Genomic DNA, 99,168 nt, shown 5'->3' with positions numbered 1-99,168 from the left:
AGACCGTACTTTTAATAGTACTATTATAAGAAAAAAAGAGGTGAGCTTATGAGTGTTGTTACTGCTAATGATTTAAAAACCAAGGGTGTGTCTTCAATTGAGGCCGGTTTGTTAGAAGATGAAGAAGTTATTATATCTGTCCGAGGTAGAAATACATATGTCGTGATGGATTTGCATAAATACTCTAAGTTCAGAGAGTATGAGCTTGAGATTGCCTTACTAGAAGCTCGGACTGATATTGAGGCTGGACGTTATTGTGAAAGCTCTGTGAATGACCATATGCGGCAGATAAGTGATGGACTATAGGTTCATTTGTCCTGATAGCTGGTATGGACCCAGTTTCCTAGACAGTTAATCATCATTGTACTTATCAGTCATGTTAGGGAAGAGATATGAGCACTAAACGAAAAAATTATGCCGAAAAATGCATCGATATTCATGATATTGAGNGCTGGTATGGACCCAGTTTCCTAGACAGTTAATCATCATTGTACTTATCAGTCATGTTAGGGAAGAGATATGAGCACGAAACGAAAAAATTATGCCGAAAAATGCATCGATATTCATGATATTGAGAGCAGTCTCGATCTTGTTATGAATGAATCAAAAGGGAGCCCCGTTGCTGTAATGAAGGACGGTAATCCCGTATTTTACTATGTTCCCGCTGACACCTATGCCGCTATTTTAGAAGCAGTTGAAGCATCTGAAATGAGAGCGCTGAATGAAAGGGTTCATCAACTGGGTCTAGAGCTGTTTGGTGACGAAGACAAATGGAAATCATGGATTAAAACACCTGCACTGGCATTAGGTGGTAAGTCACCAGAGTCGATTNGAGCTGTTTGGTGACGAAGACAAATGGAAATCATGGATTAAAGCACCTGCACTAGCGTTAGGTGGTAAGCCACCAGAGTCGATTATGGCTACTAAAGAAGGAATAAATAGAGTAAGAGATCTTTTAGGGCAGATTAGCCACGGGGTTGTTGTTTAAATCAGCTGTGTAGCGATCAGATAGATTGCATATAATTACACGTTGGATTTTTTTGCTTGTAACGAACTCAGACCTGATTTGTATTGTTTAGGCCCTGATCCATTAAGACTGTTAGTGTTGCCGTAGTTAGATTGATAGCTGTCTGTCGTTTATTGAAATCATCAAACTCTACTGCCTTATCCTCATACCGTGCAATGACATTGCTTAAGGCTTCAATAATTATCAGGTTTTCGTCATAGTCCTCTAACAAGTCTTCTAAAAGTATAAGGGCTTTTTGGTGCTCACCAGTGCTCGATATGCCATTCAGAATAGGCAACTGGGTTACTATCGCTTTGGCCATTTGTGTTATTTCGTTTGTCATTGACATTTCATTTCCCTGTGGTTGCTAGGATAGATTCAAGCGGGGTTGACCTTTAGTTCTTAGACGATAACTGGATAAAAGCTCTATTAATCTGTATCAAATCGCCCAGTATCTTCAATGATATTTTTCCGGTCTGTCATAAAGTCAGGGTCCGCTTTTGCCTGGAACGGTTGATTCCACTTTCCGTTCGCTTCCTGTGAGATTTTATGAGATCGAACAAAAAAAGGTAGCTCTAACTCATTGAGTTGATCTATTAGGGCTTCAGCGAGTTCGTGATCCACATTGAGAAACAGCTCATCTGCGTGAGCTGTATGTNCCACGGGGTTGTTGTTTAAATCAGCTGTGTAGCGATCAGATAAACTGCAAATAATTACAAGTTGGATTTTTTTGCTTGTAACGAACTCAGACGTGATTAGTATTTTTTAGGCTCTGATTTTAATTTCATATATAAAATTATCAAAAATATTTTACTATCATTAATGCTTTATAATCACTTGTATCAAGGCTCAAACTAATTAATTTTGGGGTTAAGTGTAGATAGTTCAGATAAAGATTTTAGTAGTAAATCTAGTGCCTCATTTTTATCAATTTCCTTAGATTTTAAGGAGTTAGCAATCTTAATCATATTTTTTATTCTAACTTTTATATGAAATGAAACTTGGTTTTCTTTAATGCTTTGTTTTGAGCTAGAGTTATTAACCTCATTGGCGAGGTGGATGTATCTTGATAAAGTATCATTGGATGCATGCATAGTAATTTTTCGACATGCGTTTGCAGCAACAGTTAATATATTATGAAAACTACCAGATTCAGATAGCTTCTTGATTGATTTTGCTATATTGAGAGTAATGAATCTGTGTCGGAAGGAATGGTTAGAAACATGTCTGAGATCGTCGCAGTATTTGCTTCCATTAATAACTTTTTTGGCATAATTTTTTAAGTACGTTGCCTTGAGTGGCTGGCCATTTCTTGAGTCAATAAATATAGCATCGTGGCTAATATCAGGAAACATACTTTCTATCATTTCAATGTGCCAAAGAATAATTTGGATGTCTTCATTCGTTGTTTGCACCTCACGCTTTTTGCCTTTGTATCTACCTTTCACAATAGGTATATTTCTAATGATAGGTTGTTTATTGCTGCTAAGTAGGCTTGATGCTGCGAGCTTGATCATGGATCTCGTAATTTGATGCACTTCGGTGATTCTAGAGCCTGTTATATCAAGCAAGGTAGTGATAGCTTGCCACCTACTTATAAGGAATTCATTGACTTCAGGGTGGAAAGAGGTGCAATTAATTGCATCAAGCCACATCTCTACCTCATAGTCGCGAATGAAGTCTCCATCAGTACTAATATGAATTAAGCCTTCAAGGCAGTGATGTGTAAGGTATGGGATTACAATATTGCCTTTTTTTACTCTTTTTCTCTGATAGTGTACTTGATATTTTCCTGTGTTTAATTTCCCATATGAGGCTAGCATTGCTTCTGGTTTTATATTAGATAAATAGACTATGTACTCAAGAGCTAACCTAGTGTGCTTTATTATCGTATCGTCAAATATTCCCCTTCCTTTTAGATGATCAACATATTCGTATAAAGTAGTATCGTTTACATCATAAATACTAGTGTTTATATGCTCTAGAAAAGAACAAAATAAATTTAAATTATATGCTTTTTTAACGACCGTACCTGCAAGGGGTTTGATGTTATATAAACTTGCACCACCTCCAATATCAGTGAGAAATGAATTTGCATTCCAATCAAACTTTCCACCGTTAGAAATTATCATAGGAAGCTTACATTTCGATTTTTCAGCCATTCTGCTACTAGTTAAGATAACCCCTAGGTTTGGCTGATCAGCTATAACGACAATCGACATTATATAACTTCCCAAATACGTTGTTGTCCAAGTATTTTAACTTGATCTAAGATCAATTTTCTAATCGCATCATCTATTATTTGGTCCTCACTGTAGTTTTCGACTAGATGCATGTAAGCACGATATACTTCTGCAAGTGCTTTTTTTAGCTCTTCGTTTTCTTGTCTGAGTTTTTTTGTGATTGTATCAGTCGATCTATTTGTTAATGTTTTTTTGCTATTATTTTTATCATTAGAAAGCCTGTTGTTTGTTTTTTTAATCGAGTTTAAAAGTAAGACAAGCTGTTTTTTGTTGTGTTCAGCATGTGCAGTATTCCATGAATACGAAATAATCCCTAGATCATTGTCATTCCATTTGTGCACAGATGATTCGGATATTAAGTCCCCCTTCATATCTAGTGTTTTAAAAATATCTGTATGTGAATTAATTGAATCTAAAAGTTCACTTTTTTTTGTCATTGAAGTCGAAATAGATATTTTTTTATTTTTAACCGCTAATGATGTTTCACCAATCATGTATTTTGTCATTTTTTAATTCCTATTTTTTAGTGAAGTAGAAGAAAATCCCCTCGCCATCAATTCTTAAGAATCTAACTTCTTTCTGATATTTTTCTTTGTGCTCAGAAATTAATTTTTTGACAAGAGGTTCTATGATAATTGATATTTTTGAGGTTTTTCTAGCTTCATAAATTATTTCTTTAATATCATCATCAGCATTTATTTCCTTATTTAGTGAAGCTCCAATTTTAGCAATAGTAATCTCTGCTTCCTCAATCCATTCATCTGTTGGTGCTACTTCAGCATAGTGGAATGTCTGATCTAAGTTAGCATGCCCCATAAACCATGACAGTTCATCAAGCCCTTCTCCATCTGTAAAATTGAAATATAAAACAGCAAAGAATCTTCTGAATTGATGTGTTCTGACATACCATCTTTTACCATTAATCAATGGAGATTCAATCCAATCAAGAAAAATATCTAAACAAATATTCACGAAATCATCACTTAATGACCAATTGAGATGGCTTACGTCCTGGTTATAGGTAAAAGCTGATATTGAGCGTGTATTGAGAATACGACTAAAGAGAAATGCATCCCCATCATCATTAACAAAATTTCGCCTATTTTCAATTTCACAAACAAATGCAGCAAATTCTAACCCGTAATCGTATATTATGTCTGGTATTGGTCTATTTACGTCTTCAAGTTCCCATCTTTCTGAGGTTTTAGGTATCCTTAAAACTAGATCAAATAGCCCATCGATTGGTGATTGTTTGAAACAGTCACGCTTAAGTGTAAGAAGTGATTTTGATCTGGCTGAAGATACACTGGCAATAAGTATCCAAATAGAAGCGATATATAGCTTCACTGCTAGTTGTATACTTATCCCATTATTAAGATTGTTTATATTAATGTTAATTCCATCACGCCAAGCACGAATTTTTAGATTCTTAAGTGATTTTGGAATGGGGGTTTTTTTATAAGCTATACTTTGATATTTATTTAAATAATTATAGTGTTTTTTTACACAATGAGAATTGATTAATTCATTTTCAGTTTCACTCAATGCGGATATGTATTCCCTAAGCGCTGGCCCATAAGAGCGAGCAAAGTGAAGTGCTGATGATATTGAATGTAGTGCTATATTAACCGGAATTAGGGCTGTCTTATTCGATTCAACCATTTCTTCGAAGAGGTTATTTCCGCTTGAAAAAAGATTCTGAGATGCATGCCTGAATTTATATTTTTGGCTAGGGCGCGCGACGAATAGCATATGAAGTTTAGATATTTCGTTAGAAACGGTTTTGGCTTTTGGTTCTAAATCTTGATCTATGTCGAATTCTATTGAGCAAGCATTTGGGTATAGCTTTATATAACGATTTTCTAATTTTAAGTCTCTTTTTTCTAAATCTAAGTGTTTTGTTAACTTATCTTTCAAACTATATAGCTGTCTGGTTGTTAGTTTTTGTAATTGTTTCAATGAGTTCCAGTCTATTTTATTTTTATAATCATAGTTTTTTAGTATAAAATCTAAGGAGCTTTCAAAAACTTTTCGTTCTACCTTAAAAGCTTGTAAGTAGCTTTTAAGGTGGTTGAAGCTAATTTCAGCTAAACTTCTTATAGGTTTATTTTTATTTAATTCTTGTAATTCATTTGCATGTTTTATTAGGTGGCATGCAGTTGATAGTATATCTGCGGCCCTTTCTGGCCTTGATATTTTTCCTTTAGTATTTAAGTAAAGTAGGCTGTTTCTTAAATCATCAAGTAAAGGTCGATTTATTTTGTCTGTTAATAACTCATTTGAAGAGGTTTCTTTAGAAAATGATAGTTTTCTAGAGTTGTTTTTTTTAAAATTTTCAATGTCATAACCAGTTTTTGAAAGCTCCCAAGTAGTGTCGAATACACTTTCATTAATCATCCAAGTAGGCTTTGGATAGCAATCTACTTCATCTATATTTCCGGAATCATCTGGATCATATAGCTCTTTATATGGGTTTAGCCCTGTATTCTCCATCTTACTTGCCCTCTTTAATATTAAGGTTTTTCTGTGCTTGCCTAAGGAGTTGTTTCATAATGATTGGTCCTTCTGAGATTTTAGATATTGCAGCTAGACAATCATCTTTAAGGTTTTGGTCATCACCTTCTTTTGCATACTTCAATGCCAGCATTATATTTTTAAGGGATACACAAAAATATTTAAGCTCAATGGTTTCACAATCAGACTTTTGTGTTCTTAGGCTGTTATACAGAACTCCTCCCATACTGGGTGTTTCAAAAGCTTTTTTTACATGGTTTGAAAAATTCTTGATAGTTAGACTAAGTGAATCTGATGGTGATTCATCATGAGCTACAGCCATGAACAAGAGGATATGTTGGAAAGATCTGATTTTTACTCTATAGACTAGTTCGGTGATGTAGTCTGGGACATACCTTGCGAGAGTTGTTTTGACGGTGTTTCCAAAGTACTGAGCGGTCTTTAGAGAGTCTCCATTGGAGTTTAAATAGATGAGAACCCCTTTAGAAAAGCGAATTTTTTTTAGTGTAGCTGAATTCAATAGTTCACATTTTAGTGCTACCTTTGCTCTTATTTTATTAAATTCATTCTGAAAAGTTTCAGGTAATGGATGTTCAACTCCTTCCTTTAATGAGCATAACCAAAGTTCTTGTTTTGAAGTAAACTTTCTTGCTCGATCAGTCATTTCAAGAGCCATTTTTAGGCAAGTTGCAGCATCTATATCGTCTTCTAAAATATCTATTGGATCTATCAAAGAGCCATGGGCACTTCTTATTTTGGACTGTCTAGCTCTAGGTTTTAAAGCCCTTAGTCTTACAGAGCCTTCATCCGTTACTTGTACTAGCTCGTTCCCACTAACATCCGTATTTACTTTCACCTTGTAGAGCGAATATGGATTTATTCCTAGTTCTTCAACAATAATGATTTGCATAGCAGATGCTAACCTACTTGTTAAGCCAAGAGATTGTTTAACTTCATTAGCGCACGCAAGATCATTTATATTATGGTTTACTGTACCATTTATGAAGCATTCATAAAAATGATCGAAGTAAGCAACAAGATTACTTATTCTTGTTTCTTTTGATTTTGGGTCTCTATTTCTTTGGAAAGGATTGGTCTCAAATTTTATTTGTCTTTTTCCTATATGATTTCTAGTTTTCAAGACTTTAAGCTCAGGGTGCTTAAGAAATTCTTTTTTTTCACTAATTGATATTAAGCGTTTTTGATCTTTATAATTACGATACCCTTCAAAGACTATTTTCCTTGCTTCTTTGAGTAATAATTTTAAGTTGTATTCAATTTCAGCTGATAAATCCTTTATGAAATAAGTTGAGTTCTTGAATAACTCTTTCTCTCGTTCATCATAAATATTAGTTGCACATAAGATTGGATTGTCTAATCTTACTTTCTCTGTTTTTGTACATCTTCTTAGGTTGTCAGGAAGGTCTGTTTCTTTTGGTATAAGGTCATGGTCACGTAAGACAATGATAGAGTTTTTTACGTGCTGGAATTGTCCATAAGCAGTCTGTCTAGAGAGATTTTTCAGAAGGTTATTTCGGAACTTGCGTAATGATTCTTCTATTACTATTGGATTTTCATACCATCTAGGATGCTCAGCTGAAATAAAATTTAAAAAAATATTTAGGGGGCTTCTATGTAGTTTTACATATTTGAATTGATATACATGCTCTTTTAGTCTTTGTGCTATCTCTGTTGAGCAAGTTCTTGATAGCGTATCGTAGAAAATTTCATCAGAACTAAGTGTCTTTTTTTTAACCTTACTTAAGAATTCGATTGGTAATACCTGATTCTTATACGTTTCATATGTCGAAGTTGTATTGGGCTTATCAGGGAGAGGGTATATGCTAGCAATGGCGCCTTTTTCTATTAGTACTTTGGTTACGTTATAGAGAAGGTTTAATTTTTTTAAGGCCGTTAATCTTACGAAATTCTGGCAAAGGTGAGTTCGAATATGTTTGAAATCTCTCATAAGTCCTGAACTGTCATTTTTTCTTATATGCTCGCTGAGAGCTTCAATGTATGAATCTAGTAGATTTATGACTTCACGCTTGTTTACTAGATTTAAGCTATCAGCATATTCCTCTATAATTCTGAATGATTCATGTGACAGATGATCTGATAGTTGCTCAAGTTTACGATTAGTAGACAATTTAGTTACCTTTTTGAAACTTTCAATAAGTAAATTGTAGGTTAAAAATTAAAAATAACTTAAAAAATTCAAATATTTATGTAAAATGAAAGGTGACATAAAGTGACACTTTGATGTGATCCCTAAAGTTGTTCAAGTTGTTCTTGATAAGCGTCCTAATGATGCGACAGAGGTTATTTTTCCACAAGCTTGTCCTGTTTGTGGCTCAGACTTGGAACAAGTCGAGGGTGAAGCCGTGATTCGCTGTACTGGCGGTTTGGTTTGCGGTGCGCAGCTAAAAGAATCCCTAAAGCATTTTGTTTCGCGCAAAGCCATGGACATTGACGGTCTCGGTGACAAATTGATTGAGCAATTGGTCGATCAAGAGTTGGTGAAAACCCCTGTTGATATTTTTACCTTGAGCGAGAAAAAAGACACCTTATTGTCTATGGAGCGCATGGGGCAAAAGTCAGTTGAGAAGCTTCTTGCTTCAATCGAGACGGCAAAGAATACGCAATTTAACCGCTTTATCTATTCATTGGGTATTCGTGAAGTGGGTGAAGCCACAGCCCGTGCTTTAACCAGTTATTTTACAGAGCTGGATGATTTAATGGCGGCGAATCAAGAAGCCTTGCTAGAAGTGGAAGATGTCGGCCCCATTGTAGCTCAACACGTGCGTTTGTTTTTTGATCAGGAATTAAATCGAGAAACCATTAAAGGTTTGCTGGCCGCTGGGGTTGTTTGGGAGAAAAAGCAGCAAGTTTCTACTGATGAATTACCTCTATCGGGTAAAACCTATGTGGTAACTGGTTCATTAAGCCAATTTAGTCGCGACCAAGTAAAAGACAAGCTACAAGCATTAGGTGCTAAGGTGAGTGGTTCAATCTCAGCGAAAACAGATTGCTTAGTTGCTGGTGAAAAAGCCGGTTCGAAACTCACCAAAGCGCAGTCTCTTAATGTGCCAGTTATTGATGAAGCTGGCGTGATTGCTTTGCTTAATCAACATGGAGCGATTTAATTGGATACTTTAATACCTTATGATTCATTAGCACCAGATACGCTAGAAACCATTTTGGATGATATTGTGTCTCGTGATGGCACGGATTATGGTGACTATGATTTGTCGGCAGTGCAAAAGCGCGAGCAGGCGCTAAGATCGTTGCGAAATGGGGAAGCTGTGCTGTTATTTGATACAGAAAGCGAAACCATCAAAATGATTCCGAAAGGTGACTTAAGTAATTACGACCTCATTTGAATTTGAGATCGTAATTTGTTTTCGTTATTCCACGCAATCTCGAACACAATGGTTAATATTGTGATCCATCACTCGGGATGGTTCTTCGCCCGTATTGCGCCCGACGATTTTGGCTGGAACACCTGCAACGGTTGTGTGGTGTTCAACAGGTTCTAGAACCACGCTACCCGCACCAATTTTTGCGCCTTCGCCGATCTCAATGTTGCCAAGGATCTTGGCACCAGCGCCAATCAATACACCGGAACGTATTTTAGGGTGACGATCTCCGTGCTCTTTACCTGTGCCACCTAGAGTGACCGATTGTAAAATAGAGACGTTGTCCTCAATAACACAAGTTTCACCAACCACAAGCCCTGTGGCGTGGTCTAGCATGACGCCACAGCCTATTGTCGCTGCTGGATGGATGTCGACGCTAAAGACCATCGACATTTGTCCTTGCAGATACAAAGCTAAACTCTTACGGTTGTTTTTCCAAAGCCAATTTGCCACACGATACGTTTGTAATGCGTGGAAGCCTTTAAAAAACAATAGTGGTGTAGTAAATGTATCGCAAGCGGCATCCCTTTCTTTTATCGCTAAAATATCTTGCTCGATGCATCTGACAATGCCAGAGTGAGTATCTGCCATGGCTTCTTCGAATACTTCTCGTAATACCATAGCGGGAATTGATATGCTGTCTAGCTTGCTGGCAAGTAAAAAGCTTAAAGCAGAACACAATGATTCATGACGTAAAATAGTGGTGTTGAAATAACTGGCTAAAATAGGTTCGTCTTGTGCAAGCTTTTTTGCTTCCGCTTGTAAAGATGGCCATAGATTGTCAGAAGTCACGGCATGATGCATTGTTATACTCAAGGGGTATTCACCTATATCGATTCACGTTTAGAATGTAGGTTATAAGGTTAGGGTTAAACAATACAAGGGGCAATGTGAAGATTGCTCAATAAAGATGGAGATAACATGTCTAAAAAAAATGTTGCTGATGCATTGCATATCTTTTATGAATTAAATTCCGCATTTTCCGATGCTTATTGGGAAACTAATGATATTAATCAGAAAGATCGCTTTTTTGCGATGAAAGGCATATTGCAAGATGAACTCGACGAATTGCATAAGCTTAGCCTACAGGATCACGTCTATCCTTATGAGCCTATTAATCCAAGTCTATTGCAACTAAGCGATAAGCTACGCGCTTTGTTGCCAGAACTTAATCGCTATGTGTTCCGTCCTCAAACCTCAAATCGATTTGTCGAACTTATTCCGAGTGCTTGTGAGCTGTTTGAGTCATAAGGGAATAATGGCGAAAGTATCACTGCATTGAGCTTTTCATAAGTGACTCAATGCAGTGAGTTTAAGAGCAATAGGTTTACGTTCTTGTGTCGCCTTAAACGTTTTGGCTACGCTTTAGGTCGCGAATGATAAAGCGGCTTGGGTGTAGTTTATGGCTTACTTGTTGTTCCAAAGGCGAAGGCGTTCCAGTGATTAAGCTGGCAATATAGCTCCCGCTTAATGGTGTTGATATTAATCCTCTCGAACCGTGTCCTATATTAATGTAGAGCTGTTTTATGGGCTCTGCAATCTCATTACTTTGCCACTTGGCGTTCTTAGTAAGAGTTGAGTAGGCTTGTTGATAAATATCCTCGGATTGAATCGGTCCAACAATCGGTGTGTAATCTGGAACAGCGCACCTAAACGACACTCGTCCACCACAGTCTTCACTATTAAATGTTTCTTTTGGCAATAAAAGCAGGCTTTCTAAAATGGCTAAATTGCGTTTATGCCCTTCTTCTCTTACTTGATCATCTTGGTCTTTTAGATCGTATGTCGAGCCAAAGTGCAGTAAGCCGTTTATTGAAGGAGAAACATAGCCAAACTCACAGAGAACCTTATCGAAGTCTATTTTATCGGCAGACTCACCGATGGCTTGGCAAGCAGCTTTGGCTTTTTCAATATCAATGAACGAGACTTGCCCACGAATCGGGTAGTCTGGTGTATTAGGTGTTACTCCTAAAGCTTTTGTATCATTTGCCGTGCATAACACAACATGCGAAAAGTGTGTTTGTTGATCGTTTAATAGTGCATATTGACGATTGGAGCATGCTTGCCAGCCGACGGTTTGGCCATCTACTTCAACAGCTGAGAGGCTCTCAAGCTTGGTGTTTAAACAAACATGAATGTTTTCGTGAGATAAAAGTGTCTCGCAAAGTTGTGTCAATACAACCCATCCAGAAAGCGGCAAGAGCAAACTTCCTTCTCTGTCTTTAGATGCTTGCAGAACAGCTTCTGGATAGAGCTTTTCATTGAGCAGCTTTTGAAAGCGTCCAGCTTCTTTATCGTGTTTCGGGATTTGTATTAATCCACAGGCATCCCAGAATCGTTTGTGTTTATCTAGGCTGGAATATAAGCGAGTTGCGTGTAAATAAGCAGATAAATAAAAACGATTCACTGGTGTATCTTGCGAGGCTAGCTTAGGGTAAAGCATGCCTTGCGGATTGCCTGACGCACCGCCAGCAATGCAATTACCTTGTTCCCATACTTCTACATTTATGCCTTGTTTAGCTAGGGCATAAGCGGTATTAGCGCCTGCTAATCCTGCACCGACGACCAAAACCTTAGTGACTTCTTGTGTTTTATCTTGACGAAGATTGAACCACGATTGACCTTGGGACATGCGCTCAGGCAGTGACGCTGTGGGGCTATTCAGTTCGCCAACCGTCATTTCTCTTTTTTGACCAAAACCTTTTACTTTACGAACATCAAAACCAACGTTTTTTAAGCCTCTGCGCACAATGCCAGCAGCGGTGAAGGTAGAAAAGGTCGTACCTTGATGGCTAAGGCGATGAATATGTTTAAAAAGATTATCTGACCACATTTCTGGGTTTTTGCTGGGAGCAAAACCATCTAAAAACCAAGCATCTACGTCGGCGTCTAACGCAGCGAAGCCGTCTTCTGCTTCACCAAACCAAAGTGTTAACTGGATTCGACCTTGTTCTAGCTCAACACGGTGGAAGCCATGGCAAACTTCTGGGTAAGCGTCGATTAGTTGCTGACTGAAATGGCTTATAGAAGGCCACATTTTTAAGGCATCGGTCAACATGCTCTTGGTCATAGGGTATTTTTCGACCGAGATGAAGTGCAATTGTTTATCGCTGGTGGCTTCGTTTAAAAAGGCCTGCCAAGCGCATAAAAAATTTAATCCCGTACCAAAGCCGGTTTCGGCAATCACGAAGGCATTTTTTTGTAACGATCCCCAGCGTTCGCTTAGCTGGTTGTTTTTTAAAAAAACGTGACGTGTTTCTTCCAGCCCTGACTCTTTGTCAAAATAGACATCGTCAAACAGGTTGGAGTGAGGAGCGCCATCCTCACCCCAACTTAGCGTAGGAGATTCTAATTGATAACTAGTTAACACGCGTGATGCTCTCGATTATAACGGGTTCGGTTGGGACGTTTTGGTAAGGACCAACCGTTGACGTTGGTACAGCAGAAATAGCGTCAACTATGTTCATACCTGAAATAACCTTGCCAAATACGGTATAACCAGCAACTCCACGGACACCATCGTTCAAAAATGTATTATCAACTTGGTTAATAAAGAATTGTGATGTTGCGCTGTTTGGATCTTGAGTCCGTGCCATTGCTAGTGTGCCACGATTATTGGCTAATCCATTATTGCCCTCGTAGGCAACCGCTTGATGTGTTGTCTTACGTTCTAGATCTTTAGTAAAACCACCACCTTGTACCATAAAGCCGCGAATGACCCGGTGAAAAATAGTGCCGTTATAGAAACCTTCGTCGGCATAACGTAGAAAGTTGGCAACAGATTTTGGCGCGGCGTCATCATTTAGGTCGACGCGGATCGTGCCTTGGTTGGTTAAAATATCGACTTCTGTTGCGTTGACTTGTGAACAAAGAGCGAGCAGAGCCAAGCTAGTGATAAGAGATTTACGCATAGTGCTACTTCCTTATTGAATGTATGGGCAATAGTATTAGTTGTGTAGTGGCGTTCCAAGACGTCTTGTTAATTTATCGGAGAGAAAGCAAATGCGAACTGCTGCCGTAGAAATTGAATATTGTACCTTATGTCGCTGGATGTTGCGTGCGGCTTGGTTGTCTCAAGAGCTGTTAACGACATTTGATGATGATATAAAAAGTGTCACCTTGATACCAACTCAGGGTGGGATTTTTAAGGTGAGAGTGAACGGTCAGGAAATTTGGTGCCGGAAAAAAGAAGACGGATTTCCTGAGGCAAAAGTACTAAAACAGCGAATGAGAGATGTGATCGACCCTGAGAGAGATCTTGGGCATTCGGATGTTAAAAAATAACAAAATCAATTCCACAAAAAATGCCGCTTCGTATTGATAGCGGCATTTTATTAAGTCTTTTGGTTCAATTAGTTCGGAAAAACTTGCTTAAAAGGTTTAACCGTTACATTTTCATAAACGCCAGCATCCACATAAGGATCTGCATCAGCCCATGCTTTTGCTGCCTCAAGGCTAGTAAATTCTGCAATAACAACACTGCCGCTAAAACCGGCATCGCCGGGGTTATCAGAATCAATAGCTGGGTTTGGGCCAGCCAACACTAAACGGCCTTCGTTCTGCAGAGCTTCTAGGCGAGCTAAGTGAGCAGGGCGTGCTTGTTGACGAGCGCTAAGGCTGTTTGTCACATCTTCACCGATAATAGAGTAAAGCATCGTTATTCCTTATTTTGTAAGTGCGATGATAAGTAAATGCCTTGTAATATAATAAATACAATGGTCATTCCTAATAAACCGAACAGTTTGAAATCTACCCAAATTTCTTCGCTATATGAAAACGCAACATATAAGTTAGTGGCACCGGAGACAATAAAAAAGCCAACCCACGCAAGGTTTAAAGTACGCCATACTTTGAACGGCAACTCTAATTTATCACCCATCATGCGTTGAATGATATTTTTATCACCGATGAATTGGCTGCCTAAAAAAGCAATGGCAAACAAACCGTTTACGATCGTTGGTTTCCATTTTATGAAATCTCCATCTCCAAGAAGAACGGTTGCGCCACCTAATAACACCACTAATGCCAGAGAAACTAAGTGCATTTTTTCTACGGTGCGGTTTTTGAACCAAGTAAAGCCCACTTGAAGTATTGTGGCTGGGATTAAAATGGCGGTTGCGAGAATAATATTTCCTGTCATTTTATAAACAACAAAAAAGATAACAATAGGAAGAAAGTCGAACAGTATTTTCATATAAAAACCCAGTGAATGTATACTAAAATGCATGTATGCTGGACTTATGATAACCACCATTCCTTTTAAAGAACAGCCAATCTATGCATGAAGCAGCAAGTTATCGAAAAGTCGATTTACATACACACTCTACACGTTCTGATGGCCGTTTTTCACCAACAGAGCTTGTTGATCTTGCAGTAGAACAGGGTGTTTCTTTGTTTGCACTTACTGATCATGACACGCTGGATGGTATTGTAGAGGCAAGTCAGCGAGCTGCAGAGCACGAGCTGAGTTTTATTCATGGTGTTGAGTTGTCGACGCAGTGGAATGGTATTCCTTTACATATGGTGGCTTTGAATTTCTCGCTAGACAACGCAGCTTTGTTGTCTATTGTGAGTGAGAATCAGGCTATCCGTCTTGATCGAGCTCGGCTTATTGCTAACTTGTTGGTGAAGCAAGGATTACCTGACTTATTTGATGAAGCCGTTGCCTTGGCTGGCGAGAGTCAACTTGGTCGACCGCATTTTGCGACTTTACTGGTTGAGAAAGGTTTTGTAAAAGACACTAATAAAGCCTTTGATCGCTATCTAGGCAATAAAAAATTAGGTCAGTTACGTGATGTTTGGCCGGAACTTGAGGATGTTTTGACTGCGCTTTCTGGTCAGGATGTTGAACTGGTTTTAGCTCACCCTAAACGCTATCCTTTAACAGTAACTAAGTTGAAACGTTTATTGGGTGATTTCAAAAAATGGGGCGGAACTGGCATTGAAATAGTGTCAGGTAATGAGCGCCCAGATAGTGTTCGTTTGCTTGAACGCTTATCCAGAGAGTTTGATTTAAAAGCGTCCGTAGGAAGTGATTATCATGGGCCATTTGGTCCGTGGATGCAGGTTGGTAAATTTACACAAATACATGAAAGTGAAGTGGATTTAGTGTGGCAGGCTTGGAAATAGCGCCGCTTATTTCTAAGCTATTTTGAATTAGTTAGCGTTATTGTTGTTATATTTTTTTAGTGGAGAACAGGTTGAGTCAATTTTTTCAGATACACCCAGAAAACCCGCAAGCACGTTTGGTGAAACAAGCGGCAGAAGTGATTCGTAATGGTGGTGTTATTGCGTATCCAACAGACTGTGGGTATTCGCTCGGCTGTCATTTGGGTGATAAAGATGCATTGGATCGAATTCGAGCCATTCGTCGTTTGGATGATAAGCATAACTTTACTTTGGTGTGTCGAGATTTGTCTGAAATATCAACCTATGCGCGATTTGATAATCGCTTATATCGTTTGTTGAAAAATAATACGCCAGGTCCTTATACTTTTATTTTTAATGCAACATCGGAAGTGCCTAGACGATTATTGCACCCTAAAAGAAAGACCATTGGTATTCGTGTTCCGAATAACAATATAGTTTCAGCTTTGTTGGAAGAGTTGGGCGAACCTATTATGAGTGTTTCTCTCATCTTGCCAGGAGAGACGGATCCAATGACAGACCCATATGATATTCGCGATACGCTAGAACATGCGCTAGATTTAGTTATTGATGGCGGCTTTTGTGGTTTACAGCCGACAACGGTGGTTAAAATGGATGCAGATAGTATTGAAGTTGTGCGTGTTGGTGCTGGTGATCCTGCTCCCTTTCTGTAAAATCTTTAATATTCAGCTGTCAAGGCCCATGGTGTCTGGCTTATAATGAAAAAAATGATTAATTAATATTACTAAAACTGGGTTGCTGAGAAGCATTCCCTCTAAGAGGTTCGTAATGGACGAGAAGTTACAAAAAGTATTAGCAAGAGCGGGTCAGGGTTCACGTCGTGAAATGGAAACTCGTATCCGTGAAGGTCGTGTGTTAGTTAATGGCGAAGTTGCTACATTAGGTGACCGCGTTAGCGTAAAAGACACGATCACAATAGATGGTTATTCTATTATTGCTACTGAGGCTGGTGAAAACCGCCGCGTTATTATTTATAACAAACCAGAAGGCGAAGTGTGTACTCGTAAAGACCCTGAGGGTCGACCTACTGTGTTTGATAAACTGCCAAAACTGCGCGGAGAGCGTTGGATTGCTGTTGGCCGTTTAGACATCAATACTTCAGGTTTGCTGCTTTTCACCACAGATGGTGAATTGGCCAATCGATTAATGCATCCATCAACAGAGATTGATCGTGAGTACCTTGTCCGCGTAATGGGAGAAGTGACTGAAGAAAATATAGCGGCCTTGAAAAAAGGCGTGATGATGGATGATGGTTTAGCTAAATTTACCGACATTGTTGATGGTGGTGGTGAAGGTATTAACCGTTGGTTCTACGTGTGCTTGATGGAAGGTCGTAACCGTGAGGTTCGTCGTCTTTGGGAATCTCAAGGCGTAAAAGTTAACCGTTTGAAACGTGTTCGCTTTGGTCCTGTCTTCTTGCCTTCAAAAGCAAAAGTTGGCCGTTGGGTAGAAATGGAAGAGACAGATGTTAATTCTTTGTGTGCCATGGTTGATCTTAAACTATCAGAATTGACGCCAAAAACACAGCAAGAGAAATTGGAGTTAAAACGCCATAAAAACAAAGCGACAGCAGGTGGCGCTCGTCGTGCGCCACCTAAAGGCTTTGATTGGCAGAGCAATGACAAACCTGAGTTTAAGCCTAAAAAGCCAGGTAAAAGATCGTTTCGTTAAGATGAAAATGGCTTAGGAGTCGTAGAAGCATGGTTCGCTGGATAATTGCATTAATTGTTGTCTTGTTCGTAGGTTTTTTTATATACGTCAATATGAGTAATAAGCTACCTGAAGGACTTGGTGTAACGGACGGTGAATTGATGCCTTGTCCTTCAACACCGAACTGTGTCTCTACACAAGCATCACCAGAAGATTTGGATCATTACGCTGAGCCAGTAGTCTATACTGGTGATCGCATGAAAACTCAATTGTCTATCGAATCGTTTATGCTAAATAAAGGTAATACTCATCTTGTCAGTAGCACATTGGGTTATGTTCACTTTGAAGTGAAAAGCCCCTTAGTTGGCTATATTGACGATGTGGAGTTTTATCTACCCGCTGCCGACAGTGTCGTGCATATCCGTTCTGCTTCTCGTGTTGGTTACTCCGATTTTGGTGTTAACCGAGAGAGAGTTAGACAAATTCAAAGTCTTCTAGTAGATTGATTTTAAAAGAATTGATTTTGTATCTATTCTTTTAAGTCATTAAAACTAAAAACGATAAAAACTGGACGAGGATTGCCCATGAGTATAGATGACAACAGAACCATTTTGATTGTTGAAGACGATGAGCGTTTGGCGTTACTCACTCAAGAGTATTTGCAGAAAAATGGCTTTACTGTTGGGATCGAACCTGATGGGCGCAAAGCTATTTCTCGTATTATTGAGGAACAGCCAGCTTTGGTTATCCTTGATCTTATGTTGCCTGGAGCTGATGGTTTTACGGTATGCAGAAGTGTTCGTAACGACTATAAAGGTCCTATTCTGATGCTTACGGCTCGTAGCGACGATGTTGATCAAATTTTAGGTTTAGAAATCGGTGCGGATGATTATGTATCTAAACCAGCTAAACCGAGAGTATTATTAGCTCGAGTCCAATCTTTGTTACGTCGTAGTACACAAGATGTGGATTTGACTCTTGATCTTTCTAAAGAAGAGCAAAACTTGGTCTTTGGTCCTTTAACGATTGATAATTCCCGTCGTGAAGCTTGGTTGCTTGAAGAAGAAGTTGAGTTGACCAGTGCTGAATTTGATCTGTTGTGGTTATTATCTAGTAATGCTGGTCGCATATTAAGCCGAGAAGAGATTTTTGGTGAGTTACGTGGCATTGAATATGATGGTCAAGATCGCTCGGTTGACGTCAGAATTTCTCGTATTCGATCAAAAATTGGCGATGACCCAATTCACCCTCGCCGTATAAAGACTATTCGTAGTAAAGGTTACTTGTTTGTAAAAGAAGTATAAAAAGCAATGCGAGCTGAAATGTGGCGGTTATATCGACATCTTATTTTTGGAGGTGTCGTTATAGTGGCGTGTTGTTACTTCGTCATGGAGTTCACCCAAATTCGGTTTGGTGCATCAAGAGCTGAACAATTGCTTTGTGTCGATGCCGAGATCAGCTCCGCTTTACTTCTTTCTGGTGTTTATAAAGAACTCCCTGACTCCCAATTTAGATGGACCTTTCAATCTGCTAATCCGTTTTCTATTGCTTCTATTCCAGCTCTTATTGCAGAAAAAAAATGGCTTAAATTACCAAATAATAGCTATCAAATAGCATTTGGAAATACGAATGAGCCTGTTCTACTTGGGCATGCAGATCATAATCGCCCTGTTTTTAAAATAGAGTCATTACTTACACAGTTTTTGTTATCAAATGATATTTCCTATTCAGACAAAGTGACTTTACTTGAGAACATGTCTTGTCTTTCTATGAAGGAAATTGATTCTAAGGTTTCTAATCCTTTAACCGCCGTAGCATTAGTAAATGGTGCTTATAGTGAATATGGTTTTGTATGGAAGGATAAAGAGGCTAATGCCCCTGTGTATCTCTCTGTTGCCCATGATGATAATGTCTCCTTAACTTTAATTGTGGTTATTGTTGTTGGTGCCGGCATTGCGATTATGCTGATGCTGATCTGGCGTGAACTGATCTCACTGGACTTCAAGCGCAAAACATTTGAAAGCATTACTCGCCAAATTGCCCGTGGTCGTAGTGGTTTGCCGAAAGGTATTCCTGATAGCAGTGGCACGTTAAAAGAATTAGCCTATTCATTTGATTCCATGTCTTCTCATATTCAGCGTTTGCTAAAAGTGCAGCGTGAAATGATAAATGCCATTTCTCATGAATTAAGAACGCCTATTGCTCGTTTACGATTCGGTCTGGAAGTGATGAAGGACGAAGTAGACGATGATGTTGCTAAAACAATTGAGGCGCTCGAAGGCGATGTTGAAGAGCTGAACACGCTTGTTGATGAGGTGTTGACTTATGGCAAGCTGGAGGCTGGGTCATTGGCTCTTAATTTCAAAGAGCTTTCTATCTCCCAACTGGTTGGCGATATTCTACAGCATAATCATTTGTTACTTCAGCATCTCGATGTCGAGGTGAATATTGATAAAACAGATTTGGTTCTAGCGGATGAGCATCATTTGAGTCGCGCGTTACAAAACCTTATTTTAAATGCCTCAAAATACGCTGCAGGTAAAATTGTTATCACTTTCTCTCATGATGAGGAGCGTTGGCAGTTAGACATAGAAGATGATGGTCCAGGTATTGCATTTGAAGATAGAGATAAGGTTTTTATTCCGTTCCAACGATTAGACAATAGTCGCACACGAGCTTCTGGAGGATATGGATTAGGCTTGGCGATTGTTCAACGTATTGCTTTTTGGCATGGTGGTGCAGTGTTGATTGACGCTAGTGAATCAGGCGGAGCTAAGTTCAGTTTGATTTGGTCGCGTAATCAGCATCAGAACACTTTGTCCTGATACTGATTAACTCTGACTTATAGTTCAGGGGCTAGAATACCTTTTAGATTTTTAAAACAGGTTTTTGATGCGGTAGAAATCAGATCTTCCATGTAGGCGTTTTCACGCTGATCCTTTCTTATTGCCAGATAGAGCTTACACCAAACACCTTCTTCGCCTAACGACTTGGTAATGACATATTGTCGGTTGGTATATTCTGTTAATGCCCAATTTGGTAGACAACACACACCGCGACCACTTGCGACTAGCTGCATCATCATCAGCGTCAATTCACTATGACGAATTTTAGCTGGCGACACGTCTGCTGGGTTTAAAAAGTGTTTGAAAATATCCAGCCGTTCGGTTTCTACTGGATAAGTAATCAGTGTCTCTTTGGCAAAATCTTCAGGTGTTAAGAACTCTTTTTTCGCTAGGGCGTGATGTCGAGACAGGGCGACCTGAGACTCATATTGGAACAATGGAATGTATTCAATATTTGGGATGTCCTGTGGGTCGGATGTCACGACTAAATCCAAATCGCCGCGAGCAAGAGCGGGCAATGGCATGAAACCAAAAGCCGTCGAAAGGTCGAGCTCGACATCAGGCCAATGTTCGCGGAAATGGTCAATGGTTGGCATTAGCCATTCGTAACAGCTGTGACATTCTATGGCGATGTGTAAGCGCCCACTTTCCCCTTCAGCGAAGCGTTGAATATCACGTTGAGCTGAGCGGAATGAAAGTAGCACATCATCGGCTAATTGTAATAAGCGCAGGCCAGCACTGGTAAAACGTACAGGTTTCGTTTTTCGAATGAAAAGCGGACAGCCTAGTTTTTCTTCCAGATCTTTAAGTTGATGAGATAAAGCTGATTGCGTTAAGTGAACTCGTTCGGCAGCTTCGACTAAACTGCCAGTTTCTCTGAGGGCGGTCAGTGTTTTTAAATGCCTAACTTCAATAATGCTCATAGTAATTCACGGTTGATGCCTTTCCCATATTTAAGAGCCCTATGCTTAAGAGTTCAACGTTTAGAAGCTCAATGCTTGGATGCAAAAAAAGCTCGCTGAAAGATGGATTTCAGCGAGCCTTGTTATTGTGTTAGCGAGATAGTAAAAACTCAAGTAGTGCTTTTTGTGCGTGTAAGCGGTTTTCTGCTTCATCCCAGACAACACAGTCTGGATGATCGATTACTTCAGCAGAAACTTCTTCACCGCGGTGAGCGGGTAGGCAGTGCATGAATAGGGCATCTGGATTCGCTTTGGACATCAACTCAGTATTTACTTGGAAGCCATCAAAGTCTTTTAGGCGCTGTTCTTGCTCGTCTTCTTGGCCCATTGAAGCAAACACGTCAGTAACGATTAGATCGGCACCTTTAGCGGCTTCATGTGCATCGTGAAGTACTGTCACTCGATCGTTGTGTTCTGCAACCAAATCAGCGTTGGGTTCATAACCGACAGGACAAGCAACGACTAATTGGAAGTCGAGCATAGCTGCCGCGTTAATGTAAGAATTACACATGTTATTGCCATCACCAACCCATACGACTTTTTTGCCCTCGATAGAGCCGCGATGTTCCTGATACGTTTGCATATCAGCAAGTAGTTGGCATGGGTGATAGTCATCAGTCAAAGCGTTAATAACAGGAACGGATGAGTATTTAGCAAAGGTTTCAACGGTTTTATGATCGAAGGTTCGGATCATTACGGCATCTACCATGCTTGAAATAACGCGTGCGCTGTCTTCGACTGGTTCGCCACGTCCCAATTGAGTGTCACGAGATGACAGAAACAGTGCGTGACCGCCAAATTGAGCCATACCTGCTTCAAAAGAAACTCGAGTTCGAGTCGATGACTTTTCAAATATCATCGCTAAAACTCTGTTTTTCAGCGGTTGAAATAGAGTGCCTTCGTGATGGATTTTCTTAAGCTCTGAAGCTCGTAGTAGTAACTGTTTTAACTCGTCAGAAGATAGATCCTTCAGAGTAAGAAAATGTCTAGGCGACACGCTAGGACTCCTTGTATGTCTTGAAAAAAGGGAATCGACCAATTTAATACACTCAGGTAGGCGAGTAAAGGGCAATTAACAAGAGAAAGTACAAAGGAAAGCATCTTTTTGGGGTTGTAAATACACCACGAGACCCAATAAACTGATGCAAGTTTAATGAATTTAATAGACTTAAGTTTGGTAAGGGCATTAATGATTCATTTGTTCTTACGAATAGACAGTTGCAGAGCGAGGTTTTTAGTATGAGTAATACAATCGAAACAATTAAAGAGCAGATTAGCAGTAACGATATTCTGCTATACATGAAAGGCAATCCTCGTGCTCCGCAGTGCGGGTTTTCATCTCAGGCAGTTCAAGCACTAATGTCCTGCGGCGAGCGTTTTGCTTTTGTTAATATCTTGGACAATCCAGATATTCGCGCTGAGCTACCAAAATTTGCTAACTGGCCAACATTCCCACAGCTTTGGGTGAAAGGTGAGTTAGTTGGTGGTTGCGATATTATCGTTGAAATGGCTGCAAACGGTGAGCTACAGACTTTGATCAAAGAAGCAGTCGGTTCATCTTCTGAAGAGTAAGTTTTTGTGTCGCTTATGATGATAAGTGACACTATTGAGTTAAACATTAGCCTTTAAATATTAAGCAATAAAAGGAGACGTTAAAGATGTCTATTTTAGTTGGTAAAAAAGCCCCAGATTTTACAGTTCCAGCCGTATTAGCGGATGGTCAAATCGTTGATTCTTTCAACCTTGCTGAAACTATCAAAGGCAAATACGCAATTGTGTTCTTCTACCCATTAGATTTCACATTTGTATGTCCTTCAGAAATCATCGCTATGTCTCACCGCATGGATAAATTCCGTGAAATGGGCGTAGAAGTCATTGGTGTTTCTATCGATTCTCATTTTACTCACAATGCTTGGCGTAATACTCCAGTTGAGCAAGGTGGTATCGGTGCAGTTGAATATACACTAGCCGCTGATATGGATCATGCGATTGCAAAAGCATACGGCATAGAGTCTGAAGGTGGCGATTCTTACTACCCAGCTGGTGTTGCGATGCGCGCGTCTTTTGTTATTGACCAAAAAGGTATCGTTCGTTCACAAGTAGTAAACGATGAGCCAATTGGCCGTAACATGGATGAGTTGGTTCGTGTTGTTGATGCGCTTCAATTCTTCGAAGAAAATGGTCAAGTTTGTCCAGCTGGCTGGAACAAAGGCGATAAAGGTATGAATACTTCACCTGAAGGCGTTGCATCTTACCTTGCAGAAAACTCTAAATCTCTATAAGACGTTCGTTTTATAGCAATAAGAGCGCCCACTGCTGAAAGGTAGTGGGCGTTTTTTTTTGACTTGAATTGCTGAATTTAAATGCCGGTTTATAAATTCTAGCTTTAAATGCTGCTATTGGGTCTATAGTTCGTAAAGCTCGAGTGGCAAGCCGTCTGGATCGGCAAAGAAAGTGAAGTGCTTGTCTGTTAGCTCATCTAGTCGAATGTCTTCCGTGATCACGCCGTGCTGATTTAGATGTTTAATACAGGATTCTAAATCCTCTACTGCAAAGGCTAAGTGCCTTAAACCTTGGGCTTCAGGCCGAGAAGGACGTGCTGGTGGTGATGGAAATGAGAAAAGCTCAATTTGTTGTTGGTCATTAATGGCAAGGTCTAATTTATAAGACTGACGTTCTTCTCTATAAGTCTCTTCTAGTATGCGAAAGCCAAGAATTTCACTATAGAATCGTTTGGACACTAAATAGTCAGAGCAAATGATAGCGACGTGATGAACATGAGAAACGTTGAACATAGTTTTGTGTCTTCTGATAGTTCGTATTATTTTGATAGTTCGTATTATTTTGCTTGTGCTTTTAGCTCGTTTGCCACATCAATGACTTGTCTTCTGAACCAAATATGACTGGCATCGTGATGCAGTAGCGGACTCCAAATCATTTTTAGTTCAATTTGTGGGATATCGAATGGTGGATCAAGAATCACCAAGTCGGGATTCTTTTTATTGACCATGGCAACCTTTTTAGGAAGGGTCGCAATCAGGTCTTGCTCAAGAGCCAAGTGCATGGCGGTATGGTAGCTTCGAGTAAACACACGGATGCTGCGTTTATGGTCTAGGGCTTGAAGTGCCTCATCTACCCAGCCTAATTTCTGTACGTCATTTGGGTCCATGCCGACACCCACTCCGAAGCCTGTTTTACTTACCCAAATATGCTGGGCTTGTAGGTAAGCATCAATGTCAAAATGGTCTTTGATCGGGTTTTTTGAACTCATCATGCAAACGAAAGTATCAAACCAAACACTTTTTTGATGGAAGGACTGGGGTAATTCTTCGAAACGGTTAATAGCCATATCGATTTTACCTGCTTCAACGTCGTGAAAGGTGACGTCGCTCGGCGTCATGATGTCGAGTGTAATGCCCGGTGCAAATTCTCGTAGCCGGTTGAGTAATCGAGGAATAACGGTTGAAGCGGCATAGTCACTTGCCATGATACGAAATACGCGCGTACTGATACTTTCGTTAAAGTCGGCTTCTGGTTGCAGGGCTTCTTCGAGCTCAAGCAATACTTTGCGTACGATAGGTTGCAAGCGTAAGGCTTTCTCTGTTGGCTTCATGCCTTCACTAGTACGAACGAGCAGAGGATCGCTCAGCAAGTCTCTTAGTCGCTTTAAGCCATTACTCATTGCCGGCTGTGTGATGTTTAGCTGATTGGCAGAGCGCGTGACGTTGCATTCTCTTAGCAAGACATCGAGGTAAATAAGAAGATTAAGGTCAATTTTATTAATATTCATACTTTTTATGTTTTTCGCATGGTTTATATTTTATATGAATTTATTGTATTGGCCTTTGCGCAAACTTCAACCGTAAATACTAAATATTCGAGCAATACGTTTAGTATTTAGAAAAATTTATACTCTAAATATTTGATAAAACGGGTACGGCACAACATAGGTCGATAAAGCGTTGAGCGTTTTGGGTAAGCGCCGTATTTTTTGGAGTGACAATCAATAAATTTCGATTAAGTTCCAATGGCGTTTGATAAAGTCGTATTAGCCCAGAGTTGAGTTCTTGAGATATCGCCATCCTAGATAAGCAGCCAAGTCCCATCTGATGGATCACGGCTTGTTTAACTGCTTCCATGTGCGCAAGTGAAAGAACCACATTAAGCTGAGGGATCTGAGCGGCTGTCGCTTGTTCTAATATATTGCGAGTACCGGAGCCTGATTCGCGCATTACCCAGCTAGCTTCTTTTAAGTCTTCCCAAGATAAATTCTCAGGACGTTCTTCTTCAGCGGAACCAAATACTACGAGTTCGTCTTTTAGCCAGACTTGAGTCATTAATTCGGCGTGTTGGCAGTAGCCTTCGATAAAACCTACTTCGGCTTTACCAGTTAACAACTGTTGGATCACACTTTGTGTATTGCCGATGTCCAAGTTGAAACGAATATTGGGATGCTGACGTTTAAACAAAGACATTTGTTTCGGGAGCAGATAGTTACCCACACTCACGCTGGCGGCCAAATGCAAAGAGCCACTAAGCTCATCTTCACTTCCCATGCTTTCAATTTGTTCTATTTGACTAAGAACTGCGCGAGCCTGCGGAAGAAGGTGTCTAGCTTGAGGTGTTATTTGTAAGCGTTTGCCATGGCGACGAAAAAGAGGGCGGCCCAAAAGGGCTTCTAGCTCTCTTAATGCTTGGCTTGCAGCTGGTTGGCTAATAGAGACCATTTCTGCAGCCGCAGTCACAGATCCTGTATGAACAACCGCTTCAAATATTTGTAATTGTCTAAGTGTGATTCGCATTTGGCTATTGTAGCCTTGTTTCTGTTTTGATGAGTAGTGCTATTCGCTTCTCTGTGATAAATGATCAAATAGATAAGTGAAAATTCATAAGAGATTGTGAAATTATGGTATAGAATATGCTTTAGTTTGAGCTGAGAAACTCAGTACTGAATGTGGTCTGTGTTATCCGCTTCCACAAGAAGCGATTTTTACAAACCTTTGCTATTAACCAAAAGTTAATACGGCTCTTGTTAAGGACGTTTCATGAAAACCACTCATCGTTGGCTCTCTATCATTGAGGGCTGTCTGCTTGTTGCTTTAGGCTTGCATATTCTAAATTCTGCTGGATTGCTAATTAGTGGCACGGCGGGCGCTGGAATGATTTTGCTGCGTGTTACTGATCTATCTTTTGGTCAGCTATTTTTCTTACTCAATATTCCGTTTTATATCTTAGCTTGGTACACACTAGGTCGAGATTTTACCTTACGCACTTTTGCGAGTGTAAGTTTGCTGTCTCTGCTCTCTGAGCTAATGAAACAGTATGTTGTTCTTTCTATTCATCCTCTTCTATCTGGGGCTTTAGGCGGTCTATTGGTTGGCTTTGGATTGATTATTTTGTTCCGGCATAATGCTTCTCTAGGCGGGCTAAATATCCTATCTGTATTTTTAGAGCGCCGATTTGATATTCATGCGAGTAAAACAACATTGGTTGCCGATATTACTGTATTGATGGCTGCTGTGGTGTTTCTTGACTGGAGTCATTTGGGTTACTCATTACTTGCTTTCTTATTATTAAGTTCCGTAGTAGGTCGTTATCACCGTCCACCTAAGTGGGCGCAAATAGCTCTGCTGGATGCGAAAGCTTAAAATAAAAATCTTTTCCCTTCATTTATTTTTCGTGGGCACGCATTAAAAGTGGACTATATGATCCACACTGGTGCGTGTTCCGTATCTTACTTTAGGTTTTTCGCTTTATTAGAAAAAGCTTATCTGTGTTTTATCTATACATTAGGTTGAGAGTTTTTAATTAAAGGTTTGAGGTTACAATTCTCTACAAGCCATCGTTTTGCTTCGTCTTATAATATGACTTTATTTTCACTTAAGATTTACATCAAATTTGTGCATTAGATTTTTTTATGGATAACTTAGATGGATATTCAGTAAGAAACAGAGGTAATATTTAGGCGTATTACTTAAGAATTGTTCGATCGTGGCGTTTTAATTACTTTATTCAAGTGATTGGTAAATCATAGAAAAGGCATAGCTAGGTATGAAGCAGTCTCCAACGGTGTTAATTGTCGATGATGTTCCAGAGAATTTACGCATTTTAAAGGAAGTAATGGATGCACTGGATTGCCAAATTTCTGTGGCGAACTCCGGTGAACGAGCTTTGGAGCTATTAGAAAGAACTCAGCCATGCTTAATTTTGTTAGATGTCATGATGGGAGGGATTGACGGATTTGAAACTTGTCGCCGAATTCGCTCTCATCCGTATCATAAAGATGTGCCTATTATTTTTGTTACTGCGTTAGCCGATGATATCAGTCGTGGATTTGACGCTGGCGGTAATGATTACATCAGCAAGCCTATTCGTATTGAAGAGGTTCGTTCTAGAGTCCAGCACCAATTAGAGAAATACCAACTTGTTAATGAGCTAAGAGAACTCACATCATCATTAGAAGAGAAGGTTCGTGAGCGCACGGCTGATCTGAATTTAGTAAATCGAAATCTTCGAAAAGAAGTGAACGAAAGACGTTATATGCAAGATCGACTAAAGTATCTTGCCCAGCACGACTTCGTAACCCAACTTTATAACCGCGATGCATTAGACGAACACATATCTCATCTCATTTCTGGAGTCCAAGCTAAAACCGCTGAGCATATACCGTATTTTATTTTAATCGACGTGAACGAATTTCGTTTGATAAACGATTCTTGCGGCTGCATCGCTGGCGATGAATTGTTGCATCAGTTGGCCATTATGATGAGTGAACTTGCTGATCCTCAACGAGATTTCTGTGCGCGTTTAAGTGGTGATAAATTTGCTATTGTTATTAGTAAAGGCGGTGACGAAACGGTCGAATCTTTTTTCCGTTTACTACAACAAGGCTTCAAGGACTTTGCATTTGTCTGGGATGAGCGTCAGTTTCGAATGACGGTGACGCAAGTAGCGATTCCTATCACACTTGATATGGTGTCTTTTGAACAAGTTGTCATGCTAGCTGATGAGATTTGTTACTCAAGTAAAAAGTCGGGGATTCATTCTCGAATTATCAAAAACGCCAAAGACCTTGCTTATGATGAGCATAGAGGTAATTTAAATTGGGGGCTGAGAATTATCGATGGCCTCGATAAAGATTTATTCGAAGTTCATTTTCAGCAAGTTTGTTCATTGATCCATGATGAGCCAAAAAAGAAAATAGAAATTTTAGTTCGACTGAGAGACGAAGAAACGGGAAGTTTGATTTACCCTAATGACTTTATTCGCGCGGCTGAGCGTTTTGGTATTGTCTCCAAAATTGATCGCTGGGTGATTAGTAATACCATGCAGCAGTTGTCAGAACGTTATGATTTGTGGGACGAAATTGATCAAGTCGCTTTGAATGTATCTGCGCTGTCGGTAAGACAATCGAACTTTGCTGAGTTTATTGTTGAGCAGTTACAGTACTATCGATTAGATGGCAGCAAATTCTGCTTTGAAATCACCGAAACGGAAGCGCTCAACAACTTTTCAGATACTCGGCGGTTCATGGCTTTGCTTCATGAGCATGGTTGCACCATTGCGTTAGATGACTTTGGCACTGGTTTTTCATCGTTTGCGTATCTGATGGATTTACCTTTTGATTTGATTAAGATTGATGGCATGTTTATTAAAGACATGCATGTAAACGAAATACACTACGGTATGGTTGATTCCATTGTGAAGTTAGCAAAAATGCTTAATAAACCTGTCGTTGCTGAGTTTGTAGAAAACCAAAGTATTGTGGATAAGCTTAAAACGCTGGGTGTCGAATGGGGACAGGGTTACTTTTTTCATAAGCCGGAAAAACTTTAGCGCTACGGCTGAGCTTGCACGATTTTATACTGGTCTTTTAAAGTCAATAAAGTCACTTCTGGTGCTCTTAGGGATTAATCATGGATATAGAGTTTCCCATTTTACTTAAAGTATTTGTTGGTTTATTTTGCCTTACGGCTTTTGTCTTGGTTGCTTTGCAGCTCGCTTTTCTTTTTCGCTTTAAGTTGTTACAACGTCGCTATTCAAGAGCGATTTTGGCAACCAATGCTGGTGTTTGGGAATGGTTTCCTGAAACAGATCGTTTGTATGCTTCCTCTGAATTTTTTATGCAACTTGGCTTTGAAGAGCAAAAAACGCCTAAGCGTCTCGAAGATTGGTTGGCGTTTTTATCAACTGATGATCAAGCAACTTTCAATGAGTGGAAAACCGCATTACTCGAACAAGAAACACGTCTTGCGCCTAAATCTATACGTCTACAAATTCAAAATCACCTTAATGAATGTTTCTGGATAGAGATGCGCGGCAGCGTTACTCGCAGAAATAGCCAATATAAAGTCTTGAGTGTCGCTGGTATTTTTGAGGAAATTGGCCATTTAGTTGAGACTGAAAATGCCCTGATTGTTGCTCGTGAAGAATCAAGACGGCGTGAACTTACCTTGTCCTCGTTACTCAATAATATTCCTGACATTGTCTGGTCTAAAGATGAGCAGGGGAACTATCTCGACTGTAATCAAGCGTTCTTAGATTTTAACCAACTTACTGCGCAAGAAATAAAAGGAAAAAGTGACTTAGAGTTAAACTTGGATGGAAAGGGGGCTTATTATCAAAATGCAGGTGAAGTTCCTTTGCAAACTGGCATAACATCCCATGAGCAAGGCTGGGGTTACCCAAAAGATGGCAGCGAGCCCTGTTTGTTTGAAGTTCATAGAGTTCCTGTCATTGAGCCTTCAATTAACTTTCGTGGCACCTTAGGCATTGCACGCGATATTACCGAACGTCACCGACTTTTTAGTCAACTAAAACTCTTTAAAAGCTTTGCCGATAATTCTGCGCAAGGCTTTGCAATGGCAACTTTAGAGGGAGATATTACTTACTTTAATAAAAAAATACGCATGCTTCTTGGTGTGGATGAAGAGGCCAGTGATGCGTCTTTGAGTGGATTTAACTATCTTGAATTTTACCCCGAAGCTAGCCAGAAATTTCTCAAAGAAACCGTAACTCCTTACGTTAGAGAGCATGGTGTTTGGGAGGGAGAATTGCAGGCTAAAAGCTTGGATGGGCGTATATTTTCCACTTATGAAACCTATTTTCTATTGCGCGATGAAAATGGGCATGCAACTTCTGTTGGTGACATCATGAGTGATATTACGGAGCAAAAACATGTTTCTATGCAGTTAGAGCAAGCAAAAGAAGCGGCTGAGCAAGCCAACCAGGCAAAAAGTCATTTCTTAGCCAATATGAGTCATGAAATTCGCACGCCGTTAAATGCCATCATTGGTTACGCGCAATTAATTAGTGAAGATAATCAATTAACCGGAGTCTCCAGAACAAGATTTCTATCCATTGCCAGTGCTGGGAATCGCTTATTAGGCTTGATTAACGATATTTTAGATATTGCTCGCATAGAATCTGGACGGCTGGTTCTACACGAGCAAAAAGTGAATCTTTGCCGTGAAGTGAGTCAGATAGGCAAGCTTTTCCAAGGTCAAGCTCAGGAGAAGGGGCTAGATCTTATTGTTGAGTGTGATATTGATGAGCGGCAGTTTGTCTGGATAGATCCCGTCAAATTTCAACAAATCATTACCAACCTTTTAGGTAATGCAGTGAAGTTTACCCTTCAAGGTTATGTGAAAACGGTCGTTCAGATTGTAGAAGAGCGTATTCATATCAGCATCGAAGATACTGGGCCAGGAATCGAGGCTGAACTGATGGAGCATCTGTTTACGCCATTTATGCAAGGTAAAGCGGGTGAAGCATCAGGCGGGACAGGGCTAGGTTTGTCGTTATCAACGACTCTCGTTAAATTGATGCAAGGCTCATTATCGGTAAAAAGCAGTGAAGGTGTTGGTACTCAAATTATTGTCGATTTACCATTGTCTAAAGTAGAAGGCGATGAAATGCTTTCTGGTGACGAGCAAGATTCACTTCTAAATATGAGATTAAATAATCCCATCAGAGTACTGGTGGCAGAAGATGATGAATGGTCGCGAGATATTCTCGTGTCTTTGTTAGAAAAAGCGGGTTGTCAGGTTATCGAAGCTGAAGACGGTGAACAAGCCATAAAAGCGTTTACCTTGAATCCGCCAGATTTGGTGATGACAGACATTCGTATGCCCAATAAAACGGGTATCGATTTATTAAAATTCATTCAAAAAGAAGATAAAGAGCAACTTATTCCAGTCATTGCGGTAACGGCATCGACATTGGTGCATGAACAGCAAGCCCTCTTGGACGATGGTTTTTGGCAAGTCATCGCCAAGCCCTATCAAATAGAAGATATTTACAAAGCCTTAGTGGCACATCTTGATGTGAGGTTTGTGCCGATTATTGAAACTACGGCAAGAAAAAACGATTCGCATGAATTGTCTGATGACGAAATTCAGCCTGCTGAACCAACAGAGCCATCACGACAGTTAACCATCGAAGATTGGCAGCCATTATTGCTAGCCGCCCAAAGTGGTGATGTGCAAACCACCGAAGAGATATTTCAGTTATTACGCAAGTTATTGCCGTCTAATCAGCAAAAAAACCTTCAGGCGGCGATCAATCAGTTTGATTTAGGCTTAGTAGAAGCATTGGTTGATAAGTATCAGACAGAGAAATAATAACCTACAGCGTTTATTCAAAGTCATGCGTTTTATTCAAAGTCATGCGTTTCATTCACGGCATGCTGAAGGCTTTAGGTTTGACATGAATAGGTCACATAGATAAGGTCAAACAAGACAAATCATAGGGAAAACGCCTACAATAGACGACTTATGATTTTCTTTTTGACCTTAACGAACCGCAACAGGTAGCTCAATGACCCGTTTAGCCTCTAGTGACTTTCCTTTTACCGCAGTGGCGGGGCAAGAGCCGTTGAAACTGGCGTTGATTTTGTGTGCGATTAACCCACAAATTGGCGGTGTTTTGATAAGCGGTCCGCGAGGTTCGGCAAAGTCTACTTTAGCGCGTGGTTTGTCTGGCGTCATGCCAGCGTTACAGGGTGAAGAACCGGTTCCTTTTGCCACTCTACCTCTTGGTACCAGCGAAGATCGGTTGCTTGGTGCGTTGGATTTAGAGCAAGTTTTGCAAGACAAACAAGTCGCTTTTAAGCCCGGATTATTGAGTAAAGCCCATGGCGGCGTCTTGTATGTCGATGAAGTGAACTTGCTTGCCGACCATTTAGTTGACCAACTTTTGGACGTGTCCGCCAGCGGTGTAAACCGTGTTGAGCGTGATGGCATCAGTCATGAACACGCCGCGCGTTTTTTATTGGTTGGCACCATGAATCCAGACGAAGGTGAATTGCGTCCTCAGCTGAAAGACCGTTTTGGGTTAATGGTTGAATTAGTGAATCAATACAGCCTGGAAGAGCGCGTACAGATTGTTCGTCTGCGAGATGAATACGATCAAGACTCTCAAGCATTTTGCGATGCTTTTAAATACAAACAACGCAACTTAAAAAACAGCATTCGCTTAGCAAGACAAGCTTTAGCACAAGTACGTTGTTCTGATGAGTTACGTTTAGAAGTCGCTACTCGCTGTCAGCTAGCCAACATAGACGGCGTACGTGGCGACATTGTTTGGATTCGAGCCGCCATGACCCATGCCGCGTGGCGTGGCGCAAAAGTCGTTGCTCTGGACGATATTCAAGCGGTGGAAGATTTGGTATTGGCACATAGACGCCAAGCTAAAGCTCAGAATCAGTCACAGCCTCCAAGCCCACCGCCTTCTCGTCGTCCTGATAGTTCGCGTTCACAAAACAAAGGTAATCAGCTACAAGAACAAGACAGCTTTCAAGACAATCTGACAAATGAGCAAAATAGCTCAGGTGAGTGGGGAAGTATGGAGCCACAAGCGCTTGCTAGTAGCGCGCCGATTCGTGTCGCCATTCATGATGAGTCGAACAAAAGAAGCTCAGCTAATGCTCGCATTGATGAGGTGACGCCGGGAAAGCGCAAAGGCAAGCAGCTGGGCGGTTATCGTCCTGATGCTGCGCAATCTGTTGATCTTAAATCAGCGGATGGCATTGATTGGTTTCGTAGTATTGTCAGTCAGCCGCAAGAATGGCCACCGAAAAATCTTACACATAAGCCTGCAAAAACAGGCCAATCTGTTTTGCACTTGGTGTTGTTGGATACGTCCACGTCTACCTTGAGCCAAGGTGTTTTTGCTCAAGCTAAGGGTGTCATTTTAGACATTGCCAATCGCGCCTATTTGGCTCGGGAGCAGATTGCGATTCTTGGTTTTGGGCAAGATGGCGTGTCGTCGATTTTGCCTAAGGTGCGTGCGCCAAAGGAAATCTCAGACGTACTAGATGATTTAGGTGCGGGTGGCGGTACGCCATTTCGGGTTGCGATTGAAAATACCAGCCAATATTTGGCGCAACAGCACAAAGCAACTGCGGGATTACATAGCCAAACTTACATATTGACCGATGGGCGCACTCAAGCCGATGTATCGGATCTGGTTTTACAGGGCAACACTGTATTGATCGATACTGAAAATGCGCCAGTTAAGCGTGGCCGAGGTCAGGATATTGCCCAGCATTTGGGCGCACAATACGTTTTATTGAGCTCTCTTTTAGAGAACTTTTAGATACTTTTAGAGACCGCTTTATGACCACTTCCGTTGTTCATTGTCCTGCGTTATTTTTGACGGCGCCTGCGTCGAATCAAGGAAAAACCACCATTACTGCCGCCTTGGCGCGTTATTTTACCAATCAAGGCAAAGTGGTTCGCGTGTTTAAAACCGGCCCCGATTACCTTGATCCGCAAATTTTAGCACAAGCGTCTAAGCAGCCTGTAGAGCAGTTGGATATTTGGATGGCAGGCGAAGATTATTGCCAGGACAAACTTTATCAAGCCGCGAAAGTGGCGGATTTGATTTTAGTGGAAGGTGCCATGGGCATGTTTGATGGGGAACCATCCAGTGCGGATTTAGCGGCGCGTTTTGGTCTTCCCATGGCCATTGTGATGGACGTGAAAGGCATGGCGCAAACCGCGGCGGCGGTGGCGACTGGCTTGGCAAATTTTCGTGATGATGTGCAAGTAGCCGGTTTGATTGCCAACCGCTGCGGCAGCGAACGCCATGCGGAATTGATCCGCGATGCGCTACCAGCAAGTTTGCCTTTGCTTGCAACCTTAAAGCGTGATGAAGAGATTACCTTGCCTGAGCGTCACTTAGGTTTGGTGCAAGCGGATGAGGTAAAAGACGAGCTAGAAGTGCGCTTTGAAGCCGCTGTTGAATGGCTAAAAGAAACGCAAGATACTGGGTTGCTGGAATTACCTAGTGCAGTGCCTTTTTCTCCTGCCAGCCAAGTTGACGCCGAACAAACCATTGAACAAAATTTGTTGGGAAAAACCATTGCCATCGCCAAGGATGCCGCATTCAGTTTTATCTATGATGCGAATCTTATTGCGCTAAAAAGCTTAGGGGCGAATCTGGTGTTTTTCTCGCCCTTGAAGGATCAAACCTTACCTGAGGCCGATGCGCTTTGGTTGCCGGGCGGTTATCCTGAATTACACACGAAAGCCTTGTCAGAAAATTCATCCATGCGTCAGGCGATCAAAGATTTTTACCAGACTGGCAAAGGCATTTTGGCAGAATGTGGCGGCATGCTTTATAGCTTGGATGATCTAACCGACTTAGAGGATAAATGTTATCCCATGGTGGGCATTTTATCGGGGCAAGGCGCGATGCGTGGTAAACGCGGTTGCCAAGGTATGCAAACCGCCGTGATTCCACAAGGCGAAATTCGCGGACACGCCCACCATAGATCTCGCAGTGCCAATACGCCAGACCCCGTGGGTTATGGTCGTCGACAAAGACACCCAGCGCCAGGGGAAGCGATTTATCAGCAAAAAGGGCTAACCGCCAGTTATCTGCACTTGTTCTTTCCTTCGAATCTTGATGTCACCGCCAAGATTTTTTTAGGAAAAGGTAACTAAAATAATGTGGCCTGAAAGTGCTGAATCGCCCGCGCCACTGCGTACTGGTTTAACCACCGGAACCTGTGCGACGGCCTGTTGCGTAGCCGCAGCACAAGCACTTTTTGCTGACCAACAAGCAACCAGCGTCAGTGTCACCTTACCAAAAGGCAAGATGGTCGATTTACCTATTATCGAGTATCAAGCCATTGATGCAGGTATGAAGACATCGACCATCAAAGACGCTGGTGACGACCCAGATGCGACCCACGGTGCGACTTTATTTGTCGAGCTAAGATTGTCCCCTGAACAAGGCGTGCGTTTTCATGCGGCGCAAGGGGTGGGGATCGTGACTCGAACAGGGTTGCTGCTTGATGTGGGCGAACCAGCGATTAACCCCGTACCGCGCAAAATGATGACCGAGCATTTAGAGGGCTTTGCGCAAACTTATCATTACCAAGGGGGATTTGATGTCTCTGTTGGCGTGATTAATGGCGAGCAGATTGCACAAAAAACCATGAACCCACGTTTAGGGATTTTGGGCGGACTCTCGATTCTCGGCACAACGGGCATTGTGCGCCCTTTTTCTTGTGCGGCTTACATTGCGTCTATTCATCAAGGTATCGATGTGGCTCGGGCGAATGGCTTGACCCACATTGCGGCAACCACAGGCAATGCCAGCGAAGACGCCATAAAGAGCTATTATCAATTGGATGATATGGCCTTGATCGAAATGGGCGACTTTGTTGGTGCTGTGTTGAAACACATTAAAAAAGTTGAGCAAGCCAACTCTACCCAATTAAAGAAGCTCAGCATCTGTGGCGGCTTTGGTAAGATCAGCAAGCTAGCTCAGCATCATATGGATTTAAACAGTCGAGCGTCTAGTATCGACCTTGGCGCTTTAGCAAAACTGGCGGCCAGTTTAGGGGCCTGTGCTGAGTTACAAGAGCGCATGAAAAACGCCAACACCAGCGTGGAAGCCTTGTCGTTCGCCATGTCTGATGGTTTGCCACTGGCCGATGCCATCTGCCAGCAAGCATTAGACTTTGCACGACAGTACATTCCAGCTCACATAGCGTTAGAAGTTTGGGCGATTGATCGCAAAGGGCAATTTGTTGGTAAAGCCTTGGATGCTGATAACTCAAAACGAGGCGAGTCATGAAGATTTTATTATTGGGCGGTACCGCCGATGCTCGGCACCTGTCTGACGCGTTACACAAAGCGGGTTTGACCGTCATCTACAGCTTGGCTGGCTTGGTTCGAGTGCCAAAAGTCGATTGTCAGCTGGTGGTAGGCGGCTTTACCCAATTCGGTGGATTGGCTCAGTATTTAAAAGACAATAATATCGGCGCGATTTTGGATGTGACCCATCCTTATGCGCAAACCATGAGCAGCAAAGCCGTCACGGCGGCCAAAGAAGCCGGCATTGCCTGCTGGCGTTTTCATCGTCCTGCTTGGCAACAAGAAGCGGGCGATAACTGGGAAGATTACCAAGACGACGCCGATTTACTAGCTAAGCTCGATGGATTCCGCGTGCCGCTATTAAGTGCTGGGCAGATGAGCGAAGCGTTATTAAAAGGTATTTTACAACTGCCAAGCATTGAGCGCATCGTATGGCGAACAGCAGTGGCGCCCAAGTTTGCTCTCTCTGACAAGGTCCATTGGATAAAAGCCATTGGGCCGTTTGCTTTAGACGACGAGCGTCAATTGTTAGTGGATCACGGCATTGATGTGATCGTTAGTAAAAACAGCGGCGGCATGGCGACGTATTCAAAGCTTGTTGCCGCCAGAGAATTATCTGTTCCCGTTTTATTGCATGCTCGGCCATTGTTGCCAGCGGCCGAACGTGAATTTCATGACACAGAAGATTGTTTGCAAGCTTGTATAGCGGCTTGGGGCAAGAACTCTATCCATAGTAAGAATCAACCAAAAGACAGCCAACAGTGACTTTTTCGAACGACTCTAAATACGAAAAAAAATACGAAAACAACCCTCAAGCCATTGAGCAAGACAGCTTTCGCCAAATTCGCGAGTTAACCGATTTATCTGGCTTAAGCCAAGACCAGCAGCAAGTGGTTATGCGCGTGGTGCACAGTTTAGGCTTGCCTGATGTGGCTGAACAAGTACGCTTCAGTGCCAATGCCACCCAAGCGGGTCGCGCAGCATTAGCCAACAATGGCGCGATTTTGTGCGATGTGGAAATGGTCAAGCAAGGGGTGACCAAGCGTATGATCACTCAGGAACCCTTGTGCTTTTTGAATGACCCTCGTACCGCAGAGTTGGCCAAAAGCAAGGGCGAAACTCGTTCTATGGCGGCGCTGAGTTTATGGCAAGAAGCACTGGCTGGCAGTGTGGTATTAATTGGTAATGCGCCAACCGCCTTGTTTCGTTTATTGGAAATGATAGAACAAGGTGCCCCTAAACCCGCTTTGATTATTGGTATGCCGGTGGGCTTTGTCGGCGCGGCGGAATCGAAAGAGGCACTGTGGGAAGCCCATGAGAAATTGGGCATTGAATGCATCACCTTGCTAGGGCGAATGGGTGGCAGCGCCGTGACATCGGCCAGTTGTAATGCATTGTTGCGCTGCAATATTGGCGAGTATTATTAATGCATTCCATGAGCCTTGGTATTCAGTTCTTAAAATAAAAAATACTTGCGCCTGTTTCGCAAGCTCAACGCGTCAGCGTGAATCAAATACCAAGGTTCTTGTTATCCGTTTTTTATTTTTGTTAATCCACCTAGCTTAATTTAATGGCATTGAATGGAAGTAGGTTTATGAAACACACACAAATGCCAATCCATGTAATCGGTTTGGGCGTTAATCAAGTGGCATATTTGGAGGAGGCGGCGCAGGCGGTTTTGGCGAGCTTGTCGGCGCATGATGTGGTCTTAGGTGCTCCGCGTCAGCATGACACCATCACACACTATGCCCATCTGGCTCGTCGTGAAGATCTGCCCAAACTCAGCATGTTGAAAGAGGCCTTTGCCAATTGGCAATCCGAAGGGGCGAAGCTGGTGGTGGTGTTAGCTTCTGGCGATCCGCTGTATTACGGCATTGGCGCTTGGTTGATGCGTACTTTTTCGCTTGAAAATCTACGCTTTTATCCGAATGTTTCCAGTATTCAAGCGGCCTGTCATCGTCTTGGTTTGTCCCTGCAAGAGGTGCAAGCGGTGAGTTTGCACGGTCGTCCATTGGCTTCGTTACGTCGTTATTTGCAGTCGAATAAGACCTTAGTTTTGCTGACGGATCAATATAGTCAACCCCAACACATTGCGCAAGAATGCGTGCAAGCTGGCCTTGATCAAAGTGAGATCACAGTGTGTGAGGCCTTGGGTTATGAACAAGAAAAAGTCCGTAATTTTGTTGCCAAGTCTTTATTAGATACAGAAATAGATTGGGATCCGCTTAATGTGGTTGTGCTGAAAACCAGCCAGCAAGCCTCTTTTTATCCTAGCTCAGTTGGTATCCCGGATACGGCTTTTGTTACGGACAAGGGAGATGGCAAAGGCATGATTACCAAGCGAGAAGTGCGTTTGGCGATTTTGTCTTACATGGACATTCAGCAAGGTGACACGGTTTGGGATATTGGCGCTGGCTGTGGTGGTGTGAGTGTGGAAATGGCCTATTGGCATCCACGCAGCCAGATTATTGCCATTGAACATCATCCAGATAGATTAGCCTGTTTAACCGCCAACCAAGAAGGTTTTGGCGTCATGCAGAATTTATCTATTGTGGCAGGGCGAGCACCAGAAGTGCTGGTGGATTTGCTTGCCGACAGCAAGAAATATAATGGCAAACCCAACAAAGTCTTTATTGGTGGCAGTGATGGCGAGTTAAGCATCTTGATGGCACAGGTCTGGGATCTCTTACCGGCTGGTGGTAGTTTGATGGTGAGTGCTGTTACTGAAGAGACAAAATATCAGGTCATGCAATTTGCCCAACAGCGAGATGAAGCGCAAGACGCAGACGAACAAAGCTTGCAAGTGTCGATTGCCAAAGGCGAGCGATTGGCAGGACAGCGATTATTTCGTCCTAGTTTGCCTGTGACGCTTTATCATTTTAGAAAATATACGGCCTCAACATCGGCTATCAATACAAATCATAAGGAAAACGCACGATGAGTGCCTCGGAAACCTCACAAAAAACAGGCCGATTCATTGGTGTTGGCGTTGGGCCAGGGGATCCAGAATTGATCACCTTAAAAGCCTTACGTTTGATTCAGCGCGCCAGCGTGGTGAGTTACCTTGCCAACGACGAAGGTGGTTCCCAAGCGAAAACCATCGCCAGTGAAGCGTTCGCTGGTGTGACCCATGCGCAAAATGAAATTGCCATTGTCATGCCGATGTCCACAGATCGTTCATTGGCAAATGAAGCTTACGACAATGGCGCAAAAGCCATTGCTGACGAATTATCACAAGGCAAAGACGTGGTTTTCTTGTGCGAAGGTGACCCGTTGTTTTTTGGTTCTTTCGCTTATTTATTGGAGCGTCTAGAAGGCGATTTCCAATGCCAAGTTGTCCCTGGTGTGTCGTCAATTAATGCCGCATCGTCTGCCTTGAATCATCCGTTAACCGTGTTGAAAGAGTCCTTCGCTGTGGTTAGCGGTCGTCATACGGCACAGCAAATTGATACGGCGTTAGAACAGCACGACAGTGTGGTTATCATGAAGGCTGGGCGCGCGCGTCCGCGCATTCTCATGGCGCTGCGTAAAACCAATCGTATGCAAGACGCGAAATACCTTGAATACATAGGTCGTGAGAACGAACGCATCGTGCGGGATGTGTCGACCTTGGAAGACAAAGCTGGGCCGTATTTTTCCTTGTTTGTGGTGACCAAAAGTGAGCGAGGTACTCGGTGATTCGTTTTATTGCGTTAACCGCTGCGGGGGAGCGATTGGCCAACAAACTTTTGTCTCAAGGTCTGCAGAATCATTGGCCCGAGGCCGTGGTCGACTACAAACCAAAACCTTTTGCAGAGTTCGTACAGACGGCCTTTCAAAACGGCGATTGGTTGGTATTCATTTGTGCTACTGGGATCGTGATGCGGACTCTTGCTCCTGTGATTCAAGACAAATACCAAGATCCACCGGTTTTGGTATTGGATGAAGAAGGGAAATTTGTCATTCCTTTATTGTCTGGCCATGAAGGTGGTGCGAATGAATGGGGCGCGCAAGTGGCCAAATCCCTTGATGCGCAACTGGTTATGACCACAGCCAAACCTTACCTTAATCCTGTTTATACCTTGGGAATGGGCTGCGAACGCAACTGCCCATTGGAATTCCTTGAAAGTCTGATGCTGGATGCCCTTAACCAAAAAGGCTTAACGCCAAGCGACATCCACTCCTTAAACAGCATCGACATCAAAGCCGATGAGGTCAACCTTATCGCCCTCGCAGCTAAATACCACTGGGACTTCAACACCTACAGCGCCCAACAACTCGCCCCAATGGAACCTCTTCTAAGTACCAAATCTGACTACATCTTCAAAACCGTCGGTGTTTATGGCGTTGCCGAATCCGCCGCACTGCTGGCGGCGTCTCAACAAGCAACCGGCGACGAACCTGAACTTATCTTGAATAAAATCAAAAACACCAAAGCGACCTGTGCTTTGGCAAGAGGGTTTTGTGCTGCGGATAATTAAAGTGTATTTATTTAACCTATGGTCTTTCTGCAAAAGACTGTCATTTATGTGAGTAAGAATGAAAAATCAATTATTCTGTCCCCTCAATCCCTTTGAACCTCTTAGTAAATATCATTAATCTATCTGTTTATCACCATATGACGTTCGTATGGGCATAGAGTTCACTGAGTTGGCATGGCGGAAGATACGTTCATTCATTTCATGGCGTAGTGTATTCTCAGTTGTTATAGGCCACTCTGGCTCGGAACCATCGGGTTTTCCTACGGTGGCTACTTCTTCCTTATCGATGCCTGACTTTGCCACTCCTGAAGCGGTTAGCCCTTGAGCGGCACGAGCTGCGTGGATCAGCTCATGACCTAGTACTATGGCGTCACTTTGGCTTGGCATTCTGGTCCCCATATTCTCCTGTAGTAGATGTTGAGCGAAATCAGTATGGTGACTAATTGTACTCCCTGAACCTTTACCAGGTTGGGCTTTTCCTTCTTTCGATATTTGTAATTCGGCAGCGGTTATATTATCAAAAGTGGCCCACTCTCTAATGCCGGGCTGTCGACCTGAATCTTGTATACTGACATGGTGTTTAGAAGGGGTACCATTCAGAGTGTAGTCTAATGTTTTTAATAACCTTTGTCCTGCTGGCACTTCTGCCAGCTCGGTTAGGTGTTGTCTGACGCCGATAGCAAAATCGGTAAACTCTGCGCCATTTTTATGATTGGTATATTCCCCGTCGCGAATGATGCTTAGATTGTTTACTAAAGGGCTCCTTTGTTCGGTGACCTTATTTAACTGAGATTTTTGCAGCTGCAATTCTGCAGGAGTGATTGTATTAAAGTTTGTAGCATGCGCATCGCTGGCACCTACTTTCGTTAGTGTGTCTTGAGATGCATTAGGCAGTTGGGCCGGAAAGGTGCGAGCAGGAGTGACAGATTGTGGAGAGGGGGGAATATCAATGGCAATATGATCCCTCGGTATATCAATGGCAATATGATCCCTTGGTATATCAATAGCAATATGATTTTGTGCAGCGATGCTGTTTGTCATGATGGTGTTTACTCCGACATGAGTGAGTGGGTTGAGTGAGTGGTTGGAATAGCGTTATAGGGTAATAAGCGATTCCCATGCCGTGTTTTTTCAAAGCTTTCAAGTAGAGTTTGGCAATTATGGATAAAATCATTCAGGGCGCTACGGAATTGCATTTCGTGCATATTGTTATTGTAATGTCGTTCATCTAAAACAAAGGTGTATACAAGTTGTTCTGATGTATTATCGTATCCCAGTACGCCTTGTATTGAGGGATCTTTGTAGAGATTAAGAGTCAATGCGCTCAATGCCAATTGGTGACAGGAAGGACTGTCGAGGACCATTAACGGGCAATAAAGATGCACTGTGTTTGCGTTAAAGGAAGACATAAGCAGTATTTGAAGCTGCGAGTTCACGGTTAGGTAGCAAGTACCATCAGCATTAAGTGTTAAGTCTCTATGGTAATGTTGTAACCAGTGCTGGAGTTTTTTAGATAAGTTATTAGTCATATTTAAGTCCAATTTAAGTATCACTCTATAGAGTGGCTTATATGCTTAATTGGTTCCTATCAATCTAACCTACTCGTTTTCAATATTATTAAAAACTCAGTTGAAAACCTTGGCTGAATTTTTGCTTGTAGTATTGTTTCTTGATCTATCTTTAAGTTTTTAGTAGCTAGGTCTAAACTTCAACGCAATATATCAACGACCATTAAGTGAGGCACAAAGATATGAAAAGCGCTTTATTCCATTTATTGAGATGTACTATGCCTCAGTTGGCATTAATGGCTGCTGTTGCGACGCCTGTTGCAGGTTTTGCTGAGGAAGAAGTGAAATTCTATAACTGGTCTGATTATATTGGTGAGCAAACGATAGATAACTTTGAAGCGAAAACTGGTATTAAAGTTAAGGCTGATGTTTTTGATAGTAATGAAGTGCTAGAGGCGAAATTGTTATCCGGGAACTCTGGGTATGATGTGGTGGTTCCGACCGCGAACTTTATGGGGCGTCAGATTCAAGCTGGTGTCTTTCAGAAGTTAGATAAATCCAAACTTCCTAATTTGAAAAATATTGATCCTGAGTTGCTAGCTTATTTGCAAAATGCCGATCCAGGTAACGAATATGGTGTGCCTTATTTATGGGGCACAACTGGGATTGGCTATAACAAGGCAAAAGTAGAAGAAGTGCTAGGCATCGATGCGCCAGTTGATAGCTGGGACTTGGTTTTTAAGCCTGAGAATATGAAGAAATTACAGCAATGCGGTGTGATGTTTTTGGACTCGGCTGATGAGCTTTATCCACTGGTGTTGAATTATCTTGGTAAAGATCCAAATAGCCGTGATACAAAAGATTATGCGTTAGATAGTGCTGGCGTAAAACTATTGGACTCTGTCCGTCCTTATGTTCGCCAGTTTCATTCCTCTGCCTATGTGAGTGGATTAGCGAATGGTGATGTTTGTGTGGCGATTGGCTGGTCAGGTGATATTTTACAAGCTAAAGATCGTGCCGAAGAAGCGGGTAATGGCGTTGAGATTGCTTACAGCATTCCAAAAGAAGGTACGCAGATTTGGTTTGATATGTTAGTTATTCCTAAAGGCGCGAAGAATGTTGATTCAGCTCTGACATTTATGAATTATTTGATGGAGCCTGAAGTGATTGCGGACATTACTAATTATGTTGCTTACGCTAATCCCAATATGGAAGCAACAGCGCTGCAAGACCAAGAAATATCGAATAATCCGGGTATTTATCCATCAGCAGAGGTGAGAAAGCGTCTTTATACTCAGAAGTTACGCGGCCCTAAAATAGACCGCTTAATGACGCGCTTGTGGACAGAAGTGAAAACAGGGCGTTAAGTTATACTTTCTAAGACGAGAAACTTGGCCGAATCATGAGAGTGATTCGGCCAAGTTTTTTATTGCTTAGGCCATAAAGAAGGGTTATTAAATTCTTGGTCTAGGGCATCGCTAAACCAGCGTCCATTTAACACATGTTTAATCATTTGTGTTTTGGCTTGCTCTGGTAGTCGATGGTCATTCTTTATCGCTTCAAGAAGGTTTGATTCATCGTATGACTTTGATGACATTTGTATGAGGGCTTTGTACTTGTTGGCATTTAGGATAAGTAATGATTGACCTTGTTGTTCATGTTCAGGCGACCAGGTTAACCAGTTGACTAGGTCTGGATCATTTGGGTTACCTGTACGAATAAAACGTTTTAAATAAGCTTGAAAGTGTTTGGCTAGATCCCGCGTTCCAGCTTTCTGAAATGTCTCCCCTAAAAGTGCTTGTTGCCAATTTTGATCTAGGAGTGGCATAAAGACACCATGGAATGATCCGATCAATTCCATTTGTGGGTTTTGTGCGACAAAAGGATTGGTTCCGAAAGCAATTTCAGCGCCATAAATAGGTGACTGATAATGTTCAAACATCTGTTCTGCTGATTTTTGAACATTAAATAGGCTGTAAAACTTACTGCCGTAGTCTGAGGTAAATTGGTATTGGTTCAGTAGTATTGGATCCTTGCTTAATGTTCCTGAATGCCATGCTTTCACAAAGTAGGGGTCACTTAACGCAAAGAAAGAGAACTCAGTCTGTCCTGAGAGCATAATAACTGGCACGCTGTTGTAGTTTGACGTGGCAAAACCGTTCTTAGGAATCACTGTGCCGTCTTGATAAAGGTGCGGGAAATGGCTCATGCGAATGCCTGCATTTTTCATCAAGGGTGCAAGACGTTCTGCGGATTGCTTTTGCAGGTAGCTCAGAACATCGTCACCACCTTTTGCTAGCCATTTCTTCGCCGCCATCAGATTCGGTTGAACCTTGTCCTCCACAATAAGAGGAGCAAATGCTTGACGAAACACCTCTTGGCTTGGGGCGACTGGGGCTGTTGTCATTCCGCCGCTGAAGACAATCGCTTGCTTGAATTGATCTTTAAATAGGGGGGAGATTAACATTGCCATGACATCTCGCCCGCCGGCGGAAAAGCCAGCTACCGTGATTTGATCGGCGCGACCTCCGAAATATTTGATGTTCTTTTGTATCCATAGCAGTGCGGCGTGTTGATCTAGCAGTCCAAAATTACCTGAAGCCTGAATTGGGTCTTTGGTTTTGATGGCTTTGAGTGGATTAAACCCTAATACACCGAGGCGATAGTTCACTTGTACTATGATGGCATCTAATGATTTGGCTAGTGCTCTAGGGTCAAACTCGTGAGCTTCGCCAGTTTGGTTATTGCCGCCATGAATGTAAATCAGAACGGGTAGGTTATTTTTATTATGGTCTGGTCGATAAATGTCTAGGTTTAGGCAATCTTCTTGGCCTTGAAATTTACCCTTTTGCCATTGGGGGCAAATCGCGCCTTTTTGTGTGGCTTGCAAAGTGCTTTGTATAGGATCTGCTGGTTGAGGCGATTGCCAGCGCAACGAGCCAATCGGAGCTTTTGCATAAGGGATGCCTAAAAAATAATCGACGCCTTGGCTATTATTGCCTTCTATCTTAGCTGTGTCCGATAAAGCCACTATAGGATTGGAATAAGCCGTTACAGTAAAAATAATAGCTAGTCCGCTGATTAGCCACTGTTGAATTGAATGTCTGATTCGCATACTCATCTCTCCATTTATTTTTAGAATGTTGTTTGATGATGTCCATTGCTTGTTTACTTACTGCGACAGTAAGTCCGCTTCTTTTCTAGTGCTACACCTCCTTGGCTAGCAGTATTTAAATATTTATTCTCCAATACTTTTTATTTCGAAGCAAAATGACACCTCGACGAGGTAGGCGATAGTTTCGAGGAAGGTTGTCATTTTGCTTTGACCATAGAAGAGTTCGACGACTATTACTCATAGTTTTTCTTAGCTTTGGTGACTTTCTCTAAGTAATTACGAGATTCGGTTCTAGGGTGGTTGTATCTAAGTTTCTTATACACATTGCTGGTGGATGTTTGGTTTATTTTGTTCATTGCGCGCGTTCGGTCAGTATCAAATGTTTTTAATACATTACCAGTACCACCGTTGTAAGCGGAAATCATTGAGTATTCTTGGCTTAGTTTATTGGTAACTTTCACTAAATAGCGCGTCTGTAAAATATGTAAGTAAGCGCTGCCGATATCGATGTTATTTTTTGGAGAGAAAAGCACTTCTTTGCTTGGTTCGCCTGATTTCTTTTTTACTAGGTTATAAACATCTCGACCAGCAGTGGCTGGTACCACTTGCATCAAACCATAAGCGTTCGCTGGGCTAACGGCGTAAGGGTTAAAAGAGCTTTCGGTTTCAATTATGCCGTAGATGAGTGCTGGTGATAAGTTGTAGCGTTGAGCGGCGGCGATCACATATTGGCTGTATTTTTCTTGGCGTAGGTGTTCGTGCTGGGCAACAAGGTTGAATTCAACCGCGTAAACTGTGCTGCCGTTAGAACTGGATTTTTTCAGTTTATTTGAGACAAGATAATTAGCGTAACGTTCTGCTCGCCAACGATATTGTACTAGTTTGCCATCGTGATCCATGACTTGCGGATACAAAAAAGGTACGCCTTCGGTATCTGGTGCGTCGCTAGAGAAAATATCGGTTTTGGTTGGATCTGCTGTGGTGAGCAGTGTGGTTGTAACCGCTTGTTTTAGGGTATCAAGTGGCGAGCTGGTGGTGAGTGTTTCGACGCGTACCGTGCCTTTGTCAAAATCGACAATGGTTCTTGCTTGGTAGTCGTTAGTGTATTTTACATACTTTTTCTTCTCGGGCAGTTCGCTATTATTTTTGCCCCATTTTTTATTCACTTTTTGATCAAGCTCTGCATATAAGGCTTTAATCGCTTTAATATCTGCCCTTACTTGGTTTCTAGTAACTTTCGCTTGTTTGGCGATGGCTTTTACATCTTCGATACTATCGGCTTCTTTTATCTGTTTTGATAACTGCTTTACCGAATCTGCTGAGTCAAAAGATAACGGAATGGATTCGCAGCCACTTAATGTTAGTAATACAAGGCCAATTGATACAAAGGTGGATTGGCGAACGATATTATTAAACATTTAGTTGTCACTCATATAAATAAACGATATTGAAGAACGGCAGTTTGCCATTAAAGCATTTTAAGCTAAATAGTTAGAATTAAAATTATATCAGAATCGTCTCCTTTGGTGGAAAACCAGTAAATACTATTTTCATTACATAATACAAATAAAAAAGCGAACCCGAAGGTTCGCTTTTAATCGCTTAAGTTAAATCCATTTAACTTATTAGGTGACCCGATTATTTAGCTGCGTTGGCTTTACGTGCTTGATGCAGTTTTTTGTAGCTTTCAATGAGGCGTAAATGCGGTTCGATGCCTTCAAGCTGCATACTGGTTTTAGTGAGACCATAAAAACGTACATCGCCTGAGACAGAACCGACAACGTTTTCAATAACGTCTTTGCCAAACATACGGCTGAAGTTATGGATAAAGTCGTCAAGCTCTAATTCTTCGTCTAGCGTTACTTCTAGTACACAGTTCATGGCTTGATAGAATAGACCGCGTTTGGCTGTGTTGTCGTTGAACTGTAGGAATTCACCGACTAGTTCTAACGCCTCTTCGTGAGCACCAAGGGCCAAATAGATTAGGATTTTCAGTTCCATGATGGTCAGCTGACCCCAGACGGTATTTTCATCAAATACGATACCAATCAAAGTAGGAATATCTGTGTAGTTATCGAGCTGGCTGTCTTCTAAACGATTTACTAGGTTGGTTAGTTGCTTATCGCTCAAAGAATGTAGGTTCAAGATATCTTCACGATAATCCAAAGCCTTGTTTGTGTTGTCCCACACCAAGTCTTCCACTGGATACACTTCGGAATAATCTGGTACCAAAATACGACAAGCCGATGCACCTAAATCAGTTAATTCAGCCACATACACTTCTTTGCCTAACTCTTCCAAGATGCCGAACATAGCGTTGGCTTCTTCTTCATTGGTGCCAGAAAAATCCCACTCGCAGAAATCATAATCGTGCTTATCGCTGAAGAAGCGCCAAGAAATGACACCGGTTGAGTCAATAAAATGTTCAACGAAGTTTTCCGGCTCTGTGACCGCCATGCTATTAAACGTAGGTTTTGGTACATCGTTCAAACCTTCGAAGCTACGACCTTGCATCAGCTCGGTTAAGCTACGTTCTAACGCCACTTCAAGACTTGGATGCGCACCAAAAGAAGCAAACACACCGCCAGTTTTCGGATTCATTAGAGTGACGTTCATCACTGGGAATTGACCGCCAAGAGAGGCGTCTTTCACTACGATAGGAAAACCTTGTTCTTCTAATACCTTGATGCCAGCAAGGATGCTTGGGTATTTCTCCAACACTTCCATTGGCACATCTGGCAAGACAATTTCGTCTTCGATTATTTGGCGTTTAACGGCGCGTTCTAGAATTTCCGACAAACATTGCACTTGTGCTTCTTGTTGATTATTGCCTGCGCTCATGCCGTTGCTTAGGAACAAGTTTTCGATGAGGTTTGACGGGAAGTAAACCGTTTCGCCATCGGATTTGCGTGTATAAGGAATCGTACAAATGCCGCGGGCTTTATTACCTGAGTTGGTGTCGATCAAGTGCGAGCCAAACAACTCATTGTCTGGGTTATAAATCTCTAGGCAGTAATCATCCAAGATGCCTTCTGGTAAGGAATCGTCCTCGGTTAATGCAAACCATTTTTCATTGGGGTAATGCACGAACTCGCTGTTGGAGATTTCAGTACCAAAGAATTGGTCATTGTAAAAAAAGTTGTTGTTTAAGCGCTCGATAAACTCACCAAGAGCAGAACACAGTGCGCTTTCCTTGGATGCACCTTTGCCGTTGGTAAAACACATAGGCGACGCCGCGTCACGAATATGCAAAGACCAAACGTTAGGCACTATGTTGCGCCATGAGGAAATCTCAATCTTCATGCCAAGATCCGCTAGCATGGCTGTCATGTTGGCAATGGTTTGCTCTAGTGGTAAGTCTTTACCAAGAATCACTGTGCTCGTCGCGCCATCAGGTTGGCCCATCAACATGGCGTTAGCGTCTGCGTCTAGGTTTTCAACGGTTTCAATTTTGAATTCTGGGCCAGTTTGTACCACTTTCTTTACGGTGCAACGATCAATAGAACGCAAGATGCCTTCGCGATCTTTGTCCGAAATGTCGTCTGGTAATTCGACTTGAATTTGGAAAATCTGGTTGTAGCGATCTTCTGGATCGACAATGTTGTTCTGCGACAAACGGATGTTGTCCGTTGAGATATCACGAGCCTTGCAGTAGACCTTCACAAAATACGCCGCACACAAAGCTGAAGACGCTAGAAAGTAATCAAATGGACTTGGTGCAGAACCATCGCCTTTGTAGCGGATCGGTTGATCGGTGATAACGGTAAAATCGTCAAACTTGGCTTCAAGTCTTAGATTGTCGAGAAAATTAACTTTGATTTCCATTGAATAGGGTTTCCACTTTAGATGCGAGTTGCTCTACCAAAACCTTTCATCGGCTGGGGTGAGTCATTAGCCGGAATTATCGGTGATAGAGGGGGGCTGAGTAAAATCAAATCGGTGTTTCTGAAAAACTAAATGTCAATGAACTAGTCGCTTTCTTCATTAAGAAGCCAAGCAAAGGCTAATTTTCAAATTTTTGTCGGGCTTATAGGCAAATTATAGGATTTTGGGTTTGTCAGTTAAGTGTAGGTATATTTTATATATTGTTCACATTAAGTTGATTTTTAGTAATGTTTAATTATTTTTTAGATGGTTTGTGTCTTTTTTGTAAGAGATTGTTTACTGAATGTTTGCTTTTATAGAAAAAAGAAACCTAGCATAACCTACTCTTTTTAAAAGATGTTTTAACGTATTTATGGCGTTATGTTTATATTTACAGCGCAATTATTTATAAATGTTTAGAATTTATTTTTTCGACTATTAAACAATTAAGCGATCAAATATCGACTTTATAAGCAAATAGAAACTCACTAAACGGTTTTTTTTATTTAGGATCTTTTCTGTGTTAGCGGGATGACCAAAAGGAAATAGCGTGATGAGGAAAAGAGTTTGGTGTTTATTATTTGCTTGTACATTTAACGCTTTTTGTAGCAGTGACATTAACTTGACTTTAGTCGGTTATATCCCTTCAAAGTGTGAATTTACGGCATTCAATAATAACTTAACGCTCTCATCAAAAGGTCACGCTAGTACCGAATTGGTGATTGATTGTAATTCACCTATGCGAGTATCAATGCAGTCCGAAAACGGTGGCTTAAGTTACCAGCATAGTACTCAAATAAATAGCTATAACGTTACTTGGTCTATTGGAAATTTGGGAAAAAGTGAAACTTATTCTTCTCATCTTCTTAAAACGACACAGTATATAAACGTTGGAGATATTTTATTTAAAAGCATGGCAAAGTTACAACTTGAACTGGTTGAGCCATTAACTTATGCGGGAGATTATCAGGATGTAATTCGCATAGAAATGACTCCATCTGCTGTTTCTGGTGGAGTTTGGTAGGCATTAATTTTTAAATCTAATCCACATTATTGAAGGAATATTACAATGAAAAAGTTAATCGTATTATCAGCAATTGCAACTTTGTCATCTGGCGCAGTGTTAGCAGGCAATCTTGATGTGGGCGGTTCAGTCCCTTCAGTTTGTGAAGTAGCTACCTCTGCTACGTCAGTGCATTTCTCTCAACTAACACAAGGTGCTACGTTTCAGCTTCCAATTACTAGTTTGAAATGCAATGACTACGATGGAGCAACGGTTACTCTCACATCGTCTGAAGGTCATATGCAAACTGTCGATGGCCAAGATGGTACTGGTGTTGGTTACACTGCGCAGTTTAAAGCAGGTCCATATGACTTCACTTTGAATGCAACTACTGGTGTGAATGATTTGAAAGAATCACAAAGTAAAAATGGCTCAGCAGCTTTGGCGGCAGGTTATAACTCAGGTAACATTTTTATGACTGTTACCCAGACTCCAACCTTCGCTGGTAACTATACAGATCAACTAATGTTATCAATCACAGCTAACTAAGAAAAAACAAAAAAAGGCAGTATATTACTGCCTTTTTTTAATTAGGAAAAAGATTATGCGATATATTATATTTTTTCTTTTTATTTTTAGTTCTCTTCCTATATTCGCTTTTCAGGTACAGCCTATGGTATCTGAAATACAACCTACAGGAAGTCAGTCTCAGCAAACTATACGTGTTTTGAATAATTCAGATAAATCTTTAACAGTAGAGATATTTGCACTAGATTTATTAGTGAATAAAAATGGAAAAGAAGAACTTCGTCCAAATGAGGATGATTTCTTGATTATACCTTTGACAACTATTATTCCACCAGGAAAGACTCAGTCTGTAATTATAAGGTACATAGGAGAGCCAGTTTTATCAGAGTCTAAGTCTTATCGAATTGCGATCAACCAAGTTACCGTTGACCTTGGTGAAATAGATGGATCAGGTATAGGTATGGCGCTTAGCTTTAAAACATTACTTAATGTTGTCCCAAATAATGCCAAATCTAATTTAGTAATAAAAAATAAAGAGCAAGTAGATAAAGAAACATGGAGTGTATTCTTAGAAAATAAAGGCAATAAATTTATTCGTCTTTCTCAGGCGAAATGGATAGTTAAAAATAAAGGTCAAGTTTATAAGTTGGAGGGGCAAGATTTAAGTCGAGCATTAGATGGGAAGTTTTTGTTACCAAATTCTAGTCGTAAGGTATTTATAAAAATTCCTTCGAAATTTAATGCGAAAAAAAGTGATCTGGAAGTGATCTTATAATGTGTAATTTTATAAAGGTTTTTCTATTTATATCTTTATCCATGATATCACCCATTTATGCTATAGAAGTTGCTCCAATGGTAATTACATTTTCACCATTTGAAACATCACAAATTCCTTCTAGCACAATATACAACGATCTTTCTAGAGATGTGGCATTTGAAATTCAAGTTTATGAAGTTAGATTTGACCCTTTAGGTCTATCTGAGCCGAGTCTCATACCTTTGGACGATTCTCCTTTATGGGTTTTTCCTCCGCTATTATATTTGAAATCAGGTAAAAATCAGCGGATTCAATTTCGTTGGTTGGGCGAGGCTGTTCCTAAAACTGATAAAACATATCAAGTCAGTTTGATCGAGCAATCGGTAAAAAATGAACCAGAAGAAAAGCAATCAAAGCTAACTGTTTTGCTCAATATTAATCTCATTGTGCATATTGATCAATTACAGATGCTTCCAAATCTGAGTATTGAAAATATTACTTTAGATCAGGACTCTATAGTAGCAAAAGTCGTTAATAATGGCGATGGAGCCTCTCGGTTAAGTGATTATGATATGTCAATATTTTATAATGGAGTGAAAAGAGAGATCTATTATAAAGATCAATTAAAATCACAAGGTTACGATGTTTTTTTTCCTCCTTTAAGCTCAGCTTTTATTAGGGTCCCTCTTGGTTTTTTTGTTGATAATTCAAATTCGAAAAAATTGCATATAGAGTTATTTAAATAAAATGCGACATTTGATTTTTGTGTGTTTTTTAGTGCTTATTACGTTGCCTGCATACTCAAAAATCAATCCAACAAAACGTAATATTGAATTAAGTGTGGAGGCTGAGATGAATAAAAACTCTATTGGAAGATTAACACTAACAGTCACGCCTGCAGATAGTCTACTACTGTATTGGGATGAGGTTGAACCAATTTTCGAACGCTTTTTGTACTCGGAAAACCTCTTAGTAATATCTAAAAATGTTCAGAATCAATTAATTTCTACAAAAGAGCTCGAAATCTATGGATTAGCCTTTGTTTTTGATTTGAGCGATTTTAGTCTAGAAATTTCTGTTCCATCTAACTTAATAAAACCACAATTTTTAAGTCTTAAATCTAATGCAAGGCCGCTTGATCCGTTACATGAGTCTGATTTTAGTGGCTATATGAATGTGTATTCAAGCTATTTTTATCAAGATGGTTTTTCTTCTACTGGAAATAATGAACAGTCAGCCATTCGTACCGAAATGGTTGTGAATATCAAAAAATGGGTTTTAGAAAATGAAGCTGAATATGATTCTGAAAAAAGTGAAAATGGCCCAATTTTTAAAAGATTAGGCACTCGTTTAGTTCATGATATTCCTGACAGTGGGTTGAGAGTAACACTAGGGGATAAAAATACAACAGGTAGTTATTTTCAATCCTCATCAAGTATTTTAGGTGTCGCCTTGTCTCATAATTACTCTCTTGTTTCAGATGATGTTGTTCGTCCAAGTGCTTCAAGAAGTTTTACTTTAGATAATCCATCATCAGTTGAGGTTATTTTAGATGATCAAGTAATACAACGGTTGAATTTAGAGTCTGGAATATACCTTCTAGATGATATTCCAATTAAAGAAGGTAATAACAATATTATTTTAAGAATTAAGGATAATGTAGGTAAGGTTAGTATCATTAATTTTGATGTGACCACAGGACTAAATTTATTTGCTGAAGGTGATTTGAAATATGAACTTTTTTTTGGTGTCCCTTCAGTAGTAAGCGAAGAAAAAAAATATAACTATGACAATCCTCTTATAAGTGGCTATCTTGATTATGGAATCACGACTGCATGGACCGCTGGAATTAATGCCCAAACAGATGAATACGTACAACAAATTGGATTCAAAAATATTGTAGCGACAACTGTTGGTCAGTTTGCATTTGAAAATTCATGGAGTATTAGTGATGAGCTAAATGGTAGTGCTTATCGAATTGTATTTAACACTTTTACCGATCCAAGCATTGAGCATAGAAATTTTAGTGTGGGTTATGAACATGCTAGTCAGGATTATTTGTCATTAGGTTATAGACCTGACCAAAACAACGACTTTCACCGCCGAGAACATATTTTTCAAGCAAACTATAGTTATTTTAATACCCCTAACTTTCAAACTTATTTATTTGTTAATGCTTCTACAACATATGGAGAAGAAGGTGTGGATAAAACGATAGGTGCTAGTTTTTCCCACGATTTTGATAATGGTCAATGGCGATATAGTTTTGGCGGACAATGGGAGGAAAATAGTGGCAAAGAGGGGTGGCGGGCAAAACTCTCTTTATTATATAAATTCTCAAATACTCAAAGTGCAAGACTTTCTCAACAATCTGGCGGAAAAAAAACACGTCTAGAATTCTCGCAAGACAGTAATCGTCGTTATGTGGATTCATTCAATTATCGCGTAGGAGCGGAAAAGAATGATCAAGATGAAGCCGAATTTGATTTGTATACGCAATATAATGCGAATCGTTTTTTAGCCAGTGTTGATCACTCTAGTTCCTATGAGGAACTTAATTCGCAATCAGCCGACCATCAAACCCGTTTGAGTTTTTCTTCTAGTATTGCTTTTGCCAATGGCGATTGGGCGGTAGGTAAACCTATATATGATAGCTTTGCTTTGGTTAAAGCTCACTCAAGCCTCGAAAGTAAAAAGATTACTTTAGGAAAATATAACAATCAGTACCGAGCAAGTAATGAAGATTTTTCCACTATATTGCTAAATGATATTAATTCATACAGCCGCTCAACGGTAAGTGTTGATGTGGATGACTTGGCTCCAGGATACGATATTGGGTCTGGTGTTATTTCTTTTTATCCATCTTACCGAAGTGGACATCAAGTCGTAATAGGTACGGAAGCGAATATTTCTGTTATTGCAACTTTGCTTGATGAGCAAGATGTGCCTTTCGCTTTACAAGTTGGAACTGCTGTCTGTACTACTGATAGTAAAAAAACTGAAAAAGACTTTTTCACCAACAAGAAAGGCAAATTTGCTTTAATTGGTCTTATGCCATGCCAGTATGAGATTACATTAAATAATGAAAAACAGTCTAAATTTTTGATTGATGTTATTGCAAATGAACAGTTACAAAGAAAAGGAACCATTCATGTGCATTAATAAAGTAAGACTTGTCGTTAATTGTGTATTTTTATTGATAATACCTCAATATGTTTTTGCTCAATGTGATGCAAAAATTGGTGAAATAAGGCATCTCTATGATGATTTTGAAAGTTATTATTCGTCCCAAAAAAATCCGGCAAGAAAAGAAATTCGTGTAAATCTAACTAATGATAACGCCTGCAATGCTTACATGTTGTTATCAACAGAGAATCAATCTCAACTGAAAGGGCAATTTCAATCTATTCGTTATCAAATTAGAAATGATAGTCAAAAATTGATCTTACCGTTTAATACACGATTTACATTTATTGATTCTGCTACTAATATCAACTTACTCATTCCAGTCGGTACAATAGTTAGAGCAGGGAAATACCAAGATAAATTAGTTTTAAAATTGTTTGATGGTAATGATACTTTATTGGATGAGAAATATTTAGAAATTCAAGAGGATATACCAGCTAGAGCAAGTCTATCAATTCTTGGTTATAACACAGGTAGTAGTAATGTCTATCTAGGGGAGTTAATACCAAATAAAGAATATAATATGCTGCCAACTTTTAAAGTAATAACAAACACAGATGTTAAGTTATATATTTCTTCAGAAAATAGAGGAGAGTTAAGACATCGTATTTATAAATCAAAATATACTATTGGTTACTTTCTTAGTCTAGATGGTGGGTTAGTGAACCTAAAACAAGATTATAATCGAGTGTTTTCATATAATGGAAGAAATGATTTTTTAATGGAATTAAGGATCAGGCTGGATGATTTTAGAAATCAAGCGGCTGGAGAATACACTGATGTTCTTAGATTTCAAATAAGTCCTCTTAACTACTAAGTTTATTAAAGTTAAATTTACACCATAGCCTAGCTTGCTGTTTATTTTTCACTTCAATTTTTTGATATATTTTATGCAAGTGAACTCTGACAGTAGCTTCGCTTATAAAGAGACTATCAGCAATGGCTGTGCATTCTAGTCCTGAATATAGCAGCTCTAATACTTTTATTTCTTTTCGGGTTAAATTATTCGTTCGTAATGTTGTATGTTGTTCTTCTTCGAGCATTTGCCGAGTCCAGCAATCTGTTACTGGCCTTGGGAACCACAATTCACCTTGTTCAATTGCTTTAAAACCTTGTTCAAAAAGTGTTTCTTCAGCACTCTCAAAGAATATACCCTTCAAATTAGGCCACGATTTTAATTCTGAAAAATCTGCATTTTTTGGGACATCAAATATAACAAGTCCTTTCTGTCCATTCTGCTGCATAAATTGATTTAAAAACTCATAGTTAGTAATAACATTTAATGTTTTGTAATTTACAAGTAATAAATTGTAACCAACCGCTTCGTAGAGTAGTGGGCTTTGCTTTTGGTCATCTAAATAGTTGATATGCTTATTTATTTTCATTTCAAGATCCATGGTTTATCTACCTTTAGAGTATTTTAATAGCATTATTTAATATATGCTTATTTGTTGATCAGTTCAATCAGTATTTTTATTGATAATTCTTTTCTGATATTCAAAAAATAGATAGGTGTGTAGTAATTTTTATATGGATTTTATCTATTTGAGTTAACGTTAATTTTAATGTGTTATTTATAATTAATGTGATTTCAATTAAGTTGTAATAAATAACAATATAGTTATTTCGATACTTCCATATTACTCTTTTAGGTATCCGTGAGATTTTCTTCTCATTTTCTAGATCTATATCATATTTGTATGAAATTCAAACAGCTATCACGGTGGAAAGGCCTATGATGCTAGAAGAGTGAATACACTGATGGAAGTGATGCAGTATGGAGTTTAAAGATTATTATAAGATTCTGGGTGTTGCTGAAAATGCCGATGCTTCCGCAATAAAAGCGAGCTACCGAAAGCTCGCTAGAAAATATCATCCTGATGTCAGCAAAGAAGCCAACGCTGAGCAGCAATTCAAAGAGGTAGGTGAAGCCTATACAGTTTTAAAAGACCCAGAAAAGCGCGCTGAGTACGATGTATTGCGTAAGCAAGGCTCTCGTCGAGCAGATGGCGGCTTTCAGCCACCGCCTGATTGGCAATCTGCTCATGCGGGTCAAAGGTCACATAGTCAAAGTAGTAACGCTGATTATAGTGATTTTTTTGATTCTATTTTTGGGGCGAGCAGCGGCGGATTTCGTCACGCGGATGATTTTCAGCGTTCGGCCAATCAACGAGGGCGCGATATACATCATAAAATTGCTTTGTTTTTGGAAGAAGCACATCTTGGCTGTCAACGACAGTTATCTTTGCGAGTGTCCGAGCCAGATCAAAATGGCTTTATAAGGCAGCGGGATAAAACCCTAAATGTGAAGATTCCTGCTGGTGTTATACAGGGACAACATATTCGTTTGGCCGGACAAGGCGAAGCGGGTGTTGGTGGTGGAAAAGCTGGGGATTTGTTACTCGAGATTGAATTCGCACCGCATCCTTACTTTGCGGTTGATGGAAAGAATATTTTACTAACTTTACCCATTACCTGTTGGGAAGCAGCTTTGGGAACCAGTGTAGAAGCACCAACGCTTAGCGGTAAAGTGAAGTTAAAAATTCCGAAAGGCGCGAGTAGTGGTAATAAACTTCGCATAAAAGGTAAGGGCTTGGTTGGTAAAGCAAGTGAAGTCTCTGGTGATCAGATCGTAACTTTACAAATTAGCTTGCCAAACGTGCACAGCAGTGAAGCCGAAGCGCTTTATCAACAATTAGCTGAGTGTGAGTCTGAATTTAACCCACGCCACGTTTTTGAGAGGTAGAAGGTGTCTAAGTCAGAGATAGTAATAATCGAATCTCAACATGAACATATGTTATTCACTCTTGAAGAGATTTGCGAGCGATGTGGTACGCACGTTGACATCATAATCGAAATGATCGAATACGGTATTGTGGAACCGGTCGAACCAATTGAGCAACCAACGGAATCTGTTTGGTACTTTGATAGTCATGCGTTAGTTCGACTGCAGCGAGCACAACGCTTGATGAATGGTTTGGAGTTGAATTTATCTGGTGTGGCATTGAGCCTTGAGCTGATGGATGAAATAGATCTATTGCAAAAGCATATTGACGTATTAAAGAATCAGCTGCCTTCCGATTGATAAGTAGAACCAGATCAAAAATAACGCTATTTTTGATCTGGTTCTACGCTATTGGACTATTTTCTAACGCAAGCTCATCACTTTCCAGCTACGTTCGTTAGCGGTTTTTTCTAGGATCTGATCTGGGTCCACGGCAATAGGGAAGCGTGCTTTTTCTAACAGTGGCAAATCATTGTGAGAGTCGCTATAAAAATAGGTGTCGTCCATAGTGTGACCGTTTGCTTTGGCCCATTGTTGTGCTCGGATAACTTTGCCTTCACGGAAGGTCGGTGTGCCAACCAGCTTGCCTGTGATGAAGCCTTCTTTGTATTCGATGTCCACACCTAGCGCATGTTTTACGCCAAGATAAGCGGCTATAGGGGCGACTAAGTGTGTGCCCGTGGCGGAGATAATGATGAGTTCGTCGCCTGCTTTTTTGTGCTGTTCGAGCAGGACGAAGGCTTTCGGTAATGCCATGCCTTTGACGACTTTGTTGATGAACTCGTCGATGAATGCAGCGCGTTGTGTTTCGTCCAAAGTAAATAATGGCGATAAGGTGTAATGCATGTACTCGTCTAACTTGAGCGTGCCGGCATCGTAGTCTTCCATGTAGGCTAGGTTGACGGTGAGAAAGTCGTCAGGAGTAGGCAGGGCGCTCGCTACCATGTATTCAGAAAATGCTTGAGCGGTATCGCCAGCGACAAGGGTGTTATCAAGATCGAAAAAGGCCAGTGCCATGGTTGTTCCTTATAGTAAAACAGATAAAAAATTAGCCTAATGCCACAGCAATAAGGCCAATAAAAGTAATGAAAACTCCAACAACTTTAGGAAGCCTGAGCGATTCACCAAGGCCAATGACGGCAAGAAGCACACCCAAAGGAATGCTTAGTTGGCGAAAGGCGACCACATAGCTGACATTAGTTACAAACGCCATACTTAGGATCACTAATGAATAGGTTCCCAACATCAAGGCGCCGGTTAGTAAGCCCACACGCCATTGTTTGATAAACATCTGGCGAAAGGTTAAACGTTGCTTTTGTGTGGACAAAATAAACCAGACCATCCAAATAACTGCGAAAGCACTTTGCAACGCCACATAAACCAGAGACACCTGCCAAGGGCTAGCTAATGGTGTTCCCGAGGCGTCGCTTAAGTCGCGCATTAGTTCTGTTGCATGGCTATCGACAAGGGAATAGCCGGCTGTCGCAAAAGCGGCCAGTAGGGCAAAAGCTGTGGTGCGGTTTTGATAGTTCGCTAGTTTGAAATCTCTAAAGCTTGTCAATGGAATGAATAAACAGCCGACAACAATCATTACAATGCCGATGACTGCTTGTGAGGAAATCGTACTTTGTTGGCCTAATAATGTGCTGGAAATCGCGACAATGATTAATGGCGAAGAGCGAGCAATAGGGTAGGCGATAGACATATCGCCAGCTCGATAAGCTTCTGCTAAGCCCCACAAATAGATCGATTGAAAAAAGCCAGTCGCAAGTAACAAAATTAAAATTTTGCTATTAAAAGCCTTAATCAAATCCCACTGCCAGAAAACAAATGGCGAGAAAAATACCGCACCCGCCACCATGGTTAAGAAGAAAAAGCCCAGAGTCGGACTTGTCTTTTTACCAAAGAAATTCCATCCAGCGTGCATAAAGGTGGAAATTAAAACCAGCACAATGGCGGTGATTGTCATCGATCAATTGCTCCTAGCGTGTGCGCCAATGCTGTGTATGTTTGAGGACCACATTGCCTAGCAACCAATGAATAAGGCGAGCAACCATGCAAGTCAGCATGATCATCACCGCCATGGCGGCCGCAGGAGCAATATCGCCGGCGTCATCCATGTTTAATACCGCGACAGACGCCAAGTTGGTGTCGTAGGAGTACAAAAATACCACAGCAGAAACCGTTGTCATCGCATTCACAAATAAGTAACTGGCGATGTCTAATACAGCCGGCATACAGACGGGTAAAGACACGCGCCAGAAGGTCAATATCTGTGGAACTTTAAGTGAGGCCGAGACGGATTCAAATTCTGGGTCAATCTGCTTCAACGCTGTGGTTGCCGTAAGATGGCACACAGTATAAAAGTGGCTGATGGTACAGACGACGAGAATCGCCATGGTGCCATAAATTCCGTTGAGCGGATTGTCGGGGGCGTTAAAAAAGAAAATATAGGCCAAGCCTAAGACCAATCCAGGTACAGCCAATGGCAGGATTGCGAATAAATGGAAGAACCATTTTAATAGCTTGAAGCCCGCTAATTTAGCGACTAAATAGGATTGGAAGAAGATAAATCCGGTACCAATAACCGCCGTATAAAGACCTAATTGGATCGAGTTCCAATAAGAGTCCCAACCACCGCCATCCATAAGATCAAAATTGTAGTTCTTAAAGGATAAAGAGAGGTTGTAAGGCCAAAACGTGACCAAAGAGGCGTATATCGCCATGGCAATCACGCCCAAAATAATGCTCGATACCAAAATCATTAAGGCGAAAAAAGCCTTGTCAATAATGCTGCGAACAGGCGGCGTCCAAGGTACTGCTTTCGATGTTAATAATGCAGATTGACGGCGCTGTAACCAACGGTCTGTTATGAAGGTCAAAATCGCTGGCAATAAAAGAATCACACTGACAGCCGCGCCCATTTCAAAGTTTTGCTGACCGATAACTTGTTTGTAAATGTCTGTCGCGAGCACATTAAACTGCCCACCGATAACTTTTGGTACGCCAAAATCTGTGATCACTAATGTAAACACCACAAAGGCGACGCTGATAATGCCATATTTAGCCGCAGGTAAAGTCACCGTGAAAAAGGTGCGCATAGGCGATGCGCCGAGCGCTTCGGCGGATTCATACAATCGTGCATCTGTATTTGCTAGTGCGGTTAGCATGATCATTAAGGCGTGAGGGAAAGTCCAGAAACATGAGCCGATAACTATACCAATTGGGCCGTAAATGCTTTCGCCCATTAAGACTTCTTTCAAAATACCTTGATTGCCAAATAGATACACCAAGCTGATAGCTGGCAACAAAGATGGCGCCAAAATCGGTAAGACCAAGACAATGCGAAAAAAGCCTTTTAATGGAATGCGAGTGCGACTGATGGCGTAAGCGGTTAAAAACGCTAAGCTGGTGACGATCACCATAGACAACAGGGCAATGAATAAAGAGTTGCTGACTGAGCTATACAAACTTGGTGTATCGATAAATTTTGCGAAGTTGGCTAAGCCAATAAACTCTCCCTCTCTATTTTCCACGCTTTTTGATAGCAAAGAATACAGAGGTAAGACTACGCAAATAAACAGAGCTAGTACGCCAATGATTAAAATGCCACCCAATGACCATTCATCTAGGCTGCGGCGTTGATGCTGATGAGAAAAGTATTTCTTAGCAGAGTACCAAGGTTGCTCTTTCGCTATGGTGCTAGATTGTTGTGTTACTGAATGCATTATGCAGCGCCTCCAAAAATATGCAGACGATCATGGGGGAACTGACACACGATATTTTGCCCAAGGACTAAATTGAGGCGAGACATTTCGTTCATGGAAATATCGGCAATAATTGGACGTTCATGGTCCTCTAACTTCAATGAGGAACGAACCCTAGAGCCCAAAAATTCTAAGTTTAGTACTCGAGCATTAAGGATATTGCCTGCTGAATTATCAGCTTGAAAGCGCACATCCTCTGGGCGAATCGCTAGTTGCGCGGCCTGACCAATAGGTAATGTTGATGAAGAATCGCAATGCAGTGTTAAGTTGCCAGACTGCATCTGACCTACGCCGCTAACTTTAGCGCTTAAGAAATTCATTTCACCAACAAACTCGGCCACGAAAGGTGATATTGGATTGGCATAAATCTCTTGCGGTGTGCCGATTTGTTCGATCACACCTTGGTTCATCACGACGATTTGATCCGCCATGGTTAAGGCTTCTTCTTGGTCGTGAGTTACCATGATGGTGGTCACGCCAAGCTTTTCTTGAAGCTGTTTGATTTCTTGGCGCAAGTGGGCGCGAACCCGTGCATCCAGTGCAGATAATGGCTCATCGAGTAATAACAAACCTGGTGATGTGGCTAGAGCGCGAGCTAAGGCGACACGTTGCTGCTGTCCACCTGATAGTTGCGCTGGATACTTCCCTTCGCTACCAGACAGGCCAACGGTTGCCAATAATTCTGTTACACGAGCGCGTCGTTCGTTGGTAGATACTTTTTGGGATATTAAACCATAAGCAATATTGTCCGCGACGCTTAAATTCGGAAACAGGGCATAAGATTGAAAGACAATACCAAAGTCTCGGTGGTTAACTGGAGCGTGAGTGATGTCGCGTCCAGCTTGAAAAATACGTCCTGACGTCGGTGTATCCAATCCCGCCACTATGCGTAATAAGCTGGTTTTACCACAGCCAGAAGGTCCAAGAAAACAGACAAATTCTCCTTCGGCAATGTTCAATGACACGTTTTTTAACGCTTGGTGTGTGCCAAACATTTGATCAATATTATGCAATTCCAAGTAGGTTTGGTTGGACATGATAGGTCCTCTTTCAGTCGTGAGCGTTTAATTAATCAAGATGGATGCTTGCTCTGAAATAAAACAATTGAACCACGATGTTCACGCGGTTCAATTGACGATGATCGCAGGGGAAAAGAGATTCTTACGATCATAATTTTCTTATTTCGGTTCGCTTTTGCTGTCGTAGCGAGTTTGCCATTGGGTCAGAATCGCATCGCGGTTTTTGGCAGACCATTCAAAGTCGTTATCGATCATCAAAGACTCTGCATCCTCTGGGAAGTAATCAATAGGCTTAGCAATGCCTGGCATGGCAACAACAGCATAGCCTTCGCTGTACATTTCATTGGCCTTTTTAGAAATCGTCCAATCGACAAGTTTTCTTGCTGCTTCGAGCTTTTTAGTACCTTTGATAATAGAGGTTGCTTCCATGTCCCAGCCTAGGCCTTCTGTTGGAAAGACTATGTCCAACGGCGCACCTTGTTTTTTCGATTTTGCGGCACGAAAGGCAAAAGAAATACCGATTGGAATTTCACCAGATGCCGCTAATTTACAAGGTTTAGAGCCGGAGTGGGTATAGCGACTAACGTTGCTGTGTAATGCATCCATGTAATCCCAGCCTTTGTCCTCTCCGAACATTTGCAACCAGCTGCTTACGTCAAGGAAACCTGTGCCAGATGAGTTAGGGTTAGGCATGATGATGTGATCTTTGTAAACAGGCTTAGTCAGATCTTGCCAAGATGTTGGTTTAGGCAAACCTAGTTTTTCTGCTTCTACTGTGTTGAAGCAGATTGCCGCCATCCAAGCATCCATTCCGACCCAAACGGGTTCTTTGTAGAGGTCTTTGAATTTAGGCGAAATTTTATCGTAGCCATTAGGTTTGTAGGTTTCTAGAATGCCGTCATTTTTCAATAGCATTAGGCTGGTGGCCGCAAGTCCCCAAACTACATCAGCTTGAGGGTTGTCTTTCTCTGCCAACAATTTAGCCGTGATGATGCCAGTAGAATCGCGCACCCAGTTGATTTTGATGTCTGGGTTGTCTTCGTTAAAGCGTGCCGCGTATTTTTTAAGATCTTCTGCTTCAATAGCGGTGTAGACCGTTAATTCGGTTTTCGCTGCATGTGCAGAAATGGAAACCAATGCGATACCAGCCGTGGCGGCAAGACGTTTAAAAAGGGCTCTCTGTGTCATCTTCACTTCTCCATCGTTTGTATTGAATGAGAGGTGATGAATATTTTGGTGAGCAGAGACATGACCCTTTGCACCAAAAAAGCATCAACTCGTTAATCTGGTCTATACCAGATTTGTTAATGCAAAATAGCAGCCAAAAATGTCATTTATATGACAAGGAGGAAACTAAGAGAGAGAAAAGTTGGCAGATTTATCAGATAAACTGGTGTTTTTTTTGTCGATAGGAAAAGCAAAAGCTGAGTGAAAAGTGATTAATCACGAATAGATATATTAATAGTGACAGCATCATGTCGCCAAAATTCGTAATCTATTTCAAGTACTTGCTTGTTATTCTCATCGTTGGTTAGGTAATTTATTCGCTCGATATGAAGGCCAGGTTGGCCAGCTGAAATCCCCAAATCGTTTGCCGCGTGAGCAGGAAGAGAGGTGGACTTAAAAAATAAATCCATATTGTGATATTCAAGCTGATATTTATTTTTCAATAGCTGACTTAATGATTGAGTTAGGTCTTCGTTTTCAATGCCAGGTAATAGTGCAATATTAATGTACATTTTCTCGATCAATACTGGGCGTTGATCAATATAACGTCGGCGATGCAAGAACAGCACTGGCGTTTTTTCTGGAATTCCCATCAGAGTGGCAATATGGGCGTTTGCTGGTTCTAATTGTTGAGCCAGTTTTTGTGTAGATGGCTGACAGCCTTGCTCAGATACATACAAGTTGAAACTAAGGTAACTGGCTGGGTCGTATACCACAGCAGGAGGCGTGACAAACCAGCCACGCCTATTTTGTCGATAGATGAGGCCTTCGGCCTCTAGGTTTTGCAGTGCTTGACGTACCGTGATGCGAGTTAGTTTAAATTGCTCGCCTATCTCTCTTTCAGAAGGGAGCTTTGAACCTGCTAGTAAGGCTTTATTTGCAATCAATTCACTAAAGTAACGTTGTATTTGTTGATAATGGCTGCTGGACATGGAGTGCCTGAAAATAAAGAGAGTGAAAAATTTATCTCAATATACTCCTTTTTGTTTTTGACTCAAAAATCAAAAATGAATTTCAGTACTTTTTGAATTAATGAGCTAACCAATTGAGTTAAAACTGAGCAGTATGATGGAAAAGTGTTCAATTTTGATGCGTTAAACTTTTTTGATTATGCATGTAAAGTGCAAGCAGAGGCATGTTATCATGCCTAAAATACGCAGTTTACTTTTTACCTAATGACAGGTTTACACGCTATGCTAAGAGGTTTCAATACTTTTAGAAAACGCATTACTCTCTTGTCTGGAGGCTTACTGCTCTCCCTAAGCTTGGTGCTTGTTACCTCTTTTTATCAACTGGCTTCTACTCGTCTATCCGAGGCCAGTGGTGAGTCTTTAGTAAATATTAGCCAATCTATTTCTAATATATTGTCAGCAAATCTTATGGAACGTGAGCGTGAGATTCTTCTGCTAAGTAAGCGCTCTTCTTTGTATGCTAACCAAGACTTAAGCGAATTACAGCACGACATAGATCAAATTAAGAACTCATATAAGAATTATGCTTGGATCGGCTTTGCTAATCTTGATGGCTTGGTGCTAGCGTCAAGCAATGGTGTTTTGAAGGGGGCTGATGTCAGTCAGCGGCCTTGGTTTATTCATGGTCGTACAGGTCCTTTTGTTGGTGATGTACATAAGGCTTTATTGCTCGAAAAATTACTTCCTAAACCGAAAGATGGCGCACCAATTCGATTTGTCGATTTTGCGGCTCCAGTAATAGGGGAAAATGGTGCGCTTAAAGGTGTGGTAGCGACGCATGCTGACTGGAGCTGGGTTCGAGAGGTTTTATTGTCTTCATTGGCTGAAGCGTCAAGGCAGAAAGGTATCGACATCTTTATTATTGATAAAGAGCACAATATTTTATATCCAGATAATCATCTTAGTGATTTTAGGGTACCAGAAGTATTACCAAGTAATGGCCAATTTAAAACATTGATGTGGCAAGATGATAAAGAGTATCTGACCAGTTTAGTATCTGTGCGATCTCCTGAGTCAACAAATCTAGGGTGGAAAATTGTGGTGCGTCAGCCATTGTCTATTGCTATGTCTGTCGTTAATGAAGTTCATAAGTTGTTGCTTTTTTTAGGTGTGTTTTCAACCTTACTTTGTATGCTGCTGGCTTATCAATTTGCTGGCACATTAAGTCGTCCGATAGAGCGTCTGGCTCAAACTGCAAAAAGCATTCAACAAGGTAATCGTCATCTTACTTTCCAAGATGATAGTCAGTTAAATGAAATTACTAGTTTAAGTCGCTCTTTACAGGAAATGATGTCTTCATTATTGGATAGAGAGCAATCTTTATTAAAAATGAACCTGACTCTAGAAGAAAAAGTACGCACCAGAACCGCTGAGTTGGAGGCGATTGTTAGGCAAGATTCGCTTACTAATAGCTTCAATCGCTTGGCTTTAGATGAGGCGTTATTAAAACAGTTTGCCTCTGCTCAAGCATCCGATAGTACGTTTTCTATCATCATGGTAGATGCAGATCACTTTAAAAAAGTGAATGATCAATATGGACATACTGTGGGTGATACTGTGCTTAAGAAAACGGCCAAATTACTTGCTAATAGAGTTGCAGATAAAGGCATGGTTGCACGGTTTGGTGGTGAAGAGTTTACTATCTTATTGCCAACAATATCTGCTCAGGAAGCCCTGAATATTGCCGAAGTACTGCGCCAAGAACTTGAAACGGAAGAAATGAGTGCTGGATTGTATATTACTGCGAGCTTTGGCGTGGCTATGTATAACGTAGAAGATCGTCATCATGAGCAGGTACTTAATCGCGCGGATTCAGCCCTTTATAAAGCGAAAGAGCAAGGTCGAAATAGAGTCATTGTTAGCGACTAGTGTGTTAGAGGTTCTTGATATGCCGCGCACTAATGTTGGGCGTAGAAATGTGTGAGATATTTGTATATTCGCTACTTTTTTGCTGTTAAGCCTGCTCTTTCTGGTTTTTCGTTATATTCCCTTTTGGTGCAATAAATCCCTCAATTTATCCATTTCTGTGCAATTTAATTTAATTTAAATATAGTTTTAAATTAAATTGCGTCTCCTTAAAAAAACTGTAATATGCATGTTTCTGACCATTTGGTCACATTTCATTCACATTAATCACACAGTATTGATTGAGGGGAAACTGATGCGTAAAGCACTTTTGGGTCTTTCTACTTTGGTTCTTGCTAGCACAGGGTTTGCTGCAGATTATTCCGATGACATTCATAAAAACGATTATTCTTGGCGTCAGTTCAATATGATGTATACCTTTGATGAGCTTCCTGGCGAGTCGAGTCATGATTACCTTGAGCTAGAATTTGGCGGCCGTTCTGGCATCGTTGATCTATATGGATACCTTGATGTATTCAATGTGACATCTACCGACGCCAATGATAAATCTGATAGCGATAAGATGTTTCTTAAGTTAGCACCGCGTTTCTCATTAGATGGTATGACAGGTAAAGATCTGTCATTTGGTGCGGTGCAAGAGCTTTATGTATCGACTCTATTTAGCTTAGATGGCGGTCAAAACGGTACTAACAATTCCTTTATTGGTTTGGGTGCAGACGTCGATATGCCTTGGTTGGGTAAAGTCGGTATGAACCTGTATGCTTTGTACGATCAGAGTTTTGGCAACAGAAATGGTTGGAATGGCTATCAGTTTTCCGCAAACTGGTTTAAACCTATTATGAATTTTGAAAATGGTTCATTCTTAGCGTATCAAGGCTATGTAGATTATCAGTTTGGTATGGACAGTGATTATGTGACATCTACTGATGGTGGCGCGACGTTCCAAGGTTTGTATTGGCACTCTAAGCGTTATGCATTGGGCTACGGTCTGAAAATATTCAAAGATGTTTATGGTATTGATGATACTCCAGGATTTAAATCTTCAGGGTTCTCTCACTACATCTCGGCGACTTATAAGTTCTAAAATTTATAGGCCCTAAAAAGCAAGCGTTTCCCTCAAAAAATCCAGCCATCTGTTTCTGATGGTTGGGTTTTTTTGCTAAATATGTTTGTTTTTTTGAATGTTCTAATCGTGGTGGTGCTCATGGCGAACATCGTTTGTATTAGATTCTAGCGCTTCGAGTATGGTGCAATGCTCGGCACTTTCTTCTCCGCCGCAACAAGCATCAGATAGGCGTTTGAGTGAGGTTTGAAAACGAGTAAGTTCTGCAAGTTTCCTTTCGACATCTGAGAGTTTGGTGTCGACAAGTTCTTTAACGTCAGCGCAGGCGTTGTTAGCTTTATTGACTTCAATAGAAAGCAACTCGCGAATTTCAGCAAGAGTGAATCCGACCCCTTTTGCGCGCAAGATAAATAGCAAAATGTCTTTGTCTTTTTCTGTGTAAAGACGATAGCCAGACTCAGATCGACTTGAAGGGCTGAGTAGGGCGTTTTTTTCGTAAAAGCGCAATGTGTCATTGTTGATGTTGCATGCTTTTGCCAGTTCACCAATGCGATACATGTTTATTTCTCCTCCGTTCAATTCCTTAGTATAAACCTTAGATATAGATCCTAGGTCAAGATTTCTTGTTGATCATTTTTTATTTTTCTTTCACCTAAAATGTTTTACATTGCTGGCGCAGTTTTTTATGCACTCGATTGTATCGTGTTGTTAGTTGTCGTAAATAGTGGAAGGTAGGTTGTAATGGATGTATTTCATAGTGTCATTCTCGGATTGGTAGAGGGAGCGACAGAGTTTTTACCTATCTCTTCAACTGGGCATTTGATTGTTGTGAGTCAATGGCTTGGAATGGAACAAACAGAAGGCAATAAAGCGTTTGAAGTGATAATCCAGCTGGCGGCAATTTTGGCGGTTGTAGCGAACTATAAAGAGCGTTTTACGTTTAAGCATTTTCGTTTATGGTGCCAAGTGTTTGTGGCTTTTTTACCTGTTGCCATAGTTGGTTTTTTGTTTCGTCATCAAATAAAAGCTATGTTTTCGGTGTCTGTTGTGGCGACAATGTTTATTGTCGGCGGTGTGATTTTTTTACTTACCGAGAGGTGGATCAAACATAAGTCTCCTAGCGTTGAAAGTTTAGAAGATCTGACTTTTAAGCAGGCCTTATGGGTTGGGATTGCGCAAATATTTGCTCTGATTCCGGGTACAAGCCGTGCTGGCTCAACCATTGTTGGTGCTGTGTTAGTGGGCTTAAGCCGAAAGGCCAGTGCGGAGTTTTCCTTCTTATTGGCCTTGCCAGTGATGATGGCGGCTTCGGGTTATGATTTGCTTTCTAATTATAAAGAGTTCTCGGGTGAGCAGTGGATGCCTTTGGCAATCGGTTTTGTGGTGGCCTTTCTAAGTGCTTTTGTAGTAATGAAGTTATTTATGGTGTTTTTGCAGCGGTTTACTTTTGTCGCCTTTGGTTGGTATCGCATTGTGTTTGGTGGGCTTTTGTTGTTCTTAGCATAACCAATGAGCCCTTCGCAGGGCTGAACTCATGATTTACATTGAATAGTGGTTTACACATAGGGAGGGATGTTTTGTAATGTTCCTTTCTGTTTACCTCATTTAATGTATTTTAGTGGGATGTTTGTCATGCGTTGTTGTTTTCCTTTCGCCATTTTGGCTTCTTTGTTAGCGAGTGGTTGTGCTTCTTCTGATAACACGCCAGCAAATCGTACTTTGGATTCCTTTAAAGGTGTGTCTGCTTGTTATGATCGAGAGATCGAGCCTTATACCTCCGTTGTGGATACGCATTTACATTATCGACCTTTTGATGGTCGGGCGATTCCTTTTAATGAGGTGAATGAGTATTTGTCTCGTACAACGGTGCGTTTTGCCAATGTTTATGGCATTGGACAGATGTTACCCGCTAATTCTTCCTGTTCTAATTACCAGAAATGTCCTGGTACACCTGTATCACCTACGACGCGGAACGATTTCGCGAATGCCGCGAACATGCTGAAATATAAGCCAGATGATCTTCATCTTACCTTGTCGATGACTTTTACTGATTTATCTAATCCTGAGCCAACGGTTGAGTTGATGGAACTTTATGAAAAGAAGTATCCAGGTTTGTTTCATTGGATGGGCGAAGTGAATTTGGTTAAGCAGGCTCAATTTAATAATCGTCATAAGCCTGCAACGCCAAAAGACATTACTAAATGGGCGGATTTTATGGCGGAATTAAGGGCCAGAGATTACCCAATCACGATTCACTCAGATATAGGTAATGATATATCTCCGACCTTGTATTTGCCTTTAATGGAGCAGGCGTTAGCACTTTACCCAGATAATAAAATTGTCTGGGCTCACATGGGGTTGTCTTATGAGCAAACATCTATGAAGGCATCAGATCATATTGCGATCTTGTCGCGTTTGTTAGATCAGTATCCTAATTTGATGTTAGATATTTCATGGCGCATTTTGGAGGATTATTATTTTAGTAAGTCTGCCTATCGTCCTCAATACGTTGCTTTTATGAATCAATACTCTGAACGTATTTTGCCCGGGTCTGATTTTGTCGCCTTTAGAGGCAATAGCTTTAAGGTGTACGAGCAGGAGCTAGAAGTGACGAGTCGGATTCATCAATACCTCGATGATAATGCCTTTCGCAATATTGCTTTGGGGGAAAATTACTTTAGGTTGTTAAATCTTGATTATCATGCTCCGCAGATATGTACCAAGTCATGACATTCGATATGTTCTTGCAGTTTGCATAGTTTATTCGCTGTCTTACATTGTTAAATCGCTCCACTTGTTCCATGCTTTTATACAGTACATTTAGGAGTACTTGAGTATGGGAAAGTTTATTTCGGCAGCACACAATCGAGGACAATCATTAGGTGAAGAAGTGGCAAATAGTATCAGTCACGGCTTGGGGCTGGTGGCTGCGATTGTTGGTACACCATTTCTTATTCTGAGCGCAATTGACTACGCTGATGTGAGTTTTGTCGTCGGGGTCAGTATTTTCTCCGGGACCATGATTTTATTGTATTTAGCTTCGACACTTTATCATGCAATGCCAAGAGGCAAGGCCAAATACGTATTTCGGGTGATTGACCATTCCGCGGTATATTTGTTGATCGCGGGGACTTATACGCCTTTTATGTTGGGAGTGTTAGAGGGCGCATGGGGTTGGTCTTTGTTAGCGGCAGTTTGGACGTTAGCTCTTATTGGCGTCGGTCTTAAAGCGTTTGGTAAGGCTTCACATCCAGCAATTTCTACCACACTATATGTCGTATTGGGTTGGCTGATTCTTATTGTGATTAAACCGTTAGTTTCACTAATGGAACCAAACGGCTTGCTACTGCTGGTGTTAGGTGGTGTGCTTTACACGCTTGGTGTGGTGTTTTTTGTAATTGATTCACGCTTGCGCTATGGGCATTTGGTTTGGCATTTGTTTGTTGTGGGTGGGACGGTTTGCCATTATTTTTCAATTTTCTATTATGGCGCTTAGCTTAGGCTGAATTATTACTTTTATTATTTTTGCTTATGCCATCAGCGTCCAATTTCGTTTGCCATCTATGCAAGGCTTTAAGTTGCTCTATAAATAATGACTTATTATTTGGCGTTAGTTCGCTAAATAATTTTAGTACATTATGAGTGTCTGGATTGAGCAATAGATGGTCAATGCTTCCTTCGTTTTCTTCGTTCTCTTCTTGTCTTAAAAAATCAGAAATATCGTTTATCGGCTGCTCACTTGCAGCATATAGCACCGAAGGTTTTGTATCTAATGCTTTAGCCAATTTTAGTAACACTTTTTGTGAAGGTTGCCTTAAGCCTTTTTCAATACGTGAGACATTACTGGTAGCCATGTCAGCTTCCAGTGCAATCTGTTCTTGTGTCATCTTGCGCTGAATACGCAAAATTTTAATAACGTGGCCAATATTCATGGCAAGATTATCTGTTTAGTTTTGCCTATATGGCAAAACCTGTCAGGCAATTTGCTTGACACTATTTGCCATATAGGCAATATTGACGAACCTTTGTGTCTAAAAGACAAATAAGCAATGGTGATTTGTGTTAATAGAAGCATGCAGTAGAAGGATTTTTTTGTGAAAACGGATGGTTTGAATACTGGGCGCGATTGGCTGGAGTTACAAGAAACGAATAGTCGCTTTATTGTGTTAGACAGTAATGATCTGATTGTTTCTTGTAACGATAGAGTTAAACATGCTCAGTTCGACTTAAAAATGCACACAAACCTTCCATTAGATTGCTTCTGGTTAGATGCTGATCAACGCACATTTCATCTCAGTGAGTTCAAACAAATTGTCGGAAAAGAAATCAAACTTTTGTTTATGCCTAGTGATCGCGAGGCCTATAGAGTGAAAGTGATGGTTGAGGCATTTCAATTATTGGATCGGCCATATTACAGTCTGCTTATTCAAGATGATCAAACAGAATTTAGCTTTAATAATACACATCCTTCTTATCAAATGGCTCAGGTGTTAAGTGCTGACCTGAAGCATAATGTGTTAGAGCTGAACTACCAACCTCAGATCAATATTGTAGATAAAAGCCTTTATGGGGTTGAAGTCCTAGCAAGATGGACAAGTAAAGAGTTTGGTAGGGTTGCTCCAGATAATTTTGTTGCTCTTGCGGAAGAGTTTGGGCTTATCGCTGAATTAGATTTATGGGTGTTGCGTCAAGCCTGTAAACAATTGGCTATGTGGCGAGAGCAAAATATCCATGTTCCCATGATTGCCGTTAACTTCTCCCCACTTAGCTTTAGTTATCCTAGTCTAAAAAACGAGATTCAATCCATTTTGGACCAGAATGGCCTCTTAGCCACTTGTTTAGTGATGGAAGTGACGGAGAGTAAAAAAATAAAGCCATCAGACCCTTTTATTGATGCTGTTAACGAGCTTCACTCGATCGGCGTGACTATTTCATTAGATGATTTTGGTACAGGGTACTCAAATTTAAAAAGATTGCTAAAGTTTCCTGTGTCTCAGTTGAAGCTAGATAGGGTTTTTGTTGATGAATTACCAAACAAACTCTCTAAAGAGCTAAGTGAGGTGGTGTTATCTATTAGTAAGAAAATAAACGCGGTAGCGATAGCGGAAGGCGTAGAGACTCAGCTGCAATTGTCTTACTTAGCGGATATAGGTTATCGAGTCATCCAAGGGTATTTCTTCTCCCGTCCGTTATCTGCTTTGGAATTTGAAACTTGGCTTTTAAAGATGCCAATGCTTTTCAATAAGTAAAAATAACAAAAAATACAGCGACTATTACATTTTTGTGCTCTTTAAAAAGACCTGAGAATACAGCTTATGTTGTTTCTTTATGGTCATCATGTTCTAAAAAATTGTTATTAATAAGGAAAGGAAATGTTAAGGAATATAAATATAAGGTCACGCTTGCTGATGGCTTTTTCTATCATTATATTTTTGCTTATATGCCTTGGTGGCGTGGCTATGTCAGCGATGAAAGATATCCGAGCAAATTCAGAGATGATTGAAACGAATATCTTGCCAGCAATTGCTAGCCTAGGTGATGTTAACAGTAACTTGATGAGGGTAAGGATTTTCACCCTAAGGTTATTGAGCACGACAAGTGAAGACGCTAAAAAAGAAACTCTGGCCGCTCTGGAGCGTATAAAGAAAGACGTATCTGTGGCTCGTGCTGAGTATGAAAAAACAATTTATTCGGATAGTGAAAAGCGATTATTTGAGCAGTTCACTAAACAAGAGAGTAATTATTATAGGTTGCAAACTCAAGTTGCTGCATTAGCTATGAAAGGAGAACAATCAAGCATTGATAAGTTGGTACCAGGCATGAACAATGCAGCAGATGACATGGTGCGTTTACTGAGAGAGCTTGTTACAGCCAACCAAGAAGGCGCTAAGGAAGCCAGTGCGGATTCTGTAGAGCAATACGATACTAGTTTTAGTTTGATTATTATCATAATAGTCGCAGCCACATCGATAGCCATAGGTATTGCGATGGTGTTATCTAAGAGTATTAATTCGCCGTTGCAGAATGCTGTTGCCTCAGCAGAAATCATTGCTAGCGGCGACTTGACTCAAGTCATGAGTGTAGAGGGCGATGATGAATTAACTCGTTTAACGAATTCTTTGAAGGCAATGCAGAAGAATCTACGAGAAGCCATTATTCACATTGGCGATTCATCAAGCCAGCTAGCGTCAGCAGCAGAAGAATTAAATACAGTTACGGAAAGTTCATCTAATGGATTGATGTTACAAAACAATGAAATTCAGCAAGCTGCAGCGGCCATTACTCAAATGAGTTCTGCGGTAGATGAAGTTGCTCGAACAGCTCAGCAAACGTCTGAAGAGTCTGCTGAATCTGCTAAATTAGCAGCCGAAGGTAAAGCCCGAGTCGGCGAAACGACAGCCGTTATCCTAGATATGAATAAAGAAATGACGACCAGCACTCGAGTGATTAATCAGTTGGCGGAACAAGTTGCTTCGATTGGCCAGATCCTAGACGTGATTCGTGCGGTTGCAGAGCAGACAAACTTGTTAGCTCTAAACGCAGCTATTGAAGCGGCGCGTGCTGGTGAAGCGGGTCGAGGTTTTGCGGTAGTGGCTGATGAAGTGAGAAGCCTTGCACATCGAACTCAAGAATCTACTGGCGAAATTGAAACCATGGTGCGTCAGGTTCAGCTTTCTGCCAATGAAGCGGTTTCGTCAATGGAAAGTAGCAGTGAAAAAACCAATCAAGCTCAAACAGTTGCCGCTGAAGCTTCGAAGGCGTTGGAGCAAATTACCGCCCGTATTATTGCGATTAGTGACAGTAACCATATAATTGCGAGTGCAGCAGAGGAACAGTCTAATGTTGCGAAAGAAATTGATGGCAATATTACGACCATTAGTGATTTGGCTGCGCAAACGGTAGTTGGTGCCAACCAAACTAGCGCAAGCACAGCCGAATTGACTCGACTGGCAATTGAATTAAATGAATTAGTAATTAAATTTAAGGTGTAGCCGTTTGGTTGCATTAGTCTCTAGTTTTTAAGCTCTTTATCGATCTAGTTTGGTAGTTTTGTTTTTCATCAATATCTTCCAAGCTAGATCGCATGTATATTGTTTTCTTCGCTGTTTGCTTTTCTCGTTAGTGCAAAGTTCTAAACACCACAACCTTCTCGTCTTGGTAATTCGTCGTTATTTATGAATATCGCTCTTAAAAACATTGCTGAATCTGATGTGACTTGCTCTAACTGCCAAGCTTGTTGTTGTCGTATGGAAGTCATGATCATTAGTGATACTGGTGTGCCAGACAAGCATGTATCGGTAGATGAGTGGGGCGGAGAAACCATGCTTAGATTAGATGATGGTTGGTGCTCTGCGGTCGATAGAAATACTTTCCTTTGTACTATATACGAAAACCGTCCTTGGATTTGTCGTGAGTTCGAAATGGGGTCTGATGAATGCCGAGAAGAATTTAATGTCATCAAGTAGAGGCGAATCATAGTCACAAGGAGTTTTTATGCACGCAACGCAGTTAGGATTTAATCCAGAATACGCAGAAGAAGCGCCAAGTCTTGATGAGCTAAATAGCCTGAAAGGTGCGGCTGTTTTAGAGTTCGGTACGCCCTGGTGTGGTCACTGTCAGGCTTCCCGTGATGCGGTTGAAGAAGTCATGATGTCATATTCTGAGCTGGCTCACATTAAGGTATTTGATGGAAAAGGAAAACGCTTAGGGCGGCAGTTTGGCGTAAAATTGTGGCCTACTTTGATCTTATTGAAAGATGGGCAAGAAGTTGCTCGTGCTGTGCGTTTTACATCTGTTGATGATGTTCGCGAATTGCTGGGCTCTGCTATTTAAGCTTGAAAATTAAACGGCTTACTTAGACTGTTATGTCTATCAGTCGACCAATGGTTTTATCAGACGAATCGATTACTCTGGCATTGGCTTGAGCTTCTAATACACTGCTTTTGGCTTCGATTAAACCATCTTGAATAGGTGAGCCGTAAAGGCCTTTGTTTTTAGAAGAAGGCTGGCTCAAGGTTTGAGTCGATGCATCGGCTACTTTTTGGCTTGCTTGACCTAGCTTGTCTTGGCTACGCTGTAGGCCTTGTTGGCCATAGAGAAATGACGAGTTATTTATTTGCATGGTCGCGCCTTTATTTCAAATTATCTGTTGAGTCTAGCACAATAGAGAGTTTATTTTTTAAGCAATGATTGTTTTTTTATGTTGCAAATTGAAAGCTGTGCTAAATGGGAAGAGCCCTATGAAACGTTTTATCAAAAAAATCGTTGTTTCTGGTTTGTCTGTGCTTTTTATATCTCCTGTGATGGCTTTGAATTCACTTGATACTGCAAATAAAGCACTTTTTTATCAGGCAATAAATGAGAGCTCGATTCAGTCGAACGACGAGAGAATGGACATTTTAAGTCGTACCTTACTTGGTTCTGCGTATGTCGGTGGAAGTGTGGGGGAAGGCGAACAAGGGCAATATGATAAGGACCCTCTTACGCGTTTTGATGTGTTTGATTGCACTACCTATGTTGAAACCGTATTGGCTGGCGTTATGTCATCCACTTCCAACGATTTTGAAGCCAACCTAATGCGTTTACGTTACAAAGATGCTCAAGTGTCTTTTGTGACACGTAATCATTTTCCTAGTTTAGATTGGTTTCATAATAATCAAGCCATTCTGCAGGATATAACTCCAGATGTTGCTAATGGTGGTGCTCGTGTGGCATCGACGATTATCGACAAAGCCGCTTGGTATCAGCATATTAGCAGTGATGTGATCCATTGTGATGCGGAATCCTCTGATAATTGTCGAGCGCTATTGAATCAACTACATGCTGAGGGTAAGAGGTTTGTGCCTGAGGCTGCTTATATTCCTTATGTTCCACTCACTGAGTTATTTCTTGATAGCGATAGGCATATTAACCAAGCTTTGTTGGATCGAATCCCTTCCGGCAGCGTAATTACTATGGTTCGTCCTGATTGGCCATTAAAACAGTATATTGGTACGAATATGAATGTCTCGCACCAAGGGCTTGCTATTCGTAAGAATGGCACGCTGTTTCTTCGACATGCCAGTTTAACTCATAAAAAAGTCGTGGATGAAAGCTTCACTGAATACTTTTCGCACTACCCTGAAACCTCGTCTTTAAAAGGTTTTAACGTTCAAATATTGCGCCGCTAGGGCGCTATTTAAAAGGTATTGGTTAGGGATAAGCTATGAGCTATTTTTTTCGGCTGCGCTGTTTGAAGTTTGTGCTGAAATGTTGCAAATGCAGTTCCAGCGCGTCACAAGAAATAGTGATTTCTCGCACGGATAAATACAGAGAATACATTAGGCAGACAAGGCTAGCGCCAAAAATGTAGCTGCCAACTTGTTGATATTCAAGATAGATCGCCATCATAGACAATACGCAAAGAAAAAAACTGATAACACCAGCTTCTTGCATGCGTCGTATCAGATAAATCCGCTTACGTAAGTTGGCGATTTGTTCTGTGATATTTGCGTCTTCTAGTTTTGGATCAAAGTTACGGATAATCGAGGCCAGTGTTACAAATCGATTGGTGTACGCCAGTAGCAATAGTGAAACCGCAGGGAACAGCATGGCAGGTGTGGTTAGGGTGATAATCATGATCGACCTTTTGAAACCTTGTGAGTTAATGGATGTTTTTAAGACCGTTTTATCGCTGTATTCTACGTCTACATAAAGGTTTTTAGTATTGTCTCTTACCCTTCTGAAAGTATAAAAAATAAGCGTTGTATCGTCTCAACTTCCTTCTATAATGCGCTTATATTTATATATTTTGCACTAGGAATAGAATATTCCAGCCCGCGTTTGAGTTAGCCTTTTCGGAAAAGAGAGAAAGAAATGAGTGATATGTTTAGTATTGGCTTATTGATTATTGCCAGTGCATTGTTTGCTATGTCTGAAATAGGTATGGCCGCCGCAAGAAAGATCAAATTACGTGTACTTGCGGATGAGGGCAATGATAAAGCTCAAGCCGTTTTGACGTTGCAGCAAAAGCCTGGTGCTTTTTTTGCCATGATTCAAATTGTTCTCAATGCAATTGCTATTTTAGGTGGTATTGTTGGTGAACAAGCCCTTACTCCTTACATTAAACAAGTGGTGAACTTGCTCTATTCTGGTCCCTTATTGGATCAAGTCAGCTTTGTCTTTTCTTTTCTTTGCTTAACATCGCTTTTTATATTATTTGCAGACCTATTGCCTAAGCGTTTGGCAATGATTATGCCTGAAGCCGTAGCAATTCGAATGGTTACACCTATGCTTTGGGTGACTTTCTTATTAACCCCCGTGGTTTTTTTGTTTAACGGTTTAACTAATATTGTTTTACGTTTGTTCAATGTGCCTATTGAGCGCCAAGAGGTGGTGACCACAGAAGACATTGTTGCCATGATGGACGCTGGTGCTGAAGATGGCAGTTTACAGAGTCAAGAATATCAGCTCATTGGCAATGTGTTTGAATTAGAAACGCGAAATATCTCTAGTACCATGACACCTCGTGATCAGATTATCTATTTTGATATTGATGACAGTAGTGAAGAAATTAGCCAGAAGATTATCGATCATCCGCATAATGACTTTTTGGTCTGCAATGGCAGCTTGGATAAAATCGAAGGCATTATTGAATCGAAAGAAATATTACGTTTGGTACTAAAAGGCGAACCTGCGCAAATCAAGCCGGAAAAGGTCGATAAAGAAGTATTTTATCTACCAGAAACCTTAACACTTTCTGAAGCGCTTAATGCTTTCCGCGTGGCGCCACAAGCTTTTGCTGTCATTGTAAATGAATACGCTACTATCGTAGGCATTGTGACAGTGAAAGACTTGTTAGGTGGCTTTATGGGCGGCTTACTAACTCCTCACGATGAAGAGCAAATTGTACAGCGTGATCCGAATTCTTGGTTGATTGAAGGGTTAACGCCGATTAATGACGTGATGCGCAGTTTGAATATAGAAGAGTTTCCTGACCGAACTCAGTATGAAACACTCGGTGGATTTATTACTTACAGCTTAAAACGCTTGCCCAAGCGTACAGATTTTTTTGTCTATGAAGGCTACAAGTTTGAAGTACTGGATTTGGAAGGCGTGAGAGTCGAGCAGTTATTGGTCACGCGGTTGAAATAAGCGTATTTCAAGTTTTTAACGCTTTTAAAAGGACATAGCTATCATGCAATTAGTCGTGGGAACCTTATCAACTTGGTCGCTTCGCGCATTTATGTGCGCACAGATTGCTGGTATTAAATTAGACCTTATTCCTATTAATTTAGAAAAACAGGGCTATAAAGCCGAGGTATTGAAATACTCATCTACAGGTTTGGTGCCAGCGCTGCTGGTAGATGGTTTTGTTGTGCATGATTCCTTAGCAATTGCTGAATACTTTAACGAATGCTCTGATGGCGCTTTGTACCCAAAGAATCAATCAGAAAGAGCACAGGCCAGAAGTCTTTGTATGGAGATGCATTCTGGCTTTATGAATTTACGCAGCCAGTGTCCGTTTACTTTTAATCAAGTAGCTCCGCTAGAACATTTAACGGATGCGGTGAAAAAAGAAGTTGAGCGTGTTGAAGCTATTTTTGCGCAGGCAAAAGGGCCTTTTATGTTTGATCAAGCCGGAGCTGTGGATGCTTTTTATGCAGTTCTTGCCTTCCGCTTGAAAGCTTATGGTATTAGTTTTAGTGGCCAGGCTGGTGAATACCAGCAGCACCTGTTGAAATGGTCTTTGTTTGAAAAGGTTATGACACTTTCTCGTTCATGGTCTTGATAAAGAGCAAGCTCCTTTAAATATTCATATTGCGTTATTTTTAGTGCACAAACGTGTTTTTGGCTTCATATAAGAACCATACGTCAAGAAACTAAAGGATAGTTCGAGCAATGGGGAAAGAGACTTTCTTTAGGTGTTGCTGACGTATACTTGCTGTTTTCGGTGCTAGCATGATGTTTCCAAAATCATGAAAGATAAGGAAAACCAAGATGGCTCGTTTAATTAAAAAATTAATGAAGGTACAGGTATTTAACCGCCACGCTGAAGTACTAGCTGATATTGAGACCGGAAGTAATTTAGACATGGATGAATGGAAGGGCTGGGATGCTTGGGTAGATGTTAAAAAGTAGTCTGTATCTTTGTATATTATTTAAACTCGATATAAATTCTGAATAGATAAATCGGAGCTACTATGAGTCGATTTTAAAAGGGTAGGAAGCGTATGAAATAGAGCTTTTCTACCCTTTTTTATTTCTATTTTTTGTTCTTTTGCTAATTGTTCTATACGTCTACTGAGTTGCTAATAATACCTTAATCTACCTTAGATTTTCTTTGCATATTTTCTAAAAACTACTATATAAACACCTCGCTCTTTAAAGATCGGCTATAAAAAAAGGAAAGAAGGGACGTTTTTCCTAGTGTATTTGACCATTATAAATTAACCACGTAGTGTAAATAGTGAAGTGTGGATGGCGCTTTCTTGTTTTATCACTTGTGTTTGTTGACTCTTTTTTAATAATTAGATTCTAAAAAACAAGAAAATACCTTACCTTCACGAGCATTTTAAAGTTAGTTTTATTTCTGAAAGGAGAATTAAGAATGGCTACCGGAACGAAAAGTACAACTCAATCTAAAGCTCATGAAAAAGTAGATAGCGTTGCTGAAGCGGCTCATAAAGGAGTAGATGGTGCTGCTGAAATGAAAGAGCATAGTCAAGAACGCATCGAAGAAGTGGCTCATCAAATCAGTGAGCAAGCACATAAAATCGCCGATACTGCGAAAAACCAATCTGAAAAAATATCTTCAGCAGTTGGTGAGTATGCTAAAGAACATCCTGTTAAAACCATTGGTATTGCGTTCTTAGCAGGTGCGCTAGCTGCTAGTTTTTTATGTAAACGTAAATAAGCATGGAAACTGTATAGATGGAAACACCGCAGCACTCTGATTCACCGCAAGAGAAATCTGACTTGGATGATGTGATTGATACTCATAAAAGTTGGTTAAAGAGTGTATTGGGGCTTGGAGCATTAGAAGCGAAGTTATGGGTGACGTCTAGTGCCCAGCTCCTTGCCTTAATGTGTGGTGTGATCTTTCTCTTGCTTACTACTTGGTTATTAATTATCGCCAGCAGTGCTGCGATTGCATGGAGCTACGGATTTTCTCTTGCTGGTATTTTGTTAACCGCTACGTTAGTGACCTTTTTAAGCTCTATCGTATTGCTTTATTTTGTGAAACGAACATTGAAAAGCATGGATTTTATCCGTACTTTGGATGCCATTATTCCAACGGATGAGGATTAGGATATGTTTGGTCTTAAACAAATGCACCAAAAGCGAGAGCGCCTTTATTTGCGTACTCAGGTTTTGGAAAAACGTGCCAAACTGTCACGTGATAACGCTGTTGATAATATTCTAGACAAAGCGACTAGCCCGACAGGGTTAATTGCAAGCTTTGTATTAGGTGCAAGCACACAACTTGATATCACAAGGAAGGTTAGAAAAAACTTGCTTAATGGCGCTAGTCGAGATGTCTTAAGCTTTTTGATGACGCAAGTATCTGTTTATATGGCAAACAGCACTGCACAAGCAAGCACTTCATCTGAGAATATGACTTCTGAAAGTGAAGATAGAACGCCTTCTAGCGAAGAAGACACGTCCTCCTCAGCAACACCTTTTGTTGCACCGAAAGATAGCTGTATTTAAAAGATAGTATTAAGAATCATGCACTGTGATTGAGCGCTATGAGTTTGTTCTATAAATAATCTTTGCTAATACACCGACTTGTTCAAAAAAACGACACTTAACCCTCGACTTTAGTGCCTTAAGACTCTATATTCGCCCATCTTTGTGTTTGTCTTTTGACCCTGATTTTGTGGTCTGTATAAACGTTTTTCATTTCTCTTTGTTTAGGGCTTTTTCCTTTGATCTCCACGGCTAATATCACCATGCAATTTGGCGCAACGCCATTGTTTGAAAACATCTCCGCAAAATTCGGTAACGGCAATCGCTATGGCTTAATTGGTGCGAACGGGTGTGGCAAGTCTACCTTCATGAAAATTTTGAGTGGGGCACTGACGCCAACATCTGGAAACGTATCTATTACTCCAGGTGAAAAAGTCGGTACCTTGAGTCAGGATCAGTTTGCTTTTGAAGAATATACTGTTGTTGACGCCGTTATTATGGGTGATGTGGCGCTTTGGAAAGTCAAACAAGAGCGTGATGCCATTTACTCTAAGCCAGAAATGAGCGAAGAAGATGGCATGCGAGCAGGTGAGCTAGAAGCGGAATTCGCTGAGATGGATGGCTATAGTGCGGAAAGCCGTGCAGGCGATATTCTGTTGGAAGCGGGTATAGCGGAAGAATTTCATTTTGGTTTGATGAGCCAAGTTGCACCGGGTTGGAAACTTCGTGTTTTATTAGCACAAGCCTTGTTTGCTAATCCTGATATTTTGCTATTGGACGAACCAACCAACAACTTGGATATCCATACCATTAACTGGTTGGCTGGTGTATTGAATCAACGTAAATGCACCATGATCATCATTTCCCATGACCGTCATTTTTTAAACTCTGTGTGTACTCACATGGCGGATATCGATTTTGGTGAATTGCGTATCTATCCTGGTAACTACGAATACTTCATGGAAGCATCGTCTTTGATTCGCGAACAATTATTAACAGAGAATGCGAAGAAAAGTGCGGAAATGGATGACCTTCAAGCGTTCGTGAATCGATTTTCTGCTAACGCATCGAAAGCTAAACAAGCGAGCTCTCGCGCTAAGAAATTAGAAAAGATTGAGCTATCAGAAGTTAAGCAATCTAGCCGAATGACGCCATCGCTGACCTTTAAGCAAGATAAGAAGCTTCATCGTCATGCTTTGATCTTAGAAGATCTTGGTCACGGCTATGATGAATTGCTGTTTTCTGGCGGCAATATGATTCTAGAAGCAGGCTCCCGTTTGGCTATTATCGGTGAAAACGGTGCTGGTAAAACGACATTCTTACGCTGTTTAATGAGCGAATTAGAAGCCAAGCAAGGTGAGATTAAATGGGCAGAAAATGCCGTGATTGGTTATTGCCCGCAAGACAGTACAGAAGACTTTGATTGCGATTTAACCTTGTTTGATTGGATGTCGAAATGGCGTACTGCGAAGCATGATGATCTTAAAGTTCGTGCTATGTTGGGGCGTTTGCTGTTTACCGCGGATGACTTCAATAAGAAAGTACGAGTGTGTTCTGGTGGTGAAAAAAACCGCTTATTGTTTGGTAAGTTGATGATGATGGACTTAAACGTCTTAGTTATGGATGAGCCAACGAACCACATGGACATGGAAGCCATCGAAGCATTAAACAATGCGTTGTTAGACTTTGACGGCACGCTGATTTTCGTAAGCCACGATAGGGCGTTTGTTTCTTCTTTGGCAAACCGAGTGATCGAAATTAAAGGTCAAAAGGTTATTGATTTCCAAGGTACATATGATGAGTACCTTGCTCACCAAGGTTAGCCTTGTTTAGGTATAGTATTTATTTAAAGCCGCTTACGGGTTGTCAGTAAGCGGCTTTTTTGCTTTATACTCAGGGCTATTTGGAATCAGAAAAGGGCGCTATTTTGGACTCAACAGCACTTAAAAAGTATCTGCTTTTGAAACCTGAAGCAGAAGAATATTACCCATTTGATGACCACACTGCTGTGTTTAAAGTACAAGGAAAGATGTTTGCCTTGTTGGTTAAGAAGCAAGGCCAGTTGTTACTTAATTTAAAATGCGCACCTGATCATGCCATTGAGCTACGTGATATTTTCCCTGAGGTTATTCCTGCTTATCACATGAACAAACGTCACTGGAACTCCGTCATTTTAGATGGTGATTTACCCATGGGCGAAATAGAAAGGCTGATTGACCATTCCTATGGTTTGGTTGTGAAAGGTTTAAAAAAATCCATCAGAGATGGCTTGGAAGTACGATATGGAAAACCAAGTTTATACGTAGGCTCTTATTCTTAAATGTAAAGCAGCCAATAAGTGATGACTTATCGGCTGTTTCTATTTCAATCTTAAAGTTTAAAAATTGACATTATTTCTTGAGTTTCTTTCGCTGTTTTAGCAAGTGATTCACTGGTTAGATTATTTTGTTGAACCAATTTGCCTGCCTGAGTAGATAGTTCCGATACTTTCTCATTGAGATGGTTAAGTCTTTGAACAGCGTCGCTTTGCATATTAACGCTTTGGATAACGGTGTTGCTTGCGCTATTTATACCATCTACTGATGTAGCGATAGCTTGCAGGTATTGTGTGGTGAGCGTTATTTCTTCAGTGGTTTTTTGTGATTGCTGATGGCTTGCAGTGATACGAGCTTCGGCTTCTTTTGCGCCGCTTTGAAGTTTGCTAATCATGTTTTGAATTTCATCCGTGGAGGCCTGAGTTCGGCTTGCTAGCCCTCTCACTTCGTCTGCTACTACAGCAAAACCTCGACCTTGTTCACCAGCGCGAGCGGCTTCAATGGCGGCATTAAGAGCCAAGAGGTTGGTTTGTTCTGCGATGGCGCTGATGACATCGAGTACCGACCCAATAGTTTGCGATTGTTCTGCTAATTGAACAACAGTACTTAGACCTGCTTCTAGTTCATAAGAAAGTTTTTCAAGAGATTCGACGGTTTGATTAATCGCATTTTGTCCTGTTTGAGTTTTTTCTACCGTGATTTGAGCTGACGCAAGAGTTGATTGAGTACTGTCGATAACCTCATTTTTAAAATCATCCACTTCTTTTATGGTTTCTGCCATTTGCAAAAACATGCCTTCACGCTGTTGTGTAATGGCTTGTGTTTTTCCAGCAACAGATTTTAGCTCCTGACTCTTATTTTCGACTTCTTGGTTAAGCAGAACAGCTTTACTAAGAGTGAGTGAAAGGCGCTCTACAAACGTATTGTAGTAAATGGCAATTTGGGTCAATTGATCTTTACCGGATTCAGGTAGGCGGGCTCTTAAGTCACCTTCACCATCTGCAATGTTATGCAAGGCGGATTGTATTTGCCCAATAGGTACAAGAATAGATCGTACTATCAAAAAGGAAATGAAGAGGGCGATTAGTATAATGACTGCACTAATTGAACCTAGTTTAGTGACCTCTTTATTATATTGTGTGTCCACATCATCTAAGTAAATACCTGAGCCAATGATCCATCCCCACGGTTTAAAGCCTTGGACATAAGATATTTTCTCTACAGGTGTGTTATTTCCAGGTTTTGGCCAAAGGTAATCCACAAAACCAGCTTCTTGTGCTTTAACCACTTTGACAAACTCTGAGAAGAGCTTTTTGCCATTGGGGTCTTCTAAGTTGGATAGGTCTTTGCCATCTAGAGAAGGGTTTACCGAGTGCATAACCATGGCTGCGTTGTAGTCATTAATCCAGAAATATTCAGACTTTGCATAGCGGGTATCTTTAACCATGTTCATTGCATAGCGCTGGGCATCAGCTTGGCTTAGCTCTCCAGATTGTTCAAGTTTGTAAAAGTAATTGAATACACCTGTAGCGGTTTCAACAACGTTTTTTGTTTGTGCGTATTTTTCATCTAGCAAGGATTGCTTGTTGACGGTTAGCGATAAATAAACAACAGAGATGAGCCCTAATGAAAAAAAGACTACTAAACCTGTTAGGCGTAAGCGAATTGGAATGTTGCGTAAGGTCTTAACCATAAATTCATCCTTTAATAGATATATTTTTTATTATGATGCTGCTCGTTTTTTTGTCTTTTATATGAGTCTTCCTGACACATGTTTTTTCATCTAAACACAATGTCGTTCTACTGTCATTTCTATGTAATGTTTTATCCGTAAATTCATTGATAGTTTCCTTTTGCAGGGGGAAGCAGCGTATTTGAAAAATAGACACTAAAACCAGTAGCCAGGATCGATTTATAAAGGGTAAGCCCCCGAAGTTCGAGTGCCTAGGCGACCAATTTTTTATAAATAATAGGGCAGTGTTATGAATATCAAGAACAACAGAAAACTAGGGTTTGATGAATTAGATGAGCTGGTACGACCAGCACCTGAAGTGGTAGAGTTCGAAGAAGTCGCTAATAAAATGGTCTCTCGCCGCGGCTTTTTAGGTGGCGGTGTGGCCGTTGGAGCTGGTGCTTTTGTTATGGGCTCGACGACATTGGCTGCGGGTAAAGCGCTAGCTGCTGAAACGGCAGAGTCTCGTCTTGCATTCAGCATGGTAAAAGCCAACTCGTTGGATACCGTGACTGTACCTGAAGGCTATAAATGGGAAGTGGTCGCTTCTTGGGGGGACCCATTATTCAGCAATGCTCCTGCTTTTGATGCGGCGACAGGTGGCACAGGCGCTTCTCAAGAGTTAGCATTTGGCGATCATAATGACGGCATGGCTTTCTTTTCTAAAGATGGCAAACAGATTATGGCCATCAACAATGAATACACCAATGAGAAAACGCTACACGCTAATCGCGCTGATGGTATGCCTGCAACAGCTGATGATGTCCGTAAGAACAAAGCAGCCCATGGCGTATCCATTATTGAGGTGGCGCAACGTGGTGGTAAATGGGGCATCGTCCAGGACTCTCCTTATAATCGCCGCATTACTGCTGATACTGCCATGGATATTACAGGCCCCGCACGTGGTCATAAATGGATGCAAACGTCAGAAGATCCTAAGGGGTTAGTAGCAAAAGGCACATGGAATAACTGTGGTAATGGACAAACACCATGGGGTACGTATTTGACGTGTGAAGAGAACTTTAATGGCTACTTCACGGCAAACGACAAAGATTACAAAATGCCTGAAGCATTCAAACGCTACGGTATGAGCACCGAAGGTCGCTACAACTGGGCTATGGCGGATGACCGTTTCAACCTAGTTAAAGAACCAAACGAGCCAAACCGCTTTGGTTATATTGTTGAGATCGATCCACTAGATCCAACTTCACGTCCCAAAAAGCGTACGGCACTTGGTCGTTTTAAACACGAAAACGCGGAATTGACTATCGCGGCGAATGGCCATGTTGTGGTTTATCTTGGTGATGATGAGCGTGGCGAATTCTTATATCGCTTCATTTCTAAGCATAAATATTTGGCAGGTGGCAATAATCGTGACTTGCTGGAAGAGGGAACTCTTTATGTTGCCAAATTCCATGACAACAATCGTGGTGAATGGGTCGCATTGACACCTAAAACTACAGGAATGACAGATGCAGAAATTTCGATTCATACTCGTATTGCGGCGTCTAAAGTGGGTGCTACTACGATGGATCGACCTGAATGGGTCGCAGCTCATCCTCACAAAGCGGAAGTGTATTGTTCATTGACTAACAATAAAAACCGTGGAGTTAAACCAAATGCGGGTGGTGATGCAACACCAGCAGGTGGCCCAAATCCTCGCGTGAAAAACAACTTTGGTCAGATCGTACGCTGGATGCCAATGGACTCGGACCATACTCATAATGAGTTCAAATGGGACTTGTTTGTGCTGGCAGGTAACCCAGCTGTGTATGACGATGCGAATGCGGGTTCTAAAAATATTAACCAAGACAATATGTTTAACTCGCCAGATGGTTTGAAGTTCGACTCTAAAGGCCTGTTATGGATTCAAACAGATGGCAATTATTCGAATGAAAAAGGTTTCCAAGGGCAAGGTAATAACCAGATGTTGGTTGCCGATCCTGAAACCGGTGAAATTCGTCGCTTCTTAGTCGGACCTAAAGAATCTGAAATAACAGGATCAGCCTGGAATGCAGAGCGTACGACCATGTTTATTGGTGTTCAGCACCCAGGAGAAGAAGGGAATTCTCATTGGCCAGATGGTGGTCAGTCTGTACCGCGTTCAAGTGTGATCGCAATTTCTCGTGAAGACGGTGCCGTTATAGGTTAAGCAAATTTTGTAGCACCTAGAAGCCAGTATGTTTTCATGCTGGCTTTTTTCTTGCCTGAAGCTGAGGTGCTCTTTATCTTCTGCACCTTCCCTAGATATCATGACTTAAATCATAAAATGTATAATTTTTTTTTATACTTTCTTGTTTAACAAGGAAGAAAATGTCAGTCTTGAGAATGTGCATAATAAATGCAAATAATGAGTTCTTTTTGACCTAGCGGTTAATTTTTTATATTTAGCTTCTTTTGCGACGTTTATTAGTATGGATGCTGTGAAAGCAATGTGGTTGTGAGCTATATGGGTTTAAGTGAGTAAGAATGGGCGTCGTGTTCTCTAAATCATTATTTACTAAACAAGCAATTTTAACATTGGTGCTCGCGGTTGTTTTAAGTTTGGTTAGCAGTGGTATTCAATTCGTTGATGGCGTTCGATCTCAGAAAACGGAAATAAATCAAGACTTCGAAGAATTGCTTGCAGTGGTGGAAAAACCATTATCTGAAGCTGTTTTTCGCTTAGATACTATTTTTGCCCAGCAGCAAATCGATAGTTTACTCTTTAACCCATCTATTGCTCATGTAGAAGTTCGTGATGAATCAGGTGAGCTGTTCGTGGAAGCAACATCCACTAAACATGATTTTTCTGTATCGGAGTCACTAGCTAATTATTTCTTATCTGATCTTCAGAGTTATAATCGCGAACTGCGTTTGGAAATGCCCGTTTTTCAAGCAGGGCGTTTGTCTATATTGCCCGAAAAGCGTTATCTTCTGGATAAAATCTTCAAAGAGCACCTTTCCAGTCTGATCTACAATTTGTTCAAGGATGTGTTGCTAGCATCCTTGATATCCTTAGTTTTTTATTTTCTAGTAACCCACCCTTTAATGCGTCTAACAGAGACTTTATCTACTGTTGGTAATAAAAAAGAATTGCCGTTGCCTAAGTCGTTCTCTCGGCATCATAAGTCTGATGAATTAGGGAATTTGCATTCTACTTTTGCGCAATTATGGAATAAGCTAAATACAGCTCTGAGTGATTTAGAGCGTAGTGATAGTCACACTAAGGCCATGATAGAAAACGCTGCGGATGGTATTTTGTTGCTAGATGAAAGCAATAAAATAATCTTAGTTAATAGCGCTGCACAATATATGTTGAAGATGAAAAGTGACGACCTTCAATCCAAATCACTTGATATGCTGCATGCGCCATCATCGTGGTCTGAATTTTCCAGTGTATTGGATTCGCTCGAAGTAAACTCACCCTCTACCGTCGAAACTGTCTATCGAATACGAGGTATTGAGTTACCAGTTGAGATACGCTTGGCAAAATACAAAGTATTAGATAGAACGGAAGTGTTACTGTTGATTCGAGATGTTTCTGAGCGCAAAGAAACTGAAGCGCATATACATCATTTAGCCTATTACGACTCAGTAACCAATCTACCTAATCGCCAATATTTGGCTGATAAGCTTAATGAAGTCTTTAAGCGCAAGCAGCAAAAGTCGATTGTGGGCTACTCTGCCGTAGTTTTTATGGACCTTGACCGATTCAAAACCATTAATGATTCACTAGGACACAATGTAGGGGATCAGTTACTTTGTTGTGTTGCATCACAGCTTTCTCCCCTGATTGAAGACAATATGGTTTTTGCGAGAATGGGTGGTGATGAATTCGCTTTTTTATTGACTCATGTAGGAAGCGATAAAGAACTGGTTGAAAAGGCGATTAACGGGTTTGTTGACAGTATTGTGTATGCTTGCCAGCAAGTTAAAAAAGCAGGTCATCACGAAGTTCATATTACTGCGAGTCTAGGTGCTACAATTTTTGATGGTAATGAAGGCTCAGCAGAAGCCATTTTAAAGCAGGCCGATACCGCTTTGTATCGAGCAAAGGAATCTGGGCGTAATACCTTTGCTTTGTATAAACCCGAGATGCAGGCAATTTCAGATGCTCGTCTTGAAATGGAAAAGGCACTTCATCATGCAACGGAATTTAAATTGTTTGAGTTGTATTATCAGCCGCAAACCAACGATAAAAATGAATTGATTGGTGCTGAGGCCTTGATTCGTTGGAAAGATGAGAAAAAAGGTTTTATTTCACCTGCTGAATTTATTCCGGTGGCAGAAGAAATTGGACTTATTGTTGAAATAGGTCATTGGGTTTTAAATGAAGCCTTGTCACAAGTTGCGACTTGGCTGAAAGAGGGAAAGTGGCAACTGTCTTGGCGCATGTCCATTAATGTCAGCCCTATTCAGTTTCAGCAAGCGGGTTTTTTGCCCATGTTGAAAGAACAGTTAGGAAAACATGATGTCCCTGCAAGCTGTGTTGACCTTGAGATTACGGAGAATATGCTACTCAACGATCTTTCATCCTGTTTGGATAAAATGAACGCCATAAAAGCATTAGGTGTTCACCTTTCTATTGATGATTTTGGAACCGGTTATTCCTCTCTTAAATATTTAAAATCTTTACCTATTGATAGATTGAAAATTGACCAGTCTTTTGTACGTGATTTATTGACAGATAAAAGTGATGAGGCGATTGTTCACGCGGTTATTGCCATGGCAAAGGCTCTTAATATCAGCGTTCTCGCTGAAGGTGTAGAAACATTACCTCATTATGATCGGTTGCGAGAGATAGATTGTTTTTATTACCAAGGTTATTATTTTGGGCATCCTTTGCCACCAAATGAATTTATTACTGCATTTGTTCATGATTCAGCCACGCTGAAGCCTTCTTTATAGCGTAGTATTGCTAGTTAAATTTACCTTCTATGTTAAGGGTTCTGTATGGATTTCTTGTCTTCATTGGCAACATTGACCATTCATTGGGGCGCGTTGCTGTTTGTTTTCTTGCTTTTTGTCGCTGCTATTTCCGTTTTCGTGATGTACTGGGTTGATACGCATCAAACCACTCATACAATCAGACGAAACTATCCTGTTGTTGGGCGCTTTCGCTACCTCTTTGAACATCTGGGTGAGTTTTTTCGCCAGTATTTTTTTGCAATGGACCGTGAAGAGCGTCCATTTGATCGTGCCGAACGTTCTTGGGCGTATCGAGCAGCTAAAAAAGTTGATACCACGATTGCCTTTGGTTCGACTCGTTCTTTGGAAACACCAGGCGACATTTTCTTTTTAAACTGCGCTTTTCCTACGTTAGATGAAGACGCTGCCCAGCCTAGAGAAGTGTGTATTGGTGAATACACTGCGAAAAAACCATATCGCACACGATCTGTTGTGAATATTTCTGGTATGAGTTTTGGTGCTTTATCTAAACCTGCAGTTCAAGCCTTGTCAAAAGGGGCTCGTAAAGCGGGTGTTTGGATGAATACCGGAGAGGGCGGCTTATCGCCTTATCATCTTGAAGGTGGTTGTGACTTGGTGTTTCAAATCGGTACCGCAAAATACGGTGTGCGTAACTTAGAAGGCCACTTAGACGATAGTAAATTGGCGAGTTTGGCCGAACACCAAAATGTACGCATGTTTGAAATTAAAATGAGTCAAGGTGCCAAGCCTGGTAAAGGCGGCATGTTGCCAGGAGCAAAAGTAACCGAAGAAATCGCACATACTCGCGGTATTCCAGTGGGTGAGGACTCAATCAGTCCAAATGGTCATACCGATATAAAATCCATCGATGATTTATTAAATATGGTTCATCATGTTCGCCAAGTTACCTCTAAACCCGTTGGTTTTAAAATGGTGGTTGGGGATTTGAAGTTTTTCGAAACCCTATGCGAGTTAATCCATAAAAAGGGAATCGATTACTGCCCTGATTTTATTACCATTGATAGTTCGGATGGTGGAACAGGCGCAGCTCCTCAGCCATTAATGGATTATGTTGGCATGCATTTACGTGAAAGCTTGCCAACGGTCGTTAATATTGTGACTTCTTATGGCTTACGCCGTTATATTAAAATCATTGCTTCGGGAAAACTGATAGTCCCTGGAAAAGCGGCTTGGGCCTTGAGCGCTGGAGCAGACTTCGTTGTTACTGCACGTGGCTTTTTATTTTCCCTTGGTTGTATTCAAGCGCTGCAATGTAATAAAAATACCTGCCCTACTGGTATTACGACACATAATCCTGATTTGCAGAAAGGTTTAGTCGCAGCTGAAAAGTCTGAACGAGTTGCCAACTACGCAGCCGAGCTATTACATGGCATTGGCATGATCGCGCATTCTTGTGGCGTGAAAGAACCAAGAGAACTAAATCGCTCTCATGTTCGAATTATCGAAAATCAAAGTCGGTCAGTACTGTTTTCAGAAGTAAATCCAATGCCGAATATACGACCTGAATACATCAATATGGCTGCAATCCAAGAAAAAGCAGTTCCTATGGAAGATAGGCTGCAGTAAGTTATTTTTTGCTTCGCTTTTAATAAAACTGGGATGAAACTTCTAAAGTGTCATCCCAGTTTTTTATGCGCTTTACATAGTGTTAGAGCGTCTGTTTAGAAGGGCTTTAGCGTAACTTTTCGACGAATGTTTCTTTGATATTGTTTAATGGTGTAATAACGTTGGCAGCATCCAATTCGACAGCGGCTCTCGGCATACCGTATACCACACAGGAAGACTCATCTTGTACGACAGTAAACCCTCCGGCATTTTTAATTCTTTTTAGTCCTCGCGCGCCATCTTTGCCCATCCCTGTTAATAAGGTTGCAAACGCATAGCGGCCAATTTCATCTGCTACCGATTTAAATAACACGTCGACGGAAGGGCGATGACCAGATACCTTTTCCGCCTTATATACGTCTGTGTAGAGTTGATCGTTCGAGCTTATGACTTTCATGTGAAAATCACCGGGTGCCAGGTAAGCAACGCCTGGTCGAATCAATTCTCCTCCTTGCGCTTCTACAACGGTGAATTCTGTTGTTCTATCTAGACGGCTTGCAAAGGTAGAGGTAAAGCCTGCTGGCATATGTTGGACAATCATAAGAGCAAAGTTAGCGCTAGGAAGCCTACTGAGTAAATAGTTAATCGCTTCTGTTCCTCCAGTCGATGCTCCGATTGCCAATACTCTATTAGAGGAAAATGATTCAGCTACAGATGGCTGGGTTGTATTTAGAGGTTGATGATTTATACCGGTTGAAATGTTACATGACGCGGCCATTTGAATTTTTTTGATGACCATTTTTTTATAGCGCTGAAACATTTCCTCTTGGTTTATTTGAGGTTTGGCAATGTAATCGACAGCGCCTAATTCCAATGCTTGTAAAGTAGTATCAGCATTCGCTTTAGTTAGCGTGGATATCATCACAACAGGAGTGGGTTTTACTTTCATTAGTACTTCAAGAAAGCGCAGCCCACTTACTTTAGGCATTTCTACATCGAGAGTGATGACATCAGGGGATAAATCATTCACCATTTGCTTTGCTTCAAAAGCATTTTTGGCTACGCCAACAACTTCTAAACTAGGGTCAGACTCAATGACTTCCTGCAGAACTTTTTGCATAGAAACAGAGTCATCGACAATAAGCACTTTAATTTTTTTAGGCTGCATAGGTTTCCATAAAAGGATTAAAACAAATCAACATCGCCCGAGTCGTTGTCTTTACCGACAGAAGATATCGCTTTTCTATAACGTAATTCACAGTTAATGGCTTCAGTATCATGATGTTGACGTAATTTTTTCATCATCACCCTGCCTGTAGAAGGGAAAAAATTAACACGTCTAGGGTAAATATCTAATAAGTCCGAGGACTCAATAGAAATTCCTTCATTCTGTAAATAGGACTGGATGAAATCGACGTTTTTCTTGCCGATGTTTTGAGTTGTCATACCTTTGATAACACTTCCACCACCGAAAACCTTAGCTCTAAAGTGTTCTCTGCGAGCCCCTAGCTTGATAAGGTGGTTAATTAATAACTCCATAGCATAAACGCCATAACGCCCTGCAGAAGACAGCAGGTCGTTTGCATCTCCGCCGTCTGGTAGCAGAAAGTGGTTCATACCACCCACTTTCGCGGTAGCATCATATAGACATACAGAGACGCATGATCCCAATAAAGTGGTAATCATCACGTCGTCTTTGGTTGCGAAGTATTCTCCTGGTAGCACTTTTACCGACATAATATCAAACGTGTTGTCGAAGTGTTTTCGTGTCGAAAAGTGCTCAATTACCGATTCTTTTAATGCCATAGGACAACCTTACAGTTTGATGTACGCTGTTCGACCAATGGGTTTCATAACATTGGAGAAGTGCGAAAAATTCTCAGAGTGCCCCGCAATATAAAGCCCCCCGGGTCGAAGCTTAGCCAATAACTTAGTTAATATTTTTGCTTGTGTATCTTTATCAAAATAAATCATCACATTACGACAAAAAATAACGTCTAGATTTGGTTCTATTGGAAGACTTTCATCCAGCAAATTAATGCGGATGAATTCAATCATGTCACGTAGCTGCGGCACCACTTTGGCTAAACCCACATTGCTGCCTTTACCTTTTACAAAAAAGCTTTTTTTATCGGGCAGAGCTTCTACCTTTTCTAAAGGATAAGTTCCTTTATTCGCCGCTTCGAGAACTTTACTGTCGATATCTGAGGCAATAATTTGAACGTCATGATCGAACTTGCCATAAGCCTTCACTAAGCTCATGGCTATCGAGTAGGGCTCTTCACCAGTACTCGATGCCGCACACCAAATCCTTTTAACCGATTCACCTTGGTTTATGTATTGCGCCAAAATACTGAAATGGTGTGGCTCTCTATAGAAAGAGGTCAGGTTTGTTGTTAAAGCATTGATAAAGTTTTCTTGTTCATCAAGATGGTCTTCTAAATACTTTAAATACTCTTTGGTGCTTTTTAACCCCAGCTTACGGATTCTGGGGGTTAGGCGGCTGTATACTAACGACTCTTTTGAGTCGGCGAGCTTTATCCCTGTCAGTCCGACAAGGATAGTACGCACCTTATTAAAATCGCTTTGAGTGAACCCAAATTCCCTTTCCATACGATTTAGAACTCCTCCCAACCATCGTCTTCATCATCGATCTGAGGCTTTGGTAAAGGCTTCGCTTTTTTAACCGGAGCTGACGCAGAAGGCAGTTTTTTCACAGTAGAAGGTTTTGAGGGTGTCGATTTCGTTGTGTGGGCAATTTGTTTAATATTCTGAGACTGATTGTCATCATTCAATATGAATTTATTGACGTTCATCGTTAATTGATCTGCTTGGCCTAATAGACTTTCAGATGCGGCGGCGGCTTCTTCTACTAGCGCCGCGTTTTGCTGAGTCATTTCATCCATTTGACTTACGGCCTTACCTATCTCATCCAGTCCAGAAGATTGCTCTGCTGATGCGCTGGCAATTTCAGCCATAATGTCATTCACCTGCTTGATGGCAGAAACCACTTCTCGCATGGTATTGCCCGATTTATTAACCAGATCATTACCATTGTTTATTTTTGTTGCTGACTCAGAAATAAGGTCTTTAATGTCTTTTGCTGCATTGGCTGAACGTTGCGCTAAGGTTCTGACTTCAGACGCCACAACCGCAAACCCACGCCCTTGTTCACCTGCTCTGGCCGCTTCAACCGCTGCGTTAAGTGCTAGGATATTTGTTTGGAAAGCAATGCCATCAATCATGCCAATGATATCGGCAATTTTTTGCGAAGACTCATTAATCGATGCCATGGTTTTCACAACATCTTCTATTAGGTGGCCACCATCTATTGCTATCGTCACGGCATTCGAAGCCAAGGTGTTTGCTTGTTTGGCGCTGTCAGCATTTTGGCGAACGGTGCCAGTTAACTCCTCCATACTGGATGCGGTTTCTTCTAAGCTAGAAGCTTGTTGCTCGGTACGGTTAGAAAGGTCTGTGTTGCCATTAGAGATTTCACGAGCACCGGTATACACGGCGTCGGAAGCATTTTTAATACTGATGATGATCTCAGTCATGGTATCGAGCAGAGAGTTAACACCTGATGAGATACTCAGCATCATGTCAGATTTATCTTCAGTCTCTACTCGCTGAGTGAGGTCATTATTCACTGCCGCATCAATGGCAGCGTTGACTTGACTGACAGTAAGTTGAAGTTGCTGTTCGGCTTCTACTTCAGCAGTAATATCCGTTGCGAACTTCACGACTTTATAAGGTGTGCCACTTGGGTCTCGGATAGGGCTGTAGTTGGCTTGTATCCAAATTACTTTACCGCTTTTATGCACTCGTGGATAACGTCCGATGAAATGTTCACCGTTTGCAAGGCTGCGCCAGAAATTACGATATTCTTCGGATTTCTTGTATTCGGAATCAACAAACAAGCTATGATGTTTACCTTCAACTTCGCCTAGCGAGTAGCCGAGAGCATTCAGAAAATTATCATTTGCTGAAAGAATGGTGCCATCGAGTTCAAAAGAGATAACCGCTTGAGATTTAGAAATCGCGTCTAGCTGACTCTCATAATCGGTATTTTGTTTTTTCTTTTCTGTGATATCGGTCGCAAATTTAACAACTTTGTACGGTTTGTTGTTATCGTCAAAAATAGGATTGTAACTTGCCTCAATCCATACGGCCTCGCCATCTTTAGAATAGCGACAGAATTCGCCACTTTGGAATTCACCACTGCCTAATTTAGCCCAAAACTCTTTGTATTCACGGCTATTACGGTATTTGTTATCAACGAAAATGCTATGGTGTTTGCCTTGAACTTCTTCTAAAGAGTAGCCAAGCGCGTTTAGGAAATTGTCATTGGCAATTAAAATATTGCCATGTAAGTCAAACTCAATAATGGCTTGAGAACGAGTCAATGCATCTAATTGACCTTGAGCATTGACCCAATCGTCTTTGGCGATAATCATTTGATTATCATCTAATCGTTTTGAAAACAGGCTTTTTAACATGGTAATAACCCTTCCTATGAATCGTGTTTACTTTGAAGCCTTGAAGGCCAACTGTGAATAATGTTTATCCTTATGCGCTCTCGAATACGCCTATCTCATCGCTTGATATGAGCTCTTCAATATCGACGATGATGACCATTTGATCTTCCAAAGCGGCAAGTCCATGGAGATAACGGCTATCGAAAGCTACACCAAACTCAGGTGCTGGTTTAATCTCTTCGGCTTCTAGATTCATTACATCTGAAACGCCATCAACTACAATTCCTACCACGCGATCACGCACATTAAGCATAATCACAATAGTCCATTCGTTATAAGTCGCTTCACCTATGTTGAATTTAATTCGTAAATCAACAATCGGGACGATATCGCCACGCAGGTTAATAACGCCTTTAATATAACTAGGTGCATTAGCAATTTTAGTTGCCGGTTCATAACCACGAATTTCTTTAACAGTCATAATATCAAGCGCATAGGTTTCATCACCTAATACAAATGTTAAGAACTCTTTTGCAGGCATTGAAGACGTATTACCCTGCTTAAGTATTGCCATAATAAATGCCTCCTTATAAGTTCGATTGGATGAATTGTGTCATGGAGTCAACGTCCAAAATTAACGCGACACTTCCATCGCCCATTATGGTCGCACCAGCAATCCCTTCTACTCGACGATAATGTCGTTCTAAGTTTTTAATCACCACTTGTTGTTGACCTAAAAGGGAATCAATCACTAAACCAAATCGTTGTTTTGATGTTTCAACCAGAACAACAATCCCTGTTTCTAAATTCGTTGCTGTGGTATTGCCACCTAATGTTTTTCCAATATCAATAAGAGGCCAGTATTCTTCACGCACCCAAAGTAGTTGCTTTCCTTTTATGCGCTTTATCTGCTCTGCAACAGGCTGAATACTCTCTACAATATTAACTAGAGGAATAATAAATACCTGATTTGAAGCCTCGACAGTCATACCGTCAAGGATGGCTAGTGTCAGTGGTAAGCTAATGGTAAATACTGTGCCAATTCCTGCTGCAGAGGTGATTTCGATACGTCCGCCCAGAGATTCAATGTTGCGGCGTACCACATCCATACCAACGCCTCGACCAGATACATCTGTGACTTCTGCAGCGGTGGAAAAACCTGCTTCAAATATGAGCTGCCAAACGTCGCTGTCTGATAAATTTTCTGGTAACGATAGTTCTTTTTCTAACGCCTTTTCGATGATTCGTTCTCGATTTAAGCCCGCGCCATCGTCGGCTATGGTGATAACAATTTCGCCACCTCTTTGAGCTGCTGAAAGTTTAACGATGCCTGTTTCATCTTTATGAGCTTCCAAACGTTTTGATGGCATTTCAATACCATGATCAACGCTGTTTCTAATTAAATGTAGAAGAGGGTCGGAGATTTTCTCTACTAGATTTTTGTCAATTTCTGTATTTCCGCCTTCAATGACTAGATTTATTTTTTTCTCTAATTTAGTGGATAAATCTCGGACAAGTCTGGGGAAACGGTTAAATACAAATGAAATAGGCAGCATACGTACAGACATAACGGCTTCTTGAATTTCACGGGTGTTTCGCTCAAGTTCAATCAGTGCCGATTGCATTTTATCGGCAATGCTTTCTTGTACTTCGCTGCCGATTAAATTCAGCATGGATTGGGTAATAACAAGCTCGCCGACTAGGTTAACCAGTTTGTCGATTTTATTTGTTTCAACTCGAATGCTGGTGGCTTCCGCTTTTGTGTCGGCTGCTTTTGCCGGTGCTTTTACAGCCGTTTTTTTCTGCGTTGTGGCTTGTTGTGGTGTCGTTGTATTTTCTATAGGAGTGGCTGCTGGTTCAGTCTGAGGATCTTCATTAAAGAACCCATAGCCGATGTTGTCAGTTTCTTCCTTTTGTATCTCATCTCTTTCAACAGGGTTTTGTTGCTCGTCAGCTTCATTTGAGGTATCGATGTTTTCGTCAAAAAAACCAAAGCCAACATTTTCGTCATCGGCTGGCGCTTTTTCGCTATTAAGATCATCATCAAAAAAGCCAAAACCTAGGTCTTCTTGTTCTTCGCTTTTATCATCGTCTTCGTCAAAAAAGCCAAAACCTGGATCTTCTTGTTCTTCGCTTTCATCATCGTCTTCGTCAAAAAAGCCGAACCCTTGATCTTCTTCCTCTTCTAAAAGGGCATCGATTTGTTCACCTGCCCCTGCGATTGCTTGTAATGTGGCTCCTAGCCTTTCTTTACTTGCTTCAATGATTTCCCAGTCGATTTCACTTTCTTCACGATAGCAGCTAAGAATATTTTTAAGCACATCGGTTGTTTCAAGTAGAACTGTGATGAGATCCGTTGTTAATATCAGCTCATTATTTCTCGCAGAGTCCAACATGTTTTCCATAACATGCGTTAACCCTGTCAAAGCTTTGAAACCAAAAATGTCGCTACCACCTTTAATGGAGTGGGCAGCACGGAAAACACTATTTAACTCTTCCATATCGGGTGCATCGATATCGTAGGCAAGCAATAGTGTTTCCATTGTTTCGAGGTGTTCTTGTGCCTCCTCGAAAAAAACCTCATTGTATTGACTTAAATTATCCATACTGTCTCTCAATGAATTCGCAAAATGAGGTTCTTAACGAAGCACTTTCGCAACGACTTCGAGTAGCTTTTTAGGGTCAAATGGCTTGACCATCCACCCAGTCGCTCCTGCAGCCTTGCCTTTCTGTTTCATTGTGTCCCCAGCTTCGGTTGTTAGGACAATAAGAGGAACCCGAGCATAACTAGGCATCGCGCGCAGTGATTTGATCAAGGTAAGACCGTCCATATTGGGCATGTTTTGATCCGTGAGTACGAAATCAAACATTTCAGTCTTACAAAGGCCTAATGCAGCTTGGCCATCATTGGCTGTTTTTACAGCGTATCCAGCCCCTTTTAGGGTCATTTCTACCATCTGGCGAACAGAAGGGGAGTCATCTACGACAAGTAGTTTTTTGCTCATAATTCATCCTAGTATCGTAAGGTTGCGAGTGTTGTGTTGGTGTTTTGGTCATAGACAAGGCTATTGCATAAGGTATTTACAATACTTAAGCCTCGACCATGCGCTTGAGTGTCAGGTTGGATCGTTTCAGTTTTTATCTGATAACCATTACCAGAATCAGAGACAGTCAAGAGCAATGATTTCTCAAATTGGTTCCAGCTAAGTGCTACGGTAATTCTTTGGCTATCATTAAGCTTTTTAATGGCCGCATTCCTATCATCAAGATAAGAAATAAAATCGGTTTTTTTCAAATTGGATTGGATGTTTAAAATTCCGTGATCGACTGAATTAACAATTAATTCAGTCGATACGGTAAATACACGTTGGCAAAACGACGGAGAAAAGCCATAGCTCTCGAGTAGCTCTATCATTTTTAAGGTAAAACTGTCGTTTAGTAGTGCATCTCCAAATAGT

Annotated in this window: 97 protein-coding genes (1 of these 97 running past the window's edge); 56 read left to right on the top strand and 41 right to left on the bottom strand. The window is 41.0% G+C overall.

Annotation, left to right across the window (positions count from 1 at the left end; genetic code table 11):
* Positions 1–48: 48 nt before the first annotated feature.
* From KPL72_RS06335 to KPL72_RS21480, 3 genes are all read left to right on the top strand, one after another.
* A complete protein-coding gene (locus KPL72_RS06335) occupies positions 49–306 on the top strand; it encodes a type II toxin-antitoxin system Phd/YefM family antitoxin (protein ID WP_219702217.1) in 258 nt (85 codons plus the stop codon).
* Between the two features lie 213 nt (positions 307–519).
* Complete coding sequence (locus KPL72_RS06330) at positions 520–846, top strand: MbcA/ParS/Xre antitoxin family protein (protein WP_219702216.1); 327 nt, start codon at positions 520–522, stop codon at positions 844–846.
* A 70-nt stretch (positions 847–916) separates the two neighbouring features.
* A complete protein-coding gene (locus KPL72_RS21480; RefSeq protein WP_430010738.1) occupies positions 917–988 on the top strand; it encodes a hypothetical protein in 72 nt (23 codons plus the stop codon).
* A gap of 67 nt (positions 989–1,055) precedes the next feature.
* On the opposite strand, the gene KPL72_RS06320 is transcribed toward KPL72_RS21480, so the two are convergent.
* From KPL72_RS06320 to KPL72_RS06295, 6 genes are all read right to left on the bottom strand, one after another.
* A complete protein-coding gene (locus tag KPL72_RS06320) occupies positions 1,056–1,355 on the bottom strand; it encodes a hypothetical protein (protein WP_219702214.1) in 300 nt (99 codons plus the stop codon).
* An 80-nt stretch (positions 1,356–1,435) separates the two neighbouring features.
* On the bottom strand, positions 1,436–1,630 hold the full coding sequence (locus KPL72_RS06315; protein ID WP_219702213.1) for a hypothetical protein: 195 nt from the start codon (positions 1,628–1,630) through the stop codon (positions 1,436–1,438).
* A 230-nt stretch (positions 1,631–1,860) separates the two neighbouring features.
* Positions 1,861–3,228 carry a site-specific integrase gene (locus tag KPL72_RS06310; RefSeq protein ID WP_219702212.1) on the bottom strand — a complete coding sequence of 456 codons (1,368 nt, stop codon included), beginning with the start codon at positions 3,226–3,228 and terminating at the stop codon, positions 1,861–1,863.
* Positions 3,228–3,755 (bottom strand): hypothetical protein, encoded by a 528-nt coding sequence (locus KPL72_RS06305; RefSeq protein WP_219702211.1) that lies wholly within the window; start codon positions 3,753–3,755, stop codon positions 3,228–3,230. Before KPL72_RS06305 ends, KPL72_RS06310 begins: the two co-directional genes overlap by 1 nt.
* A 10-nt stretch (positions 3,756–3,765) precedes the next feature.
* Positions 3,766–5,742, bottom strand: a complete 1,977-nt coding sequence (locus tag KPL72_RS06300; RefSeq protein WP_219702210.1) for a site-specific integrase — start codon at positions 5,740–5,742, stop codon at positions 3,766–3,768.
* Position 5,743: 1 nt separating this feature from the next.
* Positions 5,744–7,912 (bottom strand): hypothetical protein, encoded by a 2,169-nt coding sequence (locus KPL72_RS06295; protein ID WP_219702209.1) that lies wholly within the window; start codon positions 7,910–7,912, stop codon positions 5,744–5,746.
* A 115-nt stretch (positions 7,913–8,027) separates the two neighbouring features.
* On the opposite strand from KPL72_RS06295, the gene KPL72_RS06290 reads away from it, so the two are divergent.
* Both KPL72_RS06290 and KPL72_RS06285 read left to right on the top strand, forming a co-directional pair.
* A complete protein-coding gene (locus KPL72_RS06290; RefSeq protein WP_346729494.1) occupies positions 8,028–8,909 on the top strand; it encodes a helix-hairpin-helix domain-containing protein in 882 nt (293 codons plus the stop codon).
* Positions 8,910–9,146, top strand: a complete 237-nt coding sequence (locus tag KPL72_RS06285; protein WP_212916132.1) for a YheU family protein — start codon at positions 8,910–8,912, stop codon at positions 9,144–9,146.
* Between the two features lie 24 nt (positions 9,147–9,170).
* Here KPL72_RS06285 and cysE read toward each other — a convergent pair whose 3' ends face one another.
* Positions 9,171–9,986, bottom strand: coding sequence for a serine O-acetyltransferase (gene cysE, locus KPL72_RS06280; protein ID WP_212918923.1), 816 nt, complete (start codon positions 9,984–9,986; stop codon positions 9,171–9,173).
* 117 nt (positions 9,987–10,103) lie between these two features.
* Between cysE and KPL72_RS06275 the strand changes: the two genes are divergently transcribed.
* Positions 10,104–10,433, top strand: a complete 330-nt coding sequence (locus KPL72_RS06275; protein ID WP_212916131.1) for a hypothetical protein — start codon at positions 10,104–10,106, stop codon at positions 10,431–10,433.
* A 94-nt stretch (positions 10,434–10,527) separates the two neighbouring features.
* On the opposite strand, the gene mnmC is transcribed toward KPL72_RS06275, so the two are convergent.
* Together mnmC and KPL72_RS06265 are read right to left on the bottom strand one after the other, a co-directional pair.
* Complete coding sequence (gene mnmC, locus KPL72_RS06270; protein WP_219702208.1) at positions 10,528–12,552, bottom strand: bifunctional tRNA (5-methylaminomethyl-2-thiouridine)(34)-methyltransferase MnmC2/FAD-dependent 5-carboxymethylaminomethyl-2-thiouridine(34) oxidoreductase MnmC1; 2,025 nt, start codon at positions 12,550–12,552, stop codon at positions 10,528–10,530.
* Entirely contained in the window at positions 12,542–13,093 is a 552-nt protein-coding gene (locus KPL72_RS06265) for a peptidylprolyl isomerase (protein WP_219702207.1), read from the bottom strand. Before KPL72_RS06265 ends, mnmC begins: the two co-directional genes overlap by 11 nt.
* A gap of 91 nt (positions 13,094–13,184) precedes the next feature.
* Between KPL72_RS06265 and KPL72_RS06260 the strand changes: the two genes are divergently transcribed.
* On the top strand, positions 13,185–13,466 hold the full coding sequence (locus tag KPL72_RS06260) for an Rdx family protein (protein ID WP_219702206.1): 282 nt from the start codon (positions 13,185–13,187) through the stop codon (positions 13,464–13,466).
* Between the two features lie 68 nt (positions 13,467–13,534).
* On the opposite strand, the gene KPL72_RS06255 is transcribed toward KPL72_RS06260, so the two are convergent.
* The gene (locus KPL72_RS06255; protein WP_212916127.1) at positions 13,535–13,837 is read right to left on the bottom strand and encodes a YciI family protein; all 303 of its coding nucleotides are present in this window, start codon (positions 13,835–13,837) and stop codon (positions 13,535–13,537) included.
* A 2-nt stretch (positions 13,838–13,839) separates the two neighbouring features.
* Entirely contained in the window at positions 13,840–14,376 is a 537-nt protein-coding gene (locus KPL72_RS06250; RefSeq protein ID WP_219702205.1) for a septation protein A, read from the bottom strand.
* 83 nt (positions 14,377–14,459) lie between these two features.
* Here KPL72_RS06250 and KPL72_RS06245 point away from each other — a divergent pair, with 83 nt between their 5' ends.
* The 6 genes from KPL72_RS06245 to KPL72_RS06220 all read left to right on the top strand — a co-directional run bounded on the left by KPL72_RS06245 (position 14,460) and on the right by KPL72_RS06220 (position 19,825).
* A complete protein-coding gene (locus KPL72_RS06245; RefSeq protein ID WP_219702204.1) occupies positions 14,460–15,311 on the top strand; it encodes a PHP domain-containing protein in 852 nt (283 codons plus the stop codon).
* 71 nt (positions 15,312–15,382) lie between these two features.
* Complete coding sequence (locus KPL72_RS06240) at positions 15,383–16,003, top strand: L-threonylcarbamoyladenylate synthase (RefSeq protein WP_072841296.1); 621 nt, start codon at positions 15,383–15,385, stop codon at positions 16,001–16,003.
* 115 nt (positions 16,004–16,118) lie between these two features.
* Positions 16,119–17,021 (top strand): 23S rRNA pseudouridine(2605) synthase RluB, encoded by a 903-nt coding sequence (rluB, locus tag KPL72_RS06235; protein WP_212916124.1) that lies wholly within the window; start codon positions 16,119–16,121, stop codon positions 17,019–17,021.
* A gap of 29 nt (positions 17,022–17,050) precedes the next feature.
* Positions 17,051–17,506, top strand: coding sequence for a DUF1499 domain-containing protein (locus tag KPL72_RS06230; protein WP_212916123.1), 456 nt, complete (start codon positions 17,051–17,053; stop codon positions 17,504–17,506).
* 78 nt (positions 17,507–17,584) lie between these two features.
* Positions 17,585–18,304, top strand: coding sequence for a winged helix-turn-helix domain-containing protein (locus KPL72_RS06225; protein ID WP_212916122.1), 720 nt, complete (start codon positions 17,585–17,587; stop codon positions 18,302–18,304).
* A gap of 63 nt (positions 18,305–18,367) precedes the next feature.
* On the top strand, positions 18,368–19,825 hold the full coding sequence (locus KPL72_RS06220; protein ID WP_346729493.1) for an ATP-binding protein: 1,458 nt from the start codon (positions 18,368–18,370) through the stop codon (positions 19,823–19,825).
* 17 nt (positions 19,826–19,842) lie between these two features.
* Here the strand turns inward: KPL72_RS06220 and KPL72_RS06215 are convergent, their stop codons facing one another.
* Both KPL72_RS06215 and argF read right to left on the bottom strand, forming a co-directional pair.
* Complete coding sequence (locus tag KPL72_RS06215) at positions 19,843–20,769, bottom strand: LysR family transcriptional regulator (protein ID WP_249422120.1); 927 nt, start codon at positions 20,767–20,769, stop codon at positions 19,843–19,845.
* Between the two features lie 130 nt (positions 20,770–20,899).
* Complete coding sequence (gene argF, locus KPL72_RS06210) at positions 20,900–21,805, bottom strand: ornithine carbamoyltransferase (RefSeq protein ID WP_219702202.1); 906 nt, start codon at positions 21,803–21,805, stop codon at positions 20,900–20,902.
* A gap of 242 nt (positions 21,806–22,047) precedes the next feature.
* Between argF and grxD the strand changes: the two genes are divergently transcribed.
* On the top strand, positions 22,048–22,380 hold the full coding sequence (grxD, locus tag KPL72_RS06205; protein ID WP_212916119.1) for a Grx4 family monothiol glutaredoxin: 333 nt from the start codon (positions 22,048–22,050) through the stop codon (positions 22,378–22,380).
* An 86-nt stretch (positions 22,381–22,466) separates the two neighbouring features.
* Positions 22,467–23,090, top strand: a complete 624-nt coding sequence (locus tag KPL72_RS06200) for a peroxiredoxin (RefSeq protein WP_212916118.1) — start codon at positions 22,467–22,469, stop codon at positions 23,088–23,090.
* 123 nt (positions 23,091–23,213) lie between these two features.
* Here the strand turns inward: KPL72_RS06200 and gloA2 are convergent, their stop codons facing one another.
* The 3 genes from gloA2 to KPL72_RS06185 all read right to left on the bottom strand — a co-directional run bounded on the left by gloA2 (position 23,214) and on the right by KPL72_RS06185 (position 25,610).
* Positions 23,214–23,603: an SMU1112c/YaeR family gloxylase I-like metalloprotein gene (gloA2, locus tag KPL72_RS06195; protein WP_219702201.1), complete on the bottom strand. Its 390-nt coding sequence runs from the start codon at positions 23,601–23,603 to the stop codon at positions 23,214–23,216.
* 44 nt (positions 23,604–23,647) lie between these two features.
* Positions 23,648–24,598, bottom strand: a complete 951-nt coding sequence (locus tag KPL72_RS06190) for a LysR family transcriptional regulator (RefSeq protein WP_212916116.1) — start codon at positions 24,596–24,598, stop codon at positions 23,648–23,650.
* Between the two features lie 124 nt (positions 24,599–24,722).
* Positions 24,723–25,610 (bottom strand): LysR substrate-binding domain-containing protein, encoded by an 888-nt coding sequence (locus KPL72_RS06185; protein WP_219702200.1) that lies wholly within the window; start codon positions 25,608–25,610, stop codon positions 24,723–24,725.
* 243 nt (positions 25,611–25,853) lie between these two features.
* Here KPL72_RS06185 and KPL72_RS06180 point away from each other — a divergent pair, with 243 nt between their 5' ends.
* From KPL72_RS06180 to KPL72_RS06130, 11 genes are all read left to right on the top strand, one after another.
* Complete coding sequence (locus KPL72_RS06180) at positions 25,854–26,456, top strand: DUF6198 family protein (RefSeq protein ID WP_212916114.1); 603 nt, start codon at positions 25,854–25,856, stop codon at positions 26,454–26,456.
* Positions 26,457–26,859: 403 nt separating this feature from the next.
* Positions 26,860–28,644, top strand: a complete 1,785-nt coding sequence (locus tag KPL72_RS06175) for a two-component system response regulator (RefSeq protein ID WP_219702199.1) — start codon at positions 26,860–26,862, stop codon at positions 28,642–28,644.
* Positions 28,645–28,724: 80 nt separating this feature from the next.
* Positions 28,725–31,430: a hybrid sensor histidine kinase/response regulator gene (locus KPL72_RS06170; protein ID WP_219702198.1), complete on the top strand. Its 2,706-nt coding sequence runs from the start codon at positions 28,725–28,727 to the stop codon at positions 31,428–31,430.
* A 196-nt stretch (positions 31,431–31,626) separates the two neighbouring features.
* Complete coding sequence (locus tag KPL72_RS06165; RefSeq protein ID WP_219702197.1) at positions 31,627–33,405, top strand: ATP-binding protein; 1,779 nt, start codon at positions 31,627–31,629, stop codon at positions 33,403–33,405.
* A 20-nt stretch (positions 33,406–33,425) separates the two neighbouring features.
* A complete protein-coding gene (locus KPL72_RS06160; RefSeq protein WP_219702196.1) occupies positions 33,426–34,757 on the top strand; it encodes a cobyrinic acid a,c-diamide synthase CobB in 1,332 nt (443 codons plus the stop codon).
* A 4-nt stretch (positions 34,758–34,761) separates the two neighbouring features.
* Positions 34,762–35,898, top strand: a complete 1,137-nt coding sequence (locus tag KPL72_RS06155) for a cobalt-precorrin-5B (C(1))-methyltransferase (RefSeq protein ID WP_219702195.1) — start codon at positions 34,762–34,764, stop codon at positions 35,896–35,898.
* Positions 35,895–36,683: a precorrin-6A/cobalt-precorrin-6A reductase gene (locus tag KPL72_RS06150; RefSeq protein WP_219702194.1), complete on the top strand. Its 789-nt coding sequence runs from the start codon at positions 35,895–35,897 to the stop codon at positions 36,681–36,683. The genes KPL72_RS06155 and KPL72_RS06150 overlap by 4 nt, the downstream gene beginning before the upstream one ends.
* Positions 36,680–37,345 (top strand): precorrin-8X methylmutase, encoded by a 666-nt coding sequence (locus KPL72_RS06145; RefSeq protein WP_219702193.1) that lies wholly within the window; start codon positions 36,680–36,682, stop codon positions 37,343–37,345. Before KPL72_RS06150 ends, KPL72_RS06145 begins: the two co-directional genes overlap by 4 nt.
* A gap of 167 nt (positions 37,346–37,512) precedes the next feature.
* Positions 37,513–38,859 carry a precorrin-6y C5,15-methyltransferase (decarboxylating) subunit CbiE gene (cbiE, locus tag KPL72_RS06140; protein WP_249422118.1) on the top strand — a complete coding sequence of 449 codons (1,347 nt, stop codon included), beginning with the start codon at positions 37,513–37,515 and terminating at the stop codon, positions 38,857–38,859.
* On the top strand, positions 38,856–39,596 hold the full coding sequence (cobI, locus tag KPL72_RS06135) for a precorrin-2 C(20)-methyltransferase (protein WP_212916105.1): 741 nt from the start codon (positions 38,856–38,858) through the stop codon (positions 39,594–39,596). Before cbiE ends, cobI begins: the two co-directional genes overlap by 4 nt.
* Positions 39,593–40,378 (top strand): cobalamin biosynthesis protein, encoded by a 786-nt coding sequence (locus KPL72_RS06130; RefSeq protein ID WP_219702191.1) that lies wholly within the window; start codon positions 39,593–39,595, stop codon positions 40,376–40,378. The genes cobI and KPL72_RS06130 overlap by 4 nt, the downstream gene beginning before the upstream one ends.
* Before the next feature lie 114 nt (positions 40,379–40,492).
* Here KPL72_RS06130 and KPL72_RS06125 read toward each other — a convergent pair whose 3' ends face one another.
* Together KPL72_RS06125 and KPL72_RS06120 are read right to left on the bottom strand one after the other, a co-directional pair.
* Complete coding sequence (locus tag KPL72_RS06125; protein ID WP_219702190.1) at positions 40,493–41,419, bottom strand: M91 family zinc metallopeptidase; 927 nt, start codon at positions 41,417–41,419, stop codon at positions 40,493–40,495.
* A gap of 8 nt (positions 41,420–41,427) precedes the next feature.
* On the bottom strand, positions 41,428–41,907 hold the full coding sequence (locus tag KPL72_RS06120; RefSeq protein WP_212916102.1) for a CesT family type III secretion system chaperone: 480 nt from the start codon (positions 41,905–41,907) through the stop codon (positions 41,428–41,430).
* Positions 41,908–42,128: 221 nt separating this feature from the next.
* Here KPL72_RS06120 and KPL72_RS06115 point away from each other — a divergent pair, with 221 nt between their 5' ends.
* A complete protein-coding gene (locus tag KPL72_RS06115) occupies positions 42,129–43,253 on the top strand; it encodes an extracellular solute-binding protein (RefSeq protein ID WP_249422117.1) in 1,125 nt (374 codons plus the stop codon).
* A gap of 59 nt (positions 43,254–43,312) precedes the next feature.
* On the opposite strand, the gene KPL72_RS06110 is transcribed toward KPL72_RS06115, so the two are convergent.
* The 3 genes from KPL72_RS06110 to KPL72_RS06100 all read right to left on the bottom strand — a co-directional run bounded on the left by KPL72_RS06110 (position 43,313) and on the right by KPL72_RS06100 (position 48,826).
* On the bottom strand, positions 43,313–45,001 hold the full coding sequence (locus tag KPL72_RS06110; protein WP_219702189.1) for a carboxylesterase family protein: 1,689 nt from the start codon (positions 44,999–45,001) through the stop codon (positions 43,313–43,315).
* 233 nt (positions 45,002–45,234) lie between these two features.
* On the bottom strand, positions 45,235–46,419 hold the full coding sequence (locus KPL72_RS06105) for a murein transglycosylase domain-containing protein (protein ID WP_219702188.1): 1,185 nt from the start codon (positions 46,417–46,419) through the stop codon (positions 45,235–45,237).
* 220 nt (positions 46,420–46,639) lie between these two features.
* On the bottom strand, positions 46,640–48,826 hold the full coding sequence (locus tag KPL72_RS06100) for an OsmC domain/YcaO domain-containing protein (protein WP_219702187.1): 2,187 nt from the start codon (positions 48,824–48,826) through the stop codon (positions 46,640–46,642).
* A 592-nt stretch (positions 48,827–49,418) separates the two neighbouring features.
* On the opposite strand from KPL72_RS06100, the gene KPL72_RS06095 reads away from it, so the two are divergent.
* From KPL72_RS06095 to KPL72_RS06070, 6 genes are all read left to right on the top strand, one after another.
* On the top strand, positions 49,419–49,889 hold the full coding sequence (locus tag KPL72_RS06095; protein WP_219702186.1) for a hypothetical protein: 471 nt from the start codon (positions 49,419–49,421) through the stop codon (positions 49,887–49,889).
* Between the two features lie 45 nt (positions 49,890–49,934).
* Positions 49,935–50,417: a hypothetical protein gene (locus KPL72_RS06090; protein WP_012071012.1), complete on the top strand. Its 483-nt coding sequence runs from the start codon at positions 49,935–49,937 to the stop codon at positions 50,415–50,417.
* 55 nt (positions 50,418–50,472) lie between these two features.
* Positions 50,473–51,171 (top strand): fimbrial biogenesis chaperone, encoded by a 699-nt coding sequence (locus tag KPL72_RS06085; RefSeq protein ID WP_219702185.1) that lies wholly within the window; start codon positions 50,473–50,475, stop codon positions 51,169–51,171.
* Between the two features lie 77 nt (positions 51,172–51,248).
* Positions 51,249–51,899 carry a fimbrial biogenesis chaperone gene (locus tag KPL72_RS06080; RefSeq protein ID WP_249422116.1) on the top strand — a complete coding sequence of 217 codons (651 nt, stop codon included), beginning with the start codon at positions 51,249–51,251 and terminating at the stop codon, positions 51,897–51,899.
* Between the two features lie 106 nt (positions 51,900–52,005).
* Complete coding sequence (locus KPL72_RS06075; RefSeq protein WP_249422115.1) at positions 52,006–54,315, top strand: fimbria/pilus outer membrane usher protein; 2,310 nt, start codon at positions 52,006–52,008, stop codon at positions 54,313–54,315.
* Complete coding sequence (locus KPL72_RS06070) at positions 54,305–55,156, top strand: hypothetical protein (RefSeq protein WP_219702182.1); 852 nt, start codon at positions 54,305–54,307, stop codon at positions 55,154–55,156. The genes KPL72_RS06075 and KPL72_RS06070 overlap by 11 nt, the downstream gene beginning before the upstream one ends.
* Here the strand turns inward: KPL72_RS06070 and KPL72_RS06065 are convergent.
* On the bottom strand, positions 55,146–55,736 hold the full coding sequence (locus tag KPL72_RS06065; RefSeq protein WP_219702181.1) for a LuxR C-terminal-related transcriptional regulator: 591 nt from the start codon (positions 55,734–55,736) through the stop codon (positions 55,146–55,148). The two genes, KPL72_RS06070 and KPL72_RS06065, sit on opposite strands and share 11 nt — an antisense overlap.
* 380 nt (positions 55,737–56,116) lie before the next feature.
* Here KPL72_RS06065 and KPL72_RS06060 point away from each other — a divergent pair, with 380 nt between their 5' ends.
* Both KPL72_RS06060 and KPL72_RS06055 read left to right on the top strand, forming a co-directional pair.
* Positions 56,117–57,085, top strand: a complete 969-nt coding sequence (locus tag KPL72_RS06060; protein ID WP_219702180.1) for a DnaJ C-terminal domain-containing protein — start codon at positions 56,117–56,119, stop codon at positions 57,083–57,085.
* A 3-nt stretch (positions 57,086–57,088) separates the two neighbouring features.
* On the top strand, positions 57,089–57,424 hold the full coding sequence (locus KPL72_RS06055; RefSeq protein WP_212916096.1) for a chaperone modulator CbpM: 336 nt from the start codon (positions 57,089–57,091) through the stop codon (positions 57,422–57,424).
* Positions 57,425–57,487: 63 nt separating this feature from the next.
* Here KPL72_RS06055 and KPL72_RS06050 read toward each other — a convergent pair whose 3' ends face one another.
* The 6 genes from KPL72_RS06050 to KPL72_RS06025 form a co-directional block, all read right to left on the bottom strand.
* Positions 57,488–58,141 carry an HAD family hydrolase gene (locus KPL72_RS06050; protein WP_219702179.1) on the bottom strand — a complete coding sequence of 218 codons (654 nt, stop codon included), beginning with the start codon at positions 58,139–58,141 and terminating at the stop codon, positions 57,488–57,490.
* Positions 58,142–58,172: 31 nt separating this feature from the next.
* Positions 58,173–59,093 carry an EamA family transporter gene (locus tag KPL72_RS06045; RefSeq protein ID WP_219702178.1) on the bottom strand — a complete coding sequence of 307 codons (921 nt, stop codon included), beginning with the start codon at positions 59,091–59,093 and terminating at the stop codon, positions 58,173–58,175.
* Positions 59,094–59,106: 13 nt separating this feature from the next.
* Entirely contained in the window at positions 59,107–60,852 is a 1,746-nt protein-coding gene (locus KPL72_RS06040; protein WP_219702177.1) for a putative 2-aminoethylphosphonate ABC transporter permease subunit, read from the bottom strand.
* Entirely contained in the window at positions 60,852–61,928 is a 1,077-nt protein-coding gene (locus KPL72_RS06035; protein WP_219702176.1) for a putative 2-aminoethylphosphonate ABC transporter ATP-binding protein, read from the bottom strand. Before KPL72_RS06035 ends, KPL72_RS06040 begins: the two co-directional genes overlap by 1 nt.
* A 141-nt stretch (positions 61,929–62,069) precedes the next feature.
* A complete protein-coding gene (locus KPL72_RS06030; protein WP_219702175.1) occupies positions 62,070–63,098 on the bottom strand; it encodes a putative 2-aminoethylphosphonate ABC transporter substrate-binding protein in 1,029 nt (342 codons plus the stop codon).
* A gap of 251 nt (positions 63,099–63,349) precedes the next feature.
* The gene (locus KPL72_RS06025) at positions 63,350–64,069 is read right to left on the bottom strand and encodes a UTRA domain-containing protein (protein WP_219702174.1); all 720 of its coding nucleotides are present in this window, start codon (positions 64,067–64,069) and stop codon (positions 63,350–63,352) included.
* Between the two features lie 261 nt (positions 64,070–64,330).
* Here KPL72_RS06025 and KPL72_RS06020 point away from each other — a divergent pair, with 261 nt between their 5' ends.
* A complete protein-coding gene (locus KPL72_RS06020; protein ID WP_219702173.1) occupies positions 64,331–65,977 on the top strand; it encodes a GGDEF domain-containing protein in 1,647 nt (548 codons plus the stop codon).
* A gap of 292 nt (positions 65,978–66,269) precedes the next feature.
* Positions 66,270–67,058 (top strand): nucleoside-specific channel-forming Tsx family protein, encoded by a 789-nt coding sequence (locus KPL72_RS06015; RefSeq protein ID WP_249411604.1) that lies wholly within the window; start codon positions 66,270–66,272, stop codon positions 67,056–67,058.
* A gap of 102 nt (positions 67,059–67,160) precedes the next feature.
* Here the strand turns inward: KPL72_RS06015 and zntR are convergent, their stop codons facing one another.
* Positions 67,161–67,595, bottom strand: coding sequence for a Zn(2+)-responsive transcriptional regulator (gene zntR / locus KPL72_RS06010; protein ID WP_212916077.1), 435 nt, complete (start codon positions 67,593–67,595; stop codon positions 67,161–67,163).
* A gap of 183 nt (positions 67,596–67,778) precedes the next feature.
* Between zntR and KPL72_RS06005 the strand changes: the two genes are divergently transcribed.
* The 3 genes from KPL72_RS06005 to trhA all read left to right on the top strand — a co-directional run bounded on the left by KPL72_RS06005 (position 67,779) and on the right by trhA (position 70,533).
* Positions 67,779–68,543 carry an undecaprenyl-diphosphate phosphatase gene (locus KPL72_RS06005; RefSeq protein WP_219702172.1) on the top strand — a complete coding sequence of 255 codons (765 nt, stop codon included), beginning with the start codon at positions 67,779–67,781 and terminating at the stop codon, positions 68,541–68,543.
* Between the two features lie 126 nt (positions 68,544–68,669).
* Positions 68,670–69,767, top strand: coding sequence for an amidohydrolase family protein (locus KPL72_RS06000; protein WP_219702171.1), 1,098 nt, complete (start codon positions 68,670–68,672; stop codon positions 69,765–69,767).
* 106 nt (positions 69,768–69,873) lie between these two features.
* Positions 69,874–70,533, top strand: coding sequence for a PAQR family membrane homeostasis protein TrhA (gene trhA, locus KPL72_RS05995; RefSeq protein ID WP_212916074.1), 660 nt, complete (start codon positions 69,874–69,876; stop codon positions 70,531–70,533).
* A gap of 1 nt (position 70,534) precedes the next feature.
* Here trhA and KPL72_RS05990 read toward each other — a convergent pair whose 3' ends face one another.
* Positions 70,535–70,969 carry a helix-turn-helix domain-containing protein gene (locus KPL72_RS05990; protein ID WP_212916073.1) on the bottom strand — a complete coding sequence of 145 codons (435 nt, stop codon included), beginning with the start codon at positions 70,967–70,969 and terminating at the stop codon, positions 70,535–70,537.
* 162 nt (positions 70,970–71,131) lie between these two features.
* Between KPL72_RS05990 and KPL72_RS05985 the strand changes: the two genes are divergently transcribed.
* From KPL72_RS05985 to KPL72_RS05970, 4 genes are all read left to right on the top strand, one after another.
* A complete protein-coding gene (locus KPL72_RS05985; RefSeq protein WP_219702170.1) occupies positions 71,132–72,286 on the top strand; it encodes an EAL domain-containing protein in 1,155 nt (384 codons plus the stop codon).
* A gap of 123 nt (positions 72,287–72,409) precedes the next feature.
* A complete protein-coding gene (locus KPL72_RS05980) occupies positions 72,410–74,029 on the top strand; it encodes a methyl-accepting chemotaxis protein (RefSeq protein WP_219702169.1) in 1,620 nt (539 codons plus the stop codon).
* Positions 74,030–74,212: 183 nt separating this feature from the next.
* Positions 74,213–74,503: a YkgJ family cysteine cluster protein gene (locus KPL72_RS05975; protein ID WP_212916070.1), complete on the top strand. Its 291-nt coding sequence runs from the start codon at positions 74,213–74,215 to the stop codon at positions 74,501–74,503.
* A gap of 28 nt (positions 74,504–74,531) precedes the next feature.
* A complete protein-coding gene (locus tag KPL72_RS05970) occupies positions 74,532–74,870 on the top strand; it encodes a thioredoxin family protein (protein ID WP_212916069.1) in 339 nt (112 codons plus the stop codon).
* A 22-nt stretch (positions 74,871–74,892) separates the two neighbouring features.
* Here the strand turns inward: KPL72_RS05970 and KPL72_RS05965 are convergent, their stop codons facing one another.
* Positions 74,893–75,159 carry a hypothetical protein gene (locus KPL72_RS05965; RefSeq protein ID WP_219702168.1) on the bottom strand — a complete coding sequence of 89 codons (267 nt, stop codon included), beginning with the start codon at positions 75,157–75,159 and terminating at the stop codon, positions 74,893–74,895.
* Between the two features lie 118 nt (positions 75,160–75,277).
* On the opposite strand from KPL72_RS05965, the gene KPL72_RS05960 reads away from it, so the two are divergent.
* Positions 75,278–76,207 carry an N-acetylmuramoyl-L-alanine amidase-like domain-containing protein gene (locus KPL72_RS05960; RefSeq protein ID WP_219702167.1) on the top strand — a complete coding sequence of 310 codons (930 nt, stop codon included), beginning with the start codon at positions 75,278–75,280 and terminating at the stop codon, positions 76,205–76,207.
* 40 nt (positions 76,208–76,247) lie between these two features.
* Here KPL72_RS05960 and KPL72_RS05955 read toward each other — a convergent pair whose 3' ends face one another.
* Positions 76,248–76,655, bottom strand: a complete 408-nt coding sequence (locus KPL72_RS05955; protein ID WP_212916066.1) for a DUF2721 domain-containing protein — start codon at positions 76,653–76,655, stop codon at positions 76,248–76,250.
* 237 nt (positions 76,656–76,892) lie between these two features.
* Here KPL72_RS05955 and paeA point away from each other — a divergent pair, with 237 nt between their 5' ends.
* The 8 genes from paeA (at position 76,893) to KPL72_RS05915 (ending at position 83,028) form a co-directional block, all read left to right on the top strand.
* Positions 76,893–78,170 (top strand): polyamine export protein PaeA, encoded by a 1,278-nt coding sequence (paeA, locus tag KPL72_RS05950; protein WP_219702166.1) that lies wholly within the window; start codon positions 76,893–76,895, stop codon positions 78,168–78,170.
* Positions 78,171–78,213: 43 nt separating this feature from the next.
* Positions 78,214–78,807, top strand: coding sequence for a glutathione S-transferase (locus KPL72_RS05945; protein WP_219702165.1), 594 nt, complete (start codon positions 78,214–78,216; stop codon positions 78,805–78,807).
* 209 nt (positions 78,808–79,016) lie between these two features.
* Entirely contained in the window at positions 79,017–79,157 is a 141-nt protein-coding gene (locus tag KPL72_RS05940; RefSeq protein ID WP_219702164.1) for a hypothetical protein, read from the top strand.
* A gap of 469 nt (positions 79,158–79,626) precedes the next feature.
* Positions 79,627–79,932, top strand: coding sequence for a DUF883 C-terminal domain-containing protein (locus KPL72_RS05935; RefSeq protein WP_212916062.1), 306 nt, complete (start codon positions 79,627–79,629; stop codon positions 79,930–79,932).
* 17 nt (positions 79,933–79,949) lie between these two features.
* Complete coding sequence (locus KPL72_RS05930) at positions 79,950–80,327, top strand: hypothetical protein (RefSeq protein WP_219702163.1); 378 nt, start codon at positions 79,950–79,952, stop codon at positions 80,325–80,327.
* Positions 80,328–80,330: 3 nt separating this feature from the next.
* Positions 80,331–80,729: a hypothetical protein gene (locus KPL72_RS05925; RefSeq protein WP_212916060.1), complete on the top strand. Its 399-nt coding sequence runs from the start codon at positions 80,331–80,333 to the stop codon at positions 80,727–80,729.
* A 218-nt stretch (positions 80,730–80,947) separates the two neighbouring features.
* The gene (locus KPL72_RS05920; protein WP_212916059.1) at positions 80,948–82,531 is read left to right on the top strand and encodes an ABC-F family ATPase; all 1,584 of its coding nucleotides are present in this window, start codon (positions 80,948–80,950) and stop codon (positions 82,529–82,531) included.
* A 104-nt stretch (positions 82,532–82,635) separates the two neighbouring features.
* The gene (locus KPL72_RS05915; RefSeq protein WP_100187149.1) at positions 82,636–83,028 is read left to right on the top strand and encodes an MmcQ/YjbR family DNA-binding protein; all 393 of its coding nucleotides are present in this window, start codon (positions 82,636–82,638) and stop codon (positions 83,026–83,028) included.
* Positions 83,029–83,078: 50 nt separating this feature from the next.
* Here the strand turns inward: KPL72_RS05915 and KPL72_RS05910 are convergent, their stop codons facing one another.
* Positions 83,079–84,716: a methyl-accepting chemotaxis protein gene (locus KPL72_RS05910; protein WP_219702162.1), complete on the bottom strand. Its 1,638-nt coding sequence runs from the start codon at positions 84,714–84,716 to the stop codon at positions 83,079–83,081.
* A 289-nt stretch (positions 84,717–85,005) separates the two neighbouring features.
* On the opposite strand from KPL72_RS05910, the gene KPL72_RS05905 reads away from it, so the two are divergent.
* From KPL72_RS05905 to KPL72_RS05895, 3 genes are all read left to right on the top strand, one after another.
* Positions 85,006–86,907, top strand: coding sequence for a PhoX family protein (locus KPL72_RS05905; RefSeq protein ID WP_219702161.1), 1,902 nt, complete (start codon positions 85,006–85,008; stop codon positions 86,905–86,907).
* Positions 86,908–87,224: 317 nt separating this feature from the next.
* Entirely contained in the window at positions 87,225–89,645 is a 2,421-nt protein-coding gene (locus KPL72_RS05900) for a putative bifunctional diguanylate cyclase/phosphodiesterase (protein WP_219702160.1), read from the top strand.
* 45 nt (positions 89,646–89,690) lie between these two features.
* Positions 89,691–91,253, top strand: a complete 1,563-nt coding sequence (locus KPL72_RS05895; protein ID WP_212916055.1) for an FMN-binding glutamate synthase family protein — start codon at positions 89,691–89,693, stop codon at positions 91,251–91,253.
* A gap of 106 nt (positions 91,254–91,359) precedes the next feature.
* Here KPL72_RS05895 and KPL72_RS05890 read toward each other — a convergent pair whose 3' ends face one another.
* From KPL72_RS05890 to KPL72_RS05855, 8 genes are all read right to left on the bottom strand, one after another.
* Positions 91,360–92,400 carry a protein-glutamate methylesterase/protein-glutamine glutaminase gene (locus KPL72_RS05890; RefSeq protein WP_219702159.1) on the bottom strand — a complete coding sequence of 347 codons (1,041 nt, stop codon included), beginning with the start codon at positions 92,398–92,400 and terminating at the stop codon, positions 91,360–91,362.
* 17 nt (positions 92,401–92,417) lie between these two features.
* A complete protein-coding gene (gene cheD / locus KPL72_RS05885) occupies positions 92,418–93,038 on the bottom strand; it encodes a chemoreceptor glutamine deamidase CheD (protein WP_212916053.1) in 621 nt (206 codons plus the stop codon).
* 9 nt (positions 93,039–93,047) lie between these two features.
* Complete coding sequence (locus tag KPL72_RS05880; protein ID WP_212916052.1) at positions 93,048–93,845, bottom strand: CheR family methyltransferase; 798 nt, start codon at positions 93,843–93,845, stop codon at positions 93,048–93,050.
* Between the two features lie 5 nt (positions 93,846–93,850).
* Positions 93,851–95,731 carry a methyl-accepting chemotaxis protein gene (locus KPL72_RS21350; protein ID WP_219702158.1) on the bottom strand — a complete coding sequence of 627 codons (1,881 nt, stop codon included), beginning with the start codon at positions 95,729–95,731 and terminating at the stop codon, positions 93,851–93,853.
* Positions 95,732–95,801: 70 nt separating this feature from the next.
* Positions 95,802–96,284 carry a chemotaxis protein CheW gene (locus KPL72_RS05870; protein ID WP_212916050.1) on the bottom strand — a complete coding sequence of 161 codons (483 nt, stop codon included), beginning with the start codon at positions 96,282–96,284 and terminating at the stop codon, positions 95,802–95,804.
* Positions 96,285–96,297: 13 nt separating this feature from the next.
* Positions 96,298–98,316, bottom strand: a complete 2,019-nt coding sequence (locus tag KPL72_RS05865) for a chemotaxis protein CheA (RefSeq protein ID WP_219702157.1) — start codon at positions 98,314–98,316, stop codon at positions 96,298–96,300.
* Positions 98,317–98,349: 33 nt separating this feature from the next.
* Positions 98,350–98,715: a response regulator gene (locus tag KPL72_RS05860; RefSeq protein ID WP_212916048.1), complete on the bottom strand. Its 366-nt coding sequence runs from the start codon at positions 98,713–98,715 to the stop codon at positions 98,350–98,352.
* 8 nt (positions 98,716–98,723) lie between these two features.
* A protein-coding gene (locus KPL72_RS05855; protein ID WP_219702156.1) for a SpoIIE family protein phosphatase crosses the window boundary here: on the bottom strand, positions 98,724–99,168 show its final stretch. The gene runs 1,265 nt beyond the window's last position; 445 of the gene's 1,710 nt are visible here — the last part of the coding sequence; its start codon lies off the right edge, out of view — the gene reads right to left on this strand; the stop codon is at positions 98,724–98,726.

The organism is Marinomonas lutimaris, assembly GCF_019426345.1.
Lineage (GTDB): Bacteria > Pseudomonadota > Gammaproteobacteria > Pseudomonadales > Marinomonadaceae > Marinomonas > Marinomonas lutimaris.
Note: the sequence above shows the minus strand (reverse complement) of the source record. Positions and strands in the feature narration are given on the sequence as shown.

Coding starts and splice junctions, on each gene's coding strand:
- KPL72_RS06335 (WP_219702217.1), top strand. CDS start 49: ATGAGTGTTGTTACTGCTAATGATTTAAAAACCAAGGGTGTGTCTTCA.
- KPL72_RS06320 (WP_219702214.1), bottom strand. CDS start 1,355: ATGTCAATGACAAACGAAATAACACAAATGGCCAAAGCGATAGTAACC.
- KPL72_RS06310 (WP_219702212.1), bottom strand. CDS start 3,228: ATGTCGATTGTCGTTATAGCTGATCAGCCAAACCTAGGGGTTATCTTA.
- KPL72_RS06305 (WP_219702211.1), bottom strand. CDS start 3,755: ATGACAAAATACATGATTGGTGAAACATCATTAGCGGTTAAAAATAAA.
- KPL72_RS06300 (WP_219702210.1), bottom strand. CDS start 5,742: ATGGAGAATACAGGGCTAAACCCATATAAAGAGCTATATGATCCAGAT.
- cysE (WP_212918923.1), bottom strand. CDS start 9,986: ATGCATCATGCCGTGACTTCTGACAATCTATGGCCATCTTTACAAGCG.
- KPL72_RS06275 (WP_212916131.1), top strand. CDS start 10,104: ATGTCTAAAAAAAATGTTGCTGATGCATTGCATATCTTTTATGAATTA.
- KPL72_RS06265 (WP_219702207.1), bottom strand. CDS start 13,093: ATGCGTAAATCTCTTATCACTAGCTTGGCTCTGCTCGCTCTTTGTTCA.
- KPL72_RS06260 (WP_219702206.1), top strand. CDS start 13,185: ATGCGAACTGCTGCCGTAGAAATTGAATATTGTACCTTATGTCGCTGG.
- KPL72_RS06255 (WP_212916127.1), bottom strand. CDS start 13,837: ATGCTTTACTCTATTATCGGTGAAGATGTGACAAACAGCCTTAGCGCT.
- KPL72_RS06250 (WP_219702205.1), bottom strand. CDS start 14,376: ATGAAAATACTGTTCGACTTTCTTCCTATTGTTATCTTTTTTGTTGTT.
- KPL72_RS06245 (WP_219702204.1), top strand. CDS start 14,460: ATGCATGAAGCAGCAAGTTATCGAAAAGTCGATTTACATACACACTCT.
- rluB (WP_212916124.1), top strand. CDS start 16,119: ATGGACGAGAAGTTACAAAAAGTATTAGCAAGAGCGGGTCAGGGTTCA.
- KPL72_RS06230 (WP_212916123.1), top strand. CDS start 17,051: ATGGTTCGCTGGATAATTGCATTAATTGTTGTCTTGTTCGTAGGTTTT.
- KPL72_RS06225 (WP_212916122.1), top strand. CDS start 17,585: ATGAGTATAGATGACAACAGAACCATTTTGATTGTTGAAGACGATGAG.
- KPL72_RS06215 (WP_249422120.1), bottom strand. CDS start 20,769: ATGAGCATTATTGAAGTTAGGCATTTAAAAACACTGACCGCCCTCAGA.
- grxD (WP_212916119.1), top strand. CDS start 22,048: ATGAGTAATACAATCGAAACAATTAAAGAGCAGATTAGCAGTAACGAT.
- KPL72_RS06200 (WP_212916118.1), top strand. CDS start 22,467: ATGTCTATTTTAGTTGGTAAAAAAGCCCCAGATTTTACAGTTCCAGCC.
- gloA2 (WP_219702201.1), bottom strand. CDS start 23,603: ATGTTCAACGTTTCTCATGTTCATCACGTCGCTATCATTTGCTCTGAC.
- KPL72_RS06190 (WP_212916116.1), bottom strand. CDS start 24,598: ATGAATATTAATAAAATTGACCTTAATCTTCTTATTTACCTCGATGTC.
- KPL72_RS06185 (WP_219702200.1), bottom strand. CDS start 25,610: ATGCGAATCACACTTAGACAATTACAAATATTTGAAGCGGTTGTTCAT.
- KPL72_RS06180 (WP_212916114.1), top strand. CDS start 25,854: ATGAAAACCACTCATCGTTGGCTCTCTATCATTGAGGGCTGTCTGCTT.
- KPL72_RS06175 (WP_219702199.1), top strand. CDS start 26,860: ATGAAGCAGTCTCCAACGGTGTTAATTGTCGATGATGTTCCAGAGAAT.
- KPL72_RS06170 (WP_219702198.1), top strand. CDS start 28,725: ATGGATATAGAGTTTCCCATTTTACTTAAAGTATTTGTTGGTTTATTT.
- KPL72_RS06165 (WP_219702197.1), top strand. CDS start 31,627: ATGACCCGTTTAGCCTCTAGTGACTTTCCTTTTACCGCAGTGGCGGGG.
- KPL72_RS06160 (WP_219702196.1), top strand. CDS start 33,426: ATGACCACTTCCGTTGTTCATTGTCCTGCGTTATTTTTGACGGCGCCT.
- KPL72_RS06155 (WP_219702195.1), top strand. CDS start 34,762: ATGTGGCCTGAAAGTGCTGAATCGCCCGCGCCACTGCGTACTGGTTTA.
- KPL72_RS06150 (WP_219702194.1), top strand. CDS start 35,895: ATGAAGATTTTATTATTGGGCGGTACCGCCGATGCTCGGCACCTGTCT.
- cbiE (WP_249422118.1), top strand. CDS start 37,513: ATGAAACACACACAAATGCCAATCCATGTAATCGGTTTGGGCGTTAAT.
- cobI (WP_212916105.1), top strand. CDS start 38,856: ATGAGTGCCTCGGAAACCTCACAAAAAACAGGCCGATTCATTGGTGTT.
- KPL72_RS06125 (WP_219702190.1), bottom strand. CDS start 41,419: ATGACAAACAGCATCGCTGCACAAAATCATATTGCTATTGATATACCA.
- KPL72_RS06120 (WP_212916102.1), bottom strand. CDS start 41,907: ATGACTAATAACTTATCTAAAAAACTCCAGCACTGGTTACAACATTAC.
- KPL72_RS06115 (WP_249422117.1), top strand. CDS start 42,129: ATGAAAAGCGCTTTATTCCATTTATTGAGATGTACTATGCCTCAGTTG.
- KPL72_RS06110 (WP_219702189.1), bottom strand. CDS start 45,001: ATGCGAATCAGACATTCAATTCAACAGTGGCTAATCAGCGGACTAGCT.
- KPL72_RS06105 (WP_219702188.1), bottom strand. CDS start 46,419: ATGTTTAATAATATCGTTCGCCAATCCACCTTTGTATCAATTGGCCTT.
- KPL72_RS06100 (WP_219702187.1), bottom strand. CDS start 48,826: ATGGAAATCAAAGTTAATTTTCTCGACAATCTAAGACTTGAAGCCAAG.
- KPL72_RS06095 (WP_219702186.1), top strand. CDS start 49,419: ATGAGGAAAAGAGTTTGGTGTTTATTATTTGCTTGTACATTTAACGCT.
- KPL72_RS06090 (WP_012071012.1), top strand. CDS start 49,935: ATGAAAAAGTTAATCGTATTATCAGCAATTGCAACTTTGTCATCTGGC.
- KPL72_RS06085 (WP_219702185.1), top strand. CDS start 50,473: ATGCGATATATTATATTTTTTCTTTTTATTTTTAGTTCTCTTCCTATA.
- KPL72_RS06080 (WP_249422116.1), top strand. CDS start 51,249: ATGGTAATTACATTTTCACCATTTGAAACATCACAAATTCCTTCTAGC.
- KPL72_RS06075 (WP_249422115.1), top strand. CDS start 52,006: ATGAATAAAAACTCTATTGGAAGATTAACACTAACAGTCACGCCTGCA.
- KPL72_RS06070 (WP_219702182.1), top strand. CDS start 54,305: ATGTGCATTAATAAAGTAAGACTTGTCGTTAATTGTGTATTTTTATTG.
- KPL72_RS06065 (WP_219702181.1), bottom strand. CDS start 55,736: ATGGATCTTGAAATGAAAATAAATAAGCATATCAACTATTTAGATGAC.
- KPL72_RS06060 (WP_219702180.1), top strand. CDS start 56,117: ATGGAGTTTAAAGATTATTATAAGATTCTGGGTGTTGCTGAAAATGCC.
- KPL72_RS06050 (WP_219702179.1), bottom strand. CDS start 58,141: ATGGCACTGGCCTTTTTCGATCTTGATAACACCCTTGTCGCTGGCGAT.
- KPL72_RS06045 (WP_219702178.1), bottom strand. CDS start 59,093: ATGACAATCACCGCCATTGTGCTGGTTTTAATTTCCACCTTTATGCAC.
- KPL72_RS06040 (WP_219702177.1), bottom strand. CDS start 60,852: ATGCATTCAGTAACACAACAATCTAGCACCATAGCGAAAGAGCAACCT.
- KPL72_RS06035 (WP_219702176.1), bottom strand. CDS start 61,928: ATGTCCAACCAAACCTACTTGGAATTGCATAATATTGATCAAATGTTT.
- KPL72_RS06030 (WP_219702175.1), bottom strand. CDS start 63,098: ATGACACAGAGAGCCCTTTTTAAACGTCTTGCCGCCACGGCTGGTATC.
- KPL72_RS06025 (WP_219702174.1), bottom strand. CDS start 64,069: ATGTCCAGCAGCCATTATCAACAAATACAACGTTACTTTAGTGAATTG.
- KPL72_RS06020 (WP_219702173.1), top strand. CDS start 64,331: ATGCTAAGAGGTTTCAATACTTTTAGAAAACGCATTACTCTCTTGTCT.
- KPL72_RS06015 (WP_249411604.1), top strand. CDS start 66,270: ATGCGTAAAGCACTTTTGGGTCTTTCTACTTTGGTTCTTGCTAGCACA.
- zntR (WP_212916077.1), bottom strand. CDS start 67,595: ATGTATCGCATTGGTGAACTGGCAAAAGCATGCAACATCAACAATGAC.
- KPL72_RS06005 (WP_219702172.1), top strand. CDS start 67,779: ATGGATGTATTTCATAGTGTCATTCTCGGATTGGTAGAGGGAGCGACA.
- KPL72_RS06000 (WP_219702171.1), top strand. CDS start 68,670: ATGCGTTGTTGTTTTCCTTTCGCCATTTTGGCTTCTTTGTTAGCGAGT.
- trhA (WP_212916074.1), top strand. CDS start 69,874: ATGGGAAAGTTTATTTCGGCAGCACACAATCGAGGACAATCATTAGGT.
- KPL72_RS05990 (WP_212916073.1), bottom strand. CDS start 70,969: ATGAATATTGGCCACGTTATTAAAATTTTGCGTATTCAGCGCAAGATG.
- KPL72_RS05980 (WP_219702169.1), top strand. CDS start 72,410: ATGTTAAGGAATATAAATATAAGGTCACGCTTGCTGATGGCTTTTTCT.
- KPL72_RS05975 (WP_212916070.1), top strand. CDS start 74,213: ATGAATATCGCTCTTAAAAACATTGCTGAATCTGATGTGACTTGCTCT.
- KPL72_RS05970 (WP_212916069.1), top strand. CDS start 74,532: ATGCACGCAACGCAGTTAGGATTTAATCCAGAATACGCAGAAGAAGCG.
- KPL72_RS05965 (WP_219702168.1), bottom strand. CDS start 75,159: ATGCAAATAAATAACTCGTCATTTCTCTATGGCCAACAAGGCCTACAG.
- KPL72_RS05960 (WP_219702167.1), top strand. CDS start 75,278: ATGAAACGTTTTATCAAAAAAATCGTTGTTTCTGGTTTGTCTGTGCTT.
- KPL72_RS05955 (WP_212916066.1), bottom strand. CDS start 76,655: ATGATTATCACCCTAACCACACCTGCCATGCTGTTCCCTGCGGTTTCA.
- paeA (WP_219702166.1), top strand. CDS start 76,893: ATGAGTGATATGTTTAGTATTGGCTTATTGATTATTGCCAGTGCATTG.
- KPL72_RS05945 (WP_219702165.1), top strand. CDS start 78,214: ATGCAATTAGTCGTGGGAACCTTATCAACTTGGTCGCTTCGCGCATTT.
- KPL72_RS05940 (WP_219702164.1), top strand. CDS start 79,017: ATGGCTCGTTTAATTAAAAAATTAATGAAGGTACAGGTATTTAACCGC.
- KPL72_RS05935 (WP_212916062.1), top strand. CDS start 79,627: ATGGCTACCGGAACGAAAAGTACAACTCAATCTAAAGCTCATGAAAAA.
- KPL72_RS05930 (WP_219702163.1), top strand. CDS start 79,950: ATGGAAACACCGCAGCACTCTGATTCACCGCAAGAGAAATCTGACTTG.
- KPL72_RS05925 (WP_212916060.1), top strand. CDS start 80,331: ATGTTTGGTCTTAAACAAATGCACCAAAAGCGAGAGCGCCTTTATTTG.
- KPL72_RS05910 (WP_219702162.1), bottom strand. CDS start 84,716: ATGGTTAAGACCTTACGCAACATTCCAATTCGCTTACGCCTAACAGGT.
- KPL72_RS05905 (WP_219702161.1), top strand. CDS start 85,006: ATGAATATCAAGAACAACAGAAAACTAGGGTTTGATGAATTAGATGAG.
- KPL72_RS05900 (WP_219702160.1), top strand. CDS start 87,225: ATGGGCGTCGTGTTCTCTAAATCATTATTTACTAAACAAGCAATTTTA.
- KPL72_RS05895 (WP_212916055.1), top strand. CDS start 89,691: ATGGATTTCTTGTCTTCATTGGCAACATTGACCATTCATTGGGGCGCG.
- KPL72_RS05890 (WP_219702159.1), bottom strand. CDS start 92,400: ATGCAGCCTAAAAAAATTAAAGTGCTTATTGTCGATGACTCTGTTTCT.
- cheD (WP_212916053.1), bottom strand. CDS start 93,038: ATGGCATTAAAAGAATCGGTAATTGAGCACTTTTCGACACGAAAACAC.
- KPL72_RS05880 (WP_212916052.1), bottom strand. CDS start 93,845: ATGGAAAGGGAATTTGGGTTCACTCAAAGCGATTTTAATAAGGTGCGT.
- KPL72_RS21350 (WP_219702158.1), bottom strand. CDS start 95,731: ATGTTAAAAAGCCTGTTTTCAAAACGATTAGATGATAATCAAATGATT.
- KPL72_RS05870 (WP_212916050.1), bottom strand. CDS start 96,284: ATGGCAATACTTAAGCAGGGTAATACGTCTTCAATGCCTGCAAAAGAG.
- KPL72_RS05865 (WP_219702157.1), bottom strand. CDS start 98,316: ATGGATAATTTAAGTCAATACAATGAGGTTTTTTTCGAGGAGGCACAA.
- KPL72_RS05860 (WP_212916048.1), bottom strand. CDS start 98,715: ATGAGCAAAAAACTACTTGTCGTAGATGACTCCCCTTCTGTTCGCCAG.